A 115,343-nucleotide genomic window follows, 5' to 3' on the forward strand; every position below is an offset into this window, starting at 1 on the left:
AGGAAACCAATTACCTTTCGTTAGGATTGTTGTCACGCTACGTTGTATATTGTAAAAGTTGGTCAGAAATGACCAAAATCATTAACCATTGTTCACTACAAACCTCGCTTTTAAACAAGCGGGGTTTTTTTATGCGCAAGAGGGAAAGTGGGGAGAAGTTAGGAAGAGATTTCTAATGAGACATAATGTGGGGGTGAATCTACAAACCCCCGCCCGAGTTAGGGTGGAGGGGTGTGGCTCGTGGGCTTCACGAATTTCCTCTATAACACAACCTATCGTTTTTGAAAAGAACCTTGATCGCTTCGGAAATTTTATTCTAAATCTTTTCACCTTTGCACCATATTGCACGGTGATGACGCAATGCAGAGCATAGGCGCTAGTTTAAAGGCGACTATACTTTATTTTAAATGGTGTTTTTCGTTCTATTATACTCCTGCTTGCATAAATTATTTTCTGATAGTTCTGTATTAATAAAAGTAAACGAAAATATTTCTATGATTCCATATTACACTTAGTAGTTTCCCACATTTGCGGAAATCCACTATTTCGAAATGGTTTGTGTCATGCGAAAATGCAATCATGAAACGAATAGTTTACCTTGTATTCAGTTTTCTCCTATTGACGATTCAATGTGCGAATGTTCAAACGAGATCAGAAGATCGATTTTACAATCTTTATTACCAGGTTGCAATAGGTAATACGGAAAGAGTCAGACAACTAATAAATTTAGGATACGATATTAATAGTCCTGAAGACACATTCGAAAGACTAACACCTCTTATGATAGCTTCTAAAGAAGGTCACACTGAAATTGTATCACTATTAGTTTCCGTGAAAGTCGAATTAAATGCAAAAACCAGAAACGGACATACTGCCCTAATGATGGCATCTTATAATCGTTATCCGAGAATAGTTAAGATATTACTCGATGCAGGAGCAAATCCTAATTTAGTCACGAATGAGGGTCACACTGCCTTGTCTGAAATTCTCTTTTCCGAAAGGGAAGAGATTGTTAGGTTGTTAATGGAGAAAGGTGCTAAATGAAGATTCTCCATTTCTCTCCGAGTTTATTCATTTCATGTTTATTTTTGTTGTTGTTTGTTAGATGTTCCAATACATTTTCCAATCATTCGATCGATAGTTGTAGGCAAAAGTGTGTTTCTGACCAATCACTTTGTTATATTATCACTATGCAAAGTTCCTCTACAAATACCAATCAAGTGAATCTTACCTGTCCTGTCCTTTATATGGGTTGTTACTCCAGTTGTGATTCGAAATATCATTCTTCCTCATCCCGCGCTACTACCTCCAATCGGTCAGGTAGTCGTTCTGGAGGTGGTGGTCATTCCTCGTCGGGAGGAGGAGGAGGGCATTGAGAAATTTGATCCCATCTTTTGAATTGGCACATCAAACAATTTCAGGAAAGTTTTTTTCTGAACAAATTTGATTCCGCCCTCTTTTTTTAGCTTCGTATAATAGATTGTCTGCTTTTTTTATTACTGAATCGGCCGTTGTTTCTTTTGAATTCATGATGGCAACTCCGGCACTTACTGAACATTTAATTTCTGTTTGGTTAACAGATAATCGTATCAATGAAATTAAATTTCTGATTTTTTCTGCTACTATTTCAGCCCCATCTAAATTTGTATCTGGAAGAAGAACGATAAATTCTTCTCCTCCCCACCTAGCTGAGAAATCTTGCTTTCGAAGTGAAGTTTTTAAAATAGACGAAAATTCCTGTAAAACAAGGTCTCCGATATCATGTCCATAATTATCATTGATGCTCTTAAAATGGTCCAAATCAAATAGTATAAAAGAAATTGGATAAGTCCCATTGCTCCTTTGTTTACGAGCAATTTCAACTTCCAAATTAGAAAGAAAGGATCGACGATTTGATAATCCTGTGAGTGGATCGGTCATAGCTATCGCTAATAGTTTTTCGTTAACGTCCGTTAGAGAAAAGAATAACTTCGAGACAATCTGATTTACTATAAATGAGCTGCCACCAAGCAAAATAGAAGAAATTAATATACTTAATAGAGTCGGTTTAATTGGAGGCATTAATATATTGATTAAAGGTAATACTTCGTAATAGACTAAAAATCCCATGGAGCTAAACAGAAGAGTCGCTAGAAACGCATTATATATTCCATAATTGCGGTCGAGAGACATACTGCTAAGAGCAATGGAGCCTAAGTATCCCAAAATAAAAAACGAAGTAATGTGTCCGGTTCCGTATGCAAGAACAGTCAGCCAAATCAAATCGAAACTTGCTGGAACATATCCGCTCCACCAATGATTCTTTTCAACTAAGATTTCAATTTCAATGAGTGCAAACCATAGAACTGAAAATAGAAGATGAATGGAACCTATAATTACAATCCACGGTAAATGAAAATAGTAAAAGACTAAGACCATAATTAAAGTATAAACACAACGAGCCAAATTCGCAGTTTGGAACTTTTCGGATCGTGAGATTGATTTTGTGCTTATATTTTGGTTCGAACTTGTTGTATTTTTTGAATTTTTCACCAAACTGTTAATTCCTTAAATAAACTTATTTATTCAATATGTTTCATAAATTGAATCGTTGTAAATCAGAATCAGTTAATAAAAAAATGAATTAAACTTAGGATAGGATCTTAAAGGTAAAGTCAAGGTAAATTTGATTAGTAATTCTGGTCTTCTTTGTTATCTATAAATTCTGATTTTCTGGAAAATAATATATTCGTTTTGAGTTATGTAAATTGTTCACAAAAGTTAAATCTGAATTTATAATCGAGTCAGATTTATTTATTCTGATTCCTCCTCTCCTTTTATTTCTTCCTCTTCTTTGATAGCGCAGTTCATAAATGGAGTTAATTCTTCTTCGGTAATCTGTTCTTCAGCCAATCGTTCCAGTTCATCTAAAATATCCGCTCGCCTAATTTCACAATAATACAGGGAGCCTTTTTTAGATGTGAGATCAAAATACACTGCTTCTTGGTCCTCGCCAAAACTAGAACGACCCATTCTTGGATTCCCTTGGCATTCTGTATCGGAAATCATACATTCTAGTAAGTGAAAGTCCATTCCCCGAAATCTAATTTTGGTACTAAAATCCTTTTCAAAGGCAGAAAAATGATAAGGTTTGGAAATTTCTTGTATTCCAATATTGTAATAACGAATGTCATACGGATCATTGCTGAGCGAACTTCGATTCACCCATCCAACAGTATGATTGTATTCTATTTTTACGAAACCATTTTGCTCTGACAACGGGTTTGTATTTTCTTTTACAGCGAAGAGGGTATTTTTTGGGACAATTCCGACTAGGGGTGAATTAGGATCTGCTTCTTTTGATAAAATTATAGTCTGCAATCCAAGGGTCCGTAAACTCTTGGAAATATCTAAGTCGAATCGACTAATTAATATTTCCTTACCCTTCCAAAAACCTTTGTAATAATAAACATTTTTTGAAATCTCAACTTCTAAAAAATTTCCGGCTTTGTCTTTGAGGAGGGTGATTTGGTCCAAAGGCGCTGGGCCATCATTATCAATAATTTCCTTTTGCCAATTGCGAGCGTAGATGGCAATCGCTTCAGAACTTATATATGTGATTATACAAGAATAGTTTTTGGGACAGGTTGTCGTAACCTTTTTCTTCGGCTGATCTGATCCGTAAGCGAATGAAAAAAATAAAAAGAAAATAAGGAATTTTGCGTGTGATTTCATTCTAAACATTTCTGACTAGTTTCCCTTTATGATTCAATCCATAGCCCAATTCATAGAAAATAACTCTGTTCCCATGCCATTCATTCGGTAAAATTGTTCCCTAGTATTTTTATAATAAAAGAGGTGATCGTTATTTCGTTTTCGAATCTAAATGGCATAGGTGACAATCGTTTCTAAAGAAATCCGTTACTATTGTAATTTTAAGAACAAATTGTTGATTACATTCTTTCCAATTTCATGATTTACATCCCGTTTATCATTGAATAGATAAATGAATAGCGGGATGATTCCAAAAATGTATTTTTACTTTGAGTGAACGTAAATGATTTTGTTTGTTTTCCTGAATGATATACATCAATATCCCAAACTTGATTCCGTTCTGCTATCCCAGGAAGTAAGCCGAATGTGATTCCCATAAAGAAGGAACTCATTCCTGTGATCCAACCATTTTGGTAGGTGTTACCAGGGAAAACATAGATGTCCAGATGTGTTGTTTCTTTTTTATCGCCGGCATTTATTTTTGTAACTTTATCAAAGAGATTCGTGTTTTTTAAATTAGTTTCAACGATGGTTTCAAACAATGCTTTATCGTCTAAATCACTAGTGTTGATAGTAAAAGACAATGGGCCTGTTTTGGGAGTCAACTTTTCATTTAATCGATTTGGTAATTCCTTACCCATATAGGAGTAACAACCCACAAATAGGTAAGTGATACTGACTAGCGATAGTATTGTTTTTAGCATTTTCATATCCTCTTTTTTGATTCAAGTTTTGTTTTGTGTTTAGGCCAAGTCATGTCAGATTTTGAACGGAATCATTGTGCGCCAGTGATTCCTTCGTAGTAAAAGCAAACTCGCGAGAGGGATAGTAAGGGCGCGTTAGCGGTCGCAAACGGCGACCGAAGCCCTGGATAGCCCGACCCCAAGGAAGAGAAAAGATCATTCCTAGTTAAAAAACAAAGGAGATGGAGAACGGTTGTTTGGGGACTCGCCCAAAAACCCGATTGTATACAAGGAGAAACTCGTGAATCGGATAACGAAGGACATTCGAGTTGATTAGGGCCAGGAAAAATCTGTGCGACGAAGTTCGACACCATTCCATAGTAAGATCTTACCGTCTTCTTTGATCGTAAAAGTGTAAGTAACCCCCGTGGCATTGCGGATAGTCACCGTGCCGGCTGAGACCGTATAGGTGCCGATGTTTTTTAGGTCAGAGCCAGGTAAAATATAAGTCACTTTTTCCGGCGCGAAATCGATTCGTCCCGCTTGCACCGCACCTATGATTCTCGGTTTCTGCGCGCTTTCTTTCGGTTTACCTTCATAACTTTTTCCCGCGAGATCAAGCGATGTGCAATGTGTGCAGAAAAAACCGACAATGGTAAGTAAAAAAATCCGGATAGCCATATCGTATGTATCAGAGTTATTTTTTGTTTATCGTCAAGAATCTTTTTTACTTTGTAAACCCCTGATAAACCAAATCCATTTTACTTTAGGCTTTACTTCTTCTATTGATTATAAAAAATTTTACGAAATGCAAATCGCTTCATTTGCTGTCTGAGAAAAGTGGGAATTACTATGAAAAACGTTGCCATCATATTTGTGGTTTGCCTGATCATACAAGGCACCGCCATTTTTGCAAGCCAGGGCGGTAAACGCATGAGCTTCGCCAAACCGCCCGCGCAACCCACAGTCGTCGCTCGCTCCGTCGAAGTGAAAGGCACCCGCTGGAAAAACGGTAAGACGATACGGATCCTCTTTCTCGGTGGCACGAATGCCGAACGCCAAGCTGTGCGCCGCTTTGCCGTCGAATGGACGCGTTATGCGAATCTGAGTTTTGAATTCTTTGACTCTGCCCCGCAACTCCGGGGACAAAAATCCGACATCCGTATTGATTTTGTGCCCGGTGACGGCGCCAATTCGGCAATCGGTAACGAGGCAGAATATTTCGAGCAAGATGAACGTACGATGAATCTCGAATGGATCGATAAATCTACCATATTACACGAGTTTGGTCATGCTCTGGGTTTAGACCACGAACACCAGAATCCATCCAACAAAACAGCATGGAACCGAAAGGCAATTTTTGCCGAACTGTCAGAGCAAGGATGGACGATGGAAATGGTCGACGATTTTGTGATCAAGCCGCATGACCGCAATCTCGTCAATTTCAGCCAATACGATCCCTTATCAATTATGGTTTACTCGTATCCCGCTTCATGGACGTTAGATGGTTCATCGGTAGAAGCGAATGAGGAACTTTCCGAAATGGATAAGATGAATATCGCAAAAATGTATCCGGGTAAAGTTTCTTTGACTGAAGAAAATATAACTCCTGTCATTCCGGTTGCCCAATCTCAAACAATATCGGGAGTTTCTGAAATCAATTGCCAAAACGTAGCGAATACGCCGGAGAAAGTGTCTGGCGCAAGTTCGTTCAGTGTTGAAAATAATACGAAAGAAATTCTTACATTATATTGGTTTAGCGCGGGTAAAAAAACCAAGTATGCAACGATTCGTCCTAACGCTAGGTATGAACAAGAAACCTATGTAGGCCATCTTTGGGTCATTGATTCTAATTCCCAGTGCAAACTGGCCTTCACCACCACCTCAAAATCGAAAGGTAAGGTTGTGCTTGGTAAACCGAATTGATTCGTTTGTCCGTTTGCTTTCCTGGCACCGATATTCCAGAGACAAATCTCTTCCTCAAAACCCTTTTATTGAAAATAGAGGGAAGAACTTTCTTTTTTTGGAACCAAATGAGAACTGACTGGGACATTTGAGTGTATGAATGACAAATCTTATATTGAGCTTTTTCAACGGGCAAAGTCGGGTGATTTGCGCGCTTGGACCGTTTTACAAAATCGATTTTCCCGTTTTGCTATCAAATTTGCATCCAAGATTATCAATGACGAAGATCTTTCGCAGGATATAGTTCAGGAATCTTTCTGGGACCTCTATCGCAATCTGGAAAAAATCACAACTCCTGCTGCCTTTCCTACTTTATTGAAAAGAAATCTGATCAAATACGGAGACCGCATTCTCAGAAAAAAGGAAAACCAAAATTTAGTCTTCGTGGATCCAAATCAAATCGATCAAAATGCAAAAGAATCAGATTCCTCTTATTTAGAAAAAGAATGTTTCGATACTATTTTAAAAAATGTAAATCAATTGGATCCAGCAGATCAAAAGTTAATCGAACTATACTATTACAAAAATTATTCCTTATCCGAAATTTCGATCTCCGAAGGAAAAACTTTATCTTTTATTAAAAAGAGGCATATCTATCTAAAGAAAATTCTTAAGAGCAGAATCGGTGAAACCTTTCGACCAGAAGCTTGTGCCACATATCTGATGGCAGCATAGGAGGATCTTTTGGAAGCAACTCAAGTTTATTCTAATGGGCAAATTGAAAACGTATATTTAGAACAACGAAAGGTTTTTCTCTGGGGGGAAGTTAATGATAACTCCGCCAGATATCTAATTGATCGATTTTTGTATCTTGAAGCATTAGATCCGACAAGACCTATTACTTTATATATTCATTCTCCCGGTGGTTCCACTTATGCAGGTTTGGCGATTCTCGATGTAATGAAGAGCCTACATAATCCTGTTTATACTATTTGTTTAGGGATGGCCATGTCCTTTGGTGCGGTTCTTTTGCTTTCCGGTGCAAAGGGAAATCGTTTTGCATACCCTCACAGTAAAGTATTGATCCACCAACCACATGTTATGGGCGAATTTAAGGGACCGGCAGAAGACATCCGAATTTTTGCCGAATCCGTTCGGAGGGAAAAAGATTTGTTAAACGAAATTATGGCAAAGGCAACGGAGCAACCACTAGAGAGGGTTATGGAAGACACGGAGCGAGATACTTGGTTTTCCGCGACCGAAGCTCTGGAATATGGGATCATTGATAAGATCATAGGGGATTGATCTTGTGGAGTAAGAGACATAATGTTGTGGCGAATCTACAAACCCCCGCCCGAGTTAGGGTGGAGGGGAGTGGCTCGTGGGAAGTGCGTTCTTCCCCTATATCCTAACTTCCTAATATTCGCAATCTATTCCCAAAATATCGAATTTTTATACCAAAAGTTTTCACCTTTTGGTATCTTTTAATCGCTACCTTCTACAAAGAAAATCATCATCCAGGAATTGTTTTTTTTAGAAAATCCAACGCGGTAATCCATTGGACTGCGTAAATACTGTTCGCAGATGTAACCAATTTGCCCGTCGGAGATACAAACCTTTTTAAAGTTACATGGTTCTTTTGGGTCTTGTTTTGAGTTTTCATCATATTCATTTTTAACAAATTCCCAGCTAAGTTGTGTTAGGATTGCTCCTTTTTTTGAAGGTTTGTTTCTAACATTGACTGTGTTTCCTATGATGAGCGAAGAGTTATATGAATCAACGGATTCCGGTGTTTGGTTAAATAAAAAAGGAGCCGACCAGATATTGTCTTTGAATGTAAATCCAAGATTTATGGTTTGGGAGAGCCGGTCCCAGAATTCTGGATTTTTCGGTTTCTTATCTAGTTTCCAGTATTTTAGAAATTTTGTTTTGCCCATCCCGTCTTCAGAAAATGCAAAAGAAATTTGCGGATCAATTATGGATTCTATGAATTTTACATTTTTTTCTTGGATGGCTTTTTCTAACTTTTGTTTGAAAGAGAAAAAATCTTTATCTTCTCGTGATGAGTCAGTCGGTTTTAAAAGTACTGGGTCGAAAGGTTCACAAGGCAGGAGTTGTTGGGAATAAAACGATGTGATTATAATGAATGTAACTACGATTTGGTGTTTCATTTAGTTTCTTATTTGATCCTTCGGTAATTTTGTTCATCATTGTCGAAGAATCGTAGAGAAAACAACTAAATTTTGAAGTTTTGGGATAGGGATTCTGAATTTTTGAAGACCACCTCCGCGAGATTGTATTAGATTCCTATAAAGTTCTTTATATCAATCCATCCAACTTTGCTTCTTTCAAAATTGAGTTCACTTGGTGTTGCATAATTTTCTTCAACTCCGGTGATTCTTGAAAAAAGGGCCATAGTGGGAGGAAAATCCAACCCATGTATATCTTGACTTCTGATTCTCTTGAATAAGATTTTGCTTTGCCTGTTTCATTGTTTCTAAAGGTAACTTCGGTTGCTATTTTATCATAACCAATACCTGGTATGATTCCAAAGGTTATGCCACTAATCACTGGCCCATACCCTGTATCCGCCTTCCTAGAATAAAATACCAATGCATAAATTTCGTCTTCTTTATCGCCTAGTTTCACAGATTTAAAATATCCAGATTCTTCAAATGCTAGTTTGATTCGTTTTGCGTCAGAAACTACGATTTCTGGATGGGCAATGAATGAGGGTGGATAAATCGTAATGGATTTCGAAGTTGGGCTTTGTTTTAAACTTTTCATAAAAGCCTCATCGACTTCGGGCAATTTGTTCGCAAATGTGATGCAGTTTGTGAATAATGTAAGAATAATAAAATAAAAAATAATTCTAAAGTAATGTTGCATCAGCAAAATCTAATGAATTACCACCTAATGACAAGTTATTTTTTGTTGACACTGTTGAATAAATCTTCTCATATAAGAAAATGTTTCCCGTTAAATCGATTGTTTTTAGAATTGTTTGTATTTTTTTTGTATTGCTCGGTTTGTCTTGTAAATCTACCACAGAACGTTTGTTTGATCCAAGGGATGCAAAGGAAGAGGGCAAAAAAACATTAGTCGGTTTTCTTCTTTTTGATGAAACGGAAAGAAAAGATATCCTGATTGCGAGTAGTTTTACCTATCTTCAATCATTGGATGGAGAAAATATCGAAATTTTCGAAATCGAAGAGATTGATGAAACCAAAGAAATATTTAAAGGTCAGTCCACGAAGAGTCCTTTTTATTATTATGAAGAAGAAGAAAAATCTTATGTTTCTTACTCACACTCATCAAAAAAATCAATGTTCAACCCTAATGTGTTAAACGGTGATAAAGAATATTTGGTTAGGGAACTCAAGTGGGTAAGGAGTTGCGGTGACAAATGTAGAATGAATATGAATTCTCGTTTAAATCCTTTCAAAAGCCATAAAACACTTAAAATTAAAGGTGCACCTGGAGAAATAGTTTTTTTAGGGATATTTACAATAAAAACAAAAGTAATTCCTTCTTCTACTTCCTTATTTTCAAGCTCAGCAAACTTTACCATTGAATTCAATCAAATCCTTGATAACTCAGAGTTTTACCAGAGACGGATAGATCCAGACCAAGAAAAACAGATATTTGATTTGAAATTTGGAAAAAACCAGCGGTCTGCGGAAATAAGATTTTTACAATCCATAGTGGAAATGCAAAAAACCGGTTTTTGGCATGCGAAAGCGAAACAAAAATTACAATCTCTCGAAAAATGAAGTGAACCAAATTTACTTTTTATTCTAGAAAATGAGTCTAAATTCGAATTCATTTTCTGGAGAGAAGTATTTGAAATATTTACCTTTTTATCTTTTATTATTTTTTACATTTTCCTTCGTTCAATGCAAAGCGTTCGGAAAGGATCCGCACGGAACACACCTTGAGAAAATAAAAAAATCCACTCACTTTGATGAAACCAGAGAGCAGTTCGTAAACCGCAGGCCCGATGTCATAGAAAAGATGAGGGAAGGACAAAACTACTTTTCCTTATTTTTTAAATTCTTCTTTGGTGGGGATAAAAACCAAAAGCCGGATGTTAAATTGCCGGAAGAAAAACCTGATTTTGAAGAGTTTTTAAAACCGGATGGAAGTATTAAATTCATATGGTTTGGACATTCGACTTTTCTCGTAAACATTGAAGGCAAAGTATTATTTTTTGATCCTGTGTTTTCTGAATCGGCGGCTCCTTTTAGTTTTATGGTCAAACGATTTCAAGATGCTGTCGTGAAATTGGAAGAATTACCAAAGATTGATTTTATCATCATATCCCATGATCATTATGATCATCTCGATATGCAGACAATCGAATTTTTTAAAACTAAAAATACAAAATTTTTAACTCCTCTTGGAGTCACTTCGCACATGAAAGAATGGGGGATTCCTGAAGATCGCCTAATGGAACTAGATTGGTGGGAAAGTATCGACTTAGGGAAAGTAAAAATTGTTTGTACCCCCGCTCAACATTTTTCTGGTAGGAGTGGTACGAATGGGAATAAAACACTTTGGTCTTCTTGGACAGTGATTGGAGAAAAAGAAAGATTCTATTTTAGCGGAGATTCTGGATACGATGTCCACTTTAAAGACATTGGGGATCAGTATGGTCCTTTTGATTTAACATTTATTGAAAATGGGCAATACAATTCTATGTGGGAAGCTGTGCATGTTTTACCCGAACAGACTGCAAAGGCTCATATGGATTTGAAAGGTAAAAGACTTGTGCCAGTCCATTGGGGAATGTTTAATCTTGCCTTACATAGTTGGTATGAACCAGCGGAAGCACTCGAGAAACAAGCAGAGATTTATAAAATTGATCTCCTCACTCCCAAGTTTGGACAACTCGTCAAAATTCGGGAGCCCAATCTAATGGAGAGATGGTGGAAAAAGCTAATAGGATCAGAATGATTCCAATTTAAACAATGTTTTACGAACCAATAATATAAGGATTTTGATTTTTCTAGACCATTCGTAGCAAAATTTTAGACAAATCAATCATGAAAGTGGCTGGGGAAGCTTGAAAACCCAGTCGTTGATTTTGTTACTAATCTTCGTTAAATGCAAAAATGCGGTTTGACAGTCCATTAGTAAATTCGAATCATAAGGATTAAAATTTACTATGGTGTCCCAAAAATGAGAAAAATCTATGGTTCCGTTCTTTTTTCCAGTTTGCTTATTTTTTCCGCAATCGGTTGTACTCCCGAAAAGGAAAATAATGATTCCCTTTCCTTACTTTTACTTGGTGGCTTAGCTTCGTCGGCCAACAGTACGTCGAGTTTAGGATGCCAAAATAAAACACTCAATTGGACAATTCAAACTCCGGCGGAAACAAACACATGGTCCGCAGTCACATACGGCGACAAATTTGTTGCGATTGCTACCAATGGAACTACTCCATCCATGTCTTCTCCCGATGGAATCACTTGGACAGGACATACTACTTCAACAGTAGGTTCATTTGTTTCCATATCTTATGGAAATGGTATTTATGTTACAACTTCTCCCTCTGCGACTGTTAAGGTAATGTCCTCTCCAGATGGCGCCACTTGGACAGATCGTAATTCTGCAAATAATAACCAATGGAGGGGAGTAACCTACGGAAATGGTCAATTCGTAGCTGTGGCCGGAAATGGAACCAATCAAGTGATGACTTCTCCCGATGGAATCACTTGGACAGGACGAACCGGGGTGGAAACTAATACTTGGATTTCAATTGCATATGGAGCCGGTAAATTTGCGGCTGTAGCTTTTGGTGGTACCAATCGGATTATGACTTCTCCTGACGGGATTACTTGGACAGCACAAACGGCACCTGTAGGTAATACTTGGATTTCCGTAACTTATGGAAATGGTCAATTCGTAGCTGTAGCTAGTGGGGCTGTTTCGAACCAGCTGATGACTTCACCTGATGGAATTACATGGACGGCACAAACAGCAACGGAAGCTAACACATGGAGTTCGATAACTTATGGAAATGGACTTTTTGTTGCAGTATCGTCAAATGGAACCAATCGGATAATGACATCACAAGACGGAATCAATTGGAAAGCTCAGGTAACTCCTGAACAAAAATCTTGGAGCGCCATTACATTTGGAAACAATCGTTTTGTGGCAGTTTCTAGTGATGCTGGAACTTCTAAGGTAATGACTGCTAGTTGCGATTGAATTCGTAATTTTCCGTCGGGGTCCAATATAAAAGTTTAATCTAACAAAAGTTTATAACTAAAATCCAATGTCCGAATAGTCTGGGTTGGATTTTAGTTTTTATACATTCGATCTTATTTTCAAAAAAGCATCATCTGTAATTGAAAAGACCGGTAGATATCTCACTGGGATTTAAAAAAAATACATTAACTAATTGGTGGTCTTTGAATTCAATACCCAAAGAAGATCTATTCCATTCGTCCATCCTGTGGAAATTTATGATATGGAATGATCCTTTAGAAAAATCAGATTTAATTTTTGTTTTGTGTAGTCATGACATTCGAGTGGCAAGTTATGCCGCCAAACTTTGGAAAGGAGGTTTTGCCAGTAGGATTTTGTTTTCCGGTGGGGTTAACTTTTTTACAAAAGATATTTTCCCATCTTCGGAAGCAAAATCTTTTGCAGAAAAGGCCATTGCAGAAGGTGTTGATCCTAAATGCATTTTAGTAGAAGATAAATCGACGAATACGGGAGAAAACATCCTGTATTCTAAACTTCTGTTAGCTGATTTGGAATTGATTCCAAAAAAGGTCATCGTGATCCAAAAACCTTCCATGACTTTAAGGGTAAAGTTAGCATTGCAAAGACAATGGCCGGAACTCATACCGATTCTCGCATCCCCTGATTATCCGTTTTTAGACGCTCCTCACAAATTCCTCTCATTGGAGTTATTCATTCATGAACTCGTTGGTGATTTTCAAAGGTTATTTGAATATCCCAAGAAAGGATTTCAAGACTCTGTAGAAATTCCAGAGGAAGTGATGGCATCTTATGATTTTCTAATGATGAGAGGGTATAGATTGCATTTGATTAAAAGATAGGTAGCTGAGTGAGGGGGAATAGGTAAGGGATAGAGATTCGAGGATTGGATTCTTTTGGATGAATTTTGTTTGGGGGAGTTGTGGGTGGTGTCTGTTGGGAAAAGGTAACTCGCTTACTTTCGTAAGTTGCTCGATTTAGAAATTTGTGGAAAAAAGCCATTCAGTGTGGAGTGTAAGTCCCTGTAAAAGGTAAGTCACTTACCTTTTTCCATTAGTTTCGATCTACACTTTCTTTCCTTTGCGCATTGATTTCTATCGAAAGTAAATTACCAAAGTGAGGGCCTTTCCAAAGTAATTTGATCACAAAATAAAATGATTTCCCCAATCAATGAAGACCAATGGTGAATCTAGGCGAATCGAAAATATTGCAAGGTCACGAATTGAGAAAAATTTCACTCTCTTTTATACAATGAAACTGTTAGTAATTCCTGGACGATTTTTTTGTTATTCAAATCGAATGATAATATTGGGATCACCGGAAATGAGTTTTACATAGTATCCGTTTTTTGAGGGTGGTGGGTTAGGGCGGTTGTCAGAAATAAAATCGGAATTCCATAAATTAAATTTTAATTCAGTAGCGATTGCCGTGATGGGAGTTCGGTCCTATGTATAGGATGGTGATGTAAGACAGTTTGAGCTAGTGATCCAGGATACTTCCGTATTTGTCGCTTTTTGTATAAAAAAGGAATGGTGGGATACTGAAGAAGGACTAGTAGTGACTCCTTCTTGTGAAAATCGAAACCATTTCTGTTCGTCTAACTTTAATTCTAACTTGTATGATTCTCCCTTTTTTAATACCAAAGAAGGGTATTGGCAGGAGTTTGAATAATAATCATTCGCAAAATTGATAACAAATAATTGGACTAAAGGATCTGGTTTCACTCCGAGTTCCTTTTCTCCGCAAGAGCTTAGGAATAAAAATAGAATCAAGATAGGTGTAGAAAAGAAAGTTGAAGTGATATCAATTAAAAAGTGATTTTTTGTATTTTTCATCAGTTTTGTCGGATGGTTACTGTTGTTTGGTTCTCGGAAGTTAATTCTAAATGATAACGGTTGCGCTCTGGAAATTGTAAAGAGTCATATTCTATTTTAAATTTTACTTCTGTAGGTGTTTCTGTATAGGGAGTCATTCCCGCACTAGGTGGTGATGAAAAGTTTTTACAAGATCTCCAAGCCTTTAATAGAATCGAAGTTGAACTATCCTTTGTGACGGTGAGAAAATAATCTCTCGATTCCTCCTGTGGTTTCACATTCCCTCTCGGTGAAAATTGAAACCAAGATGTATTTCCCTTTTGTAATGAGATAGGATAGTCAACTCCCTTTTCGACTGTAAACTCAGCCGCTGGACAATTATCGATCATTCCAGGCAAAACACCCATGTAAAAAGTAATCAAAACATTATCTCGGTATATCCGTTCAGATTCTTTATCATCACATTTGGGGATGACGACGAGAAGCAAAACACCAAGACAGATCCTGTTGAAAATTTTAATTGTATTTTGTATTAATTCAAATTTTAGAATATGCTTTCTATTCTTTTGCACAAACAGTATCTAAATGACTATTTTTTGTTTGTCACTCACAAAACCGCTGTTTGTTTTAAAAAAGCCAAACAGTTTTTGTATTTTGGCTTAAACAATGTTCAGAGAAAAATCATAATGTTTATGGCATACGCTTATAAATTCCACGTTCTATTTTGATGGAATACCTAGCCAAAAAATCCGGCATCACAAAACCTTGCTTTTGGCATTCGGAAAACACCAAAGTCTTTGCATTGTCTAAACTTCCTTGGTCTTTCCAGATAGCAATGGTTACAAACTGGATTCTTCCGTTTTCCTCCCGGATGTATGTTTCATCACCCAAAAATCCGTCTATGGTTTTGATCAAGTCACGGTTGATTTTCACTCGTTCTAAAAAGGGTTCTTTGGATTCTTTGGGGAAATCGAATCGATCGATAAGAATTTGGTTCATTGTTTCCTCTTATGTTTTTGGGGTTTCGGTAACCCGGTTATACAATAGGATACAGTAATCTAATGATAAAAAATTGTAAAAAATCAGAAAAGGAAATTGGATCACCAGTTTTGTGGGTGTTGGAAAAACTCCTTGGGCGACTGACCAGTATAAAGTTTGAATTCTTTGTTTAGGTGGGACTGGTCAAAGTATCCTGCTAAGTAAGCCAGATCGGTTAGATTTTTTTCCCGGGAATGGGATCTTATGACCGACTGAATTCTTAAGAGACTTGCGTAATGTTTGATTGTAGTTCCAATCGAGGTTTTAAATTTTTTTTCTAATGAATCTAGGCTAATGGGAAGACCCTGTGTTAGATCTTTGATCTTTATATTCCCTTTATGGCTTTGGATTTTGAATAAAGTTTGTTTGATGATCGGATCTATGATTCGATCTTTTCGATTCTGAAGTAAAAAAGTCTCGATTAAAGAAATTCGCCCTTCCTCTGATTTGCAAACAAATAGTTGTTCTTCGATTTTTCGAACTAAGGATGTCGGGATTAAATCTTCTAAACTAACGGTTTTCCCATAGAACTCAGAAATTGGTTCTTTGAAAAATGCATAAGCGCCGATTTCCGTAAGGATGACAAGTAGGGCCGAAGAATTTCGGGAGTAGATGATCTTCCTTGGTGACTTTCTAAATCCAGCAATGCCAGCGCGAGGTAAGTCATAGAGTGTATTTGTTTCTTCGGATCGTAAGTTTCCGCTCAGTTGGAAAGATAAAACAAGATTTGAATTCGGAAGGATTCGGTTCTCGATTCCTCCTTCCGATTCTATGATTAGATATTTTTGAACGTAAGGTTCTAAAGTTTTACATGGAAGAAAACTATAAACTTCCATGCTCATAAACGGTAATTATGAATCTCACTACTCATGTTTTTGCGGTTTTACAGATATAAAAATTGGATGTTCCGATATATTTTTATCGCTGTATTCTAAGAAGGAAGGAATTCCTAATTTGGAGTCCATCGAAAAATATAGTGCAATTCCATTATATTGGCGAGTTTCTTTTGGCTGTAATGATAGTTTGGGACTCAAATTTTGCATTTCACCATTGGGACCTGGAATGGATTCAATGGGAGAAATATTTGTGTTCTCAACTTTTAAGATAAAACTTTTAGAATCTAAAGTTACGATTTTGTCTGTTTTGTTTGCAAAGTGAATGATTGTTTTGCAAATTTTTTTACCTTTTGCTGAGTTGATTGTTTGTCTATAAGCAAATAACAATGATCCTCCGCATTCAATTTCCCTAACTAATTTCAATCGGAAGGGTAAGTTGAGTTTGTCGATTTTTGTTGAGTAAGAGCTAACAGCAATTTTTTTCTCTTTTATTTCTTCCAATCCTGAATGGAGAGAATATTTAATAATGTTCTGTAGGAAAACGCTTTCATTGGATTCAGTGTATCCAAAGGGAAATAAAAACCAACTCCTCCATTCCGACAAAACTGGAGATTCAATTTTGGTAAGTGTTGTTTGTTGGCCATTTGAGTCGTGAATAATGGGTGTCACATGTATCTCAAAATTTGGTTTTAGCGGTAAAATTCCTAATGTAAGCACCCCGAATATATTCATAACGATTGGAACTGATGACTGTCGGTAGCTATATTGTAATTCTAATACATTCTTTCTTTCTACACCAAAATGTTCTTGATTGTAGTCGAAACCATCTTTGTCTCCAAAATTGTCGATTAGGACAAATTGTTCGTTCGATTTATTTTCTTCAATGATTTCATTTTGTATCAAAGTGAGAATTATTTCTTGTTTCGGTCGATATATAACTTTTGGATCTAATTCCTTCTTAGTGATTAAGATTCCTAATTTATCCAATGAAGATGTGTTTTGTTTTATCGGCAATGGATCTGGGATCGCTATGAAAGCACAGCCAACGCTTGTGAACAAAATTAAAGTGATAACTTTTAAAGTGTGAGAAAACGAATGTTTTGTGGGAAATTGTTTATAGACTTTCATTGAAGAGGAAAACCACCAGAAGTATTGGCAAATGGTTCCCTTTAACCAATGGATTGTCAAGAGACAATTTTGAGAACCCCTCTGGTAAAAACATAGATTTCTCTTCGATTTTTTTGTAAATTTCTTTCGTTTGACAATTTATAGAGCAATGAGAACTCTCTTTTCCAGAAGAGATCTCTCCCCTTGAAGCCCCATGAAACGTTAGCCCTGATTTGGTTTGGTCTTTGTACCCATCTTCTTTTCCTTTCTTGTAAGTTACCAGGTTTAGAAAACGGATGTGACCCAGGCTCAGAATCTTTTCAGGATTTTTACCTCGCGCGAATTCTCGTCGATGATGATCGAGAGTTTTGCGGATCTGTTGCCCCCAATCGTTCTATTTGCGATATGGATCCACTCTCCATCATCCAACCCCGACGTTGGAAATATGTATCTGAGGAAATGAAAAAACAAGCCGCGCTCGGATCTACCAGTGTTAGCTTTACTACCTTTACTCCACCTTATACAGGTACGGCGAAGTGGCTTGGAGGTGTTCTTGCCGATAACGGAAAAATTTATTCCATTCCATTTAACCGTTCTGACTTTCTAGTTTTGGATCCAAATACAAATGAAACTTCCGTTGTTTCCACTGGAATCAGTGGAGCAGCACAATGGGAAGGTGGAGTATTGGCACCAAATGGAAAAATATACGCCATCCCGAGAGACTCCGATAAAATTTTAGTCATCAAACCAGAAACAAACGAAAGTTATACTTTGCAATCTCCGGAATCAGGAGTTGGAAAGTGGCGTGGAGGAGTGCTTGCGCCAAATGGTTTGATTTATGGAATTCCTTTGAGTTCTAGTAAAATCCTAGTGATTGATCCCAAAACAGACACTACCCGAACCATTGATTCTCCTTTGGTAGAACCCAATATGTGGGAAGGGGGCGTTCTTGCCCCGAATGGAAAAATCTATGCATTCCCGGTCATTAGTAATTATATTTTTGTCTTAGATCCTTATTCGGAACGAAGTTATCTACTCCCGAATCCCAAGGCATTCACTGGCACCAATAAATGGAGACATGGAGTTTTGGCACCTAACGGGAAAATTTTTGCCATGGCATCTGACGACTCAGATTTTTTGATCATCGATCCTATGAATGATTCTATGAGTTTATGGCCTTCGCCTAGCGGTGGGACAAGTAAATGGAGAGGTGGGATGTTGGCTGCCGATGGAAAAATTTACACAATCCCTGCAGATATCACCGATTTCATTGCGATTGACCCGATGACTCTTACGTCCACCACCTATAACTCAGGTATTTCTGGAGGAAATAAGTGGGGTGATGCAGTATTGGCACCTAACGGAAAGATATACTCTATTCCACATACAGATGATCGAGTACTTGTCATCGATCCACGAACGAATGGTAAACTATGTGCTAATCTATTGCGCAGTAGTTATTGGAATTTATACTAATATAATAGAATTTGAATCTTTCTAAAATTCAATTGACATAACTCATGAAAACACATACAAAATAACGATGCGATGGAAAGCGTCAGAGTTCTGGAAAAATGCATCTCCCACGGAACTATTAGACTTTTTCCAATCCATCGAACAGGGAGCAGATCTAAAATCTTTAGCCGATCATATGTTGGCGGAAGATGAATTTTGTGATTTGGTTTTTGAATATCTATGGCTTCTTCGTTCCGAGGAAGGTTCCAGACGTTTTTTGAATGATAACAACCTAACGCCAGAACTTTTGATGAAGTTTATCTATTTTGGATACGGAAAACAATTTTTATCGGGTAACTTTGATTCCAATTCCTATTTTTTACAAGTTAGGACCTTATTTAATTCGGCACAAAGTTTGCGAATTTTATCTCTAGCTGAGGAAATGGACAGAGATCCCACTTTAAAGATTCATCTTTTGTCCAATTTGGATCCTCAAACTTGGGAAGCTTATTTTGATATATTAGAAGAAAAGAATATGACGATGCAGACTTTGCTGGGAATATTTTCCAATCTTCGTGAAAATGAAATTCGTAAAATTTTGCTCAATAGTCATACACTCTATTATTATTTGCGAATGATGATGGTATCTGGAATTAAAAAGTCCGGCGAACAAACGCCAAAAGAAATGGAAAACAGAATTCGATTGGAATCCATATTGGAATCCATTCGAGTTTGGGAAACATTCTGTCAGAATTTGGGAGAACGATTTGATTTTAAGTCAGAGGCAGAACTTTCTCCAAACAAACGAGACCCAGATCGTCTATCGCTCGTATTACGAGAGTTAACCAAAATACCCACTTTAGACCGAGGGGATGTTTTGGTGTATATGAAAGCCAATGGTGCCGTTTTCGATGTTTGGGAAGAAACAACCATTATTTCAGCACTTGGCAATTATGATCGGGTCGGAAAGTATTTTTAAAGACTTTTGTCGGATAAAAAAATCTTCAAATTTAAGACACATCATCTAGATTCTTTTGTGACTAAGACTATAGTTCCAATGTGAATCCTACATTGATTTGACGAAAAGGCCCGGGTTGGATTCCCGTTGGCAATCTTCCGGAAACATATTGTTTGTCTTGGATGTTCTTTGCGTTAATAAATACGGACCACTTATCAGGAGACCGGTATCCAAAACTTGTATTCCAAAGTTCCACTTTGGGAATTGTACCTTTGTTCCCATCCTCTGATTCATCTTTAGTATTTAACAAATCAGAATATTGTTTTCCTATGTATTGGTATTCCAGCCGGCCATAATACCCTTGCGGTGATGAAACACTAATCGCCGTCGTTATGGTTTCTTTGGGAACGTAAGGTAAATAGTTTCCTGTTGTGTCTGTGGAAATGTATTGGTTGTTGTTGATTGTATACGCCGGCAGGATTTCTATTATTTCTCTACCATCACTGGTTTGGGATACAGGAAATGGATTGAAACTTCTGGATTTGGCTTCGATGCGAGAGTAAATCAATTCGATAGGCACTCTCCATTCTGAATTTTGCATTTTTGCTGGATCCCAAACAATCACAGATTCTCCGCCTGTATGGGTTGAATAACCCGTGTTTGCTGGTCGAATCCCTGCTTCTCCACCAACTTCGTTTACATTGATGATTTGGTCTCGGAAATACATTTTGTATCCAACAAGTTCCGTATACAAATAGGAAGTGATATCTCCTCTGACTCCCGTTTCATAATTGGTGGATGTTTCCGGTTTGAGGCGATAGTCATTGCCTTGAGGACTGAATGAAGTTCCAAAGGTAGGCGGGGAAAATCCCTTATGGGCTCCTGAAAACCAAATGAATTTCTTTGTGATATCATAAGTAACCCCAATTCCTGGCAGGATGATATGAGTTCTTGACTCACTGGAACTGCGACGGTTCACAGAAACATCATTGGGAATCACTGCACCTAACCGGTAATCTTCGGCAGTGGCTTGCCTTCTTGTTGTGATGGCTTTTTGTCTCACTTCTTCGAAACGAACTCCGGGTATGAGTTTCCAGTTTTCAGAAAGTTGGATCCGGTCCTGGAAATAAGCCGCAAAGGATTCGATCTTTCTTTCCTGTCTGTTGAGATTGAAATTGGGTAAAGCCGGTTGTGCGATGTTTGTGACAAGAGACTCTTCTTGGACAATGGCTTTTGTGAGATATCCTGAGGGATCATCTGTTTTTTTTAAGTTGGTTTGGGTTAGGTTATTTTCTCCATGAAGCCGAATCCCAAGGTCGGTTTCATGTTTGAGTCCCAAGGTAGAAAATTTAGATTCGAGTTTTGTTTCTACACCGCCGACCATAAAGGATTGGTCTCGGCTAATGTAAGACTCGCGCATATAAATCGTATCTCCGGGGCGATTTCCTATAATCCCAGGGGAGTAGGTGCGAAGTGTATCTTGTGGTGCATTGAGGTAACCACCTGACGAAGATTTGCCGGATAAAAAGTCTTGCCTTGCCCAGTTTCTTTCTGCCTGAGAAAAATATCCACGGATGATGAGATTATGGTCATCAGATAGTTTCCAATTATGAGAAATGACCGACTGGCCTCGGTTCAATTGTTTTTCATCATATTCTGCCGGATTGATTTTTGGATCCATCCGAAACAATCCTTGAGAGAGGCCTAAGTATGTGGATTGAGCATTCTGAACATGATAACCCAATTTGATCGTCGTGCTATGGTTTTCGTTCCAATCTTGGATCCATTTGACGTTCCCTTCTGTAACATCGAAATTTTGGTAATTCCGAAATCCATTTCCTTGTTTTCTGAGTAAGGATACTTCAAAAGAACTAGAGTTAAAAGTTTTCCCATAAGAATTGTATGTAGATAAATATCCATTTTCACCTCCCACATTTTTTGTATAGAAGGTGGATTCAACTGGTGGGCGTTTGGTGACAAAGTTAACAATCCCTCCAATGGTATTTGGTCCAAATAAAATGGAACCAGATCCTTTAATGATTTCGATCCTTTCCATTCTTTCAATAGAAGGAGAGTAATAACTTTCTGGTTGTCCATAAGGAGAGAGGGCAGTTAGAATTCCATCTTCTAAGATTAGAGTTTTTCTAGATTCTTCGTTACTCACCCCCCTAAAACCAATGTTTGGTGTGAGGCCTGCTGCATCCTGGAAACGAACGCTCGCACCGGGAGCTCTGCGTAACGCTTCCATGGGATCTGTGGGAGATGCTTCTTCGAGATATTTTTTATCGATGATATAAGCTGATCCTGGTATTTTTTTTAAGTCTTCCTTTTTGCTACCAATGACATGAATCCCTTCGTTTTTTTGCGGTTTTGTTTCTTTTTCTTCTGTATTGGATTGGGAATGAATCTTTAGATTCGCAGAAAAGAGTAAGAAGAAAACTAGAGTTGGTTTTACGCATTGATACTTCATCGAAGCAGTCCTTTTAAGGGAGAAAGATTAATTTTGATTTTCGTAAGATCTTCATTCGGTGAAAATAAAGGCCTAGATGGTTTCCCGTTGATGGAAACATGAGATTGAACATACACGGCTAGGTCTTTTTTTCCCGACCTTTCAAATTCTCTTTGTTGTAGATAATTGGCAAATTGTAAGATATGTTCCGGTTGGATGGTCATCATTCGATATTGGTAGTCGGTGAGTGTTTCTCTTGGATCGATAGATTTGCCATTCACAAAAAAAATAGCAGATCCCACTTTGTCTGCGACCATCACTTGCCATGAAAATTTGATGGCTTCTTCTGTCCAAATCACTTGTCCGGGATAAAAAATATGTCGGAAGGGAATCGTAACTTGTAACAGAAGATAGGTGAAGAGTGCGTATTCCTTGAATCGAAAGCCAGTGGCAAAACTTGATTCAGATCCGATGTCAAGGTTTTGGTTCGCCCGTTGGATTTCGGCTTCTTTAGATTTGGGAGTGCCCACTTTGTTTTTTAAAAATCGATGGATCAATCGAAGGGGCCAGTCCGGCGCAAAGAAAATCAAGGAAGAAAGACTCATTACAATGGGAAAAACTCCAATGGGAAAAAGAAAGGATGTAAAGGAGTGGAAGAATAGAACCACAAACCAAGCAAAGAATCGAAATCGTTTCGTACAAAGTAAAAAGGGAATACTTAAATCAAAGATTACGCCAATCCATGAAAAGGCATAAGCGGTAATAGGAAGGCCAAGGACGGGATCAAGAAATGTGAGTTTTCCTTCTGATTGGTACAACCAAAGTTTTAACGGTAGGGCTTCGAATAACCAATCGGGTTGGAGTTTGGCAACTCCTCCAAAAAAATAAATGAGTCCCATTTGCAAACGAAAAGCATAGAGCCAAAATTTGGGAATCGGTTTTGTTTGATTGACCCAATCCCTCCATTGCCATAGAGGAAGGTTTGACTTACTCACTGGTGATAACCATAATAAAAAACCAAGAAGCGAGATCAGATAATAATGATTTAGATAAATGGTGGCATCAGAGAAATGGAACCATGTAAATCCAATCGTAAATACAAAGAGATTGAATCTTAAAAAATACCCAAGAAAAATCCCGAAAGCTGTGATTAGCAGAACACCAAATAGTAGATAGGTGAAAGCAGGTGCTAAGGGATGGATCCATTCAAAACCAAAATGTTTGAAGAAAAAGCTGGGTTTGATAAAGTAAGAATGAATCCAGCCATAATAGAAATATCTGAAGATTAAAATGGTAGTCGCAAACCCATACCCAATCCTAAAAAAATGTAGGGAAAGAGAAGGGACTGGTTGGAGTAAGTTTTTAATCCCCATCATTTGAACTCACCCCGATGGTGCCGCCAAGGGAACTGATCACTTCTGTTGTGATGAGAACTCTTAGTTTTTTAAATTCATTTAACATCAGTTCGACGTCGCTACCACCTGTGGTAATGGCATTTTGGAAGGTCCCGTATTTTGTTTTTAAAGAAGTTACGGATGCACTTGTGGTTTTAATTTGTTCTTTGAGTCTGGGAACCACCGTTTCACTTCTAAGTCCTAAAAATCGGTAGAAGCCAACATCGCCCAAATCGGAGAGGCCTTGTAAGTTTTGTAAGAGGGAATCGAGTGATAAGTTGGCATACGGTGTTTCTACTTTTGTGATATCCTTCACACCTAAATTTGTGACCCGTAATCCTGAAGGTTCTGCAATTTTGATATCAACAATGGTATTACAAAAAAATACGATTTGGTTTGTCAGCTCCGTCAGTCCGTCTTTCGTATTCGGATAATCGCGACTTCCTTTTCCTGCATTAGTAAAGGAATAATAAAAGGAAGAGGTTCTAGATTTATCCCAATGGAAAAGGAGTAAACTCGTTTGGGTTTTGATATCTTGGATGAGTTTTGTGAGATAGGTTTTTCTATTGGTATCGGCAAATGCAGTATTCGTTGTTCCGACATTATCCTTAAAAAGTAAATACTCCACGGCATCCAGTCCGTCCACTCTGAGTCCGTTAGGTGCTAGATTCGAAGTGATTTTTGATTCAATGGATGTGGGGTCAATGGGAAAAGCTCTGGAAAAACTATCCAAGTATAAATAAACATTATAAGGAATATAAGCCGGTCCAAAATAAGCCCATTCTATTTGTCTGTAAGCAAAATCTGCTTCGATCCAAGCATTGCGAACCAGGTTTAAATTGGTAACATCGGGTGTGGCTGTATACGTAGCAGCAGCTGTTTGTAACGCCGATATCTTACTGTCTAAGTTGTTATATTTAGGAATGATTAGGTTGTTTGATATATCAGCAAGTAAACTGGAAGTAGTATAGGTCTTTAAATACGTATCCACCAATCCGAGAATTTCTGCTTTTTCGGAAGCCTTATCTGATTGGACGGCGCAACTATATAACAATAGATAGAATCCATAGATAAAAAATTTTGATAGGGTTTTCGTTACTTTCATAAAGATTTTAGAAAACTAAGGACTTTGGTTCTCGATTCTTTCGGGAGTTGTTTGTAATTGTTTTTACTTTGTTCTCCTTCCCCACCATGCCAAAGGATGGCTTCTTGCATGCCTCGCGCCCTTCCATCATGAAGTAAAAGTTCATGACCATTGACTCGTTCAATGAGACCAAGTCCCCAGAGCGGAGTGGTTCTCCATTCATTCCCTGTTGCTAAGAAATCGGAGCGGTGGTCACTGAGACCGTCACCCATATCATGTAAGAGCAAATCGGTATAAGGTCGTATTTCTTGGTTGGCAATTTCTGAAATGAAATGATTTCCCGTTTTCAATCTAGGGATATGACAAGAGGAACATCCAATCTGAATGAATAATTCTTTTCCCTTTCTTACATCTTCTGTTCTCCAACCTCTTCTTCCTGGCACACTGACTAAACTTGTATAGAATGTAACTCGCGCTAAACGTTCGTTTGAGATTTCTGGACTTCCCCCATTCCCCGAAGGACTTGCTGTACAAACCGATTGTCCAGTGGCACAGTTTTCACTCGGGAAAACAGGAGTGGTGAGTCCGATATCACCCAGGAAGGCACTGGCATTTTGATGGTTTAAATTCGGTTGGTTTGCTTTCCATCCAAACCTTCCGAGGAATGCTTTTGCTTGTGTTGTGTCCCAAGCCATGTTAGGTTTTCCAGAAATTCCATCTCCATTAGAGTCGCTTACATCAGCAAAGGACCTAATGGTTGCTTCGGGGATAGCTTCGAGGAGTCCAAGCCCCGGAAGGATGGGTGCCGTTCTTGGAGAAATCAAATAACTACCAGAGGCATTGTCCGTTGGATGATAAGGTTGTCCGGGATTTGCCACATTGATTTGAGTGGCACCACCTCCGACATTCCAAGTGATCGCATAACTTGGCTTACGGAGTGAATAACTTTCTCCATCAGGAAAATTTCCCGCTTCCTCTGTATACGTGATCACCACAGTTCCTTCTTTTGGAATTTGGGTTCCGGTTCCAAATTCCAAAATGCCTTCCGTATTCAATTGGGTACCGAAGTTGGTCAAGGGAAGTGGTCCGCCTGTCGTAGGATTGGATCCGGAAACACTCAATCGAAGGAGCATGGAACTAAGACTCGTTCCATCGGCGGGGGGTCGTCCTCGTCCATCTTTGACATGACAACCTTGACACGAACGGTTGTTAAAGACAGGTCCAAGTCCTGCAACAGAAGAATTTCCTGCAGGAAGCCAGGTGCGATTGAAGTTTGCATTTCCATCTTGGAAATCAATAGAACGTTTTGAATCCACCACATTGGCTGCTTCTAAATCAAAAGCAGACTCAGTGGAGTCAAACGTGGTAGTATCTCCACCACTGAATTGTTCACAAGGATCGTTTAAAAAATCTCCCGAAGAACATTGGGGAGAGGATAGAATAGCAGCAAGGATAAGGGCAGTCGTCGTCTTTTCATCATCATTTTTTTTGCATTGGAATATCAATCCGAGACTGATGATTAGGATAAGGTGTTTCAATTTCATTTTTCTATTTTTATTTTTCTTTTATTCGAGAACTAAACCATCATCTCCAATCGAGACACCGAAACTGGCAGCCGATCTTTGTAGAGCTTTTGCAATTTCTTGTACTGCTGGTTGGATTTGGTAACGGAAGATATTGTAATCAGCATTCTCTGTCGCAGAGCCGGATACGTTCACAGTTGCAATCATTCGGTCAAAACGACTCGAAATGATGGAACTATTACAAGCTTGGTTGAGAGATACATCTTCAGTGAATTCATTCAGGCAGAATAATTCTGCTGTTGCAATTCGTTCTTTGATGTAAGTTGATTCATTTCCTAAAAGATTTTTTAATCCATAACCATTGATGGTTTTAGAACCTGTATAAGTTCCATTATAAAGATTATCCAATCCTTTGGCATCGTAATAAAAATCAGCTTTGGTATTGTCAGAAAAACAAGAATGTTCTTCTTCTTGTTCCCCACCAAACACACCTGTCATCCTTTCTCCACCCCATTCTCCACCAGAGAAACGAGCAATCCCCCGAAGGATATTTTCAAACGATGAGGAACTGGATTTGAATTTAGAAACATAGGAAGTGGAAAGAGAAGGATCCCATGCATTTTTCAACTGTAGGAGATGTGTCTCCAAAATCTCAGTGGAATACAAAAGATAAGCGGAACGTTTTGCTGCTGCACTTCCACTACCATTGGCTGTTGTAAAATTGGTTTGGGTAATTGTAGTTCCCGGTGTGAAGTTATTTGCTGCATCAGCTCCCCACAAAAGGTATTCAATGGCATGCCAACCTACCGAAATATTCTTTGCAGGATCTCCATCAGGACAAGTTCCGGTAGCACAGTCCCCTCCGTTTGCATCAATTAATCCTTGTTTTGTGATCGTACCAGTCAGGATCACAGTATCAATATAACCTTCATCCAAAGGCCATGCATTCATTAAAGGTTCCAGTTCTACACCATCGGTAAGTGCTGGGTTGTCGATAGGTCCCTTACTAAAACGAAAGATTTCCGTTTGTAAGTAACTTCGTCTGGCCCGTCTCCAATAAGACTTTACTTCATTCAGTTCCGCGAGAGTCGGGGAAGCTTTGCCGGTAAAAGCAGTTACCTTTTGTCGTAAGGCCACCACGTCCGTATACGCATCGCTATAATTTTGAAAGGCAATTTGGGAGTAGGTCTCCAAAAAAGCGGATTGGTTGGGGGCAGTGCCGACTAAGACCAGTGCTGCGAGTATATTATTGGAATCGGTTTTCTCTGGTTCCAAAAGACTACAGTAATTCATTACAAGTCCAAGTGAAAGTACGAATGTAAGAGTGCGTTTCGACTTCATCATATGGGGTTCTCTCCTTTATAAATGAGAATAATTCTCATTATTATTTAAACAACGTTCATAAAGGGGGTTTAGAGAGCAAATGGTTTTATTTTTCTCTCACTTGATATTTATCAGGCGGGTTTGATTTGAGAATTGATGAACTTCGTTCAAAAAATCTCAATGGTTCGGAAATAAATTATTTGACACTCGTTCAAAAAGTCACAAAATTATGGCAATTGTTTAAAATATGTTAAAAATGTTCCGATTGGGAGGAAATATGAACGTAAAACTAGCACTAGGGCTTGTAATGTCCTTGGTTTTCGCAGGATCTGTCTCTGCACAAACACAAAGCCAAATGTTCCAAAGAGTAGGGGTTGTCGGGGATTCCCTAAGCCATGGATTCTTTGGGGTTACCGTAGAGAAAAAAACACAGGACTGGGCCTATCCGGTTTTGGTTTCCAAACAAGCAGGTGCTTCCGTTTCTTACAACGTTCTGAAAGGGCCTTATGTAAACTTAGAAGATGTACTCAAATGGGACTGCGGAATTTTCTGTATTGCGGAAAGTATTATTGGTGGCAATGCATCCACAGTTTCTCTTCCCACTCATGCGGGGATTACTGGGGCTGAATATACATCACTTCTTAAAACTTCCGGTAAATGCGAAGACATCACTGCGACCAAACAAGAGAAAGAATGGTACTGGGCAAAATGGTATTGGTATACTTACCGTTGGGTGACTGTTGCTGATTGCCAAGAACCAGATAAGTTTCACAGATTTGGACTTAGAGATGCGGGAACACAAACCCAAGTTATGGAAAAAGTAAAACCAACTTTCCTATTTGGATCGGCTGGAGCCAACCACGTACTTTGTACAGCACTTCATACATCAACAGATTGTTTAGATGAAACAAGATTTAAAAGAGATATCCGTGAATTCTTTCGCCGAATGTCTGCTATGGGAAGTTTACAAGGTGGGGTTTTATTTACCGTTCCTAACGTAACTTCGATTGCATTTCTAGAAAATTACAAAGATCCAAATGGACGTGCAAATTACACAGGACTCAAAGCCTTCTTTAGAAATTCCGTATCGGATCCTAACCAAGTTCTTGATGCCAATGAAGTTGCGAGTATCTCCACTTTTCTGAATATGTTAAATAACGAAATCAAAGCACAAGCAGCAACTATGCGTTTTGCTGTGGCTGATTTACGTGTGATTTTTGATGACCTAAAAGAAAATGGAAGACCCATTCGTAGTGCTTCTGGTTGGTCTCCTGGAAATGCTCGGGCCAACTGGCCACTTCCTAACCAACCCGGAGTTTTTGGTTTAGATGGTGTTCATCCGAACATGTATGGACATTCTCTATTTGCGAATGAATTGATTAAATCAATTAACAATCGTTATGGATATTCCATTCCACAAGTTAGCGAATACACAGCTTGGTATTACGACTCACTCAATAGAAACCCAGTGGACTTGAAAAAATTCCTGACAGAAAATATCTTTGGTCAGGCAATTTCTTGGGTTGTTTCTATCTTTACTTAAGAGGTTAGGACTATGAGTAAACGGTTTATAGGTATCATTTCGGTTTGTGGATTTCTGTTAGTTTTGTTTTCTTTTGCGATATGGAAGTTTTCTTCTCATAAAACAACGAAACAAACTGAGGTCACCAATTCCGATTTCGGGAATTCTGAAAGTCACGCCAATTCATTGTTTGATGATCCAGAGTTTGCCGACGCTCCCAATCCAGAAGAATTGGAATTGGCACAGGCTGAGGTACTTTGGCCGTTTGCTTTGGAGAAAAAACCAAATCGTAAGGAAGAGATCAAAGAGGAGTGGAGAGATTTTGCGGCCAAGTATCCAAAGAACTTCTACATTCCTCGCGAAATCAAAACTCGGATGACAGAGGCGGAAGAAAAGGAACAACTCGAAATGTTGGATTCTTTCACTGCCATGGATGCCAGTTTTTCTGCATCGATATCCAAGGAAAAGTGGTCCGACAAACCATCGGCAGAAGAACCGAATGCGACCGACAGACCTTCTGCAAAAACTCAAAAAGCCTATTTCGATTTTAAGATCAATGAATTAGAATCGAGAATCCAAATGGTAGAGTATTGGATCGAAAACAAAAAGCCGGCCGGGGATACGAAGACCTCAGCGGAAAAAGATTTAAAACTTTGGAAAAGTGAACTTGCTACCTTGAAAGAGGCAAGAAGTCAGGTTCCGAATTCATAATTCGCTAATCGCAAACCACCTGTATTTCTTTTCAAGAGGACGAACCGTCCTCTTTTTTTTACCCAAAACCGCGGATTCTATGGACTAGACTCGACCAAAGTTTGGAATTTTCTCTCTTTGCTTGACAGGAACAACGTTCAAAAAATTAGTTGAATTTGAGACTCGGTTTCAGTACTGCGTCCAATCCTCTAAGGAGAACCAATTCCATGAACACAAAAAGAAATATCCTCGGAAAATTACTGATCGTTGTCGCTTTCTTTGGCTTTGTCACTTTCTGCAAAGCGAAAGAAACTGACACTTCTGCCCTGGCACTACTCGGTTTGAACTTCTCTTCCGTTTCGGGAACCTTGACAGACGGGGCAGGAAATCCAATCCCTAACGCTAGTTTGGAGATCGCCACGTCCGCAAGTGTCAGGAGTGCCGGATCTTCTAAATCTCTATCCACAACCACAGAAACCGGATCTTGGCAACTGGCCCTTGGGAATGGCAGTTATGAAATTCTCGTGAAGGATGGAAATGGTAAATTACTCGGTACTTTCAAAATCTCATCTGCTGAAAATTTAGAACCTTCAATTGAAGACATCTCTCATGTATCGGATACCATTTTCCTAGTTTCTCTTGCAAACCCAAGAGAGGTTGGATCTAAATTTGAAATCCTTTCTCCAAAAGATGGAAGTATCATTAAAACTTATGATTTAGCATTAAATATAAAAACTTCCGATTCATTAACTTGCCATGTTTTACAAAATAAAACGGAAAAAGAAAATTTTACAGTGGGTAAGGGAGAAATTACTTCTCCTATTTCCGTAAAACCACTGCTTGGTGCTAATAAAATCCAAGTCCATTGCACAAATGAAGCAGGAGTTTCTGCTAAAAAAACGGTCCTGACTTATTATGGGAACCGGATTTCTGCTGGAGGATCTCACTCTGGTTATGTGGTGAATGGAAATTTATACACTTGGGGAAGGAATAATTTTGGACAACTCGGTACGGGAACTTCCACAGGAGACCTTACCAATCCTAAGATTACTAAACTATCTACGATTTCGAATGTTGCTTCGATTGGATTCAACCAGAACAGTTCTCTTGCCATCACTGAAGATGGATCTGTATGGACTTGGGGAGCGAATGCTGTTGGCCAGTTAGGTATGGGAAATATTGGGGACTTACAAGCGGCAGCCGCAGATGCAGGCCCAAGAAATCCACCAAGAAAAGTTCCCGGGATTACCAATGCTGTTATGGGTGTCTATGGTTTTGACCATGTGCTTGTTTTAAAAAAAGATGGAACTGTTGTTAGTTTTGGTTCAAACTCAGTTGGTCAACTCGGAAACGGAACCGGGGGAGCGGGAACTTATTCATCAAGTCCAGTAAATGTCATTGGCCTTCCCACAGATGTCATCCAAGTCATTGGAGGTTCTGAACATTCTGCCGCCTTGACCAAGTCAGGTGATGTTTATGTTTGGGGTAGAGACCAATACGGAAATTTGGGTGATGGAGTTCTCGGAACTGCCACAGAAGTCAATGGCACTCCGAAAAAAGTGAGTTCTTTATCAGGTATAATACATATTGCTAACGGCCGAGATCATATCCTTGCTCTCAAAAATGATGGAACTGTTTATGCTTGGGGACTTGCGACTAGTGGTCAATTGGGAATTGGTGGAACTGGATCACCGAATCCTGTTCCTACCCCAACGCTTGTGACTGGTCTTTATAATGTAGTTTCTGTTTGGGCGAATGGAACACAGAGTTTCGCTATCCTAAGCGATGGAACCGTGAAAGGTTGGGGCGCAAACTCCAGTGGAAATTTAGGAACAGGAGTTACCACTCCCTCTAAAATTTATACACCTGGTGATACTGTCGTTGGTGTTATAGACATTCAATATTTCGGATGTGGAGCCTTGCATAATTTTGCCATTCTCAAATCGGGCACTTTATACGGTTGGGGCTGGAACTTTAAAGGTTCGATTGGAAGATCCGATTTACAGGAAACTTGGGCGGCTTCCACCCCAATCTTTCTTACCATTCCACAATAAAGATCTATGGTGAATTCATTTTGATCAGATTTCTTTTATTTTTTATTTCTGTTTATTTTTATTATGGATGTGCGTTCGTAGATGCGAACGTTTGTTCTGCGAATCTAGGATTATCGGATGTTCTAAACTCTACATCGATATCCAACTGTCCGAACAAAAAAAAACTCTGTGAGGGTGACTCATGTTTGGTCTTACTAGGTCTTAGTCCATCATCAAGGTTACCTTGGGAATTGGATGATGGAGAAGAGTTATCGGGAGGAAGGGCGATGACAAGTTTTGTCACCGATGCTCGCGCCTTCCTTCAATTTGGTAGAAATTCTCCCTTATCCACAATCTCTGATTTTACCGTAGGGCAAGCCGTTTTTGAAGTTCCATGGACTGCCGGTTTTTCTGCTAGTTTACCTGACCGGGATGGACTCGGGCCTTTTTTTCATACCAATTCTTGTTTGGGATGTCATGTGGGCAATGGAAGGGCAGTGGAGGATGATGGAGATCCGTTGGTTCTCACCTTGGTTCGGTTAGGTGTTGGTCCTAGGGGAAATGATCCAGAACCTGTTTATGGTTCACAATTCCAACCGAATGCAGTCGCCGGTGTCACTCCAGAAGGAGATGTTCATTTGGAATATGATACCATCAGCGGGACTTATCATGATGGGAGTGCCTACACACTCAGAAAACCCAATTTGGTATTTAGTGGGCTCGGGTATGGACCTATGGATGGAAATCACAAAACATCAGTTCGGTTGACACAACAAGTGATTGGTCTTGGACTTTTAGAAGCTGTTCCTGAAGAAACCATTCTTTCTCGGTCTGATCCTATGGATTTAGATGGGGATGGAATTTCCGGAAGACCCAATTATCTTTGGGACCTAACCGGGAGTGGAAAATCTTTAGGGCGGTTTGGATGGAAGGCAAATACATCCACTCTCAAACGCCAAAACTCAGCCGCTTTTTCCGGTGATATTGGAATCAAAAGTCCTATGTTCCCTGGGGAAAACTGCTCGGCTTCGCAGACTGCTTGTGCGAGTGCAGTGAGCGGCGGAAGTCCTGAAGTTTCGGAAGAGAAAATTTCTGCCATTACTAAATATATGCAATTGGTAGCCGTGCCAGTTCGTCGCAATGTGAGTGCATCGGTGATACTTACGGGGAAAAAACATTTTTTCTTTGCAGGGTGTAACAAATGTCATGTGGAAAAGATGGTAACCTCGGCAAGTCCATCCATTCCCCAACTTGCAGGTCAAATCATACGTCCTTATACCGATTTGCTTCTGCATGATATGGGAGAAGATCTGAGCGATGGGAAGGCCGATGGGGAAGCGAGCGAAAGAGAATGGAGAACGGCTCCTCTTTGGGGGATCGGACTTTTTGGAACTGTGAATGGGAGAGCTCGTTACTTACATGATGGTCGAGCCAAAACATTGGATGAGGCCATCCTTTGGCACGGAGGCGAAGCCGAAAAAAGTAAACAGTACTTTTTAGCACTCAATGTTTCGGATCGTGCCAGTATGATTCGATTTTTATTATCCTTATAACGATTTGAGTTGAGTTCCTTAAAGAAGACAGGGATGGAATGAAAAAATTCATTCCTGTCTTTTGAATTAACACTTGTAGGCAGATTTTTAAAATCCTAAATTTGTCTGGCATGCAAACGTATCGGAAATTTTTTCCTTTTTTTTTCGCCCTCAGCCTCATTTTGAATTGTGATCCAGGTTCCGCAAAGGATGATACAACGGCCGTAGAGGAAGTTGTGTCAGAAGAACAAACCACTAAAGAACTTTTGGAAAATCTAAATTCCTCTGATCCTTTCACTCGCTCGCAAGCGGCGATCCAATTGGGGAGTCGGGAAGAACGTTCTGCCATTCCTAAATTAAAAAAACTTTTATCAGATAAAGAACCGGGAGTTCGGGCGGGTGCTGCGATTGCTCTTGGAGATATAAAAGACAAATCTTCCACCCAAACCATTGCCAACTTACTCTGGTCGGACTCTGAAAACCCAAAAGATGTGTATTTGGATGCCCTCACACGAATGAAAGACCCTTCTATTGGAAGTCGAATCTATTCTTTGTTAGATGATACAAATCCCACACTGCGTTTGCAAACAGTGGATGCTTTGGTACAAATCGGTGCCCATACTGTTGGTCCGCAGATTTTAAGTTTGGCTTTAAAAAACAAAGACCGAGAAAAAGACAAAACTTATGCGATGGCACTCGGAAAATTAAAAGTCACTTCTTCTGAATCTTATTTAATTCGACTAACAGAAACCCAAGATGAATCACCAACCCTTGCTGCCGCCTATCTGGCTCTCGGTAGAATCAAAGCTAAAAAAGCAAATGATGTGCTTGTTCGTGCGCTCAAACTTCCCTACAGTAAAGGAAAAGAAAATGCATCGGTGGCTCTCATTGAAATTGGCAACCCTGTTGTGGTTTCCCAAGTTTTTCCCTTCTTGAAATCTGATGATCCAGAAACCAAACTCTATGCCACCGATGTCCTTTGTTCCATTCCCTCTAAAGAAGCGGCTGAACTCGCTTTTTCGTTGTTAAACGAAAAGGAGACAAAGACTTGGGGGAGTGCGGCAAAAATTCTTGGCCGACAAAAATTCAAACCCGCTAGGAATCGGATCGAAGAGTTATTAGAAAAACCATCCACCCCAGAACGAGATAGTTTTGCCGAAGCTCTTGGTTGGATTGGTGATAAAGCATCTGTTCCCATCCTTAGAAAGGTTTTGTTATCAGGTGCAACAGAAGGGCCTTATGGTTCGGCTTGGGCACTCGGAATTCTTGGAGCCAAAGAAGCAGTTCCGGATCTCATCCAAGCTCTCGACAAAGGAGACGCCAAACTTATGGTCTATGCATTAGAGGCTCTTGGTTCCATAGCAGATCCCTCCAGTTTGCCCAAACTAAAAGAATTACTTTCCGAAAGACCGAAAATGGCTCCGCAAATTTTATCTACAGTGGCATTGATCACAACAGACGAAGCACGGATCCTCATTGAAGAGGCAACCAAATCGAAAGATGCCGATGTATATAGGCCTGCAATGGAAGAGATCGCCAAACGAAAGGACAGGAAATCCATTCCATTATTATTAACTTTTGTGAATGGAGAGGACTCCGAAAAACGAAAACTCAGTTACTATGCGCTAACTGCGATCACAGGACAAAAGTTTCGCACGGCTAAAGAGTGGAACCACTGGGCAAAAGAAAAATGAGAAAAATTATATTCGCAATCAATATTTCAACGGATGGGTACTGCGGCCACGAGGGTATGACCCCCTCAGAAGATGTTCATAAATACTTCACCAAACTTTTACAAGATGCAGGTCTGATTCTTTATGGTCGGACTACCTATGAACTTATGGTGCCTTATTGGCCTGAGATCGCGAAAAACCAATCAGAGTCAGAAATCACGAATGAGTTTGCCCGTGTTTTTGACTCACTTGATAAGGTATTATTTTCAACCACATCAGAAAAGCCTCAGGATCAAAATACAAAACTTCTGCGAGGAAACCTGATCGAAGAGGCGATTGCTTTGAAAGAAAAACCGGGAAAGGATATTTTTGCCGGTAGCCTAAGCATTGCCTCCCAACTTTCCAAACATGATTTAATTGATGAGTATCGTTTTGTGATCCATCCGGTGGTTGTTGGAAGAGGACCAAAGTTATTTGATACGGTAAAGTTATCAGAAAGTCATTATTTGGAACTCGTTGGTTCGGAAACGTTTTCTTCTGGGGTGGTTGTTCTTCATTACAAAAAACTGACTTAAGGAAAAAACTTATTTTTGTCTTGAGTCAGTTCCGTGATCCCCATAAAATCAGTTCGAAATAAAAGGAGAAGAAGATGGCAGTTGCAAAAAAGAAAAGTAGTTCTAAAAAACCAAAACCTGGTGTAAAAAAAGTAGAATATATTGGTTCACCGACTCAAACTATCACTCCCTTTCTTATGTTCAATGCGAACATCGAAGAAGTTGCCAAATTTTATAAATCCATATTCAAAAAATCTAAATTTCTTGTCGTCAATCCCACGCAGGCGGAATTCACTTTGAATGGTCAAAAGTTTTTTGCCTTCAATGGAGGGCTTGGCTTTCAATTCAGTTGGGGTGTCTCCTTTATGATTAGCGTGGAAACACAAAAGGAAGTGGATCATTATTGGAATGGTCTTCTTGCTGATGGTGGTAAAGAAAGTATGTGCGGTTGGCTTCAGGACAAATTTGGAATGTGGTGGCAGGTCACACCAAAGATTCTTTTGAAACTCATTTCTCATCCCGATCCAGAAAAGGCCGAACGAGCCCAAGAAGCAATGCTCAAGATGCGTAAAATTGACATCGCTGCATTGAAAGCAGCCGTCGCTTAATTTGCGTGATCGTTCCATTTAAGATTAAAAAATATTCAGGAAAACGAACAAACAAATTACAATGACAAATCCAATGGGCAAAACTCAATTCGCGTATGAAACAATCGTTGGTTTACAAGTAAAAAACGAAGACTTATACACTGATTACCGAAAGGCAATGACTCCTCTATTGAAACAATATGGAGGAGGGTTTCGTTATGATTTTAGAATTAAGGAAACACTCATTAGTGAAAATCCAAAAGAGATTAACCGAGTGTTCTTAATTTTTTTTCCAAGTAAAGAAACAAAGGAACGTTTCTTCGCGGATCCCGAATATTTAAAAATCAGAGAAACCTATTTTACGCCTTCCGTTGCATCCACAACCATCATTTCCGAATATGACCGGTTCCAATAAGTTAGGGACTACGAAACGAAAGGTTAAAAATCAAATCCGCTTTTTTTAACAACGAAGGTCGCTAATCAGTTCAAAATTTCTAGCCATAGGTACATTCTAAATGACTTGGAAAGTTGAATCGTGGTAGTGAATCTACTTTCAAATATTTGATTCTTCTTTGTTTTTTTCAGATCTTTTTTCGGATTCTGCAATCATCCCATCCCAGTTTGGAAATGGATCTTCGAGAGATGCCCATTTTGTTGGCCCCGCTTTGTATTCGGAATCACTGAGCAGGCATTTGTCGAGAGAGGCTCGTAGTTTCTTTTCATCCATATCTCTTCCAATGAGAACAATCTCTTGGCGTCTATCTCCCCAAGGTTCCAACCAATGGGCCTGCAAATTTTCGAATACATCGGGATCATCCGGAATCTCTTCCTCGGGAATACTCGCCCACCAATATCCTTCTGGTTTATAAGAAGATAGGTTTCCGGCTTGGGAGTAGAGGATCACCCAATCCATTTTCGTTGCAACCCATACAAAACCTTTGGCTCGAACGAGGCCTGGTTTTTCCGAATGTAACCACTCGTAAAATCTAGTTGGATGGAAGGGGCGTCTATTTCCATACACAAAACTTTTGATTCCATACTCTTCTGTTTCGGGGGTATGTTCCCCGCGGAGTTCCTTCAGCCAAAGAGGAGACTGGCTTGCTTTATCAAAATCAAATCGACCTGTATTTAAAACTTTTGTCAAAGGAACTTTGCTATAGTCAGTGGTGATGATCTCCGCATCCGCATTTAAGGATCTTAAAATCGTAAGGAGCCGATTCTTTTTTTCTTCCGACAACAAACTGATTTTATTGACTATGATGGTGTCACTAAATTCCACTTGGTCCACAAGTAGATCCACAATGTCTCTATCATCTTCTTCTCCGGCACCTAATTCACGTTCTCTGAGCGAGTCCAAACTTTCAAAATCTTTTAGAAAATTAAGAGCATCCACTACCGTAATCATAGAATCTAGTTGAACAAGATCAGACAAACTCACACCCGATTCATCAGCAAAGGTAAATGTCTCGGCAATGGGAAGGGGTTCGGAAATTCCAGTGGATTCAATCAGGATCGAATCAAATTTTCCATCTTTGGCAAGTTTGGTGATCTCAATGAGTAGATCTTCCCGAAGAGTGCAACAAATACATCCATTCGACATTTCGACTAGTTTTTCGCTCGTGCGACTGAAACTGCCACCGGAAGCCACAAGCCTCGCATCAATATTCACTTCGCTCATATCATTGACAATGACGGCGACACGAAGCCCCTCCCTGTTCGAAAGGATATGGTTCAGTAGGGTGGTTTTGCCAGCTCCTAAAAATCCAGAGAGGACGGTCACAGGAATTTTTGGTTTCATCGAGATTTCCTTAATGCAATATAGTTGCATTTGTTTTCTCGGGGAATTCCTGTCAATCAGTAAACGCAATTTTGTTGCATTTGATTGCGAATCTTAAACTAGGACTTTACCTTAAAAAGATGAGGAAATCCTTGCAATTTATGAACTAAGTTCAAATTCTTTCGATATGCAATTGGATTCTTATTACTTAAAAGCCACAAAGACCATCAATTCCATCCGTACCACCCTCCTTGTGATTTTTATTTTAGGAATTCTCGGGAGTTTGGGATCTCTGCATAGAAACCAACTCATCATGATGCTTTTCACCACCTTCTTTTATGGAATGGTGGCTCTCACACAATTCATCCTTCTAAAAAAAGGAAAGAATCCTCATGCCTTTTGGTTTGTTTTCATTGATATCATTCTCATTGGTTCGAATACCTGGGGACAAAGTATTCTTGATTTGGATATTGCTTCTTCCGCTCTAAAGGATGGGGTGAATTATATTATATCGTTTTTTATTTTACTCTATTCTGGTTTTCTATTTTCTTCCCGCCAAACCTATGTTTTGGGAGGAATGCTTGCGGTGGTGCAAATTGGGTCTTTAGTTCTCTCCGCAAAGACAGGGATGGAATTTGTGGATCGAAACGATACCCATAAAATGGCTTATTCCATTTCCTTACCTGTAGAAATTGTAAAAGTTTTTTTTCTGATCATGGCCTCTGTCGCCATTGCTAAGATGGTGGGACTCCTCACATCCATTCGGGATGAAGCCATCCTTGGAAAAAATACATCGGAAGCACATTCCAAAGTAATGGAAAAACAAAAAGAAGCTATGGTAGAAACAGGAGAAAGTTTAAACCAATCAGTGGCTTCCTTAAAAGTTTTTGCCAATGATTTGAATGGTTTGGTGCAAAACCAAGCGGCTTCTATTGAAGAAATCTCGGCTTCCTTAACAGAGATTTCTCAATCCACAGAAAATTCTTTTTCCTTTGTCAAAGACCAATACAAACGCATTGAAACTTTGAACGAAGAAAGTATCACCTTAGAAGGAATTGTCAAATCCGTTCGTATAGAAATGGATTCGATCTCAGAACAAATCAACGAATCTTCTAAATTTAGTAATTTAGTGACGGGTTCCATGGAAAACTTAAACTCCATTTTAAGCGAGGTGAGTTCCAGTTTTCAGAAAGTAGAAGACGTAAACCAAATCATGAAAGAGATCGCCGACCAAACCAATCTCCTGGCACTAAATGCATCCATTGAAGCGGCAAGGGCAGGGGAACATGGTCGTGGGTTCGCTGTTGTGGCCCAAGAAGTTGCCAAACTTGCCGACAATTCAGCAACCAATGCCAGTATCATTTCCAAAACCATTCTCAAATCCAAATCGGATTTACTCAAAGGAAATACCTCGGCGAAAGATGCCAACGATCTCGCACAAAACCAAGAAAAGGAAATGTCCAAAATCCAAAATAAGGTCATTCATTTTAATGAACAGTTTGTCGACTTACAAAGATTAAATGCTCGGGTTGTGGAATCACAAAAAGAACTAAAAGACCTTTCCTCTCAACTAGAAACCATTGCCAAAGAACAGTCATTGGGAAACCAGGAAGTGATGCGGGCCGCAGAAAGTATAGAGGATGCCGTCCAAGTTGTAGCTGAAAATACAAGGGTCCTTTCGGAACATATTGAAGACATCCAGACTTTGGCAAATCGCATCAAGTAATCCTTGTCTAACACCATTAACTTAACACCTTCCCCTTTCGTTCAGGCCTTGGGATGGGAAAACTATTTGTAATTCTCCTCCCCAGTTTGATCATTGAGTGAAAGTCCTGCTTTAGGAGCCGACAGTATGATTTCGAATAACTATTTTAACGATAACGATGACCTGATTGATCATTTTGATTCCCTTACCCCTTGGAATGAGGTGGTAGACCAATACGAACAAGGTTTTGAAGACTTTGCCGAATACCAAAAATCAGGAAAGGAAGAACTCGCTTTTGCTCCTGGAAACTATGAAGACGCCATTGAATTCTACCGTTCTACTTTGGAAGCCGGTGGAGATATTGCCGGAAACGACATCTCTCAAATCGCCAAACAAATGGATGAAGAGGGACTGAAATACAAAGACGGACAAGTGGGATTTCCTAAAGCCATGCTCGATGTGGTAGAAAAAATCAAATCGGCGGGACTCCTTCCTTACGGAATCCACAGACATTACGGTGGGCTCGGCCTTCCTTCTGTCGTACAATCGATGTTATCTGAATGTGTCTCTCGTGGAGATGGATCTCTTGCGATCACTCTGGGATGTATGAACCTTGCAGAAACGGTAGAACGATTTGGAACCGATGAAATGATTCATGAATTTGTTCCGAAGATGGCTGCTGGTGAACTTTGTGGGGCTATGGCACTTACAGAACCAAACTACGGATCGGACCTTCCTAACTTACAAACCAAAGCGATCAAAGGCGAAGACGGAACTTGGAAGATCACTGGAACTAAACGTTTCATCACTCATGCTTGTGGATTTGGATCCGCACCTTCTATCATTCTAACACTTGCAAGAACGGGAAATACAACCAGTGGTGCTCGTGGTCTCTCTTTCTTTTTAGTTCATTCCAAAGATGTATTTGTAGCATCTATTGAAAAGAAGATGGGACTTCACTGTTCTCCTACTTGCGAAGTGGTTTTTGAAAACAGTCCTGGAATTCTCATTGGGGAAGAAGGGAAAGGCCTTGTGAAATATTCCATGGCCATGATGAACCAAGCACGACTCAACATTGCTGCCCAAGCGATGGGGATTGCTACTGCTGCTTACTTCGAAGGAAGAAAATATGCAGAAGAAAGAGTTCAATTCGGAAAAACCATCAACAACATCACGGCAGTGAAAAAGATGTTGGAAAGAATGGAACGAGAAGTGGCTGCGATGCGTTGTATTTTATATGAAGCAAGTTACGCAGTAGACCAGTATCGTTGGAAAGAAGAACGAGGAAAAATGAAAGGTCTCACAGAGAAGGAAATCAAAAAAGATGAAACCTTCAAAAAATGGGAAAAACTTGCCTCACTCTTCACTCCACTTTCCAAATACTATATCACAGAAATGGCAAATCTTGTTGCTTATGATTCCATGCAAATTCACGGCGGATCGGGTTACACGGAAGATTATGATGTAGCACGTTTGTATCGTGATGTGCGAATCACTAATATTTACGAAGGAACCACACAACTCCAAACCGTTGCTTGTATCGGTGGAATTGTTTCTGGTATGACAGAAACTGGAATTTACCGCGAATATTTGAAATCGGAAATGGCTACTTTTACTTCGAGCCAAGGCCTAAACGACCTATTCAAACAATTTGAAACCGTTGTGGCAGAATTTGCAGAAATTGATTCCACTCCTCTTCGTGAAGAGTTGGCTTTTGAAGTAGTAGAGTCGGCAGCACGTTTTCACAATAGTTTGTTACTCGAAAGAAGTATTGGCAGGTCCAAGGTAGAAAGAAGAAACTATCGTAAATCGATCTCTGATGCTTACATTCTTGACAGTTCGGCGATCCTTGCAGCGAACCTAACAAAGATTCGTGGAAAGAAAAAAGCTCCCGTCACTGCATAAACCAGTAGATCATTCTCCTCTTCTTCCTTGTTACGCTTGTTTTATGGGAGAAGGGGAAGGACTTGAATCTTCGAATAAACCTGACACTCGGATCTCTTCTCCTTTTTCTTGGAGGGGAGATTCTTATCCTCCCATCCTAGATTCAGAAACTCCCGACCATTTGGATCGGATTCGTAATTTGGGAATTCCTTATATCTTCGATATCCACACTCATTTTTTTCCTGAGACCGTGATGAAACTAATTTGGCGTTGGTTTGACAATGTGAACTGGGCCATTGGTTATAGGCTTCCCGAAGCGGAAAGAGTGGAGCGGCTCCACCACAATGGGATCAAACGATTCACCACTCTCAATTATGCACACAAAGCCGATATGGCTTCGTCTTTAAATGATTGGACTTATGCTAATTTCAAAAATTGGAAAGGGGCCATTCCCTTTGGAACTTTTTATCCAGAAGAGGGTGTTCTTACTTATGTAAAAAAAGCTGTGGAAGAATATGGGTTCCTTGGTTTTAAACTCCACTGCGAAGTTTCCAAACTCAATTTAAACCGACCGGAACTTGGGGATACCTTCTCGTATTTGCAAGAGAAACAAATTCCCATTCTCATTCATACAGGAACGGCACCCCTACCGGGCGAGTTTACAGGGATCGAGTTCTTCAAACCATTTCTCGAAACCTATCCTAAGTTAAAGATCATTGTGGCCCATATGGGAGCCAATGAAATCTCCGCCTATGCTTCGTTACTCGATACTTATCCAAATTTAAGCCTTGATACCACTATGGTTTTTGTGGACTTTCTCGCGACAGGGAAAGCCGAAGATGTGGACTCGGCCGTATCGTATTTGGAAACCTACCAGGATCAAATTTACTTTGGATCTGATTTCCCAAACATCCCCTACAACCTAAACCACCCCATCACTCGGCTTTTGGATCTACCCATCAGTGATCGGGCCAAACAAAAAATTCTCTATCAGAACGCAGAAAACTTATTTTTTAAATGAAACGTGGTTGCATTTGCAACAGTGTTGCAAATGATTGTTCCACAGAGGTATTTATGAAATTTGCCAAGCTTTTCCTATTTTCTACCATCCTTTTCTCTGTTATGAATTGTGCGGAACTCTTCCAGTCACAAGATAAGAAGGATAATAACGACGCACTATTTGCTCTCCTTTTGAATGCCGGTTGTACGGTGACTGATGTTTCCTCTCCTTCCACCGGAAGAAAGATTGATTTCACTGCTTGTCGTGGTGATGCGAATGCGGCTCTTGCTGCCAGCGGCTTTTCATCCTCTTCTGTTTCTCTCAGCGGTGGCCTTGTAGGAACTGGATCTAGTTCTACGGTTTATACAAATGCTTCTAGTTTATCGAGCCTTGGTGGAGATAAAAAAGCAAGTATCGAAATCGTTTATGTGCTTTCTCAAGGCGATTCCAGTTTGGATGCCATCCTTCCTTCCACTACGAACTTAAGTGGACCAGGCTTTCATATTTTACCAACAACTGTGAATAAAATCGCAACGAATGGTACCAATTCTGCTTTAGGAACTCCTAGAACTTGGTCTTCTTCTGTATCTGCTGAAAAAACACTTTGTTTAGAAGTCCACCAAGAAAGTGGGAATGCCCATGTATTTGGTTGGGAGTCCGCTTGTGCCGCTGCTAGCCGAGGCACTTACCAATTTGAAGAAGATGGGGTTGCCGCTGATTTTGGTGGAGATAGAATTGGATTGCGGATCAATAAGGCTACAGTAAAATCGATCACAATCTATTCCAGTAACATTGGAACCGCAGGTTCCTTTCAATAGATTCTAAAATTTAAGACACAGTGAAACCAAACCATCGTTTTTCAAAAGTTAAGCTTGGGGGAGTGATCCTCTCCCTTTTGTTTTCCGCCCTTCTTTTTGCCGAGACAACGGAATGGGAAAAAGAATTAGAAAATAAATTACCAGCTAACAAAAAGGCTACGGTTGTATCTCAATCCAAAACGGATACGACTGGCTCTGATTGGGAAGCGGATTTAGAAAAAGACTTACAAGACCAAGAAAAACGAGAAAAGGGAACGGAAGGTAGCAGGGGAATCTCCTCTCCTGTCCAATCCAACCAACAGGTCAACCGGTCGGCACAGAACCTTATGATGGATGCTTATGCTGCCCTCGACATCGTGGGTGCTTGGGACAGAAACAAACCCCGGGGAACAGGGGAGAGGATTGACAACCAACTCGACATCCGCACCGCCGAATTTGGGTTTAACGGGGCCGTTGACCAGTGGATGCGTGGAACTTTTGTGGGAGCAGCCCACGGGGAAAACGGTAAATACAATTTTGAAGTCCACGAAGCTTGGGTTCAATTTCCTTTTTTACCTTTTAATACTTCTCTGAAAGCAGGACAGATGTTTATCGATGTGGGTAGACTCAATAAAATCCATGCCCATGACCGCGCTTTTACCATGACACCGATTGTTCACGAAAAATTTATCGGTTGGGAATCGGCCATTGATACAGGAGCCGAATTTAGTATTTTATTTCCTTGGAAGCTCATCACTCAAGAACTTGTGTTAGGTGCCACGAACGGAAGGAAATGGGGACACTCTCATGACGCGGGAGTTCAAAAAAATAACCCACTCATGTATGCCCACTTAAAACATTTTTATTATTTTGGAAACAACTGGGGCACCCAATTTGGATTTTCAGGGATTCGTTTTGAACCCACAACAGAAAGAAAAAACCAAAGGTTACTTTACGGGGCCGATGCAGTCCTTCGTTGGAACCGGTCTAATTTGAGTGAGATAATGCTTATGGGAGAGGCTTGGTACCAACAAGAAGTGTTTCCTTCCAGTATGGATCCTGTTACTTTTCAAAAAACCAAAGCTCCTACAAAAGACCAGTGGGGAGCTTATGGATTCATTGATTTTAAATTCCACCAATTGTGGTCTGTGGGTTTTCGTTATGATTATTTTACGGACAAGTCCCTTGTGGATAAAAATGGGGATCCAGCAAAGAACGCCATTGAAGCCCAGTCCTTTCAAATGACCTTCCATAGTTCTGAATTTGGAAAGGTACGCGGATCCATCGAACGTCGTTACATCCAAGACTATTCTCGCACTTCGCAGGAAGAAACAAGAGAATACAGATTTTATATCCAAACAGTGGCAGTGCTTGGCTCTCACCCAGCACACAGTTATTAAGTCAAAAGGTAAGTTATGTTACAGAAAATGTTTTCCAAACAAAGATCCGCATTTTTCCTCTTTAGTTTTTTTCTTTCCCTCTTTTTTGGCCAGACTCTCTCGGCTAAAGTATCCCTTGTCACAAGCCTTCCCGATATCAAATACATTGCCGAACAAATTGCCGGAGACCGGGCCGAAGTTTCGGGAATGATTCGCGGAACCGATGACCCACACTTTGTAATGACAAGGCCCGACTTTCTTGTGAAACTGAGTGAAGCCGATGTGCTTTGTGTGATTGGTCTGGATTTAGAAATTGGTTGGATTCCTTACCTCCAACAACAATCCCGCAATATCAAAATCCAAAAAGGACAACCTGGGTATTGCGACACTTCCTTTGGAGTGAAAATCCTTGGTGAACCTACGGTGATGATGGATCGTTCCATGGGAGATATGCATATCTATGGAAACCCTCATTATTGGAATGATCCTATCAACGCCATCCAAATGGCTCAAAATATAAAAAATGCCCTCACTCGTGTGGATCCATTGAATGGGGAATACTACGAAGGAAATTTTAATTCATTCAAAAAACGCCTCATCCAACTCACAAAAGAAGAAATGAAAAAAATGGAACCATACTTTGGACTGAAAGTGGCCGTTTTTCATGACCAATTTGTCTATTTGGCCTCTCGGTTTAAATTCAATGCCAACTTAACCATCGAGGAACGTCCAGGAGTTCCACCTTCTGTCCGTTATATGGACCAAGTCATTAGTTATATGACAGCAGAAAAGATAAAAATTATCTTGATTGGACCCTATCACAATCCAAAGTATGCTGAGTATGTGTCGTCAAAAGTGCCGGGATCTGTGGTGGTCACACTACCTGTCTCTGTAGGGGGAACTCCCGAAGCCAATACTTACGAAGACACACTCCGGTTGATGTTACAAAAAATACGTGATGCAAGCGACAAAACCAAATAGCTTAGATAACACCAAAACCTTTATCCATACGGATCTTTTGTCTGTGGGTTACCGAAAGGAATTTCCTGTGGTATCCGACATTCATTTGCATATCCATTCCGGCAAAACCTATGCCCTTGTCGGGGGAAATGGTGCTGGAAAAACCACACTCTTTCGAACTCTAACAGATCTTTTGCCACCACTTTCCGGATCCATTTCCTTTTCCAAAGAAATCACAACATCCTACGTTCCCCAGGCCAAACGAATGTCTTTGGAATTTCCTTTGCGTGTGCAGGATGTATTACTCATGCCAAAAAACATTGGCCTCAGTTTTCTTCCCAAAAAGAAATTTTCTGAAGAAGATATGACACTCATTGAAAGAACAGGTGTTAGTTCCATTTTAAAAAAACAAATTTCTCTTTGTAGTGGGGGGCAATTACAAAAAGTCCTCATCCTTCGTTCCCTTCTTACCAAAGCCAATTTGATATTTTTAGATGAACCCATGGATTCTTTGGATCATAATGCCCGTGAACTTTTTCAAACTGTTTTGTCCGAATACCTGCGAGAAGGAAATCGTTCTCTATTTTTTATCACTCATAGTTTGGAACATGATTGGGGATTTGGGTTTGATGAAATTTACGAAATAGACGAAGGGAAACTCTACAATATCACCAGTGGAGAACGGCCTCCGAACTGCCACCATCATGACTAATATTCTTTCTAGTTGGACTTTGTTTTTACCGCAAATGGTAGTGGGTAGCCTTGTTGGGGCTCTCCTATCGGTTCTGGGAATCTTAATTGTGCTCCGTGGGATGACATTCTTTGGAGTCACCCTTTCGCAAGCAGTGACTTTTTCTGTCGCCTTATCCTTGTTTATGGAGTGGCCCGGAGAAATATTCCCCATTGTGTTTTCTTGTATTTTGGTCTTTCCGCTTTTGTATGTGAGAAAACTTCGAGGGATGAAAGAAGAGGTCATCCTCGGCATTCTATTTGTATTCTTTTCTGCGGCGTCGCAAGTTATGTTGGCTCTCGGTGGGAATGTACAAAACCATTTGATGGCAGCATTTTTTGGCGATATCTTAACTTCCCAAGTGCGGGCCGATTCCTTTGGAATCTATATCGCAGTTTTCTTTTTTATCCTCTACTTAAGTTTCTTTCGAAGGTTTCTTTTTATCAGTTTTGATCGAGATGAATACAAAATCCAAGTGGGAAATCCCCTTCCTTTTGACTTATTGTTTTATATCATCCTTGCGGCCTCTCTCACAGTCGCTGTAAACTTACTGGGAACATTTTATAGCATTGCCCATTTGATTTTGCCTGTTTTTGCTCTCCTTCCTCTCATTCGTTCCTTGAAACTACTGACCATAGTTTGTGCTTTGTTTTCCGTCTTTGCTACCATCTCCGGGTTTCTCATCTCTCTTGTGGGAGTGGAGCGAAATGGGGAACTGATTTACTTTCCCACATCCTCAAGCATCATCCTGGTTCTTTGTGCTTTGGCTTTTTTTCTCCACCTAATCCGATTCCTAACTACTTCCGTTTTTTCCAAATCTGTCCGATAGATATTCTGTGGAACTAATCCCTTGCAATACCTGCGGACAAAACCGCTTCCGTTCGATTTATACCAAAGAAAGTCCACTCGGTGAGTCTTTCTCGATTGTCGCTTGCGAGTCTTGCGGGCTTGTACAAGTGAACCCACAACCCAGTTTTGCCGATGTCAAAAAATACTATGATGATTCTTATTTTACCCAAAGAACAGAACGTGGGTATGATAATTATTACTCAGATAAATTACGAAAAGAGATCTCTCGTGTTTTCCAACTCAACCTAAATGATTTGGATTTTTTTTCCTGGGAAAAGGACCGTCTCTCTCCTCTCTCGCAAACTCAAAAACTTTCTTCTTTGGACATTGGCTGTGCGGCGGGTTACTTTGTGGCCTACCAAAAAGACAGGGGATACGATGCCTATGGAATTGAAATTGCCGATGGCCCTGTTCGTTTTGCTCGCGAAACTTTAAATTTAAATATCTTCCAAGAGAACTTTCTTTCTTGGGATCCGACTTTTCAAAACCAGTTTGATGCCATCACCCTTTGGGCGACCATCGAACATCTGCACCAGCCAAAAGAGACTTTGGCAAAAATCCAAAAGCATTTGAAACCGGGGGGAGTCCTCATCCTATCCACTTGTCGGTATGGAATCCTTGCGAAACTCGCCGGACTAACCTGGCGGTATTTGAATGTTCCCGAGCATTTGTATTATTACTCTTACCGGGGATTAAAAAACCTACTTTTGGATTTGGGGTATGCACGTCCCGTTTCCTTTACTTATGGAAGTGGGATGACCACTCGCCCCGGAGCGAGTGTTTTTTTCAAACTCCGGAAGTGGGTGATGGATCGTGCGGTGAAATGGTTTGAGATTGGCGATATGATGGTGTATATGGTAGAAAAAAAATCACTCCACTCCGAGTGATTTCAAAATGTCTTCCACACAAAAGGCAACCACTTCATCCAGGTCGGCTGTCGCATCCACGAAGATGGTAGACTCTGGTAAAATTGCCAAATAGTTTTGGTAGATACGAATTTGTTCCGAATCCACATCAAAAACTTCTTTCTCTCCATTGCGAGCGGTCCTGCGTTCATGGGCTTCTTCAGGAGAGAGGTCTAAAAAATAAACACGGTTGGGTTCTGGAAATCCTTTGTCTTCATTTTTATACAAAATGTCAGCGGCATGTTCCTCATCCCGACCTTGGTAGGCTGCGGTGGAAAAATAATATCTATCTTGTACAATAGATTTGCCATCCTTTAACGTTGGTAAGATGACTTCATTCACGGAACATTCGCGGTCAGCGATAAAGACCTCAATTTGTTCCTCTTTGGTGAGTTTGAGTTTCCCTTGTAAGAATTCTCTGATCTTTTTTCCGTGCACACTGTCTGTGGGTTCTCTATGCCAGAGGTTAGGAATGGATTTTGTAAGGAGTGTTTCGGAAACCAAACGAGAGACGGTGGTTTTCCCTGAACCATCGATCCCTTCAAATACAAAGAACTGATTATTTTTTGGCATATCCCCTCCATTATAAGAATGGTCGTTTTTTCCTCGACTTATTTACTAAACTCGGCAATTTAGTCTAAGGAGCAAAAACATGAAAAAAATTTCGTCTATCCTAATCATTGCTTTTTTGGCTGTATTTATGATTAACTGTGCCTCTGAAGAAGTTAAACAAACACCAGTTGTGGAAGAACCAAAACCTTCTAAAAAGCCAAAATTGGATGAGTCTTTCAAAACAAGAGCTAGAGACATTAAGTAATTACTACTCAAAGCGGAAGCCATCCCGGGCAACTTGGATGGTTTTTTTTTACCATTTTGCTTATTCAGTAAGCACCATTTCCTCTTTTTCCCCCACTTTGTTCTCTAATGCCTCTCTCTTAAGCAAAATGCAGTAATATTCCCTACAATGCTTACTGGTACCGATCTTGCAATATAGATTCTGTATCCATCTATGATCACAGAAAGAGAAAGTCATAAATTCTTACGAGAATGGAAAGATTTGTTGTCTGGCGGAACTCTCGTTCCCGTTTTCCAACCCATCCTCTCGTCCGAATCCACTGGTATTTACGGATACGAACTTTTAGGAAGGCTTTCCACACCGGAAGGGCTTGTCAGTCTTGGAGATTTCTTTTTATCCCAAACCTTTGGTTACGATGAAATCTTTTATCTTAAAAAACAAGTCGACGAAGAAATTCGTTTTGCTGCCTTACAAAAGTTCGCGAAAGAAGCACCACCCGAAACCAAGTTATTTTTAAATATTTCACCGAACGTAATGTACCATGCTCTCTTACAATTGGAAACAGCACTCCCGCAAACCATTCGAATGGTCAGAGAAGTGGGTGTGGATCCGGAGCGGATTGTCATTGAAATTACCGAAGAACGGTTTCCTCACAACTTAGAACTTTTGCGACCGGTTCTGAATTTGTATCGGCAGGAAGGATTTTCGATTGCTGTTGACGATGCCGGATCGGAAGCCAGTAACTTAGACCGGATTGGACTTTTTCATCCAGAGATTATCAAAGTCGACTTACAAATGTTACGTAGGTCAACCTTCTCAAGAAACTTCAAAGAGATTTTACTCAATTTATCAAAGTTAGGTGAGTCTCTCGGAAGTAGTCTTCTTTTTGAAGGGATTGAATCGGAAGACGAACTTTATAATGCTCTAAACTATGGGGCCAGATACATCCAAGGGTTTTATTTTGCCAAACCAGAACCATACTTTGCCAAACGTTTTGAATACCGAACAGAGATGCAGTCCTCTCTCGAATACTTTCATGCTCGCAAACAAGGAGAGATGAATCGTCAGATTGAATGGGAAACCCTTTGGAAGGACAAACTTTCTGAAATCATGATGGGGTTTACCGAAGACAATGGAATTTGGGAATGGAAGGGAGATTTTGAAACTAATGTTTTTGGAGATGGAAATTTCTTTCGGATGTACATCACAAACCCATTAGGATTCCAGGTCTCACCCAATTATTCGCGGGACCAGTCCGGAAAAATGGAACCGGACTATTCCTTTTTAGGTAAAAACTGGTCCTTTCGGCCTTATTTTTTTGAACACCTTCACAAATCCAAAACCAGTCGAGATGCTTGGACTCTCTCTCAAATGTATCATGACATTTCCGAACGGATGATGTTACGGACATTCGCGAGGAACCTCTCTGAAAACTTGATTTTATTTATCGATGTGGTGGTCTCTCGTTCCTGAAAGGTTTTGCGAAAATCCCTCTCTCGGTGGATACTGGCAGAAGATATGGCAAAAATACAATTTTTGCAATTACCAGTTCCGCCACCATCCTACTATGCAGCCACCGGAAACGTTCCTTTAGCAGCTGCTAGTTTGGCGAGTTGCCTCGAATCCAAAGAAGATCCAGTCCTTGGGGTGAGTCCTTATGTCGTTTCTCCAGAAGATACCGATTCTTTGGGAGACCGGGAACTCATTGACCGAATTGCCAAAGAAGGACCTGATTTTCTCGGACTCTCTCTTTATTTATGGAACACAGAACGTAGTCTTTATATTGCAAGAGAAGTTAAAAAACGAAATCCAGAAACAACCATTCTTATCGGTGGACCCGAGGTCAATGAAGACAACCCTTATGTTTTAAGCGAAGAGGGTTATGACATTGCTGTATCCGGCGAGGCAGAACATAGCTTTCGTTCTTTGATGCGCGCCTTACTTTCTAAGTCTTCCTTGGAAGGTTTAGAGAATGTGGCTTACCGTTTAGATAACGGATCTCTCACTTCCTTTGGAAAACAAGCGGCAGCAGACTTTCCTTTGACTGACTTTCCTTCTCCTTATACCACTGGACATTTGCAAGTGGATCCCAGACGTTCCACTTATTTAGAAACGGTGCGTGGTTGTAAATCACAGTGTACTTATTGTTTTTATCCTAAATCTTCACAGAATCTCCGCACCTTAGACATTCCAGAAACCATTCGATTGATTTCGAACTTAAAAGAGAAGGGTGCCAAGGAACTTGTATTCTTAGATCCCACTTTCAACCATAGACCAGGCTTTGAAAATTTTTTAGATGCCATTGCGGAAGTGAATTCGGATGGAAGTATGTCTATGTTTGCCGAATTACGTTCGGAAGGTGTGACACCGAAACTGGCAACTAAACTCCGTAAGGCGGGATTTACTCGTGTGGAACTGGGACTGCAATCAGTAAATGAAGAAACCTTAAAACGAGTCAAACGTTACGGCAGCCCTCATAAAGTAGCAGAAGTGGCCAAGATGCTTGCCGGAGAAGGGATGGAGTTGTTACTTGATCTCATCATTGGACTCCCCGGGGACAAACCCGATGATGTGGAAAGAGGAATCCATTTCTTTTTAGAACATGGACTGGGAGAATGGGTGCAGGCCTTTCCATTGTCTGTCCTTCCGGGAACGGCGATGCGTAGGGATGCCGAAAAAGAAGGACTTTCCTTTATGCCAACACCCCCATACCGCATCATCCAAACTCCCACTTTTAGTCCTCGTGATTTGACAGAGTCCTTATACTTTGCCGAAGATTTACTTGAAAGAAGGTTGGATGAATTCCCAAGACCGTTTTTATGTGCTGCCTTATCCAAAAAAAACGATCGTATCGATATCGCATTCACTGATTCTAGAAATCATTCTGCGTCCGGAAAAAACTTCGTTTCAGAATCCAGTTTGTCTTCCTGGTCGGGGAGTCGCCATCACAGTGTTTGGTTCCACACAGAAGATCTTTCAAAAGACCTTTCTCGGATTCTTTCTCTGATCGAGGAACGAATCACGGCCGAACCTTTTTGTACCGTGGATTTTGTTTTGCCTTTGGTTTCTCTTCCGAAACCCAAAGAGATGACAAAACTTGTTTCTATTTTGGAAACCAAACGAAATTCTTATCTTTCTCGAACCCTTGCCCATAGAGGTGAAAACCTCCAACACCGTTTGGTTTTTGTATTCGATGGAAACCATTCCGAATTAAAAAACTGGCGAGACCGAGAGTTGGATTCGACATCATTTCTCATTTATGAAACCATTCCTACAAATCGAATTCGCAGTATTGATCCATCTAAGGAAGCTTTCTATTTGATCGAAGGAGAAGAAATCGATGCCTCCGACTTTGCATTTCTCAAAGAAGAAATGGATTCAGAGGCCATTACCTTTTCTTCTCGGAAATTAGAAGAAAAGTGGTCTATGGAAGTTTTGGGTTATGGGGAACTTTGACTTAAGGTTTTAGGGTTTGTTTGCGAAAGAATTCTACGTTTTCTAAAAATCTTTTTTTCTCACCCGAACGAGAGGAGTGACCTGCAATCGCAAGACCCACTGTTAGGTGACCCTCATGGTTTTTGGTAATCGTTTTAATGGTTCCAAAAGCGGTGAGAGGTGATTGCATTTTAAAAAATATATCAAACTGAAATCCAGAAAGTTTGGGAAGGCTTTGCATTAAATCAGGATGGTCTACGATCACTTTCAATCCTCCCTCAGAAATATCAATCACCGGGAACTTTCCATCCGACTTAATCATATTGGAATGACGAATCCGGTCCACCATTTCAAAACATACAGTTTTCATTTCCATAGCTTTCAGTAAATCAAAGGTTTCTGTTTTACTTTGCATCTGGATGTAACCAATGGGGATGGATTCTTCTTCATCAGTTAGATAGAGAATGGGTAAAATGAGTTCGGATTTGATTTTTTGGTTTCGTTTGTTATTGATTTCTTTCGCGATATCTTCTTCGATTTCTTCCGAAAATACCAAAAAGTCTTCGTTAGGTGAAGATTCGTAACATTTTTTATCTGTCGCATCTTCAAGGAGTAGGCCTTTCTTCGTTTTTTTGATTTGGCGGATGATTTCGTTGTCTTCGCTCGAGTTAAAGGTGGAAATTTTAATAAAATCAACCGAGTTCTTTAACTTTGTTTCATAATCCTGGAAGTTTACCTTCACTGCTGTGGGAACATGGAACATATCTGTTTCGATTTTTGCTTTGCTGGAGACCACATTGGTGATCCAAGCGGAACCAGGAGGAACAGGAATCCTGGAACTTTCTCTGTCTTTTTTGGCGATCGCAATTTTATCTAAGTGTAAAACGTATTGAGACTCCGCCTTTTCTTGTTCGACGGTGCATTCTAGGTGGAGGTATCTTCCTAGAATTTTATAAAGAGTGATTTTTTGCCCCACAGAGAGGGACATGGTTGGACGTACGCTGACTAGGATTTTGTTCCCGTCTGCAGAAACTTTTTTTAAAAAACAACTCTCTCCGGTATGGATATTGTCTTTTAAACTCAATTCTTGGTTTAATAAAAATTTCGTCAAAACATGGAGTTTTTTTTCAGTGTCGGAAAAAACATCCAAAGATCGCTTACTTCTTTCTAGTGTATCCATAAAAGGTCGTTACTTACTAATATCGGACAAATTTCTCCTGAAATTCTCTTGCACGGAGAGTTTTCTTACCTAAAGTAGAAAAAGGAAGGATAATTATGTCAAATCAACCCCTACCAGGATCGGAGCTTCTCGACGGAGTCAGTGGACAAGAGCTCTTCTCGGTCAACATGGGACTCACGTATCGGGATTTTTTAGTTCTACCCGGTTATATAGACTTTAACCCGAGCGATGTAGAACTAGAAACCAAACTTTCCAAAAATATTTCACTCAAAAGACCTCTTATGAGTTCGCCCATGGACACAGTCACTGAGTCCGAGATGGCGATCGCACAAGCACTTATGGGCGGAATCGGAATTATACATTATAACAACAGTATCGACGAACAGGTAGATCTCGTTCGTAAAGTAAAACGATACGAAAATGGATTCATCAAAGATCCAATCCTTCTCTCTCCTGAACATACACTTGCTGATTTGGATGCTGTCAAAGAAAAATACGGGTTTAGTGGGATTCCCATCACTGAAGATGGAACCGCCAATACTAAGTTAGTTGGTATTGTTACCAACCGCGATGTGGATTTTGAAAAAGATCGTAATATCAAACTAGGTAAGGTGATGACTACGGAACTGATCACCGCAAATGTTGGGATTAGTTTACTGGAAGCCAACGATATTTTAAGAACTAGCAAAAAGGGAAAACTCCCTCTAGTAGACAAACAAGGCAAACTTGTAGCACTGATTTGTCGCAGTGACCTGAAAAAAAATAAAGAATTCCCTCAATCTTCCAAAGACGATCAAAAGAGACTGCGAGTGGGTGCGGCCCTTTCCACCTTACCTGAGTCACGTGATCGAATGGCGGCTCTAGCTGGTGTTGGAGTGGATGTCATCATCATTGATTCCGCTCAAGGAAATTCCAGTTACCAAATGGAAATGATCCAATGGATCAAATCCAATTTTCCAAGTATTGATGTGATCGGTGGTAACGTCGTGACCAAAGCACAAGCAGCAAACCTCATTGCCGCGGGTGCGGATGGACTTCGGATTGGTATGGGACCCGGTTCCATTTGTATCACTCAAGATACAATGGCCGTGGGTCGTGCGCAAGCAACAGCTGTTTTCAAAACAGCGGAGTATGCACAAGCACATGGAGTTCCTGTGATTGCTGACGGTGGTATTTCCAATATTGGGGACATTGCCAACGCTCTTGCGATTGGTGCTTCTATGTGTATGATGGGTTCTATGTTTGCAGGAACAAAAGAAGCACCTGGTGAGTATTTTTATGAAAATGGAATTCGTCTAAAGAAATACCGGGGAATGGCAAGTTTAGAAGCAATGAGTAAAGGTGGAGACAAACGGTACTTCTCCGAGTCACAAAAGATCAAAGTCGCACAAGGTGTTTCCGGATACGTTGTGGATAAAGGATCAGTTCTCAACCTCATTCCTTATCTTGTGCAAGGACTCAGACAAAGTTTCCAAGATATGGGATTTAGAAACATCCAAGATATACATAAAGCGTTACGGGAAGGAAAACTTCGTTTTGAACGAAGGACGGAATCGGCCCAAGCACAAGGTAGTGTTCACGGTTTGTATTCTTACACAAAACCTTCTATGAGAGCGGAATAAAAACTTTACATGCGAAAACTTTGGATCTTCATATTCTTTTTTAGTTTTATTTCGTTAGAAGCACAAGCGCCACCTGATACCAGTTTGTCGGCGCAGGAACTTTTGGCAAGGCTTGACCGAGAAATGGATTTCGGAAAAGGCCTTGTGAAAGGAACTTACGTTCTCATTCGTAGGAATGGAACTTCGGAAACTTGGAAAATCAACCGGTTTTTCAATGGAGAAGATGCACTTCTTTTATTCGATAGAAAGGGTAGGGGATTGGAATCCAAACTCCTCACCAAAGATGAAGGGGAAAATGTTTTTTTCTTCAATGTTCTCAGTGCAAAACTCTTTCGAAAAACAGATGATGAAAAGTATGAAGCCCTGATGGGAACTGGATTTTTCTATGTGGATCTTTCTGGATATTCTTATCAGGCCAACTACAACCCGCTTGTAAATGCTGATTTGGAAATTGGGGGAGAGGTGTATTATCGCATTTCTCTAAAACCCATCCTTCCTTACTTTTATAAAAAGTTAGTCCTCCTTGTGGGCAAAAAAGACCTAAAACCCTACCGTGTCGACTTTCATGACCGGGACGGGATTCTATTCAAAACCTTAAACTTAAAATACGGACCTGTGAAAGTAAAAGAAACTTCCGGGAAAGTGGAAGAGATTCAAAAAGCTTCACGGCTTGAGATGTTAGATTTGAATACAGGTAGTATCACGGTTTGGGAAATCCAGGAAGTGGACAAATCCGTAAATCCGGATGCTTCTTTGTTTGCCGTCGATAACCTAAGCCGTTAAACTCTTGTTAGAACCTGGTTTGATTCTTTTTCGCACCGGGTTTTCTAAAAAACCTACGATCTCCCTGAGTCCAGAAGAGATGGCCCACCTTCGGGCTTTACGACTGAGTAAGGAAGAAACCACCATCCAAATTCGAGATGGAGTGGGTGGGCTTTATGATTACCAATTTTCTCCTCAATCCAAAGAACTAAAATTTTTAGACGAAACGCAAGGGCCTAGAAAAACAGAAAGGAAAACCGTAGCGATTGCTTTACCGAAAGGGAACCGCTTTGATTTTTTTTTACAAAAGGTAACAGAGATTGGACTTGATGCTGTCGTTTTTCTTGTCTTTCGTCATTCCATTCGTAAAGAATTCAATTTAGAACGGGCCGAAAAAATCGTAAAGGAAGCGGCCGCTCAGTCCAAACAAACTGAACTTCTCACACTTTCTATTGAACCTGCAGCAGAATGGATGGATTCACATAAAGAGAGTTTGGTGGTATTTCATCCTCATCAGTCCGAGATCTTTCGTACAAGTCAAATCCTTGGAAAAATTCCTGTGATTGGACCTGAGGGTGGGTTTCATGCAGACGAAGAAGATTGGATGGAAAAAAACAAGATCCCGAAAGTGACTCTCCCGGGTGGGGTGCTCCGTACAGAAACTGCAGGCATTGTTGCCGCAAGTTTCCTGGCATACGGAACTTAAAGTTCTGCATGCCTTACCTTTGCTTCTAATTGGTGAGTAGAAGTAAGGTAGTGGATAAGTTACAATTGGTCGTGCAAGCGCTAAAACATGTAGAAGCTGCTGGGTAATTATCTCCCGTAACGTCTGGATATTTGGCAGCGCAACCCGCATTACAGGCCTCGAGGCTTCCTCCCGTACAAGTCAAAAGGAAAGTCATTAGGTTTCTTTCCACAGTTTTGTCTTCTCTCTTTGTGCAAGATGTAGAGAAGATCATGACAAAACACAACACTACCAAAACGAACAAACGATTCATATTCCTAAACTCCGTTCTCCCTGCATTTCGTCAATCGGTTCGTAAAAATCTTGACCCTTGTGACTTTTCCTATGCATTGGATGAGATTCTACTATGTCAGACGGTTCCAAAAAGGTTTTAGAAAAAAAAGCGCACGGAGAGTTTGAATTCACCGCTTACGGGGAATTTTTATCCTATTTCCACGCCCATATCGATATTTTCAAAAAACTACTCAAAGCTAGGAAAATGGACCCGGGTAAGGTGGAAGAGGTCGCAAAACAGATCAAATCCTACATGACGGGGAATATCAAAAAGACCGACCAGTTCTTTGAACACCTCCCGCAATTTGCGACTATGTTAGGTGTTCCGCAGAATGAAGTTTCTGCTTATCTCAATACTAACTTTATAGAAGTTTTAAACAAAGTACAGGAAAAACTAAAAGCCCAAGAGTTGGACAAACTCGAAAATGCACCGGCTCCTAGTTTTTCCTCTGTGGCGGAAGAAATCGTCGAGAAGTTGCAAGTCACTCACCCCAAAGACTTTGTATTTGTTCAAAAAGGAATTTTAACAGTCCTTGAAAATCCTCTTACGGGGGAGATCATCGAACCTAAGGGTCTTATGGCAGAATCTGCCAAAGCAGCCCTTTCGATGCCAGCAAGCGCGGAGTCAGAAAAAGAACCAGTCTCTCTCACCGATGCCTTGGCAGTTGCCAATGCTCCTCCCGTACCCGTTGCCAAAAAACAATCCCTCATTGTCGAAAAAGACAAATCCATTCTATTGGAAATTGTAGAAACCTTTGCTGAAAATCTGACTGGAGAACTCTTAGAAGTAAGAATCGGTCCAGACCCCAAAGACAATCCCATCCCGGAACCATCCTCAAAAAACGGAACACCAACTTCTTCGGAAGAATACGAAATTGAAGATTTAGAATTTGATGATTCTGATTCTTCTGCTAGCGGATCTAGTAACTCCAATACAAATACTGACGATGATGACTTCTCGCAAGACATCGATGTTGATTTTGAAGAACCAGAACCAGCCGCTGCGATTGATCCGAATCTGGAACGGTTAGAATCTTTTAGTGTCAAAGAATTTATGGATCTGGTGCAGACCATTACTGGATACCAAACCAAAGCGGACCAAGTGGGATACCAGAATTGGCTACGTGGTCTTTCTGAATTTGAAAAGGCAGTCGTCTCTTTACGCACCCAAGTTCTGAAAGAACAAAAAAATGAACCAGTGGATTGGAATTCTTTATTCCAAATGATGAGTTCCAAATCTGACTTGAGTCGTGAAGTTTTAGTTGGAATTGTTAAAAAAATTAAAAACTTCCAGGTTGTTAAACTGACGTTAGATCGTATGATTCAGGAATTCAAAAAAGGAAGTCCTGAGTTTATGCAAATGGTGAAGATGGCTTGGCCATACATCCAAAAAGCTTTTTTTGAAGTTCCGAATTACACACAAGTGCAAACTCTGCTCAAGGGGATTTTGTCTAGGGTGACAGATGAAAACCATAAAAAGGATTTTTCTAAGATCTTCACTATGGCACTGAACTTTATCCAATCCAAATACCAGGCATAATTCATGTTAGGGGAGAAGCACTCTCTTCTATTTTCTCACTTACTGCTAAAAATAGGAATCAGTCTCGTCCTAATCCTTTCTCCTTTTTCTTTTCTAATTCCAGAACCAAATTCTAAAATCATTGTTGATCCTCTCTTACAAAAACCTTGGATACCCGATGCGGAAGAAGAGGAGAGTCGTAGTTTCCATCGTTTCCTTTCCGAATTTAAAAACAAACAATCCACAGTCAAAAAAAAAGATGCCCATGGTCGAAACTATTTGGTTTCTCCATCGGGACAGATGCGGTTTCTCATCGATGATGAATACTATAAAGAATTTCCTGTGGGTGATGAGGCCGACATTGCCGCAAAAGAGTTGGAATCTTTATACGAGGTTCGTAAGGAAAAAGAAGTCGTATTTCTTGGGAAAGGAATCCATCTCTGTTACCGATTGAAATTAGAAAAAGAACCTGGATTTTTCCCGAATTGGCTCATCCGTTCTAATGAAATTACAAACAGAGCGGCCAATGAATGGTCAGACCAAACCATCCCTTTGGATTTGGTGAGCGAACCTTATGGATGTTATGTGGGTGATTCCCAACCCAAAGAGTCCCTGGTTTTAGAATCCGAATCCTTTCGTTATCGAATCCGACTTCCCTCAAGACTACGTTACGAGGGATTGTATGGGAATCGACTTGGGATTTACGGGGAAAACAGAGATTCCATTTACCGGATGGTACGTTTTGTCCAATTTCTTTCCAATTATTTACCTGCAGGCCAAACAGAATGGGATGAAGCCTTAAAACTCCAAACCTCCGGTAAAAAAAAGAAAAACCTTCCTAAAATCATTTTATCCATTGGTTCTAGTTTCGATAAAACAAGACCTCTGCGAACTACCAAAAATTACTTTCGTTTTTGGGATTCCATGCGTTCTCTCACACCCACCCAAATTCGGAAACTCGGGTTCAAAAGGACGGAATCAAAATCGGAATATTTGAGTGAATGGACCGAGGTAGATGAAATTGGAAATTCAGTTGAAATGGAAATGAAAGAGTATTATCTTTATAACGCACCTCGCGGTTACTTTCTTTCCTTGTCTTATCCCAAACGAGAAAAAGAAACGGCAGACCTTTATTGGCAAACCATTCGCAGTTCATTTGAAGTTAAGGAGTAACGGATGTTCGTTGGTTTTGTAGAAAATCAAAACAGAAAAAAACCAGAACCAAATGGGGAACCTGCGTCTTCTTTTTTTATTTTTTGGATGGGCCTTTCTCTGATTTTGGGATTTGGAATTTTATTACTTCCGTTCGGAGCCTTTTTCCCACTTTCGATTTCTGTTTGGGCCATCCTTGTTTTATTTTTACCCGTTTTGTTTTTGGGAATCCTACTTTCCAAGAAAACAGGTTTCAAAATTTTATTAGCTGTTTTTTTGTCCTTACTTGCAGGAGGAAATTCCATTTTGTTTTTGGGGGATTCCATTGGGTATTACTTGGGGATCACTGCAAAAACGGAAGTCCTTCCGGAAGAGGTACCACATTACCTGGATTACAGGTATTTGTTTCTCCGAGATTTTTATTTGGATGATGTAGACGCTGGTGAGTTTCGTTCTCCCCTTCTTGTTCGGCGTAGATCTGGTGGGGCCGTGTATGGGCCTGTGATTCGTTTTCAATACAAACGCATTCGTGCTATCTCTGGTAGAGAAATCAAACCTTCGTTATATGCTATTTGTTATTCCAAGGGAGATCTTAAATGTAGTCTTTCCAGTTTGTATACAGGAGGGGTGGTTTTGTTAGAACCAGTTTGGGATATGGAAGAACTTCCTCTTGCGAAGGATTCGGTGTTTCTTGTTTGGCGAGGACCGATGGATTCGGAAATGTTTACCAAAGGGGTTTATTCTTTTTTATTCTTTGTCTTTCTCATTTTGTTATGGGCTCTCATGGTTTATTTTCCATTTTCGAATGAGGAAAAATCTTAATCCTTTCTTAATATCTTAATCTTATCCCTTAAGGCACTGGCCCTTTACGATTCGCATAAACCATGAGAAAATCTACTTATGGTTGAGTTACTCTATTTTCCTTTTTATATTGGGTTACTGATACTGGTTTCACCCTTTGTCGGTTATTATATGGCTTTTGTATTAAATGCAAAGGTTTTACCCTTGGAATCTATATTCCACCGATTCCTATACTCCGGTGATCCCCCGCCTCAAACACCAAAACAATACCTAAACAGTATGGTTGTGTTTCATTTTCTAGGAGGAGTGATCTTATTTGTAATCCTAAGATACCAAAATTTTTTACCTATGAATTCACTTGGTATTTCTGGAATGGATTGGGATTTAGCATTAAACACTGCCATTTCCTTTATCACAAATACGAACTGGCAGGCTTATTCTGGAGAGAGTCAACTTAGTAATTTTTCACAGATGGCGGGACTCACTCCACAAAACTTTCTCAGTGCTGGAGTTGGAATATCTGTATTAACTTTTGTAAGTCGATCAATTGTATCTTCTTCGACAACTAAATTTGGAAATTTCTGGCAGGATTTATTTCGTTCTACCTTTTATATCCTCCTTCCCATTTCGTTTTTTGTCGCCATCCTACTTCTAGGCCAAGGTGTCATTCAATCGTTCCAAGAGCCAATACAAACTTTGGGAATTGATGGACTTTCTCAGACCATTCCCTTAGGACCTGCCGCATCACAAATTGCTATCAAGCAAATTGGAACGAATGGGGGAGGTTTCTTTGGAGTGAATAGTGCTCATCCATTTGAAAATCCAACTCCTGTATCAAACTTCATTCAGATGTTTTCGATTCTCTTTTTGCCAGCTTCATGCGTATTTTTATACGGCAAAATCACAAATTCATTTCGTCACGCTTGGGTTATTTTCTTTGTGATGTTGGCTTTTTTTATCTTAGGTTTTGTTGGTGTTTATGATTCGGAATGGAATCACGCCGGTTTTTGGGAGGGTAAGGAAACGAGGTTTACCTTAACGGAATCCACACTTTGGTTGTCCTCTACGACTGCCGCTTCCAATGGTTCTGTCAATTCCATGCACGACAGTTATTCACCATTGGCTGGTGGAGTTGCTATTTTTCAAATGATGTTAGGTGAGATTATTTTTGGAGGAGTTGGTACTGGAATGTATGGAATGTTTCTATTTCTAATCCTCACAGTGTTTTTATCAGGGCTCATGACTGGTCGGACTCCCGAATACTTTGGGAAAAAAATAGGAAGTTTTGAAATCAAATGGACACTATTTGGAATCCTTGCCCCTACCGTTTGTATATTAGTCGGAACTACAATCACGATATTTTTAGACTCGGGGTATACTGCGAAAGGACCGCATGCCCTATCACAAATTCTATATGCATACAGTTCTGCTGCTGGTAATAACGGCTCTGCCTTTGCGGGATTTTCCGCTGATTCCTACTGGGGGAATTTATCACTCGGTTTTTCGATGTTAGTTGGACGGTTTAGTGTGATTTATGCGGTAGTTTTTGTGGCCGGGAGTTTGGGTGGAAAGGTTACAACCAAGTCTTCTGATGGAAATTTTAAATTGGATACATTGTTATTTGGAACTTTAGTTTTCAGTGTGATCCTAATTGTTTGTGGTCTGTCTTTTTTTCCCGTTTTGGCTCTCGGCCCCATCTTGGAACAGTTATTAATTGGGAAGGGAATTTTCTTTTAAGAGGAACATATGGTAAATTCTAAAAATTTGATCTCTAAGGAACTTTTGAATGTTTCGTTTTGGAATGCTTTACAAAAGTTTTCTCCGAAAAATGCATTTTCGAATCCAGTGATGGCCACTGTTTGGGTAGGTACCTTGATTCTCTGGTTACAAATCCTATACTATTGGTTTTCCGGGATTTCGTTTCATAACGAACTTCCCATCTTCTTTTGGTTAGTTTTAACATTGTTCTTTGCAAACTTTGCGGAAAGTATTGCTGAGGGTAGAGGTAAGGCCAGAGCCGATAATTTACGAAAAACTAGGTCCTCAACAATCTCAAAAAAAGTAGAATCAATAGGGGATAAGGTTTTTATTGAGATAGCTTCTAACGAATTAAAAATCAATGATATTGTTTTTGTTGAAGCCGGTTTTACGATTCCTGGAGATGGGGAAGTAATATCTGGAATTGCCAGTGTGGATGAATCGGCAGTGACAGGAGAGTCGGCCCCGGTTATCCGTGAAAGTGGTGGAGACAGATCTGCTGTCACTGGTGGAACTCGAGTGATCTCAGATCATTTGTATATTAAAATCACAACGAAACCTGGGGAAAGTTTTATTGATAAGATGATCTCAATGATTGAAGGAGCCACTAGACAAAAAACTCCCAATGAAGTGGCACTCGGTATTGTTCTCTTTGCTCTCACAATCCTTTTCTTATTGGGAGTTTTATCTTTGATCCCAGTTGCCAACTTCGTTGGAAACCAATTGGGACAAAATTGGAATTTCCATTTCTCCGTATGGCTTGCATTGTTTGTATGTTTAATCCCTACTACCATCGCGGCCTTACTCAGTGCCATTGGAATTTCTGGAATGGAACGGTTAATACGGTATAATGTTATTGCCAAAAGTGGAAAGGCAGTGGAAGCCGCAGGCGACATTCATGTATTGTTGTTAGATAAAACTGGTACGATTACTCTAGGGAATCGGGAAGCACATAAGTTCTATCCGTCAGAGGGTATTGCAGAAGAAGAGTTAGCAGATGCGGCACAACTTTCCTCACTTTCAGATGAAACCCCAGAAGGAAGATCCATTGTTGTGCTCGCCAAACAAAAATATGCGATTCGTGAAAGAAACTTAAAATCTCTAGAAGTAAATTGGATTCCCTTTTCTGCTTCGACTCGGATGAGTGGAGTTGAGATTTCAGAGAATGGAAAGAAAATTCGTAATATTCGGAAGGGAGCCTTTGAAGCCATTCGAAAACATATCGAATCGTTAGGTGGATCTATTCCTCAAACCATCCAAACGATCTCAGATGAAGTAGCAAGAAAGGGAAGCACACCCATTCTTGTTTCCGAAGGAAATCGATTGTTGGGCATTATCGAATTGAAGGATATTGTGAAAGGGGGACTAAAGGAACGATTTGCTTATTTGAGAAGGATGGGAATTCGAACTGTTATGATTACTGGTGACAATCCACTCACAGCGGCAGCCATCGCTGCAGAAGCTGGCGTGGACGATTTTATAGCTGAAGCTACACCTGAAGCAAAGCTAAAACGAATTCGTGAAGAACAAGCAAACGGATATTTGGTCGCTATGATCGGGGATGGAACGAATGATGCACCGGCCCTTGCTCAGTCTGATGTGGGTGTGGCCATGAATACAGGAACACAAACTGCTAGGGAAGCTGGTAATATGATAGATCTGGATAGTAATCCAAGTAAACTCATCGAAATTGTAGAAATTGGAAAACAACTTCTTATGACAAGAGGAGCGCTCACCACATTTAGTATCGCCAATGACATAGCAAAATACTTTGCTATCCTCCCTGCCTTGTTTTTACCCTTAGCTCCATTAAACATCATGCAGTTATCTAATCCGGACAATGCAATTCTTTCTGCGGTGATTTTCAATGCCCTTGTGATTCCAACCCTCATTCCATTGTCTCTTCGCGGTGTTAAGTATGTGCCAAAGTCTCCAGATCAAGCTTTACTTCGAAATTTTATTATTTACGGAGGGGGAGGAATGATTTTTCCCTTTTTCGGAATCAAACTTATCGACTTAATTTTATCAGGAGGATTTTAATGAAATCGAATGAACCATTAAATCAATGGGAGATAGCGATTCGGTTCGGATTTTTATCTTTGTTAATATTAGGATTTTTTTATCCACTTGCGGTCACGGGAATAGCATCTTCATTTTTTTCTTTTAAGGCCAATGGAAGTTTGTTAGTTGAAAAAGGAAAAGTCCTTGGTTCTGAATTATTAGCCCAAAACACAACATCAAAAGCAATGTTTCGTTACCGCCCAAGTGCAGTCACTTATACAACTATTCCAAGTGGTGCATCCAATTTAAGTCCTTCTAGTATGGATTTAAAGAATTTAGTTGAGAAACGAATCCTCGAATTGGAAACTGCGGGTATTAGTAAAGATGGATGTAAAGAATTACTCTATACATCTGGTTCTGGGTTAGATCCGCATATTACACCCACTTGTGCATATGAGCAGGCGAAAGTTCTCGAGAAGGAGGGAAATGTTCCTTTGGATAAAATAAATGAATTGATTCTGAAACATACGGAATATCCACTTTTTGGTTTTATGGGTCGTGAACGAGTCAATGTTACTAAATTAAATTTTTCCTGGAAACAGATGAATCATGAATGACGGAAAACGTCCGGAAGACTTTCTCTCAATAGCCAACCAAGAAGAGTCGAAGAAAAAAGGAATTCTAAAGGTTTATTTTGGGATGTCTCCCGGTGTGGGTAAAACCTACGCCATGTTAACCGAGGCTCACCATTTAAAGGAAGAAGGGGAAGAAGTTAGGATTGGCATAGTAGAAAGCCACGGAAGAGTTGATACCAAGGTATTGATTGAAGACCTCGAATGGATACCATTGAAAAAAATAGAGTATCGAGGGAAAGTATGGGAGGAAATGGATGTTGAAAGAATCCTGAAGGAAAAACCAAGTTATGTGTTAGTTGATGAGTTGGCCCATACCAATATTCCTGGTTCCATAAATAAAAAAAGATACCAAGATATATTTTCACTACTTGATGCCGGGATTCATGTGCTTTCTACGGTTAATGTTCAACATCTAGAGAGCCAAGTCGATTCTATTGAGAAAATCATCCAAAGCCCGGTAAAAGAAACCATTCCGGATAGTATTTTGGAGAGAGCCGACGAATTGGTGTTAATTGATATTATTCCTGATGAATTATTAAAAAGATTATCAGAAGGGAAAGTTTATTTACCAGAAAAAATAATTTCGGCAAAAGAGAACTTTTTTAGAAAGGAAAATCTTACTTACCTTCGTGAATTATCTTTAACTTATACGGCAAAGTATGTGGAAAAAAGAATGCCCCAAGGTCGAGAAAGGATCATGGTTGCTATCTCAGCGAGTCCTCATTCAAAAACACTTCTCAGGAATGCAAAAAGATTGGCTTTGGAGAGAAACTCCGAATTATATGCGGTTTTTTCTGAGAATGAAGAAGATCGAAATTTGGACTCTGCAAATTCCATCCGGGCACATATTCGTTTTGCAAAAGAGTTAGGTGCAGAAGTGGTTCATTCTTATGAGTCTGATCCAGTTGTTGGGATATTGGCTGCTGTACATGAAAAACGAATTCACCGTTTGGTGATAGGGGGAGCAAAAAAAAGTTTTTTTTATGGTTTATTTCAAAAAAATATTTCTTCAAAGATCATTAAGCAACTTCGCGATGTGGAAATTATCATCGTTCCTTTTTTTGATAACAGGTCGTTTCAATTTGACTTTTATAAAAAGTTAATCCCGTCTTCTGGGATTCGACAATACGCTGCAGTATTTGCTCTTACATCACTTGTAACTTTATTCAATTCATTCCTACTTTCTTATATTGGGTATTGGACTATATCGATTTTGTATTTATTTTATGTAGCAGTGCTCGGGATGTTTTTTAGTCGGGGTCCGGTTTTACTCGCCGCTATTTTATCAGCTTCTTTTTGGAACTTTCTTTTTATACCGCCACTTTATACTTTTTACATTTCTAAATTAGAAGATGCATTGATGTTTATCATCTTTATGTTGATTGCGCTCATCAATGGAGGACTCACGGCAAGGCTTAAAAAAAATGAATCTAAACTTAGGTCAAGAGAAGAAAAACTTTCCATTCTCTATGAGCTCACTCAAAATTTATCAAAAACTTCTTCTGCTTCTGAGATCATCAAAACGGGAGATTCCTTTATTAAACGTATTTTTCCTTTTCCAGTAAATCTTCATTTTTACCAAGGAGGAGAGTTCACTCCCATTATTGAGGATTCAAAAGATTTAGCTGTGGCATCATGGACCATTAAAAATGCGAAACCAGCTGGTAAATATACGGAGACTCTGCCATTATCCAATACAACATTTTATCCGTTATTATCTCCTGGCGGGATCACCGGTGTGATTAATGTGAAAACAAACACGGAACCAAGTTTAGAGCAGGAAATTCTTTTGAATACGGTGGCAAATCAAGTTGCCTTAGCTTTGGATCGGGATATACTATCAGAAGATTCAAGAAAGAATTTTTTATTAAAAGAATCTGAGAAGTTATACAATTTAGTTTTTAATTCTTTATCACATGAATTGAAAACTCCGCTGACATCAATACAAGGATCTGCATCAGCTTTGCTCGATCCTGAGATTGGATCGGATACTGTTGCACGAAAGGCGCTCTTAGAAGAAATTCAGGAAAGTTCTCTTGTATTGAACTTACTTCTCGGAAATCTATTGGATATCAGTCGGATTGAATCAGGATATTTAACTTTAAAGAAAGAAAAAGTTCATCCATCTGATGTCATTCAGGATGCAATTTCCTATTTAGGAAAAAATAAGACAAATCATTTGATAAAAATCAATTTGAATGATAACGATTTGCCAATCGAATTGGATCGAGTACTTTTTTCACATGCAATTTTTAACCTTTTGTATAATGCATGTATGTATACGCCTGCAGGTTCCATAATATGGATTTCCTTGGAAAGAGATGGAAACAGTTTGCAATGGATCGTAGAAGATAATGGCAGTGGCCTTCCTCTTGACTCCTCTCGTATTTTTCAGAAATTTTATAGAGGGGAATCTTCGGGAAAAATTGGCACTGGCCTCGGGCTTGCCATTTCTAAGTCTATTGTTGAGTTACATGGCGGAAGTATTGAAGCGATGAATCGAAAAGAAGGAGGCGCAAGCTTTCTCATTGACATACCGTTCTTAGCATAGTATAGAAATACTATGCTAAGGGAATTGATTCTTCTTGTGGATGATGATAGCGCCATTCGGAAAATGCTTCGTATTGCATTGGAGGCGAAAGGATACGAAACAATAGAAGCAATTTCTAGAAAAGAAGCCATTGAATCCGTTGCATTAAATTCTCCAAAATTAGTTTTACTCGATTTACAATTACCAGATGGAAGTGGGTTGGATGTCATTAAGGAAGTAAGAACATTTTCCGAAATTCCGTTTATCGTTTTGTCAGTGATGAGTTCCGAAGAGGATAAAATTGCCTTACTTGATTCAGGAGCAGATGATTACATTACCAAACCTTTTAGTATGGGAGAGTTGTTAGCAAGAATTCGCACAGCATTACGTCGTCTTCCTCTAGAAGAAACTCCTTCTAATTGGGATAAAGAAAATCTGGTGGTAGACTTTGTGAACTATCAGGTCATCAAAAATAATATTCAGGTTCGTTTGACTCCAACAGAATTTCAAATTCTTACCTTTCTCATTAAAAATTCTGGTAAAGTAATTACTCATGATGTTTTGATTAAAAAAATTTGGGGAGATCAGGCACTGAACGAAATGAATTCTTTGAGAGTTCATATCACTCAACTAAGAAAGAAAATTGAAGATTTCCCAAGTAGTCCCCATTTACTTCTTACTGAGCCTGGAATTGGTTATCGCTGGGTTGGTAATTAAAGTTTTAAATGGTGCATCCTTACTTAAATATTTAAGCCAAAATTTCATTTTCTAATCTTAATCAATTCTTAAGGCAAATCCAAAAACCATAATTTCTCAAACATTGCGACTTGTATCGAATTATGATAATTTGATACTATGATGTTTAATCAAACTAGTGTATTGTCTTTTGGGAATATTCTTTATAGCGGTTATCCAAAATCTCTGCTGAGAATATTTATTTTGATTCTTTTTGTTATTTTTTCTCCATTGCTCGCTGAAGAAACTTCTTCCGAAAAAACGATGCCAAAAGCGGATTCGATTCCAACAACAATCGTTTTGCCAAAGTCCTTTCAGTTTGGTGGATTCATTGATTCCTATTATTTGTTCAATCGAAATCTTCCGAAAGATACAGAGAGAAATTTTACCACCCAAGCAGTAAGGAACGGAGAATTCAATGTAAACCTAGCATATATTGATGCAAAGGTAGAGGAAAAGAATTATCGCGGTCGACTTGCCTTTCAATGGGGAACTTCGGTAAATGCGAATTATGCGGCAGAGTTAGTTGCTGATAAATATTCCAATCAAAACTCGGTGAAAAATATCCAAGAGGCTTATACAGGTTTTAAAATTGCGCGTGATACTTGGGTCGACGCAGGTATTTTTTTTGGAAATATCGGACACGAATCTTGGATTTCACAAAACAACGTGAATTACACAAGAGCCTTTGCCCTAGATTATGTGCCTTACTATTCTTCGGGGGTTCGGTTGAGTCACAAGTTCGGTGATCAATTGAGCATACAGTTGCAAGTGTTAAACGGTTGGCAAAACATTACTGATAACAATAAAGATAAATCATTTGGTAGTCAGATTAAGTATTTATTTTTTCCGAATCTGATTTTAACACTCAATCAATTTGCCGGAAACGAAGCTCCAAACAACGAAAGGAAACAAATGCGGTTGTATCAAAACACCATATTAGAATGGATTTTAACAGATTCATTTAGTTTGGTGGGGCAATTTGATGTGGGGGCTCAAAAAGCAAAACAAAGTTTTATCTATGAACCTTGGTTAGCTGCTTATGATCCAAGTCTTGGAGAACACCGGGAAACAAAATCAGATGTTTATCGGCAGTGGTATCATGGAACCCTTTGGGTTAGTTACAAAATCGCTCCCGAATTTCGATTGAGTTTTCGTGTAGAACGTTTTTATGACCCTCTGCAAGTGATGGTAAATACCGGAACTCGTAACGGTTTTATGAGTAATGGGTATACCACAACCTTGGATATCTTAACCTTTGATCCGGGACTCATTCGTTTCGAATATGTCTACAGAAGGTCAGCTGATTCTCTTTTTGCTTATAAAGAAAATCATACATCTAAAAAAGAAGATTTCTTTGTCGTGGCATTTTCAATGAAATTTTAAGGAATGGGAATTTCAAAATTAGGGTTTAGAATATGAGAAAAAGTGAAAACCTTTTTCCCAAACGTTCGGTCTAAATTTTGTTCATAGATGTTTCTCCTTATGATACCCGCAGGGAGGGGTCAATATCCCTGATTTTCTTTTTTTTCTTTCCAATCTGCTTCCCTGTTTTTAAATTCTGTCATGTTCGTCAAGCGCCGGCTTCTTCTATTCCTCCTCCTTTCTTTGTTTTTGGTTCGTTCGGATGACACCCAGTCACTTCCCGCGACAATCGAATTTTTCACTCCCAGCGGATTTGTCAAACAACCCAAACAAGTGACTGTTCGGTTCACAAAACCGATGGTTTCTCTCGGAGACATCCGGCCAAAAATTGATATCTTCCAAATCAAATGTCCCTTACCTGGAACCAGTCGTTTTATCGATTCCACCACTTGGGTTTATGAATTCGAAAAGGAACTGCCTGGTGGGGTGGACTGTTCTTTCCAATTGAAGGAAGGAACCAAAACATTCAGTGGAGAAACTGTCCAAGGGGAACGTAACTTTTCTTTTCATACGGGTGGGCCTTCCGTCCAGTATTCCTCACCTTACCAAGGTTCATCCATCACAGAAGACCAAATTTTTGTTTTGCACTTAGATGCAAAACCGGATCTGGATTCTTTTCAAAAATATACATACTTTCGTTCTGAGGAATTAGGAAATAGAATTCCGATCACCTTTGTCACAGGTTCGGAAAGAAAAACAATCCTCCAATCTACGGGGGACACGGATAGAGAAGAAACAGTTCTTGTTAAATCCAAACAAACATTTTTGCCTGAAAGACAAATCCAATTGGTTCTTGGTAAAGGAAGCAAATCCATTTGGGGGGGAGAGATCCGAGAGGACGAAGTTCTTTCATTTACGGTAAGACCGGTATTTTCGGTTCGGTTTAGTTGTGAAAGAGTGAATGCAAAAGCAGATTGTATTCCCATCCTTCCCACTTCGCTTTATTTTAGTTCGGCGGTGTCCCGTTCGTTGTTAGAAAAAATCCAACTTGTTTCCAAGGACGGAAAAGTTTATCCTCAGTCTCCTTTCACCGAAAAAGGAAACGAGTTTTTTGAATGGGTGAGTTTTCCCGGGCCCTTTCCTGAAAATACAGAGTTTGAAATTAAAATTCCCGATATCGTCGATGAGACAAACAGAAGTTTGTCGAACCAGGCCTCTTTTCCTTTAAAGTTTAAAACGGATGAGTTTCCACCCCTTGCTAAGTTTGGTGCTAAATTTGGAATTTTAGAATCCAAAGCCAAACCAGCGTTACCGGTCACACTTCGCAATTTAGAAATCAATCTTCCGATGAAATCTGTATCTCTCGGTGTGGGTGGAAAAAGCCAAAAGACCATGGACATTCTGGAGATCCAAAAATGGTTTCAAGTATTAGCTACTAGAGAACGCGAACAATCTGTATTTCAAAATCCACCCACGTCAGCAGGGATATCTTCTTTCTCTCTGCCCAAACCCAATGGGAAAAAACCAATGGAAGTGGTGGGGATTCCTCTCGAAACTCCCGGGTTTTATGTGGTAGAACTTGCGAGTGATATCCTGGGAGGCAGCCTTCTTGAAAAAAAAGGAAAGATGTATGTATCCAGTGCGGCTCTTGTTACAAACCTTTCGGCTCATTTCAAATGGGGAAAAGATACAAGCCTTGTTTGGGTGACTAGTTTAGACCAAGGCCTACCAGAATCGGGAGTCCAAATTAAAATTTTGGATTGTAAAGGGAATTTACGCGGAGCGGGGATCACAGGAAAAGATGGAAGTATGCTCTTTGGGAATTTAAATTTCCAAGCGGTTCCTTATTGCGGTCATCATGAGTTAGGTTCTGGACTTACCGTCTTTGTTCAAAAAAATGATGATATTAGTTTTACTTCAAGTACTTGGGACAAAGGAATTGAAAGTTGGCGATACCAATTGCCACAAGCCACTGCCGGTCATTCGAAAGAACTCACATCCATAGTGCTTGACAGAACCCTATTCAAAAAGGGGGAGACAGTTCACCTAAAACATGTTCGGCGTGGTTTTGGAAATAAAGGACTTGTTCCCGCAGAACCTAAAGACTATCCTTCTCAAGTCATCATCAAACATGAAGGTTCGGGAGAAGCCTATCCATTGCCACTGGTTTGGTCTTTTCCGGGCCATTCCGAATCGGAATTCAAAATTCCAAAGAACGCCAAACATGGAATCTATATTGTCTATTATCCTTATTCGAATGAAGATTCAAGTTATGGAGATACGGTCGTAGAGTTTCGAGTAGAGGAATTTCGTCTTCCTGTCGTGAAGGGAAATATTCAACTAGCTGGCGATAAACAAGAGTTAGTATCTCCAAAAGAATCCAAGGTTCTATTTGGATTGGAATACCTTTCCGGGGGAGGGGCCGGAGGATTCCCTGTAAAAATTCGATCCCAAGTGGTTTCTAGTTATTATTCTCCCAAAGAAGAATATTCTGCTTTTTCCTTTTCTCCTGAGACAATGAGAGAAGGGAAGTGGAAGGCCAGTGGGTATGACGAAGAAGAAGCGGAAGAAACAAAACCAACCGTTGTTTCTACCTCTCTCAAAACCGACGAAAAGGGATTTTTGCAATATACGTTTAGTGGATTAAAACCTGTTCCTGGTTACGGAAGTTTCCAGGTAGAAATGGAATACGCCGATCCTTCGGGGGAAATCCAAACTGTATCTAGAAGTTTTCCTGTTTCCCCGTCCGAAGTGCATTTGGGAATTTTACCGGACGGATGGTTATTTACAGAAGACAACGTGAAACTTCAATTAGTTGCTCTGGATGTAAAAGATAAAGCACTGAGTTCCCAAAAAATAAAAGTCACAGCCTATAAAAGAGAATTTTATTCCAACCGTAAACGACTCGTGGGTGGGTTTTATGCCTACGAACATTATGAAGAAGTCACAAAACTTGGTGAATTCTGTGAAGGGAAAACAGATTCCAAAGGGATTTTGATTTGTGAGGGAAAATCGCCGGCTGTGGGTGATATTGTCTTTCTTGCAGAAACAAAAGATTCCAAAGGCAATCCTACGAATTCTGGATACAGTGTTTGGGTGAGTTCCAAACAAGAAGCTTGGTTTGATGTGAGTGATCATAACCGGATGGACATCTTACCTGAAAAACGTTCGGTCGATGTCGGAGAAACCATCAAAGTACAAATTCGCTCTCCTTTTCGGGAAGCAACGGCCCTTGTGAGTTTGGAACGAGAAGGGGTTTTAGATTATTTTGTGACACCGGTATCTGGAAAAGATCCTGTGATTTCCATCTCTATCAAAAAGGAATATGCACCCAATGTGTTTGTATCGGTGTTTCTTGTGCGAGGTCGTGTGGGAGAACCAAAACCCACAGGGCTTGTGGACTTAGCAAAACCGGGATACCGATTTGGCCTTGCTATGTTAAAGGTTGGATCCAAACCGTACAGTCTGTCCGTTTCGGTGAACCCAGAGAAAAAACTCTACCAAGTGAGAGAGACGGCCAACGTAGAGCTGGAAATCAAAACCTCCGATGGAAAACCTCCTTTAGAATCGACGGAAGTCACACTTGCTGTTGTGGATGAAGCCCTTCTCGAACTTTCTCCGAACCCTACTTGGAATCTCCTCGATGTAATGATGGGAACAAGACCCCATTCGGTGGGAACTTCCACGGCTCAGTCGCAGATTATTGGAAAACGACATTTTGGTTTGAAAGCAAAACCGGAAGGAGGAGGCGGGGGGAAACAATCCACTCGTTCTCTCTTTGATACCTTACTCTATTGGAAAGGAAAAGCAATCGTTGGTAAGGATGGAAAACTCAAGTTTAGTTTTCCTTTGAATGATTCCCTTACGAGTTTTCGAATCGTGGCGGTGGCGACTTCGGGATCCAAAGAATTTGGAACTGGTTTTGCTAAAATCCAAACCACACAAAAGATCCAATCCTTTTCGGGAATTCCACCTGTGGTTCGGTTAGGTGATACACTTCGCCATGAAGTCACTTTGCGGAATGCAGGAGATTCAAAAGAACAACTTCGACTCCGTCTTTCTGTCACGGATGTAAAAAATGGAACGGAAACAAAAGAAGAATTAGAAACAAAATCTTCCATCTTGGCTTCCGGGGAAACCAAAGTCGTTTTTTGGGATCTGACTGTTCCTGAAAATACCACCAAACGGAAGTTCCGTCTAGAAGTATCGGCACCGAACGGAACGGTTCTGGATCAAATGTCCGTGGAACAAAAAGTTTTACCAGTGGATACAGAAAGGGTCTACCAAGCAGGACTCTTTTTATATGAATCTCCCATTAAAGAATCGGTTCGGGTGCCTGAGGGATCAGCACCAAACTCTGGTAAAATGGTATGGAAGGCTTCACCGACCATTCTCACAAGTCTTACTGGCATCCAAACCTATTTCCAAAATTACCCTTACTACTGTATGGAGCAACGTGTATCCAAAGCCATTGGTCTTAAATCCGAAGCTTTGTGGAGCGAAGTATCAAACGACTTAAATTCCTTTTTGGATTATGATGGGCTTGTGAAGTATTTTGCCAGAATGGAACATGGAAGTGAAATTCTTACCGCTTATGTGCTCACATCTGCAAGTCTTGCGAATCAAAAAATTCCTGAGGATAGTTTGGGACGAATGATCGCAGGACTCCAAGGGTATTTGGAGGGCCGCGTGAGCGGGGAGCGTTACAAATTCGGGGCGGACTCTGTGGTGAGAAAGATCATCGTTTGGGAGGCGCTCACTAGATACCAAACTTATGAATGGGAACAAGTGCGTCCTATCTTTGACGGAATGGAATTTTTACCAACGGCATCTCTCATTGACCTGGCTGAAATTTGGGGGAGAGTGGATGGAGGAGATAGCTCTGTTAAATCTCGCCTGACAAGTACTTTGCGATCAAGACTCAATATCCAAGGTTCCGAACTTGTGGTTGCCGATTCTGGTTTTACCAATCCTTGGTGGATTTTGGGAAGCCGTGATTATACAATGGCAAAACTTTTACTTTGGGCATTTGCAGAACCAAGTTATAAAAAAGATATGCCTCGCCTCATCAAAGGCTTTGTCAAAATGCAAAAGAGGGGAAGTTACGATACCACTCTTGGTAATGCCTATTCCATTTTGGTTTTTGACCGAGTGAGTAAACTTCTGGAATCAGAAAAAGTCACAGGTGGAAAATTAAAAATCCAATCAGCGAAAGAAACCTTGAATTTAGAACCTAACGGAAAACAAACGGTATCCCAATCCATTGGAACCACACCGGAATCTGTTTCTGTCAGTTATGATGGAAAGGGTAAACCTTGGGTGGAGTGGTCTGTAAACTCCATCCTTCCTCTGAAAGCTCCGATCTCCAGTGGTTACCGATTGAAACGAACCTTCGAACCGATCCAAGTGGCCAAACCCGGAGTTCTCTCCAAAGGAGATACCGTTCGAGTCACGATTGAGATCCAAGCGGACTCCGATAAAACTTGGGTGGTTGTAGAAGATCCGATTCCACCGGGATCACTCCCTCTCGGCCGAGGTTTTGGTCGCGAGTCCATCATTTCTCAGGAGGGAAAAACCGGGGATTCTTCCTACTATTTGAGTTTTGAGGAAAAGACCCTCTCCCAGTACAGAGCGTATTTTGAATATCTCCCTAAGGGAACTCATACTTTGGAACATAGCTTTCGGTTGAATCATTCAGGAAGTTTCAAAATGCCTGCCACTCGAGTCGAGGCTATGTATTCTCCCGAAACTCATGCCGAATGGCCGAATGAAACCGTAAGGATTTCGGAGAACGGGTACTAGGAAAAGTTTACGGAATCGGGGGTTCTGGAATTATGACTCTAATGGGTCCGAACCAAGCCCCTCTTTTCCCGATCCGAATCCTAAGAATCGCTCTTTGGTTTACGGTTTTTTTTTTATCTATTTTTTTTAATCTTTAATACAAGTTTTACCATCATGGGAGTCGATGTCGGTGACTTCCTTAAACAATACTTAGGTGCTTTTTTTGGAGTTTATCTCTCCACCACATTCAAAGTTTTTTCTGTTTCCCTCTTTTTACACCTCACTCTCTTTTCTCTTGTTTACTTAACCTATCATTTCCTCGGTAGAAGAGAGGTTCCTTGGTATGGGTTATCCGTTTGGGTTCTACTCATTGAATGTTTGGCTCTTTGCCATTCGATGGTCAGTTTCCCTCAGATTTATGGTGAGTTCTTTTTCTTTCGTTATCCTTCCTTGGCTCACTTCCTTTATTTTTTAACCGATCATACAAACCCTGGTTACTTTAGTTTGGTTTTGGGAACTCTCCTTTTTGGATTCCTCTCTGTCCTTTTTCGACAAATTTATCTTCATAAAAATAAAGAAAGTTTTTTGGCCCTTGTGCATGTGCTGGTTCTAGGACTTGTCCATACATCCGGTCACTATATGGTGGGGATTTTCTATTTTGCGATTTTATTTTGGCAAGGTAAAGAATACCAAAGAATTCATATTAAGTCTTACGGACTCATCCTCATCCTTTTAGTCCTTCTTTATCTAGTGCCTAGTGTCTGGAATCAAATTGATGCTCTGACACATTCTAAAGAAAAAGGCAAACCTCCTGTTTTTATTTTATCAGCAGATTCATTAAGATATGATAAAGTAGGATTACAAATCGATGGTAAAAGCATCACACCAAACATTGATTTGTTTGCAGCTGATAGTTATGTGTTCCATGATCACCATACAACCATTCCTCGCACTTTTCCAAGTTGGGCCGATTTATTAACCGGACAGTATTCGATGAGCCATAAGGTTCGGGATATGTTCCCATCCCTAGAAGAAAAACAAAGGATTGGTTCGGCTTCTTTTCCTACCATCCAACAAATGTTAAAGGGACTAGGTTACCGAAGTTATGCCGTGGGAAGTTTTGCCGCAGATATCTTTCCCCGTGCTAACTTTGGTTTCGATGAAGTGCTCGCACCGAATTTTAACGCCCGTATTATGACGGTTCAGCGAACGGCTGAATCCCAACTTTTCCTTTTGCCCTTTCTGACTGGATCTTGGTTTTCTGGCAAAATGTATTTGGAGGAGATGGATGGACTTTCTACTTGGGGAGATGGGACTCGTATTTTGGACCGGTTCCGTTCCATTGTCAAACGAGAAGGAGATTCTCCTTATTCGGTGACTTATTTTTCGAGTGTCATTCATTTCCCTTACACACCCGCATATCCTCATTATAAAACTTTTACTGATCCTAACTACTATGGTAAGTATAAGTATTTAAAGTTTGTGGATCCTACAAATTCCACGGTTCCAAATGCAGAGGAAACCAAACAAATACGGGGATTGTTTGATAGTGCGGTTTCTGCTTTTGATGCAGAATTGGGGAATATCATTTCTGAATTGAAATCCCGAGGCATTTATGATGAGGCTATCATCATTCTCACGGCCGACCATGGGGAAGCATTGTATGAAGATGTTCATGGGCAAGGGCATGGAGAACACCTTCGTGGAGAAGCCGTAACTCATGTTCCTTTGTTCATTAAATTTCCTAAATCGAGAAATGAAACAAAAGCGGATCATGAATTTTTTGGAATCACATCCAGTGTAGACATCTATCCCACTCTAATGGAATATTTTGGAATCACCACTAAATCAAAGTTTCCTGGGCAGTCATTATTACAAGTCCTTGGAAAAACAAATTGGGAAGGGGAGAGATCTGTCTATGCAGAAACAGGAATTTGGTTTTCTGATACAGGTGACCACTTCTTCCAAAAACAAAGAATTCCCTATCCGAATATTTTATCTCTCCACCAAGTAGTTCCGGAAGAGGACTACCAAATTATGATCACAGATCCCATCTATAGAGAAACCATTGCTTTCTCAAAACATAGGTCGGTTCAAAATTCTAATTATAAACTAATTTATATCCCCACGCGTCAAGGTGTGGTTTTTGAATTGTATGATCGAAAAAAAGATCCTTTAAATAGAAAGAATCTTTATCCCCATCACCCCGCTGCAGCAAAAATGAAAGACTTGTTGTATCAAACGGTGATCCAATGGGAAGATGCGACTCTCGCTGGAGAGTATTTAATACCAAGTTCTTTATCAGAAATCAATGAAACTAAATAAGGAAAAAAGAGGAAACTATGCCGCAACGTAACGACTTAAAATCAATTTTGATCATCGGATCCGGACCTATCGTCATCGGGCAGGCATGTGAATTTGACTACTCGGGGACTCAGGCGACCAAAGCCCTCCGAGAAAAAGGAATACGAGTCATCCTCGTAAATTCAAATCCAGCAACGATCATGACGGATCCCGATCTTGCCGATGCCACTTATATCGAACCACTCACAGTCCCTGTCTTAGAAAAGATTATTAAAAAAGAAAAACCTGATGCCATCTTACCAACGGTAGGTGGGCAAACGGCCCTCAACTTAGCCTTAGCACTTCATCGAGAAGGTGTTTTGGAGAAATACAATGTAGAACTCATTGGTGCAAAGGTTGATGCCATTCGCAAAGCGGAAGACAGAGAACTTTTCAAACAAGCGATGGAAAAACTCGGAATCCGTGTCGCCAAATCGTTTATGGTTTCCGACATGGAAGCTGCAAGAAAAGCAAAAGATGAAATTGGATTTCCTATCATTATTAGACCGGCATTTACCCTGGGGGGAACTGGAGGTGGAACTTGTTATGAAGAATCTGAATTCGAAGAAATTGCCCAACAAGGTCTTTCTGCATCTCCCATATCACAGGTATTAGTCGAAGAATCCGTGATGGGTTGGAAAGAATTTGAATTGGAAGTGATGCGAGACCTCGCCGATAACGTGGTCATCATTTGTTCTATTGAAAATTTAGATCCAATGGGTGTTCATACAGGGGATTCCATCACTGTTGCACCACAACAAACTTTAAGTGATAAAGAATACCAAAGACTCCGTGATATGTCGATTGATATCATTCGAGAAATCGGAGTAGAAACTGGTGGTTCCAATATTCAATTCGCAGTGAATCCAGAAAATGGTGATGTCATTGTGATTGAAATGAATCCTCGTGTTTCTAGATCTTCTGCCTTGGCATCAAAAGCAACCGGCTTTCCCATAGCAAAAATTGCAGCTCTATTATCTATCGGTTATACCTTGGATGAGATTCGAAACGATATCACCCGAGTGACACCAGCAAGTTTTGAACCATCCATCGATTACGTCGTTACAAAGATTCCAAGATTTGCTTTTGAAAAATTTCCAGGTTCTGATAATACCTTAGGTGTTCAGATGAAAGCGGTCGGAGAAGCAATGGCTATTGGTCGTAACTTCAAAGAAAGTTTTCAAAAAGCTCTCCGTTCTTTGGAAACCGATAGATTCGGTTTTGGAAGCGATGGATATTTGAAAGAACTTTTAGAATGGGAAGCTGTTCCCAAAGAAGAAAGAAAAACTTGGCTTACCGCGAAAGTAAAACGGCCCACAGACAAACGCATTTTTTACGTAAAGATGGCCTTTGATTTTGGGATGAGTGTAGAAGAGATTTTTGATATTTGTAAAATTGATCCTTGGTTTCTCTATCAATTCGAAGAGTTATTTCAACTTGAAAACAAGTTTCGAAAAGAGGGAAAGGCCATCATTGAAGAAATGAAAAAGGCCGGATTTTCCAACCGACAACTCGCCTTTCTAACAAAAGAAGAACAAATCCTCGCTCAAGTTCGCAGTGGTGCAGCCATTGAAATTACAAAGCAAAAGTGGAAAAAACCCTCAGAGAGGAAGAGGAATCCATTGAAAAATACTTAGAAGATAAAAATGTCCGTCCGGTTTATAAACGAATTGATACTTGCGCGGGTGAGTTTGAAGCCTTCACCCCTTATATGTATTCCTCTTATGATGAGGAAGATGAATCGGATGTAACTTCTAAAAAGAAAGTAATGATTCTTGGTGGTGGGCCGAATCGTATCGGTCAAGGGATTGAGTTCGACTATTGTTGTTGCCATACTTCCTTTTCCTTACAAGAAGCAGGAGTGGAATCCATTATGGTAAACTCCAATCCAGAAACAGTATCCACGGATTATGATACTTCGGACAGGTTATACTTTGAACCATTAAGTCTCGAAGATGTCATGGCGATTTTCAAAAAAGAAAAACCAGATGGAGTCATTGTTCAGTTAGGTGGTCAAACTCCACTAAAATTGGCAAAGTCACTTGAAAAACGTGGTGTTCCGATTCTGGGAACAAGTCCTGATTCCATTGATCGGGCAGAAGATCGGAAACGTTTTGCTGAGGTTTTAGAGAAACTAAGTTTGAAGTCACCTGATAACGGAATCGCAGCTTCTAAGGATAAGGCAAGAGAGATCGCAAGAAAAATCGGCTATCCAGTGCTTGTTCGACCTTCCTATGTATTAGGCGGAAGGGCGATGCTCATTGTTAACGAAGAATCGGAACTAGATAAATACATGGAAGAAGCAGAAGAGGTATCGGAAGATAGACCACTTCTCGTAGATTCCTTTTTGCAAGATGCTGTTGAAGTGGATGTGGATGCACTATGCGATGGAAAGGATGTGTTCATTGCTGGAATTATGGAACATATTGAAGAAGCGGGAATCCACTCCGGTGACTCTGCTTGTGTGTTGCCACCACAAAATATCTCACAACGTATGTTGCAAGAAATTGAAGAAGCAACTTACCGTTTGGCTTTAGAGTTAGATGTTAAGGGTTTGATCAACGTACAATATGCCATTAAAGAAGAAACACTGTATGTCTTGGAAGTAAATCCTCGCGCGTCAAGAACCGTTCCTTTTGTTGCAAAATCAATCGGGATTCCAATCGTAAAAATTGCCGTGCGATTGATGTTAGGTGAACCATTGGCTTCTTTCAAACTAGGAAAACGTTTTTCTGCACCGATGATTACGGTTAAGGAAGCCGTGTTGCCGTTTAGTAAATTTCCTGGCGTGGATACAATCCTTGGTCCAGAAATGAGGTCCACTGGTGAAGTTATGGGTGTTGCTGTTACAAAAGGGGAAGCCTTTGTGAAAGCACAGATCATGGCTGGAGAAGAACCACCTAAACATGGAACCGTATTTGTGACTATCAATGATAAAACGAAGAAAGAGTTACTTGAGCCAGTGCGTTCTTTGTCCAACTTAGGGTATAATATCATTGCAACAGAAGGAACCCATAAATTTCTTTCTGATAATGGAATTCTCTCTAGTAAAATTAACAAAATTTACGATGGATACTTTCCGAATGTAATCGACTATATCAAAGAAAAGAAGATCCATTTGATTATCAACACTCCCTTATCAAGAGTCACTCGTGAGAATGCTTTTACGATCCGTCAAGCTGCGATTAAGTATAAGGTTCCTTGTTTGACGACTGCTCAAGCGGCTAAGGCGTTGATTCATGGTTTGGTGGAAATGAAAGATAAAGGATTCTCCGTGAATTCCCTTCAGGAAATCCACGCGAATCACAAAAAGAACTAAATTGAAAACAAGGATTTAGAAAGTTTAACGACTCTGTTAGATTTCTAGATCCTTTAGTATCGACTCAATTCGACTCCGGTTCACACCTAAATCTGATTTCCCCAACCTTGATGCGGACCGGAAGTGAAGGAGTTTATTTTTCTCATCGAAATAGAATTCCACATCATCAACATATCGCATGAGTCTAGAAGTAAACTCGGTGTAAATGTAGTTTGGATTTTCTTGTATGATTTTGGTTCTCGGACTTTGTTCTAATTTCAGTTTTAAAATAGCAAAAGCTTCCTTTAGATTTTTTTTATAAGGGACTGCTCCCCGGTAATGTTCCTTATCTGTCGGTTCCGCAAAGCTACTAACACAGTTTGGAGTTGTGGGACAATCAGCCAATCTTTCGGATTTGATTCCCAGGAAATCGGGTCTTGTCCCTGTACAGCCAAGGAAAAAAGAAAGGGATAGGAAAAGGAAAAAGGGGATGGTTTTTAAGTTCATTGATGCCTCTGTGAGATTCCTTGTATTGGACGGTTCTTTTTTCCTATTGGATAAAAATTCGTCTCACTGGAAAAGGTAAGTCAGTTACTTTTTCCAGTCGCGCACTTTTGGAGCTGGTTTTCTTACGAAAGTCACACACCAAGGCAACTGACCTTCCTTGGAAACAGACTTTTCTTAGAAACTGACCTACCTTGGAAACAGACTTTTCTTAGAAACTGACCTACCTTAGAAACTGACTTTCTTTAGAAACTGACTTTCTTTAGAAATTGACTTCCCAAAATCCCTCCCTCAGGATCGAAACTTCCTTACCCGCCATTTCCTACCCAAAATAACCTAGATTCTCTCCTTCCCCTCGTTTTCTTGATCCCGTTTTCTCGCTTGAATTTTCCTTGGATGCGCTCGTACTTGTGCCTATTCCCTCGCGAAACAGATCGGGTTTGCATTTTTAACTAGGGAAAAGTCTAATGTTAGATGGAAATAAAGTGGGAAGTATGGAAAACTATGGTAACTAAGAAAAAAAGATGGACAAACCGTGGTCTCAGTAATTATATAAAACAAACGTTCGATATAAAAAAGGGCAACGCCTTATGCCTAAAATAGTCGATCACGATCTCTACCGGATAGAGCTTTTGACGAAGTGTATGCCTATCTTCGTTTCCAAAGGGGTGTCTTCGGTTTCGATGCGTGAGTTATCTAGTGCACTCGGGGTTTCTACGGGAACTCTTTACCATTACTTTCCAACGAAAGAGATTCTATTTGAATCTATGGTAAAACAGCTCGTTGCCATCGATGCAAAAGAGATTACCGAACTATCGGAAAGTCATTCGGCTCTTTCGGACATTATGAATTTTGTCGCCTCACGTGAGTCGCATTTTATGAACTTGATGTTACTTGCGGTGGATGTGAAGCGGCAGTTAAGTGAATCAGATGAGTTGGTAAAGTTAGTCGAGGATTCATTTGATTTATATCGGACAGCTTTGGATCGATTTTTTCCTGCGGATACCAATGCAACGAGTGGCAGGGCTTTTTTATCTTTTTTTCTCGGCGCTCTGTTTTTGAAAAATAAAGCAACGAAAGAAACGGGTTGGCCTGAACTTTTTGCTGGATTGGAGAACTTGAAGGTATTGTTTCAAAACACAGAATAAGGAGAAAGGATTATGACTCTCACCAAACGACTTAGTTTTTTACTTTGTTATGTTTTGCCAATTTTAGCAGTGATTGCTGAAGGGATGGGGGGAGTATCTTATTTGATTGTTCCCATAATAGTTTTTATCCTTTTACCAGTGTTGGATTTGATATTAGGAAGGGATAAATCCAATCCAACCGAAACAAGTTTTCAGAATCTTCAAAACGATTCCTATTTTCGTTATCTGACACAAACCTGGGCTTACGTTCAGCTAATATTTGTCATTTGGTCGGTCTATCGAATTGTTTCATACCCGCATACAACCTTTGAGTTTGTTTTATTTGCCGTTGCAGTGGGAATTGTTACAGGTGGGATCGGGATCACTGTGGGTCATGAACTGGGGCATAAAAATACTCGGTATGAACAGTTCCTATCCAAAATGATTTATATGACAGTGTGTTATATGCATTTTTATATAGAACACAATCGCGGCCATCATACTCATGTTTCCACTCCGAATGATCCCGCGTCTTCCAAAAAGAACCAATCATTCTATAGGTTTTATCCACAGACTGTTTTTGGAGCCTACAAATCTGCTTGGGAATTGGAGAAAAGGCGTTTGTCTAAATTAGGACTGGGAATTTTACACTATAGAAATGAAATGATCTGGTATTCGATCATCACCCTTCTTTTCCTAACGAGTCTTGTTTTCTTTGGATCATTCTTAAGTAGTAAAGGAATTCGTTGGGATGTACTTGGATTTTTACTTTTACAATCATTCGTTGCATTTTCACTTTTGGAGTTAACAAATTACATTGAACATTATGGTTTGAAGCGAAACGAAGTTTCTAATGGTCGGTTTGAAAAAGTATTACCAATCCATTCTTGGAATCAAAATTACTTTGTATCCAATGCGCTTTTGTTCCAATTACAAAGGCACTCGGACCACCATGCCAATGCGGGAAGGCGTTACCAAACCCTTCGCCATTTCGAAGAAGCTCCCCAATTGCCCTTTGGTTATGAAGTCATGATCCTCATTGCTCTTTTTCCTCCACTCTGGTTTTCCATGATGAATCCCATTTTGGAATCTTGGGAAAAGAAGAGTCTCGTGCAGTCATAGTCAATTGGATCGGAGAGGGAATCGCTTCTTTCAGGAGAGGTTTATAGAATCTCAGTTTTCTCTCACGGAGAAAGTTGTCTCCGTGAGATTTGGACTTGATGTTATTTAGATTCTGATTCTGCGAGCACAGAACGTTTTGTTTTTAGAATCGAAAATAACAGAAATAACAATGCGGCAACACCCAAATAAAAGAATCCAGATGCCAAATAACCGGAGATAGGTGGGTATAGGATACTGAAACTAAAATCAGGGTTTTCTGATTCCGCAAGGAGGGTTCCTGATTTTATATCATCGCTTTTGATTTCATCACTAGACGGGTAGGAGTAGGAATCAAAACTCGCTGGCCATTGGTAAGGGTTCCCATAGTAGAGAGAGTATCCGTCTTTGTTCCCGTCCCCGTTGGCAAAAAAATAGATTTCTTCGAGTGGTTGCACAGAAACTACGTTTGTTAGGTGCAGTGTTTCATTTTCTCCATCATAAATTCGAATTTCGAATTCAGAGCTAATCGTGCGCGAAAGAGGAATTTCTGTGTATGGACCTTCCGCTTTGTTATGACTCACAGTCCCTTCAAATACAGTATCCCATTCCTTTTTGTCAATTTTACCGCGAACAGTGATCCTTCGTTCCCAATTCCCTTCTTCAAATTGTAATTTCAGAATTTGAAAAGCTGCTTGTGGTTCGTTGGGAAACAAAAACTGGCAATCGTTTTCTGCAAGGATGGGATTTGGTACAGAATGCGATTTTTCATAATATAGATTTTTGTTTTGTTTGGCGCGAAGGGCTGTTGGGAATTTTAAATCAGAACCAGGCTCTGCTTCCAATCGAAGAAAACGGTGTTTGGTCCCACCTAGGTCAATTTCCCCAGAAGATTGGCTTCCATATTTATAGAGAAAAACAGTCTTTGAATCTATGAAATTATCAGGGTTGTCACCTAACTTTAAAGTGATGGATGTTTCATAGTCATAGGCGCTGGATACAGAAAGTTTAGTATAGTTCATTCCTTCCGGTAGTTTCGGAAGTTCCAATACATAGATTTCTAAATCGTCTTTTTTCGAAAAAAGAAGTTCTGGTTTTACCTTTTCTGTATTTTTCGAAATTTCCTCGGCATTTTGAATATGGTAAGGAACAATCTCCCCATTGTAAGCGAGCCTCAAGTCTCCATAAAAAGAATGTTTGTAGAAATCTTCATCTAACATAAGTTTTACAACACCGTTAGGAGAAAGATTCCCTGAGATCTTCAGATCTTTTTTATATTTAAAGTTCTGAACAGCAAGGGGTCTGCTTGTCACTTGGGTTGTGATTGAAATAAAAAATAGAATGGGTAGTATAAGTTTGGTCTTCATTTTGTTTCCTTTTTGAAATGATTGTAGAATTTTCCCGTGACGATAAGAGTCACACCTAAGAATAAACCTGCTAAAATTCGGTATCCTAAACTCAAATTCCAAAAATCATAAAGATAGAATTTGATGATGACAAGGGCCAAAGATCCGAACCCTACATAACGTAGAGATTGAATCTTTTTTCCAAATCCGATGGATAAAGCCACGAGTCCATAAAGAATCAAACTGAGTGTGTAGAGGAATAACTGTTTCTCTTCGGGGAAGCCGAGATAGATTTCTACAAAGGTTCCGAGTAACCAATACGGATAGGCTGCATACAAGAAGACCTTAGAGAACTCAGAAAACTTTCTACTATAGAGATAAGAAAGTAGCAAATACACAGATCCTGTAGCAAAAACCAAAAACCTTCCATTCAGGAATGGGATTTCGTTTTGAGAACGATAGGTGAAGGCAAAGATATAGAACAGAGCAAAAAACCAAACAGGAAAGGCCGCCCAGTACATATAAAGTTGTTTGGAATAGGTTGAGGCCACCGTGACAAGAAATGCAAAACTGATCAGGCTAAAAGCCAAAAGTTTTCCAGAGGTTCCGATCACAATCAAACTGACAATGAAAGGGAGGCCAAAAAGTCCAATCAGATCATAGAGTTTTTTCTTCTCTAAACTAAGCTCTGTTCGTCTGAGGGAGCGTTCATACAATCCATAAAATAGAATGAGTAGGAGAGTGAGTAAAAATGGTTTGGCGATTGGATAGAATACCGAGAAAGCCCAAAAGGATTGGATGAATCCGAGTGCTAAGGTAGAACCAATGGTAATGAGTGTTAGAATCGGTTCCTTGGATTTTGTAGTTTCTAATGTTTTAAACTCTCTTAGTAAAAATAAAACAAAAACACCCAATTGGAAACTGATCGGAAAAAAAGGTTTGGCATCTACCAAGTTATCATTGGCCCAACCAACAAAGATAAGGTGGTTTGCCGCAAGGAGGAGAAGGGGGATGACTTTCCAACCCGTATCCTTTCTCACCCAAAAGAATAGAACATTCCATAAGAGTAAATATGTGAATAAAAATGGGTAGGAGTTTTGACCTGTGGAAAGAAGGAGTGGGACAAGAAAAGCACCTAGAGAGGCAAATCCAAATAACACTTCACTTTTTTGTGCATGGGCAATGGCCACCGCTGTCAAACTGAGGATGAGTAGACCCACAAAACAGGTTTCTGTAGAGTACAAATCATACCACAAATACCCAGAGTAATAAGCAGAGAAGAGGACGGCAATCCCGAGTCCCATAAAGCTTGGGGAAAGATAGGGTCTTGATTTTCGAACCCTATATCCATAGATAAGGATGGGAATGGCTAAAACAAGGCCGATCCAAATACGGACTGATTCATTGATCCAATACTCTTCAATGGCTAAATAGAAAAACCAAATGGATGCAAGTAGAAGTGAGAGCACTCCGAGCTTTACAAACAGATTTTCGCCGATCCATTGGACGAACCAGTTGGGTCCATCGTTTAATGGAACTTCTGTTTGGTGGTATTCTACGGCAACCGGTTTGGAAACAGGCGGGGTGGACTGTTTCGGAGTTTGGGGACTTGTGAGAGAGAGAACTCTTTCTTTTAATAAAGAAAGTTCTCTCTCCATAGACTGAATCCTTGTCAGGATTTCTTTCGTTTCTTTTTCTTCCACGGTGGAAATGGTTCACATCCGTGGAAGGAGGGGAACTACTTTTTATTCGGGATCGCTCCACATTCCATTTTCACGAATGAGGTCAATGAGTTGGTCAGCGGCTTCTCCTTCCGAGACACCTTTTTTTACAATTTCTTTCCCTTTGTAGAGATGAACCTTACCAATTCCGGCACCTACATACCCAAAATCGGCATCTGCCATCTCCCCCGGGCCGTTGACTATACAACCCATCACCGCAATTTTCACACCTTTCAGATGCCCCGTTCTTTTTTTGATCATGGCAGTTGTGGACTGTAAATCAAACATGGTGCGACCACAAGAGGGACAAGATATATACTCTGTCTTTGTTAGGCGAAGTCTTGTGGCTTGCAAAATATCGAAACTGAGAATGAGCGATTCTTCGGGTTCCCCGTCCCCGTATGATAAACGAACCAGATCTCCGATTCCGTCCAGGAGACTTCCACCCACTTGGATGGAAGATTCGTAAAGCAGTGATTCTTTGTCACCTGTGTGGGTGACAAGGGCGATGGGATAGTCTGATTCCCGTAAATGAAAAGCTAGTTTTCGAACAGTCAGTAAATCCCCATTTTTAACAGAAAAGATAAGGTTTTCTATCTTTCGTTTTTGGGATTCCCTAACGATTTTTTCTGTTAGGTGGATGTCTTTGGCGTCGATACTCCATTCCACAGTTCGTTTGTCTTTGGCAAAACGTGTGACAAAATCCAAAAGATCATCCCAGGATTCTTCTGATTCCTTAAAAAAAATATCAGGGCTAATGACCCATTTTTGGATGCGGTAGAGGTCTTCTGCCAAACTATCATATTGATAGGTTAACTCTTTGGAAAGTTCCACGGAAACTGGCAAAGGAAAAGATCCTCGCCTCGCCATGGTTCCGAGAGAAATCAAATCCAACTCGGAATCAATTTTGAAATGGAGGAGTTCGGGAATGCGGCCCGACTTGGTTTCTCTTTGGATAAGGTTTAAAACTTCTTCTGCGGATTCGGATCCAAAAAAAGGAAAACTAATTTCGATACGAACGGGGGAGCTGTCTCCGAGTTTTGTATCCCCTAGATTTAATTCTTTGGAATAGAATCTCGAGTATTGGAAAGGATCACGAAACTCGGTATAGATAGTTTCCTTGTTTTTTGATGATGCGTCTTTTGAAAGGGAAAGCTGATCCTCGGCGTTCGAAGTTTGTGTTGTCGATTGTGTATGGATTTCTTTTAGAAAACTTTCGTTGTATTTACGAACGAGTTCTTTGGCAACGGGGATTTCATAAATTGCATCTTCTGTGAGAGACACACGGATGGTGTCCCCAAGTCCGTCTTCGAGTAAACTTCCAATTCCAATCGCAGATTTAATCCTTCCGTCTTTTCCGTCCCCGGCCTCAGTGACACCTAAATGTAAAGGATAGTCCATTCCCAAATCATAAAACCGGGAAACTAACATACGATAGGCTTGGATCATCACTTGTGGGTTAGAAGCCTTCATGGAAACTACAATATCTTTGTAAGAATTTCTTTCGGCAATGCGGATGAATTCCAATGCAGATTCCACCATACCGAGGGGAGTGTCCCCAAACCGGTTCATGATCCGATCAGAAAGGCTTCCGTGATTGGTTCCTATCCGCATAGCAACACCTAGTTCTTTAGAACGTAAAACAAGGGGTGTGAAAACTTCTTCGATTCTTTCTAATTCTTCGTTATAATCTTTGTCTGTATATTCTATGATTTCAAATTTCTTTTTGTCTGCAAAATTGCCTGGATTGATTCGCACCTTCTCCACCCATTCTACGCATTTTAGTGCCACTTGCGGAGTGAAATGAATGTCTGCCACTAGAGGGACTTTGAGACCAAGTTCTTTCATTCTTTTTCGAATCTCTGGCAAATTATCTGCATCGGCTTGACTGGGAACTGTTAGGCGAACAATTTCGGAACCAGCTCTTTCTAAGTCAGCAATTTGTTGTATACTTGCATCCGTATCTCTTGTGTTAGATGTAATCATGGATTGGATACGAATTGGATTTTTTCCTCCAATTCCCACACCTCCCACCATCACTTCTCGGGTAGGACGTCTTTTGTAGAAAAATGGCGATTCGTTATATTTGGTGCTCATTTGAATCTTATGTTCTCATTATCTAGGAAATTAAATTCGAATTTTTGGGCAAGCAGTATGAAAAAAATCCGTTGGTTTCAATTTCCCTCTCTCCCAGACCGAAAATCTATTTAGGAAGAATACCTGAGTTCTTAAACGATGAATACTGAAGTAAAACAAGGATTACAGCGAAAATACCGGGTGCAGGTCACAGTGGCAATCTACCGAGAGGGGAGTTTGTCTTATAAAAGTGAAATCCTTTCCCCAGCCTATTACGACAAACGCCAGGAAGCTCGTGACCATATCCGCCAAGAAATTCGCGAAAGGTTGGCTCATTCCAAATTCTTCCGTTCCACACGTTTGGACTACGATCTCGTCCGCTACACAGAAGAGGGGAGTTGTAATACCTACCTCAGATACAGCATACAAGATTCGGAAACTTGATCCCGCAAAAAAAACTACACGATTGGTACCAAATTCATAAAAGGGACCTCCCGTTTCGAAAGAAAAAACAAGCATATCCAATTTGGATTTCTGAAGTGATGCTTCAGCAAACGCGCGTTAATGCGATGTTGCCTTTGTATGAATCCTTTATCAAACGATTTCCCACGCCCGAAGCCTTAGCCTCTGCCTCAGAAGATGAGGTCCTTGCCCATTGGAAAGGACTTGGGTATTACAGTCGGGCTCGCAATATCAGAAAAGCCGCCATTTTTATTGTACAAAATTATAATGGATCCTTTCCCAAAGATCTAAATTCGGTTTTGCAACTTCCGGGAATTGGAAACTATACTGCACGTGCCATCCTGTCCATAGCCTATGACTTACCTTTGGCTGTTTTGGATGGGAACGTCAAACGAGTTCTCTCTCGTTATTATGGTTATACGGAAAACATTCTTGGTTCCAAAGCAGACAGCGACTTACAAAAGAAAGCCGATGGATTTTTAAATACAGACCATCCCGGGGATCATAACCAAGCCATGATGGAACTAGGGGCCACCCTTTGTTTGCCGGAATCTCCGAAATGCCTGTTATGCCCCTTGACTGATTCTTGTTTTGCGAGGATCCACCAAAAGACAAGTGAGATCCCTCTTCGAGAAAAGGACAAAAAACAGATCCAACTGATCGCAGAGATATGGGTTCTTTTTTACAAGGAGTCCATCCTCCTCGTTCGGGAACCAAAAATGCGTTTTTTAAAGGAGATGTTCCATTTGCCTTATGGATTTACCGGAGAAATTCCCGGGGATGCTTACGAACCCACACCGTTCTTTTTGTCCTTAAGAGAAACATTGTCGGATCCAGATTCCAAACCAATCGGCCAATTCAAACATACCATCACCCATCATAAGATGGTTTTTTCTGTTCTCCGTTCTCGATTGAAAGAAAAGGACCGGATAGAAGGCCTGACAAAGAAATTTGGTGTAGAAAGTAAGTGGGTCACTCTTTCCACTTTGGATACGGAATTCCCCTCGTCCCTCGCTTCTAAGGTAAAAAAGATTTTGCTTTACTTAGAACCCTAGTTCGCTACGATTCACGGGCTATGGCCGAGATCATTGTTTGGATCGAACATCTTGTTTCCAACATCCCATTACCCATTTTGGAGGTTTGGGGCCGGTTCTCTTTTTTACTCGGATCTATCATTTCGATATTTGCATTCACTGGATTTACCTTTCGAAACGGAAAAACATTTCGCATTTCTCGTGAGGTTTGGAATTGGAACTTAACTAGTTTCTACTGGTTTCTCATCACCTTTGTTTCCATCTTTCTGACTGGGTATTTGGGGAGTTCCATTGTCCTCATCCCGGGAGCACAAACCCTTGAAAGTCTCAAAGACCTCTCTGTTTTTCTTTGTTTGAATTTTTTTGGATACCCGGCTCTCCTTGCTGTGCCCTTTGCTTACGGACTTTCCGATTTGATTGAAGGAGTCCCTCCCGAATTTCTCTGGGACTGGTTACCCGGTTACTTTATCAATCCCAGTTTGTTTTGGTTGTCCTACCAAATGATAGGTAAGTCACCTGACTTTCGTAAGTTTCGCATATGGGTGTATTATCTTTTATTTGTAATTTTGTTTTTGATCCTCGAACCTTTTTTGTGGGGGTATTTGTGTTCGGAACAATTTGGTGCCGAAATCTCTTACCATACAATTAGTTCGGCCCTACTATTCACAACGGGAATCACTTGGATTTTAGCTCCTTTCGCCATGGTGTTTGTTTTCCCGCTGGTAAGAAGGTTGGGATTTTTTTGGGCTGAGGTTCCAGACCAAGTCAAAGAAGTCACCCTTTCAGAACCAATCACCATTTGGAAGTCGGGACCAGACGAATTCGAAACCTTACAACCCGACTTAGAAATACGGACAGGTATTTCGTTACAACTTTTCATAGTGACACCTTTCGTCTGTTTGGTTTTATTTTTGGTGGGTGTCACCGCTTACGTAACATTAAAAAATGCAGAAGGGTCTGCCTACCAGATGGTGGAAGTTTTACATAGACAATGGTCCAAAAATATCAACCTGAGTTTGGATCGGTATTTATCTGAGATAGCCATCTCTTCTAAAAAAAGTTATGATACGCCTGGACTCATTGAAGTTCTGGATGTTTCCAAAGTTAATACTCATGGTCGTGTATTTTTACTGGATGAACATTTGAATCCATTGGCCTCTTTATCTTCTGAGGTTGGTAAAACAAGATTACTCGAAACAGTCAGAGTGGAACTAAAGAAACTCGGTAACGAAATTAATACTTCAGAAAAAAGATTTAGTTTTGCCATTGTCACAAGAAAACCACTCTCTCGCGAGAACTGGAATGCGATGGTCACCATCTATACCCATCCTAACTTAAAAGAAAAAACATACCTCATTACTTTGTTTCCATATTCTTTTTATTTGAGTGGCGTGATTTCCGGAAATAGTGAATCGGCTATGGTTTTTGCTTGGGCGATTCTTCTCAGTTTGGTCCTGGCCATTGTGGTTGCAGAGTTTGTGACAAGACCTGTCCTCTCTTTTGCCAAAGCATCGAAATCACTCGCTCGCGGTGATTGGGACATTCCGGTGGGTGAGAGTATGATTGCCGAACTCAAAGACCTGTCAGAAGCCTTACGTTTTATGTCTTCGGAGCTCAAACAAAGTTTCAAACGTGTGGAAGAAAGCCAACGTTTGGTGATGGAAACCAATTCTAATTTAGAAGAAAAAATTGGGCAAAGGACGGAAGCTCTCATCGAAAGCAATCGTAGTCTTGTCGAGATGATTGAGACAAAAGAAAAAATCCTAATCGATTTACATAAAACACAAACCCAACTTCTTATGAGCGAAAAATTGGCTGCTCTCGGTCAATTTGCTGCTGGGATCACACATGAATTGAATACTCCCCTGGGTGCGATTACATCCAGTGTGCGGGCTATGTCAGAAATCATAAAAAATGATATCATCAATCTGCCTGATTTTTTAGAATCTTTGAATCTTTCGGAAAGAGAAGACTTTCGTCACCTATTACAGATGGGTGTATCTTTTGGTTCTCGTAATTCCGGTTTACTCAGTCGTGCGGAAAAAAAAGAACGATTGGGAATTTTAAATTCCCATCAAATCGAAAATCCAGAAGAGATCATTGAAGATTTGACTTCTCTTGGTATTTTACAATTAGAAGATCCACTTTTAAAAATTTTGAAAAAACCAAAGTCTGGAATTATATTACAAAACGTACTTATTTTGGGGAGTTTGTATCGTTTGGTTTATATTGTACAAACAGCTACAGAAAAAGCCTCTCATGTTGTGAATGCACTCAAACATTATTTATACACTGATCGTTCGGAAACAGAAACAAATTTTCAAAATGTTCATATCCCTACAGAACTCGATTCTATTCTTACCTTATACCAAACAAAAATTAAAAACGATGTGGAAATTACCAAGTTTTATACAACAGCTGATTATTGTTTGGCGGAAAGAGATAAACTCAATCAAGTTAGCATCAAAATCATAAACAAAGCCTTACAAGCAATTCACTATAAGTGAAAAATAAAAATCTCTGTGACTTCCAATACAAATTTTGTGATCACTGCTATCCATGATACAGGAAAAGGGATTGCCCCTGAAATTCACGATAAGATCTTCTTACCTTTTTTCACTACAAAAAAACATGGCGAAGGCATTGGGCTTGGGCTTGACATTTGTAAACAAATCGTAGAAAAAATGAAGGGTACCATAGAATTTTCGTCAGATGATATGGGTACGGAATTTAGAGTTTATTTGCCAAAAGCACAAGAAGGGGAAAGAGATTGAATATTACGCAGCTACAACATGAGAAAAACGCAATCCTATGTGTGGATGACGAGCCTATTCTTCTTCTTTCCCTCGTACAAGAACTAAAACGCGAGATTGGTGGGAGTTACACGTACGAAACTGCCCAAAATCCCGAAGAAGCAATGGAAGTCATCGATGATCTTTGTAGTTCGGGAGTGGAAGTCATTCTCATCCTGTCGGATTGGCTCATGCCGGGAATGCGGGGCGATGAGTTTCTCATCCAGGTTCACCAAAAATACCCACAAATTAAGTCCATCCTCATCTCGGGTCATGCTGATCGCGATGCCATCAACCGTGTCAAAGAAGAGGCAAAAACCTACGCTATTTTTTCCAAACCTTGGAATACCAGAGAACTACTAGATGCCGTTCGTTTCTGTTGCAATTTGACCTAAGTCCCATTTTCTGGACTTAAGGTGCGTACCATCTACATCCGCAAACTCCGATTTGAAGAAGCTCGTATCAAACTCGAGCGGGAACTCCATGATGCTTTTATGGACGGGGAATCCTATGTAGAGATCTTACATGGAATTGGCGAAGGAATCCTTCGGCGAATGGCGATTGACTACGTAGCGACTTGCGATTTTCTGAAATTAGTGGAGACCGATCCGATGTTTCGGTCCAACCCGGGCGCAACGATTGTGGAAATTCTCGCTCCGTCCAAAGAATACATCAAACGATTGAAATCATGACTGAATTAAACCATTCTATAGAAATCCTGGACGTCACTTTGCGAGACGGGGAACAAACCAATGGTGTGTCTTTTTCTTGGCAGCAAAAACTCAATATCACCAAACATCTATTAAAAGACTTAAAAACCGATCGAGTGGAAATCGCCAGTGCTCGTGTATCTCCCGGTGAATTTGAAGCTGTAAAAAAAATTGTAGATTGGGCCAAGTCGGAAGGGCTTCAGAACCGGATTGAAATTTTAGGATTTGTTGATTATGATAAAACCGTAGAATGGATGAAGGGAACGGGAGTTCGAGTCCTTAACCTTTTGACAAAAGGGTCACTCAATCATCTAACAAACCAACTACGAAAAACTCCAACAGAACATTTCTCTGACATCCAAAAAACTGTAGAATACGCTGCGGCCGCAGGAATTACAGTGAATGTTTATTTAGAAGATTGGTCCAATGGATACACTCATTCCCGCGATTATGTTTTAGAATATTTGAGTGTTGTCTCCAAATTTCCTGTCAGCCGATTTTATTTAGCTGATACACTCGGTGTATTGTCACCCCGAGAAGTGCGAACTGCTATCACTGACTTAGTAAAAGAATTCCCCAAACTTTGGTTTGAGTTTCATGGCCATAATGATTATGATTTGGCCGTTGCCAATTGTTTGGAAGCCGTAGAGGCTGGGGTTCGTGGCCTTCATGTGGCTGTGAATGGACTGGGGGAAAGGGCCGGAAACTCACCCTTAGAAGCTGTGGTCACGGCTTTGCATGACAAAACAAAATATCGAACTTCCGTTGTCGAAAGAGAAATCACCAATGCCTCAAGGCTTGTGGAAGTTTTTTCCGGCAAACGAATTTCAGACAATCGTCCAATTGTGGGGGAAGATGTTTTCACACAAACAGCAGGGGTTCATGCTGATGGTGACAAAAAAGGAAATTTATATGCCAATCCCATTTTGCCAGAAAGGTTTGGGCGATCCCGAGTATACGCATTAGGGAAGTTAGCTGGTAAGGCCAGTATCACAGAGAACTTAAAGCAGTTGGGAATGGTTCTTTCACCCGAAATTGAAAAAAAAGTTTTGGAACGAGTGATTGAACTGGGGGATCAAAATAAGACCGTCACCAAAGAAGATTTACCTTATATCATCTCTGACATTACTGGGGAAAATTTGGAAGCCAGTTTCCGGATCGAAACCTGCACTGTGACCAGTGGAATTGGTGTGAAACCCAAAGCCGAAGTAAAGGTCAATTACCAAGGAAAGTATTTTGAAGCCAGTGGATTTGGTGATGGTGGATACGATGCCTTTATGAATGCCCTTGGTAAAATTTTAAAAGAATTGAATATTCAAATTCCCAAACTTTATGACTATGAAGTGAGGATTCCTCCCGGTGGCAATACCAATGCCCTTGTCGAAACTGTGATTACTTGGAAAGGGGAGGGAGATACCCATCCCATCCGCACGATAGGAATCGACTCTGACCAACAAGTGGCTGCCGTTAAAGCCACGGAACGATTGTTACATATTTTACTCGGAAACGTATGATTCATTTTCTCATTGTTGGCCTTGGAAATCCAGGGGATAAATACAAAAACACACGCCATAACATTGGTTTTATGATTCTTGATGCACTGGCTGCAAGTTTCAGTGTTTCGTTTAAAGATTCAAAAAAATATTTAGATACCACATATACAGGGGAAGGGGACAAAATTCACCTTCTCAAACCCATGGAATTTATGAATCTTTCTGGGAAAGCCACACAAACCCTTGCCAATTTATATAAAATCCCTCCCTCACAAATTCTTGTGATCCAAGATGAAGTGGATCTACCTTTTGGTAAGATAAAAAATAAAATTGGCGGCGGAACGGCGGGCCACAACGGACTAAAGGATATAGTCGCAAAACTGGGTTCTCAAGACTTTCACCGATTGCGGTTTGGTGTAGGGAAACCAGAAAAGGGTGGGATGGAAGTGGCAGATTTTGTTTTGCAAAATTTTAATTCCGAAGAACGAAACAGTTTGGATACGCTCATCAAAGAATCCATTACCAAAGTAGAAGATTGGATCCGAACCAACCGAATTCTCATTCGAAAAGAAAATGGAGCTTAAAGGTTATCATTTCCTCAGTAGGCAAACCTAACGAAAGTTAAAATCAGATTTTTATGACAAAAGAAAAAGAAACTTCCATCAACCTTCGCAACCTCATCTTCCAAACCATCCTTTCTATTGTTCTTGTGCTTGTGATTGTTTTCGGATTGGCCTTTTTCTTTCGCAAAGAACTTCTTGGATTTAGCGAACACTTTGTTCGCATTTTTGGATATTGGGGGCTTTTTGTTGGAATGATCTTTTCAGATAGCCTTCCTGCCTTTGTTCCGCCCGATGCTTTCTTGATGCTTGCCATCACTGGAGAAATGGACCCGTTATTCACCATTCTTTCTATGTCCATTGGAAGTATCATCGGTGGGTCTCTCGCTTATTTTATTGGATTGTATCTCATTCCGAAATTCCATTTGGGAAGACAGATGGTTTTGCATTACGAAGACAAACTCCTTCCTTACCTTCGTAAATATGGATTTGGAGCCGTGGTTTTAAGTGCTCTCACACCCATCCCGTATTCTTGGATGGCTTATACGGTGGGAACATTTAAGATGCGTTATTCTTTGTTTTTACTTGGTTCCCTATTTCGTTTTGTGCGAGTCACTGTTTATTTTTACGCCATGTATCTGGGATGGATCACGGGGGGATAGATGTCAGAAGAACGTTTGTTTCCAAGGTCTGTGGATGAAGTGATCTTAGAGAAGGTCAGGTTTTTCTTTTTACCGGACAGAACGGCTGCCTTTGTTAAAAATTTGGTAGATGGAAAGGTGTCGGAGCGGTCACTCATTTGTTGTAATTCTGGTTGTGATGTTTGTAATGAAACCATATATAATTGTTATATGGCCGTAAAAAAAGAACTGGAAAAAACTTAAGGTGGATTCCCTCTTTTCCCAAAACAAACAAGTTCCCTTAGCCCATGCGGTGCGACCGAAAAATTGGTCTGAGTTTGTGGGCCAAAACCAAGTAGTCCAATCTCTCAAATCCATTCCGAAACCCACCTCCATTCTGTTTTACGGTCCCCCGGGATCAGGGAAAACCACTTTGGCCCATCTTCTCACACAAACTTGGAGTTTGGAAAAACGTTATTTGAGTTGTGTGACGAGTGGTCTAAAAGAAGTGCGAGAAGTTTTGGATGAAGCCAAACGCCGAGGAACCATTGTTTTGTTTTTAGATGAGATCCATAGGTTTTCTTCTTCACAACAAGATGCACTTCTCTCTGCTGTAGAAGAAGGGGAGATCATTTTAATCGCTGCGACCACAGAAAACCCTAGTTTTCGTGTGAATAAAGCCCTCCTTTCGCGAATGCTTGTTTACAGGCTCACTTCTCTTTCTGAAGCAGATGAAAATTTTATCTTTGAATCTTGTCTGGCCAAACTAAACCACAAACGAACTTTTCCTGAGGATTTAAAGAAAGAACTCTTCCGCAGAAGTTCAGGAGATGCTAGAAAACTCCTCGGGTATTTGGAACGAATTCTTAATGCCACAGAAGAAACAGATCAGATCACAGAAACTAAGTTGGCTGAGATTTTAGGGGAGAATGTTATCTTTTATGATAAGAATAGTGAAAGCCATTATGATATCATCTCTGCTTTTATTAAATCCCTTCGCGGGAGTGATCCGGATGCTGCTTTATTTTATTTAGCTTTGATGATTGAAGGGGGAGAAGATCCACTTTTTATCGCCAGACGACTTGTGATTTTTGCCAGTGAAGATGTGGGAAATGCCAGTGTCCATGCCCTTCCCCTTGCGATTGCTACTTGGCAGGCAGTAGAGCGAGTAGGCATGCCAGAAGGAAGGATTCCTTTGGGACAATGCACTACTTTCCTTGCTTCGGCTCCGAAGTCTAATGCTAGTTATTTGGCGATTGATAAAGCATTACAACTCGTTCGGGAAAGAAAAAGAGAATTCCAAATCCCAAACCATTTACGAAATGCACCCACAGCCACTCATAAGAAAGAAGGGGCTGGCAAAGATTATAATTATCCCCATGACTATCCAGATCATTTTGTTCGGGAAAAATACTTTCCTGATTCCTTTTATCCCGCGCCACCTCAGTTCTATGAACCCACAAACCAAGGAATGGAAAAAAACTTAAAAGACCAGTTGCGAAAACTTTGGGGCGATTCAAAATAAAATTCTTTTGTATACTTTTATTAAACTCGTTTCTTCGTTTCTGAACTCATTCCAGTAAAACTTTTTTCTTTTGTTTGGCATAGACATGTTCAATTCGAGTCATATATTTTTCCAATTTCTCTAATTGGGTTTTATCATTTGTGGATTCGATAGCAAAGTTTAAAAATTCCTTAGCCTTTTCAAAGTCTCCTTTTTTGCCATAGAGAACTGCCAAATGGGTTGTGTTCTTTAGGTGTTGTGGTTCCCGAAGGATGAGTCTTTCCGAATATTCAATTGCCTTATTGATCTTTCCTAATTTTTGATACGCAAATGATAAAGATAAGAGGATATGATTACTATCTGCTTTTAAAGACAAATACTCTTCTCCGTATTTGACAGCTTGTTCATATTCATGATTAGCAATTCGAAACTTCACCAAACTTTGTAATACTTCCAAATTACGATGGTTTAGTTCATAAGCACTTTCCAAAAGAATTTGGGCCGCATTCAAATTCCCTTTTCGAATCTCTTGTTTGAACTGGGAAATATGTTCTAATCCTTCACCGTTTGTGAATGGTTCCCGCTCTGATTCTGGAGTGAATTCCAATCGGAAAAGGGATAAGTCATCTGTAAGGTCACCAGTTTGTTGGATGGACCGAACAATTCCTGAAAGTTCTCCTTCTTTTCTTCTCACATGTTCTAAAAATAATGTTTCATCTGTATTTAGGAAATGGTCTCCACTGCAGGCACCATGAACCAAGATATCATCTTTTCCATCCGATCCACCAAGTAGAATGTCCCCTTTTTGTAATTGGAAGGTATTGATGGCAAACCGATCCTGAGGAAGGGTGGCACCGATTTTGAGGTAACTGTATTTTGTTTTGATAAAACTTGCGATTCCATCTCTATATAAAACTAATTGAGGATGTTCTGCATTGACAAAGTATAATAATCCAGACTCATCTTCCACCAAACCAAGAATTAACGAAACAAGCATAGTATAATCAAAACTTTCGAAAGTTTTGTTTAATTCATCGAATACTTCGCGTAACCACTGTTCAGGATATTTGGTTTGGTATTCCTCTCTGTTTTTTGTTCTTTCGATGATGGATCGAAATACAGCTCCGAGGACAAGGGCTCCTGGGGCACCCTGAAGAGATTTTCCCATGGCATCGGCGTTGATAAATACAGTATGTTTTTTTCCGCGTAAGATGACAGTATGAGCTACACAAAGGTCGCCTCCAATTTCTCCATGTTTCCCTTGGAAGGAAAATTCCTTTTTCTGTTTGGTTAAAAATTCAATTTTAACATTGGAACTTTCAATGGTCGTTCCCCTTAAAGGTTTTACGAGTAGGGAAGTTAAATAATAATCCCCGTCTTGGTGGAGTTTGATCCTTTTGATTTCTTCAGCTGCTTCTCTTTTTTCAATTTCATGGGCTATACTCCTACTCATCACCTCAATCACTTCGATAAAATGATTTTCGATAGGCATTCCTCCAATTTCTTCAGAAAAAAATCCAATAGATCCTTCCACTTTCCCATCAATCAAAATGGGAACCTCGATGGACTTTACAAATCCATATTCCTTAAACAACGCCGTCTTTTGTAGGTTGTCTTCTGAAGAAAAAATATCTTCATACACTTCTGTTTTTTTTGTTTGGTTGGCTTTCGAAAAAAACGTATCAACAATTCGTAGTGTCTCTCCCGCTTTGAGTTCTTTGGAGTCACCTTCTATCTGTACGATTTTATATTTATCTTGGTTGATTTGGCTAATGATTCCCACGGGAAAATGGAACAACTGCAATCCAGTTTTGAGATAACCGGAAAATAAATCTTCAATGGAATCAAAATGAGAAGTTGTGAGTCTATGAATTTCTTTTAAAGCGTAACTCAGTGCGTAAACAGATTCAATAGCATGGGAAATGTATGTATCTGATTTTCGTCTTTCTAATTCCTGGGCAGTTCGTACAGAGAGTAATTCCAAAATTCGAATCAATCGGTCCAGATGAGGGATATGTTTGCGATTGAGAATCGCCACAACCCCGATGACTTCTCCTGATCTGGATTTCAATGGATATCCTAAATAATGATTTCCTTTGATGGGTAACACCGATTGAAATCCGGGATAACCTTCTTCCAGGTCTGTGGTGTGGTAGTAAGTTTTTGTTTCGATCACCTCAGAACAAGGGGCAATTTTCCCATTGTAGGTTTTGTGTGGCCGAAAGATCCCCTAAATGTACCAAGGCTAAGGTTTGGAACTGGGACGTATCTTTTTTCCATTCTGCGATCCAAACAGCTGATAGGTGGAAAACATGGGCGAGCCGTAACACTCGGGTTTGGAAAAAATCTCCAGAAGGGGGAGAAAGAACCAAAGAGGAGAATGATTCCAAAATCTCATGTGATTCTCTGGAAATTTCGTAGGGGTTGTAACTGGGTCTCGTTTCTGTAAACATAGTCTGTTTCACTCCTTTCTTTTTAGCAAAGGAATCAGAGAGCATCCTGACAAGGATGATTTCGTTATTACGGATGAATAGTTCGTTATAGCGTATATTCGTTTATATAAAATGCAAAGATTCTAATATGGAAGATCGAGAAGTTTGGGGTTGGATAGGCTATACTGGTTGGTTCTTACATTTAGATGCGGTTTGTGTTCTGAGAAACCAATGACAGGTAGTGATTTCAGGGACAAAGCTAGTAGATTGGAATTGGGAAAGGCAGTTACTTTTTTCAGTGAATTTCCTTTTCCAATCGCTTTCGAAGTCTCCTTACTTTTCTTTTTCAGGAGTTGAGAAAAGTGACTCAAGAGAAATTGCGATCGGCAATCCTTTGAGAGCCATTCTCAAATAACCGCCATTTTCTTATCTAAATTGAGAAAACTCACTCGAAAAGAATCTCGTCTTGACAATTCAAAATAAGGATGAGATCATTCAAGGAATGGGTTCTGCACCAGATAGTTTTGCGCCAATCCTCTTACAACTTTTGCTCGGAGTCGGTTTTTCCGCTCTGATCTTATCACTTGCCTTCCTTCTCAACCCGAAGAAAAAATCGAAACCCCAAGACACGTTCGAATGTGGGGTGACATACTACGGTGATGCAAGAGGACTCTTCAACATCAAGTTCTACCTTGTTGCGGTTCTTTTCATTCTCTTCGATATAGAAGCCGTCTTCTTATACCCTTGGGCAGTGAACTTAATCAGTTTCAAAGAAGCAGGTCTTGGAACTTTCTTCCTTTTGGAGATGTTTTTCTTTTTACTCATACTTGTTGTGGGTCTATACTATATATGGAAAAAGGGAGCACTGGAATGGGATTAACAGAAACACTATCCAAACCCGGCGAGATGTTTGGAGATATGTTCCAAGTCGCAACACTCGATAACGTAGTGCAGTGGGGACAAAGTTTTTCTTTGTGGCCGTATCCTTTTGCAACGGCATGTTGCGGGATTGAATACATGAGCACCGCTTGTGCTGATTATGATATTGCTCGTTTCGGAGCGGAACGTCCTTCTTTTTCCCCGCGCCAAGCTGATATGATTTTAGTACTCGGAACCATTACTTATAAAATGGCTCCCGTATTACGCCAGATATACGACCAATTGGCGGAACCCAAATTTGTTATTTCTGTGGGTGCTTGTGCTTCTTCTGGTGGGATGTTCCACACCTACGGTGTGTTACAAGGTGTAGACCGGATCCTTCCTGTGGATGTTTATGTTCCTGGTTGCCCTCCAAGACCAGAAGCACTTCTCGATGCCCTTGTCAAACTTCAGAAGAAAGTCCAAAGCCAAGGATTGGAAGCAAGACGACAAGAAGTGATGAGAAAGATCGAAGAAATCAACGAACGCAACAAACCTCTCGTAGTCGCATGAAAGAAACAATTACTGAATACCTAAACTCACGGTTTTCCGATGTATTACTCCCGCAAAGGGACATAAACACGAATTTACTTTATTTTAGCATTAAAGCGGAAGCCCTTCCTTCCGTTGTACAGGCGTTAAAGGATCATCCAGAGTTTGCTTTTACTTATCTGAATGACCTCACTTCCGTGGATTGGCTTGGGAAAAGGGAACCAAGGTTCGAAGTGGTTTATTTACTTCGTTCTCCTAAAAACAAACACTTTCGTATGCAACTCCGAGTGCCTGTGGGAGAAGGGGAAGATGTTCCGAGTCTCTCTGGGATTTTTCCTGCCGCCAATTGGCCGGAAAGAGAAGTATATGACTTGATGGGGATTTCATTCTCCAACCATCCACAGATGGAACGTCTCATTATGCCTGATAATTTTGTAGGCCATCCTCTTCGTAAGGACTATCCATTAGAAGGCCCAGGCCAAGATTATCTCATCGAAGATTTACTCACCATTCATGTGAACGAGGATATTACCGGTTAGGCGGTAGAAAATCATTATGGTAATGTACGAAAAAACAGCCGAACATTTTGGCAAAAAATTCAAAGACCTACCGGAAGGCCATTTACTTGTCAACCTTGGGCCAAGCCATCCCGCAACTCATGGAATTTTACAAAACGTAATCCAAATTGATGGAGAACGTGTTGTCGACACAGAATCAGTCATTGGCTATGTTCACCGTTGTTTTGAAAAACTAGGCGAACGTTACGATTACAACCAGTTCTTAGTTTGTACGGATCGTATGAACTATGTGTCCACCCCATTGAATAATATTGGATGGATCCTCACTGTAGAAAAGATGATGCAGATCGAAGTTCCTGATCGAGTGACCTATGTTCGGATGATCATTTCGGAACTTTCCCGGATGATGGATCATATCATTTGTAATGGAATCATCGGTGTGGATCTTGGGGCTTTTTCTGGTCTTTTGCATTTATTTCATCATAGAGAAAACATTTATCAAATTTTAGAGAAACTAACGGGTGCTCGGTTGACTACAACCTTCTGTCGTGTTGGTGGAATGGAAAGGGATATCTATCCTGAATTCCAAAAAGAAATCAAAATCATCCTCAAAGGTTTAAAACCTGCTTTGGATGAATTTGAGGAACTTCTCATTCGTAATAAAATTTTTAATGAAAGAACCGCGGGGATTGGTGGAATTTCTGCAGAAAGAGCCATTGCTTACGGATTTTCTGGACCAAACCTAAGAGCCGCAGGGGTTCCTTGGGATGTTCGAAAAGATGATCCTTATATGTTTTATGACAAAGTAGACTTTGACATTCCTGTGGGACAGGACGGATCTGCTCTTGACAGAACGCTTGTTCGTATGGAAGAGATGCGTCAGTCCATGCGAATCATTGAACAACTGATCGATGGTATCCCTGATGGTCCATACCATGCAGATGTTCCACATACCTTCCTTCCTCCGAAGGACAAGGTATACAATAATATGGAAGAACTCATTTATCATTTTAAAATCATTATGCATGGCGTAAAAGTTCCTCCAGGGGAATACTATATGGCAACGGAAGCCGCTAACGGTGAACTTGGGTTTTATGTGGTCTCGGAGGGAGAAAAAACTCCTTGGCGCGTACATGTAAGACGTCCTTGTTTTTGGTATTACCAAGCGTTTCCTGAACTTGTCAAAGGAGGACTCCTTGCTGATACAATTGCAACTATGTCTTCACTCAACGTCATAGCAGGGGAGTTGGATTGTTAATGGTTTATCAGTTTTCACAAGATTCGGAAAAACGATTCCAAAGGTTGATCCCGCAGTTCCCAAACAAACGTTCCTTAATTTTACCATGCCTTTTTCTTTTACAAACTGACAAAGGTTTTGTGGACCAAGAAGGGATGCAATACATCGCAGAACGGATTGGAGCACCAGTCTCTCTCGCACAAGTGCATGGGGTGGCTACCTTCTATACCATGTACAATAAAAAACCCGTAGGTAAGTTCCATATACAAATTTGTGGAAACATTTCTTGTTACCTCTCGGGATCTGATTCCATTACAAAACATGTATGTTCTAAATTAGGAATTGAAGCCGGAGAAACCACAAAAGATAAAAAGTTTACTGTGGATGAAGTGCAGTGTCTTGGTGCTTGTGGGTTTGGACCTGTGGCACAAATCAATGATCGTTATTATGAAAATCTAACCCCAGAGATCATAGAAAACATCCTCTCCGAATTGGATAAGCAGGTATAAAATGGGACTAAAGACCTTACTCACAACTCATATTGATGCTGCCGATTCCCATACCTTAAACCATTACCGTTCCGTTGGTGGGTATGAAAGTCAGAAGAAAGCTTTTTCTGAGATGACCGCCGAACAAATCGTAAACGACGTGAAAAACTCTGGTCTTCGTGGCCGTGGTGGTGCTGGTTTTCCTACGGGAAACAAATGGGGATTCATTCCGAAAACAGACAAACCAAAGTATTTAATTTGTAATGGGGACGAAGGCGAACCGGGAACATTCAAAGACCGGCTCCTCTTAGAAAAACTTCCTCATATGCTGATTGAAGGAATGGTTATTGCGGCCAAAGCAATCGATTCCCACCAAGGTTATATTTACATTCGCGGTGAATTCCATAAAGGAATTCGTGTTGTCGAAGAGGCGGTGGAAGAAGCTTACAAAGCAGGCCTTCTTGGTAAAAATATCATGGGCTTTGGGTATGACTTTGATTTGGCGGTGTACTCCGGTGCCGGTGCTTATATTTGCGGAGAAGAATCCGCACTCATCAATTCCCTTGAGGGAAGGAGGGGCCATCCTCGTTTGAAACCACCATTCCCAGCGGTTTCTGGTCTTTATTCTTGTCCGACTGTCGTGAACAACGTAGAAACTTTTTGTAATGTCCCACATATCATACGTATGACGGGAGAAGAATACAAAAAGATTGGAACAGAAAAATCTCCTGGAACCAGATTATTTGCTGTCAGTGGGCACGTGAAAAAACCAGGAATTTATGAAGTGGAAATGGGAACTCCGATGAAGGAGCTCATTTATGATATCTGTGGTGGAATCAAAAACGATAAAACCCTAAAAGCTGTGATTCCAGGAGGAAGTTCTTCTCCCATTCTCACGGCAGAAGAAGCAATGACGGCAACTATGGATTACGAATCCATTGCCTCTCTCAAATCAATGTTAGGTTCTGGCGCTGTTATCATTCTTTCTGAGGTTGCGGATCTTGTAGAAACCACATACCGATTGGCGGAATTTTATTCTCATGAATCTTGTGGCCAATGTACACCTTGTCGCGAAGGAACACATTGGGTCAAAGACCTTCTCCATAAAATAAAGAACGGGGAGGGGACGGAAAAAGATGTAGAACTCATTTTTTCTTTGTCCAGAAATATGGAAGGGGGAACCACCATTTGTCCGTTAGCGGATGCATGTGTGATGGCAGTTCGTCCTACCATGACAAAGTTTAAAGGAGAGTTCTCGGCTCGATTGAAAAAGGAAGTGAGTATCTCTCACTAAAGGTCACCGAAACATTATGGACTGGGCTCTATTACTTGCTTGGGGGATCAAAATCCTCTCCTTATTTTTTGTAATCTTAACTGGCGTTGCTTATTATACGCTCGCCGAACGTAAGTTTGCTGGTTTTATCCAGGATCGACCCGGTCCAAACCGTGCCGGCCCTTTTGGAATTTTTCAACCTCTAGCGGATGGAATCAAATTCATCGCCAAAGAAGAAATTTTTCCAAAAAATGTTTCCAAAGGAATGTATCTTTTGGCACCCACCATCTCCATGACCTGTGCCATTATGGCTTGGGCTGTGATTCCTTTTGGGGGAACTCTTCCCGCACCGGAATGGCTTACCGCACTTACAGGTGTGGCTACGATCGACTTACAAATTGCTAACCCTGACTCGGGTGTTTTGTATTTACTTGCCATTTCTTCTTTGTCAGTCTACGGAATTATGATTGCTGGTTGGTCGAGTAACAATAAGTATTCGCTCCTCGGTGGAGTTAGGTCAACCGCACAGATGATCAGTTATGAACTTCCCATGGGACTTTCCATTATCGTGATTGTGATTATGACTGGATCTTTAAAGTTAACAGAGATCAGTGATTCCCAAAAAGATATGTGGAATATTTTATCTCCCCCTGGTTTTGTTGCTTTTTTTATCTATGTGACAGCAATGTTTGCGGAAACAAACCGTCTTCCTTTTGACTTGGCGGAGGCGGAATCAGAACTAGTTGTGGGTTTTCATACGGAATACGGTGCCTTTAAGTTTGCCTTATTTTTTTTGGCAGAATACATGAACATGATCACTATGTCATGCCTTACCACCTTACTTTTCTTTGGTGGCTATAATGTTCCATTTCAGTTGGGTGCGGGCTCTCCCTACCAAGCCTTTATTGGCCTTGGATTTTTTATTCTGAAAGTCCTATTCTTTGCCTTTTTATTCATCTGGGTTCGTTGGACTTTGCCTCGGTTTCGTTATGACCAACTCATGAAACTTGGTTGGAAAAAGATGATTCCTTGGGGTCTTTTCGCGGTAATGTTTTCGGCCGTTTATACAGTATATTGGAAAGAAGGATGGATGAAATTATTTATATGAATATAGAAACTTCTCCTTCCTTTTTATTATTTATTTTTTTTGGAACAGTGACTGTTGTTACGGCCCTAAGTGTTATCTTTCAAAAAAATCCGGTGGTTTCAGCCGTATCTCTTGTTTTTACATTCTTTGCTTTGGCTGGAATTTATGGAATCATGGGAGCCCTCTTTATTGCTACAATGCAGGTGTTAGTGTATGCCGGTGCCATTATGGTACTTGTGGTGTTTGTGTTGATGTTACTTTCTCAAAGAGCGGAAACATTATCTAGATACCGGGAGTATCCGATTCGACTCGTTTTACTTTCCGTTTTTGTTTTTGGTTTTTTCTTTTTATTGTATAGTGCTCTCACAACAGGTGTCCCTCACTCCGAACAAATGGGAAAAGGATATGAACTCTCGCAGTATTCCTTTCCTATCCAGGGAACCGCTGCTGTAAATGCAAAAGGTAACGTGGCTACCGTGGGTGCATCCACCTATTTGGATTATTTACTTCCTTTTGAAATGATCTCCATCTTACTTCTTGTTGCCGTTCTTGGTGCCGTCATCCTTGCTAAAAAAAGAAACACGGAAGTGGAACAAACAAAGGATACAATTCTATGAACCCAATCGTCAATGGTATCCCCATTTCATACATCCTCGGACTTGCTGGAATTTTATTTTCCATTGGTGTTCTTGGAGTTCTCATTCGTCGGAACATCGTCATCATCTTTATGTCTGTGGAATTGATTTTGAATTCAGTGAATTTAGTTTTTGTAACATTTTCGAAAGCCCTTTCCCATATTTCCGGTGAAACCGTTGTATTCTTTGTGATGGCAATTGCGGCTGCAGAAGCAGCCGTTGGCCTTGCACTTGTGATTGCAATCTTTCGCCATAAAAAATCCACCAATGTGGATGAACTCCAATCGATGAGATGGTAATCCTATGTTAGAGATATTTCCTTTAGTTGTCTTCCTTCCTCTCGTTGGTTTTTTATTCAATGGTCTACTAAAAGGTAGGATCCCTCACCGTATGGCCGGTGCGATTGGAACTTTAGCCGTATTCATTCCTTTTCTCATCACCTTAGGTGCGTTTAACGAATTTCGCCCTATGGAAAGAACGGCACCGCATTTGGTTCCTGTTTTTGATTGGATTGTTGTTGGGAATTTTAAATCCTCCTTTGGATACCAAATCGACCAACTTTCCCTTTATATGACTCTTATCATCACGGGAATAGGATCTTTAATTCATTTGTATTCGATGGGATACATGAAATCCAATCTGAGTTATAACCGGTTTTTCGCTTATTTGAATTTATTTATCTTTTGTATGTTGAACCTTGTCCTGAGTGACAACTTGGTTTTGACCTTCCTTGGTTGGGAAGGGGTGGGACTTAGTTCTTACCTTCTCATTGGTTTTGACTATGACAAAAGTTCGGCGGCCGAAGCGGGGATGAAAGCATTTGTTCTCAACCGTATTGGGGATGTGGGTTTTATTTTGGGAACTGGATTTTTGTTTTGGTTTGGGGGGAGTTTACAATACTTAGAACTCCAATCCAATTTGAGTGGACTCACTCAGTTTGCACCTTACGCGAATATTGTGGCTTTGTTTTTCTTTATCGCCTCTATGGGTAAGTCAGCACAGATCCCACTCTATGTATGGCTTCCAGATGCGATGGCAGGTCCCACTCCAGTCTCCGCTCTCATTCATGCGGCTACCATGGTGACTGCGGGAATCTTTCTCATTGCTCGTCTCAACTTTGTATTTTTACTCGCACCGGAAACTTCCCTTTTCATCGCTTGTATTGGTGCCACAACTGCTCTATTTGCAGCAACCATCGGAACCTTACAAAACGATATCAAAAAGATCCTTGCCTACTCGACAGTATCGCAACTTGGGTTTATGTTTCTTGCGATGGGAAGTATGAGTTATGTTGCAGGACTTTTTCATCTAATGACCCATGCTTTTTTTAAGGCTTTGTTATTTCTCGGGGCGGGATCTGTGATCCACGCACTCCACCACGAACAAAATATCAAACATATGGGAGGTCTTTTTGGCAAAATCAAAATTACTTCCTTTACCTTCTTACTCGGAACACTGGCCATTGCCGGATTTTTTCCTTTCTCTGGATTTTTCTCCAAAGATTTAATTTTAGAAAAAGCTTACACTTACGGAGCTTATGGTTCCATCCTTTGGACCATGGGGATTGTGGCGGCTTTTTTCACTTCGTTTTATATGTTTCGCCTCGTCTTTGTTGTGTTCTTTGGTAAAAACAATACAGATCCTCACCACAAAATCCACGAATCTCCATGGACAATGACCTTTCCTCTCGTTGTACTAGCGTTTGGTGCTGTTGTTGTAGGGTTTTTACAAACACCGCATTTCTTTTTACATATCGATACTTTGGAAAGGTATTTTGCACCCGTATTCAGTAAAGGTTATGAACTAGCCTCATTACATGGAAGTCTTGCGGAACACAAATCCCTTGTGCATGATGTGGAACTTTCCCTTGCTGCTTTTTCTGTAGCAATTGGAACTGTGGGACTGATTTTAGCGTATTTCCTCTACCAGAGAAAACTAAATCCAGTAATAGAAGAACATACGGGTTTTCGAAAGATTCTTTTTCATAAATACTATATAGATGAAATCTATGATTTAGTTTTGGTTCGCCCCTTTCTTTTTGTTTCGAAGGGGATTGCTTTCTTTTTCGATACCAAAATCCTGGATCGTTTTTTCTTAAACATAGGACTTAGTTTTGGTCTGATTGCCAATGGGCTTCGACGGCTCCAGTCCGGATTTATTGGTGATTATGCTTTGTATGTGGTCATTGGTACATTTTGTATTTTAGTGTATCTATTAACGAGGGGGTGTAAGGTGCCGGAACAAATTCTTTCCTTCATTATCTTTTTACCAATTCTTTCTGCCTTTGTGATCGTTTTCCAAAAACGAATGGGAACAGTGGTTGTCATTTCTGCTTTGTCTTCTGCATTTACGACCATCCTATCCGTGGGTTTGTTCTTTTTGTATGACCCTACCAAATCAGGCCTTCAGTTTGTACATTGGATACCGGATTGGATCCTTTCTGGAAAACTCAGCGTAGATTACCATGTGGGTCTGGATGGAGTTTCTCTTTTATTATTTGGGCTCACTGCCTTTATGTTTTTTCTTTCGAGCCTTGCTTCTTGGTCGAACATCCCCAAAAAAATTAAAGAATTTCATATCTGCCTACTTGTTTTAGAAACAGCCGTCCTTGGCGTTTTTTCAGCGGGTAACCTTGTCCTTTATTATGTATTTTGGGAACTAATGGTTCTTCCGATGGTTCTGATGATTGGAATCTGGGGTGGGGAAGATAGAACCAAAGCTGCACTCAAATACTTTTTATTTTCCATGGCTGGTTCCTTGTTTATGTTAGGTGGTATTCTTACACTTTACTTCAAAACAGGGAAAACTTCTATTGAGTCTTTGGCTACGGCAAACCTTGGAATGTATTCCGAACCCCTCCAGTGGTTTTTGTTTTTTAGTTTTTTCTTAGCCTTTGCCATTAAAATCCCACTCTTTCCATTCCATACTTGGATGCCAGATGTCCACACCCAAGCACCTACTGTTGGTTCGGTGGACTTGGCGGGAGTTTTGTTAAAGATTGGAGCCTATGGTTTCATTAGATTCTGTATTCCTTTTTTCCCGGAACCAAGTTTGTTATCCCAAAATTGGATTCAAATCCTTGCTGTTATCGGCATTGTGTATGGATCAATGGCTGCTCTTGTGCAGACAGATATCAAACGAATCATTGCATATAGTTCGTTATCCCATTTAGGTTTTTGTATTTTGGGAATCTTTTCTTTTACCAAAGAAGGAGTTGTCGGGGGGATGTTGCAGATGATTTCCCACGGTGTTTCTACCGGGATGCTTTTCCTTATGATTGGTATGATTTACGAAAGATCTCATACGAGAAACATTGCCGAGTTTGGTGGTCTTGCCAAACAAATGCCGGTGTTCTCTACTTTCTTTTTGATCGCTGTTTTGTCTTCTGTCGGTCTTCCGGGAACGAACGGATTTGTGGGTGAGTTTCTCATCCTAATGGGAGCCATCAAATCCAATGTTTGGCTTGGTGGGATTGCCGCCACGGGTGTAGTGCTTGGAGCCCTTTATCTTTTATGGTTTGTGAAACGATTCCTTTTTGGTGTGAGTAAAACCATCCAAGCCAAACCTTATAAAGATTTAAGTTTTCGAGAGGTGGGAATTTTATCTCCCCTTGTTATTTTTATTTTTTGGATTGGGATTTATCCAAAACCATTTTTAGAAATTTTACAATCATCAGCCAATGTGTATTTGAACTCAGCATCCGTGCAATCCATTGCGGAACGAAAAGACATCCAAAAAGATTTTCATTCCGGAACTTCGAGCCGACAATTTTCGGATTACACGAGTTTAGGTAAGGAACCACTTTCGTATGAAGAAAGGTTGGGAGCTTATCAGTCGAAGTTTGCGCTTCCCAGTTTTGTTTACTTAAAATCAAATCCACCAAATTTGAATTTAGACAATTTGGACGAGTCCATTGAGTCGGATTTTGAATTGGAACCAACCCCGAAAGAGACTATAGGAAACTAACCCATGTCATATACTCCTTCTGCCAATGACCTGATCGCCATCTCTCCCATGCTCATACTATGCGGGGTGGCTTTACTTTCCCTTGTGGTTCAATTTCTCATTCCGAGAGAAGAAGATTCCAAACCACTTTGGGTCCTTTCTATTTTAGGAATCACTGGAGCCATGTATGCTCTATATCATACAACTGGATCTCCAGGGTATGGTAAGTTTTTTGGATCACAGATCTCTTTAAGTCCACTCACCGTATGGCTCAGTGCAATTTATTTGATTGCGGGACTCATCACTCTACTCATTGCTCCCCCTTTTCTTTCCGAACACAAAACTCTATTCCCTGAGTTTTTTCCCCTCGTACTCTTTTGTTTGTCGGGAATGATGTTTTTAACCTCTGGTTATGATTTTATTGTCATCTTTGTCGGTTTAGAAATCCTTTCTCTCTCGTTGTATGTAATGATTGGAATGGCTCGTTCTTCTGTATCATCTCTAGAAAGTGCGATGAAGTATTTTTTACTCGGATCTTTTAGTTCTGGGTTTATGTTGCTTGGGATTGCTTTTTTATATGGCGGATCAGGAACGACAAACTTAGACGGAGCCCTTCGTGGTCTTTTTCTAAAAGGGTATGAATCCAATTTTTCTAAATTAGGATTTGGTTTATTTTTAGTCGGGGTTTCTTTTAAAGCTGCCCTTGTTCCTTTTCACTCGTGGACTCCGGATGTGTATGAAGGATCCCAAACACCAATCACTGGTTTTATGGCCAGTGCGGGTAAGGCATCGGCCCTTGGTCTTATCATTGTTTTATTCAATCATGTTCCTATGGGTGAGGTTGGTGAGTCATGGAAATTCCTTATGGGAGCGATTGCTCTCATTTCCATGACTTGGGGAAATATCGTTGCTTTAAAACAAGAAAATCTCAAACGGATGTTAGCTTACTCATCCATTTCCCATGCAGGTTATATTGTGGCGGGGATTGTTTGTGGGGCAGGGCTCGAAGCTTTGTATTATCTTTTCTCGTATTCTCTTCTCAACTTAGTTGCCTTTGCCATCATCTCCTATTTGGAACAAGGCAAACATGAAGTGACAGTGGATGGAATCTCTCACTTAAGCGGTGAACACCCGTTAACAGCCCTTGCTCTTTCGATTGTCTTTTTGTCTTTTGCCGGTTTCCCACCTCTGATTGGATTTTGGACGAAACTCTTTCTTTTGCAAAAGATAGCTGAGTCGGATTTATTTTTTCACCGGATTTTACTCTTCGGAGCCGTAGCCAACTCCTGTGTGGCCTTCTACTACTATATGAAGATCACCATCCAGTCCTATATGAAACAGGAAACAGGGGCTGTGGCTGGGGTCAGAGACCTTCCGAGTATGCCGACTTTGGGATTTCTTGTGTTTTTACTCAGCCTATTCTTCACCGCCGGTTGGCTTTTCTTCCAACCTGGGGCTCTGCTTTAAATCTGCTATAGCAGAAATAGTTCCAGGATAGCGAAAAACGGGTTGATGGATTTGGCAGGGTGCAGAGGCTAGTCGATAAGTAGGTACGCACCATGGCAACCATTGTAAAAAAAACAGAAACCTTAACCGACCTAGACTTAATCAAGACCTTCCTTGTTTCCAAGGGACTTGTTTATGAATCCTATAAAACACCGGAAGCATTGGATTTGATCCTTGGCCAAAAGGGATTGAATGATGCCGAAAAAAGCGAAGTGCTATCTGGATTAGAATACCGTTTTGACCAACTAAAAAAGGAACATGGCTACAAGGCCAATGACCTCGTTGTTTTACATGACGAAGTGCCTGGCATCCAAGACATGTTAGCCAAATTTGACAAACTTCATATCCATACAGATGAAGAAGTGCGTTATATCATCGATGGAAGTGGTGTTTTCGGATTTATCATTGATGGGGAAAGATTTGAAGTGCATGTCAGTAAGGGAGATTTCCTTTCCATTCCGGCTAATACCAACCACTGGTTTACATTAGATAAAAACTTAAGAATTAAAGCCGTTCGTTATTTTAAAGACAACTCCGGATGGACTCCTGTGTATGTGGATGAATCTAAAGTATTGATTAACGCTTAATCCGATGCAATTCCAAACCATTCTACAATGAATTGTAGGGTGGTTCTTCCTTGGTAGAAGTTTTCTTCCAAACTCCCCACTAAATCAAAACTTCCATGTTCCGACATAAATTTTTGGAACTCGTCTCCCTTATTCCAAATCATGTACTTTAAAGATCCACTTCCAATCAAATGAAACCGGACATGTTTTCCCGCACTGAGTGGTGTTAGGTGGATGGCTTTTGCATTACGAATCGCAAGTTTGATATCGGGGTTTCCTTGGCCAAAGGGTTCTAGGTCTTTCCATTCTTTTAGAAGTCGTTCTCCCATCTCTTCCGTGAGAACGGTAAAATCAGTTTCTATGGAATGGATGGTGGATCTCACTTTATCCTTGGACAACCAATCATCGGCGCTTGGATACAAGGCCGCTACAAAGGCGGGAATTTAATCCAGTTGTATGGAAAATACCACACCTTCGGGATGAACTCCGAAATGTAAAAAATCGCTTGCGAGAGATACCAAAAGTTCGAGAACGTTTTCCCGTCCGTAGGAACGAATGCTTCCTCTCGCATCACCATTGTCAGGTGCTAAAAATATTGCCGGTTTTTTATAAGTATCCACCATTCTTGTGGCTACAATCCCACTCACACCTGGTTCCATATCAGGTTCATAACAAAACACAATTTGGTTTGTGGTTCGTTCGGGTTTGCGGGCAAAGTAACGTTCCACCCGATCCATATTCCGTTTGGTTCGTTCCTTTCTTTCCTCATTGATGGATAATAATTGTTTGGCTTTAGATTTGGCATCCTGGACTGTCTCAGATAAAAGTAGAGATACCGCTTCTTCCGTTTTCCCCATTCGTCCTGCCGAATTGAGGACAGGGCCAATCGACCAACCCAAATCCTTGGTTGTGATTCCATGCGGATTCAGTTTGAGTTCTTTTAGGAGTTCCGAGAGTCCTTTTCTTTTTTTGTCACCTGTATAGAGTTTGGTGAGAGATTGCAGAGCCAATTTCACAAAATGCCGGTTCTCACCGGTAAGAGGCATCATATCGGTAATGGTTCCAATCCCTGCAAGATCTGTTTCTTCTTCGAGTCCGGAGAAAAAATCAGGAATCTGAGAACATTGGTAATAGAAAAGTTTTCTTTCTTCTTCTACGGGAACGGAAGTAACAAAATCTTCCGGATAGGGCAGAATGTTTTTTCCCTCTAGATTTTGGGTTGCGATGGATTCCTTAGAAACCCTCACTCCGTTTTGGAAGTAGAGTGTTTCGCTTTGACCTGAGGAATTCTCTTCGGTTTTTGAATAGACTTTGTTAAACTCATCACTCATGCGAAATAGGATCGCAGAAACTAATTTAAACGATAATACGGCAGTGCAGATTTTTTTTTCTGGATAAACCGAGTCGGTTCTTCTTGGGTTCACCAAAGCACAGTTAGTGGGAATTCGCACGGGAACTTCGTGATGGTCCAGGACAATCATTCGAATCCCAGTGTTTGTTAATTCTTCGATTTCGTCGGCTTGGCTGGAACCAAAATCTAAAGTCACAAGCAGGTCTGGTTTTACTTTTTTAATTTTAACCAATGCTTCCTTACAAAGTCCATAAGGATCACTTTCCGAGGATACCATCACTTCTAAGTTGATATTAGAAAATTCGGGGTGAGATTTTAAAAAGAAGGCAAGGAGGCAAGTGGAACTCACTCCATCCGAATCGCGGTCTCCATACAAAAGAATTTTTTTGCCATCTTTTGCAAACTGGACTAAAAGTTCTACAGCATCGGATAAATCGGGTAAGGAGTAGGGAGAATGAAGGCAAGAGAAATCAGAAGTAAGAAGTTCCTTCGGATGGATATTACGAAGGCCCTCACGTTTATCAACTAAGTAACGTAATAGGGGCCTTTTGGAATCAACTTTGGTTCGTACCTCGGACAACAGTGGCCCGAAGTGAACCTTTGTTACATGATGCAATTGCCAATAATTTTGGAACCGAATTCTACTTCGAGTCCCGGTGTTTTGATATCACCAACGACCTTACCATTTTTTTTAAGTTCCACTTTTTCTTTTGCGTCCACATTTCCTTTTAGGTTACCATGAACCACAAGGCTTCCTACTTCTACATCGGCTTCTACATCACCAGTTTCATCGATGATGAGTTTTCCTTGGGAAGTGATGGTTCCTTTGAATTGACCTTTGATTTTTAATGTTTGGTTGAAGGAAAGGGTTCCGCGAAACGTGATGTCGTCGCTAATGATGGTGTCTATAGATTCGTCTTTCATCGGTAGGGATAGTCTTGTGTGATCCTTGCGTTTTGGCAACTACACAAGTATTTGTAATGAAAA

At 40.3% G+C, this 115,343-nt stretch carries 94 protein-coding genes and 3 pseudogenes; 69 read left to right on the top strand and 28 right to left on the bottom strand.

Features of this window, described 5'->3' with window-relative positions:
• The first annotated feature begins 579 nt into the window (after positions 1–579).
• Entirely contained in the window at positions 580–1,044 is a 465-nt protein-coding gene (locus JWG41_RS15070; RefSeq protein WP_205270758.1) for an ankyrin repeat domain-containing protein, read from the top strand.
• A 363-nt stretch (positions 1,045–1,407) separates the two neighbouring features.
• Here the strand turns inward: JWG41_RS15070 and JWG41_RS21240 are convergent, their stop codons facing one another.
• From JWG41_RS21240 to JWG41_RS15090, 4 genes are all read right to left on the bottom strand, one after another.
• Positions 1,408–2,532 (bottom strand): GGDEF domain-containing protein, encoded by a 1,125-nt coding sequence (locus tag JWG41_RS21240; protein ID WP_332461302.1) that lies wholly within the window; start codon positions 2,530–2,532, stop codon positions 1,408–1,410.
• Between the two features lie 261 nt (positions 2,533–2,793).
• Positions 2,794–3,714: an SH3 domain-containing protein gene (locus tag JWG41_RS15080; protein ID WP_205270759.1), complete on the bottom strand. Its 921-nt coding sequence runs from the start codon at positions 3,712–3,714 to the stop codon at positions 2,794–2,796.
• A 242-nt stretch (positions 3,715–3,956) separates the two neighbouring features.
• On the bottom strand, positions 3,957–4,457 hold the full coding sequence (locus JWG41_RS15085; protein ID WP_205270760.1) for a hypothetical protein: 501 nt from the start codon (positions 4,455–4,457) through the stop codon (positions 3,957–3,959).
• Between the two features lie 312 nt (positions 4,458–4,769).
• On the bottom strand, positions 4,770–5,117 hold the full coding sequence (locus tag JWG41_RS15090; protein WP_205270761.1) for a hypothetical protein: 348 nt from the start codon (positions 5,115–5,117) through the stop codon (positions 4,770–4,772).
• Between the two features lie 171 nt (positions 5,118–5,288).
• On the opposite strand from JWG41_RS15090, the gene JWG41_RS15095 reads away from it, so the two are divergent.
• The 3 genes from JWG41_RS15095 (at position 5,289) to JWG41_RS15105 (ending at position 7,646) form a co-directional block, all read left to right on the top strand.
• Positions 5,289–6,362 (top strand): M12 family metallopeptidase, encoded by a 1,074-nt coding sequence (locus JWG41_RS15095; RefSeq protein WP_205270762.1) that lies wholly within the window; start codon positions 5,289–5,291, stop codon positions 6,360–6,362.
• 135 nt (positions 6,363–6,497) lie between these two features.
• Positions 6,498–7,076 carry an RNA polymerase sigma factor gene (locus JWG41_RS15100; RefSeq protein ID WP_205270763.1) on the top strand — a complete coding sequence of 193 codons (579 nt, stop codon included), beginning with the start codon at positions 6,498–6,500 and terminating at the stop codon, positions 7,074–7,076.
• 9 nt (positions 7,077–7,085) lie between these two features.
• The gene (locus JWG41_RS15105) at positions 7,086–7,646 is read left to right on the top strand and encodes a ClpP family protease (protein WP_205270764.1); all 561 of its coding nucleotides are present in this window, start codon (positions 7,086–7,088) and stop codon (positions 7,644–7,646) included.
• Positions 7,647–7,825: 179 nt separating this feature from the next.
• Here the strand turns inward: JWG41_RS15105 and JWG41_RS15110 are convergent, their stop codons facing one another.
• Both JWG41_RS15110 and JWG41_RS15115 read right to left on the bottom strand, forming a co-directional pair.
• Positions 7,826–8,512 carry an SH3 domain-containing protein gene (locus tag JWG41_RS15110; RefSeq protein WP_205270765.1) on the bottom strand — a complete coding sequence of 229 codons (687 nt, stop codon included), beginning with the start codon at positions 8,510–8,512 and terminating at the stop codon, positions 7,826–7,828.
• Positions 8,513–8,660: 148 nt separating this feature from the next.
• The gene (locus tag JWG41_RS15115) at positions 8,661–9,128 is read right to left on the bottom strand and encodes a hypothetical protein (RefSeq protein WP_205270766.1); all 468 of its coding nucleotides are present in this window, start codon (positions 9,126–9,128) and stop codon (positions 8,661–8,663) included.
• Between the two features lie 269 nt (positions 9,129–9,397).
• Between JWG41_RS15115 and JWG41_RS15120 the strand changes: the two genes are divergently transcribed.
• The 4 genes from JWG41_RS15120 (at position 9,398) to JWG41_RS15135 (ending at position 13,414) form a co-directional block, all read left to right on the top strand.
• Positions 9,398–10,114: a hypothetical protein gene (locus JWG41_RS15120; RefSeq protein ID WP_205270767.1), complete on the top strand. Its 717-nt coding sequence runs from the start codon at positions 9,398–9,400 to the stop codon at positions 10,112–10,114.
• A 70-nt stretch (positions 10,115–10,184) separates the two neighbouring features.
• Positions 10,185–11,297, top strand: coding sequence for an MBL fold metallo-hydrolase (locus tag JWG41_RS15125; RefSeq protein ID WP_205270865.1), 1,113 nt, complete (start codon positions 10,185–10,187; stop codon positions 11,295–11,297).
• Positions 11,298–11,522: 225 nt separating this feature from the next.
• Positions 11,523–12,554: a beta propeller repeat protein gene (locus tag JWG41_RS15130; protein ID WP_205270768.1), complete on the top strand. Its 1,032-nt coding sequence runs from the start codon at positions 11,523–11,525 to the stop codon at positions 12,552–12,554.
• 257 nt (positions 12,555–12,811) lie between these two features.
• A complete protein-coding gene (locus JWG41_RS15135) occupies positions 12,812–13,414 on the top strand; it encodes a YdcF family protein (RefSeq protein ID WP_205270769.1) in 603 nt (200 codons plus the stop codon).
• Positions 13,415–14,017: 603 nt separating this feature from the next.
• Here JWG41_RS15135 and JWG41_RS15140 read toward each other — a convergent pair.
• From JWG41_RS15140 to JWG41_RS15160, 5 genes are all read right to left on the bottom strand, one after another.
• On the bottom strand, positions 14,018–14,407 hold the full coding sequence (locus JWG41_RS15140; protein ID WP_205270770.1) for a hypothetical protein: 390 nt from the start codon (positions 14,405–14,407) through the stop codon (positions 14,018–14,020).
• On the bottom strand, positions 14,407–14,808 hold the full coding sequence (locus JWG41_RS15145) for a hypothetical protein (RefSeq protein ID WP_205270771.1): 402 nt from the start codon (positions 14,806–14,808) through the stop codon (positions 14,407–14,409). Before JWG41_RS15145 ends, JWG41_RS15140 begins: the two co-directional genes overlap by 1 nt.
• A 268-nt stretch (positions 14,809–15,076) precedes the next feature.
• Positions 15,077–15,385, bottom strand: coding sequence for an antibiotic biosynthesis monooxygenase family protein (locus JWG41_RS15150; protein WP_205270772.1), 309 nt, complete (start codon positions 15,383–15,385; stop codon positions 15,077–15,079).
• Positions 15,386–15,486: 101 nt separating this feature from the next.
• Positions 15,487–16,266 carry a helix-turn-helix domain-containing protein gene (locus JWG41_RS15155; protein ID WP_232374036.1) on the bottom strand — a complete coding sequence of 260 codons (780 nt, stop codon included), beginning with the start codon at positions 16,264–16,266 and terminating at the stop codon, positions 15,487–15,489.
• 21 nt (positions 16,267–16,287) lie between these two features.
• Complete coding sequence (locus JWG41_RS15160) at positions 16,288–17,388, bottom strand: hypothetical protein (protein ID WP_205270773.1); 1,101 nt, start codon at positions 17,386–17,388, stop codon at positions 16,288–16,290.
• 183 nt (positions 17,389–17,571) lie between these two features.
• Here JWG41_RS15160 and JWG41_RS15165 point away from each other — a divergent pair, with 183 nt between their 5' ends.
• Together JWG41_RS15165 and JWG41_RS15170 are read left to right on the top strand one after the other, a co-directional pair.
• Complete coding sequence (locus tag JWG41_RS15165) at positions 17,572–18,843, top strand: Kelch repeat-containing protein (protein WP_232374037.1); 1,272 nt, start codon at positions 17,572–17,574, stop codon at positions 18,841–18,843.
• A 67-nt stretch (positions 18,844–18,910) separates the two neighbouring features.
• On the top strand, positions 18,911–19,801 hold the full coding sequence (locus tag JWG41_RS15170) for an LBF_1199 family protein (protein WP_205270774.1): 891 nt from the start codon (positions 18,911–18,913) through the stop codon (positions 19,799–19,801).
• Between the two features lie 67 nt (positions 19,802–19,868).
• Here JWG41_RS15170 and JWG41_RS15175 read toward each other — a convergent pair whose 3' ends face one another.
• The 5 genes from JWG41_RS15175 to JWG41_RS15195 are packed head-to-tail and all read right to left on the bottom strand — an operon-like array spanning position 19,869 to position 27,574.
• Positions 19,869–22,250 (bottom strand): TonB-dependent receptor family protein, encoded by a 2,382-nt coding sequence (locus JWG41_RS15175; RefSeq protein ID WP_205270775.1) that lies wholly within the window; start codon positions 22,248–22,250, stop codon positions 19,869–19,871.
• Positions 22,247–23,602 (bottom strand): HTTM domain-containing protein, encoded by a 1,356-nt coding sequence (locus tag JWG41_RS15180; RefSeq protein WP_205270868.1) that lies wholly within the window; start codon positions 23,600–23,602, stop codon positions 22,247–22,249. Before JWG41_RS15180 ends, JWG41_RS15175 begins: the two co-directional genes overlap by 4 nt.
• A complete protein-coding gene (locus tag JWG41_RS15185; RefSeq protein WP_205270776.1) occupies positions 23,592–24,728 on the bottom strand; it encodes an imelysin family protein in 1,137 nt (378 codons plus the stop codon). Before JWG41_RS15185 ends, JWG41_RS15180 begins: the two co-directional genes overlap by 11 nt.
• Positions 24,725–26,251, bottom strand: coding sequence for a di-heme oxidoreductase family protein (locus tag JWG41_RS15190; protein WP_205270777.1), 1,527 nt, complete (start codon positions 26,249–26,251; stop codon positions 24,725–24,727). The genes JWG41_RS15185 and JWG41_RS15190 overlap by 4 nt, the downstream gene beginning before the upstream one ends.
• Before the next feature lie 21 nt (positions 26,252–26,272).
• Complete coding sequence (locus tag JWG41_RS15195) at positions 26,273–27,574, bottom strand: imelysin family protein (protein WP_232374039.1); 1,302 nt, start codon at positions 27,572–27,574, stop codon at positions 26,273–26,275.
• Positions 27,575–27,800: 226 nt separating this feature from the next.
• Between JWG41_RS15195 and JWG41_RS15200 the strand changes: the two genes are divergently transcribed.
• From JWG41_RS15200 to JWG41_RS15235, 8 genes are all read left to right on the top strand, one after another.
• The gene (locus JWG41_RS15200) at positions 27,801–29,096 is read left to right on the top strand and encodes a hypothetical protein (RefSeq protein ID WP_205270778.1); all 1,296 of its coding nucleotides are present in this window, start codon (positions 27,801–27,803) and stop codon (positions 29,094–29,096) included.
• 12 nt (positions 29,097–29,108) lie between these two features.
• Positions 29,109–29,786 (top strand): hypothetical protein, encoded by a 678-nt coding sequence (locus tag JWG41_RS15205; RefSeq protein ID WP_205270779.1) that lies wholly within the window; start codon positions 29,109–29,111, stop codon positions 29,784–29,786.
• A 206-nt stretch (positions 29,787–29,992) separates the two neighbouring features.
• Positions 29,993–31,819: an RCC1 domain-containing protein gene (locus tag JWG41_RS15210; RefSeq protein WP_232374040.1), complete on the top strand. Its 1,827-nt coding sequence runs from the start codon at positions 29,993–29,995 to the stop codon at positions 31,817–31,819.
• A gap of 20 nt (positions 31,820–31,839) precedes the next feature.
• Complete coding sequence (locus JWG41_RS15215; protein WP_408611762.1) at positions 31,840–33,351, top strand: di-heme oxidoreductase family protein; 1,512 nt, start codon at positions 31,840–31,842, stop codon at positions 33,349–33,351.
• A 110-nt stretch (positions 33,352–33,461) separates the two neighbouring features.
• On the top strand, positions 33,462–35,024 hold the full coding sequence (locus tag JWG41_RS15220; protein ID WP_205270780.1) for a HEAT repeat domain-containing protein: 1,563 nt from the start codon (positions 33,462–33,464) through the stop codon (positions 35,022–35,024).
• Positions 35,021–35,578: a dihydrofolate reductase family protein gene (locus JWG41_RS15225; protein ID WP_205270781.1), complete on the top strand. Its 558-nt coding sequence runs from the start codon at positions 35,021–35,023 to the stop codon at positions 35,576–35,578. Before JWG41_RS15220 ends, JWG41_RS15225 begins: the two co-directional genes overlap by 4 nt.
• 74 nt (positions 35,579–35,652) lie before the next feature.
• Positions 35,653–36,165 carry a VOC family protein gene (locus JWG41_RS15230; protein WP_205270782.1) on the top strand — a complete coding sequence of 171 codons (513 nt, stop codon included), beginning with the start codon at positions 35,653–35,655 and terminating at the stop codon, positions 36,163–36,165.
• Between the two features lie 73 nt (positions 36,166–36,238).
• Entirely contained in the window at positions 36,239–36,559 is a 321-nt protein-coding gene (locus JWG41_RS15235) for a DUF1330 domain-containing protein (RefSeq protein ID WP_232374042.1), read from the top strand.
• A 138-nt stretch (positions 36,560–36,697) separates the two neighbouring features.
• Here the strand turns inward: JWG41_RS15235 and zigA are convergent, their stop codons facing one another.
• On the bottom strand, positions 36,698–37,942 hold the full coding sequence (gene zigA / locus JWG41_RS15240; protein ID WP_205270784.1) for a zinc metallochaperone GTPase ZigA: 1,245 nt from the start codon (positions 37,940–37,942) through the stop codon (positions 36,698–36,700).
• A 166-nt stretch (positions 37,943–38,108) separates the two neighbouring features.
• On the opposite strand from zigA, the gene JWG41_RS15245 reads away from it, so the two are divergent.
• The 9 genes from JWG41_RS15245 to JWG41_RS15285 all read left to right on the top strand — a co-directional run bounded on the left by JWG41_RS15245 (position 38,109) and on the right by JWG41_RS15285 (position 48,112).
• Complete coding sequence (locus tag JWG41_RS15245; protein ID WP_205270785.1) at positions 38,109–39,647, top strand: methyl-accepting chemotaxis protein; 1,539 nt, start codon at positions 38,109–38,111, stop codon at positions 39,645–39,647.
• A 126-nt stretch (positions 39,648–39,773) separates the two neighbouring features.
• Entirely contained in the window at positions 39,774–41,531 is a 1,758-nt protein-coding gene (locus tag JWG41_RS15250; protein WP_205270786.1) for an acyl-CoA dehydrogenase family protein, read from the top strand.
• A gap of 43 nt (positions 41,532–41,574) precedes the next feature.
• Complete coding sequence (locus JWG41_RS15255) at positions 41,575–42,531, top strand: amidohydrolase family protein (RefSeq protein ID WP_205270872.1); 957 nt, start codon at positions 41,575–41,577, stop codon at positions 42,529–42,531.
• Between the two features lie 53 nt (positions 42,532–42,584).
• Positions 42,585–43,328: a hypothetical protein gene (locus JWG41_RS15260; protein ID WP_205270787.1), complete on the top strand. Its 744-nt coding sequence runs from the start codon at positions 42,585–42,587 to the stop codon at positions 43,326–43,328.
• A 20-nt stretch (positions 43,329–43,348) separates the two neighbouring features.
• Positions 43,349–44,707 carry a TonB-dependent receptor gene (locus tag JWG41_RS15265; RefSeq protein WP_205270788.1) on the top strand — a complete coding sequence of 453 codons (1,359 nt, stop codon included), beginning with the start codon at positions 43,349–43,351 and terminating at the stop codon, positions 44,705–44,707.
• Between the two features lie 15 nt (positions 44,708–44,722).
• Positions 44,723–45,667 carry a metal ABC transporter substrate-binding protein gene (locus JWG41_RS15270; protein WP_205270789.1) on the top strand — a complete coding sequence of 315 codons (945 nt, stop codon included), beginning with the start codon at positions 44,723–44,725 and terminating at the stop codon, positions 45,665–45,667.
• Positions 45,645–46,358 (top strand): metal ABC transporter ATP-binding protein, encoded by a 714-nt coding sequence (locus tag JWG41_RS15275; protein WP_205270790.1) that lies wholly within the window; start codon positions 45,645–45,647, stop codon positions 46,356–46,358. Before JWG41_RS15270 ends, JWG41_RS15275 begins: the two co-directional genes overlap by 23 nt.
• Positions 46,351–47,205 carry a metal ABC transporter permease gene (locus JWG41_RS15280; RefSeq protein ID WP_205270791.1) on the top strand — a complete coding sequence of 285 codons (855 nt, stop codon included), beginning with the start codon at positions 46,351–46,353 and terminating at the stop codon, positions 47,203–47,205. The genes JWG41_RS15275 and JWG41_RS15280 overlap by 8 nt, the downstream gene beginning before the upstream one ends.
• Positions 47,206–47,212: 7 nt before the next feature.
• Entirely contained in the window at positions 47,213–48,112 is a 900-nt protein-coding gene (locus tag JWG41_RS15285) for a class I SAM-dependent methyltransferase (protein WP_205270792.1), read from the top strand.
• On the opposite strand, the gene tmk is transcribed toward JWG41_RS15285, so the two are convergent.
• On the bottom strand, positions 48,095–48,703 hold the full coding sequence (tmk, locus tag JWG41_RS15290; protein ID WP_205270793.1) for a dTMP kinase: 609 nt from the start codon (positions 48,701–48,703) through the stop codon (positions 48,095–48,097). The genes JWG41_RS15285 and tmk overlap by 18 nt on opposite strands.
• 79 nt (positions 48,704–48,782) lie before the next feature.
• Between tmk and JWG41_RS15295 the strand changes: the two genes are divergently transcribed.
• The 3 genes from JWG41_RS15295 to JWG41_RS15305 all read left to right on the top strand — a co-directional run bounded on the left by JWG41_RS15295 (position 48,783) and on the right by JWG41_RS15305 (position 52,382).
• A complete protein-coding gene (locus tag JWG41_RS15295) occupies positions 48,783–48,947 on the top strand; it encodes a hypothetical protein (protein WP_205270794.1) in 165 nt (54 codons plus the stop codon).
• A gap of 192 nt (positions 48,948–49,139) precedes the next feature.
• Complete coding sequence (locus JWG41_RS15300) at positions 49,140–50,399, top strand: EAL domain-containing protein (RefSeq protein ID WP_205270795.1); 1,260 nt, start codon at positions 49,140–49,142, stop codon at positions 50,397–50,399.
• 45 nt (positions 50,400–50,444) lie between these two features.
• Complete coding sequence (locus JWG41_RS15305; RefSeq protein WP_205270796.1) at positions 50,445–52,382, top strand: B12-binding domain-containing radical SAM protein; 1,938 nt, start codon at positions 50,445–50,447, stop codon at positions 52,380–52,382.
• A 1-nt stretch (position 52,383) separates the two neighbouring features.
• Here JWG41_RS15305 and JWG41_RS15310 read toward each other — a convergent pair whose 3' ends face one another.
• On the bottom strand, positions 52,384–53,541 hold the full coding sequence (locus JWG41_RS15310) for a DUF1577 domain-containing protein (RefSeq protein WP_205270797.1): 1,158 nt from the start codon (positions 53,539–53,541) through the stop codon (positions 52,384–52,386).
• A 95-nt stretch (positions 53,542–53,636) separates the two neighbouring features.
• Here JWG41_RS15310 and guaB point away from each other — a divergent pair, with 95 nt between their 5' ends.
• From guaB to JWG41_RS15325, 3 genes are read left to right on the top strand one after another with little or no spacing between them, the layout of a single operon-like run.
• Entirely contained in the window at positions 53,637–55,163 is a 1,527-nt protein-coding gene (gene guaB, locus JWG41_RS15315) for an IMP dehydrogenase (RefSeq protein ID WP_205270798.1), read from the top strand.
• A gap of 9 nt (positions 55,164–55,172) precedes the next feature.
• Positions 55,173–55,946 carry an outer membrane lipoprotein-sorting protein gene (locus tag JWG41_RS15320; RefSeq protein ID WP_205270799.1) on the top strand — a complete coding sequence of 258 codons (774 nt, stop codon included), beginning with the start codon at positions 55,173–55,175 and terminating at the stop codon, positions 55,944–55,946.
• Positions 55,947–55,950: 4 nt separating this feature from the next.
• Positions 55,951–56,631: a 16S rRNA (uracil(1498)-N(3))-methyltransferase gene (locus JWG41_RS15325; RefSeq protein WP_205270800.1), complete on the top strand. Its 681-nt coding sequence runs from the start codon at positions 55,951–55,953 to the stop codon at positions 56,629–56,631.
• 25 nt (positions 56,632–56,656) lie between these two features.
• Here the strand turns inward: JWG41_RS15325 and JWG41_RS15330 are convergent, their stop codons facing one another.
• Complete coding sequence (locus JWG41_RS15330; RefSeq protein WP_205270877.1) at positions 56,657–56,923, bottom strand: hypothetical protein; 267 nt, start codon at positions 56,921–56,923, stop codon at positions 56,657–56,659.
• A gap of 93 nt (positions 56,924–57,016) precedes the next feature.
• Here JWG41_RS15330 and JWG41_RS15335 point away from each other — a divergent pair, with 93 nt between their 5' ends.
• From JWG41_RS15335 to carB, 12 genes and pseudogenes are all read left to right on the top strand, one after another.
• Positions 57,017–58,483 carry a hypothetical protein gene (locus JWG41_RS15335; protein WP_205270801.1) on the top strand — a complete coding sequence of 489 codons (1,467 nt, stop codon included), beginning with the start codon at positions 57,017–57,019 and terminating at the stop codon, positions 58,481–58,483.
• A 3-nt stretch (positions 58,484–58,486) separates the two neighbouring features.
• A complete protein-coding gene (locus JWG41_RS15340) occupies positions 58,487–59,635 on the top strand; it encodes an LIC10775 family protein (protein WP_205270802.1) in 1,149 nt (382 codons plus the stop codon).
• A 3-nt stretch (positions 59,636–59,638) separates the two neighbouring features.
• Positions 59,639–60,436: a hypothetical protein gene (locus JWG41_RS15345; RefSeq protein ID WP_205270803.1), complete on the top strand. Its 798-nt coding sequence runs from the start codon at positions 59,639–59,641 to the stop codon at positions 60,434–60,436.
• Between the two features lie 78 nt (positions 60,437–60,514).
• Entirely contained in the window at positions 60,515–62,152 is a 1,638-nt protein-coding gene (kdpA, locus tag JWG41_RS15350; protein ID WP_205270804.1) for a potassium-transporting ATPase subunit KdpA, read from the top strand.
• A 9-nt stretch (positions 62,153–62,161) separates the two neighbouring features.
• Positions 62,162–64,213, top strand: coding sequence for a potassium-transporting ATPase subunit KdpB (gene kdpB / locus JWG41_RS15355; protein ID WP_205270805.1), 2,052 nt, complete (start codon positions 62,162–62,164; stop codon positions 64,211–64,213).
• Positions 64,213–64,791, top strand: a complete 579-nt coding sequence (locus tag JWG41_RS15360) for a potassium-transporting ATPase subunit C (RefSeq protein WP_205270806.1) — start codon at positions 64,213–64,215, stop codon at positions 64,789–64,791. The genes kdpB and JWG41_RS15360 overlap by 1 nt, the downstream gene beginning before the upstream one ends.
• Entirely contained in the window at positions 64,784–67,360 is a 2,577-nt protein-coding gene (locus tag JWG41_RS15365; protein WP_205270807.1) for a sensor histidine kinase, read from the top strand. Before JWG41_RS15360 ends, JWG41_RS15365 begins: the two co-directional genes overlap by 8 nt.
• Positions 67,361–67,372: 12 nt before the next feature.
• Positions 67,373–68,056, top strand: a complete 684-nt coding sequence (locus JWG41_RS15370; protein ID WP_205270808.1) for a response regulator — start codon at positions 67,373–67,375, stop codon at positions 68,054–68,056.
• Between the two features lie 138 nt (positions 68,057–68,194).
• Positions 68,195–69,460, top strand: a complete 1,266-nt coding sequence (locus JWG41_RS15375) for a porin (RefSeq protein ID WP_232374044.1) — start codon at positions 68,195–68,197, stop codon at positions 69,458–69,460.
• 180 nt (positions 69,461–69,640) lie between these two features.
• Complete coding sequence (locus JWG41_RS15380; RefSeq protein WP_205270809.1) at positions 69,641–75,241, top strand: alpha-2-macroglobulin family protein; 5,601 nt, start codon at positions 69,641–69,643, stop codon at positions 75,239–75,241.
• A 153-nt stretch (positions 75,242–75,394) separates the two neighbouring features.
• Positions 75,395–77,545, top strand: coding sequence for a sulfatase family protein (locus tag JWG41_RS15385; protein ID WP_232374045.1), 2,151 nt, complete (start codon positions 75,395–75,397; stop codon positions 77,543–77,545).
• A 40-nt stretch (positions 77,546–77,585) separates the two neighbouring features.
• Positions 77,586–80,879: pseudogene (carB, locus tag JWG41_RS15390) on the top strand (carbamoyl-phosphate synthase large subunit); the annotation flags it as partial.
• A gap of 39 nt (positions 80,880–80,918) precedes the next feature.
• Here carB and JWG41_RS15395 read toward each other — a convergent pair.
• Positions 80,919–81,368: a DUF1499 domain-containing protein gene (locus JWG41_RS15395; protein ID WP_205270810.1), complete on the bottom strand. Its 450-nt coding sequence runs from the start codon at positions 81,366–81,368 to the stop codon at positions 80,919–80,921.
• A gap of 641 nt (positions 81,369–82,009) precedes the next feature.
• Here JWG41_RS15395 and JWG41_RS15400 point away from each other — a divergent pair.
• Together JWG41_RS15400 and JWG41_RS15405 are read left to right on the top strand one after the other, a co-directional pair.
• Positions 82,010–82,513 (top strand): TetR/AcrR family transcriptional regulator, encoded by a 504-nt coding sequence (locus JWG41_RS15400; RefSeq protein WP_205270811.1) that lies wholly within the window; start codon positions 82,010–82,012, stop codon positions 82,511–82,513.
• A gap of 12 nt (positions 82,514–82,525) precedes the next feature.
• Positions 82,526–83,614 carry an alkane 1-monooxygenase gene (locus JWG41_RS15405; RefSeq protein WP_205270812.1) on the top strand — a complete coding sequence of 363 codons (1,089 nt, stop codon included), beginning with the start codon at positions 82,526–82,528 and terminating at the stop codon, positions 83,612–83,614.
• 101 nt (positions 83,615–83,715) lie between these two features.
• Here the strand turns inward: JWG41_RS15405 and JWG41_RS15410 are convergent, their stop codons facing one another.
• The 3 genes from JWG41_RS15410 to ispG are packed head-to-tail and all read right to left on the bottom strand — an operon-like array spanning position 83,716 to position 88,754.
• On the bottom strand, positions 83,716–84,957 hold the full coding sequence (locus JWG41_RS15410; protein ID WP_205270813.1) for a hypothetical protein: 1,242 nt from the start codon (positions 84,955–84,957) through the stop codon (positions 83,716–83,718).
• Positions 84,954–86,639 (bottom strand): DUF2339 domain-containing protein, encoded by a 1,686-nt coding sequence (locus JWG41_RS15415; protein ID WP_205270814.1) that lies wholly within the window; start codon positions 86,637–86,639, stop codon positions 84,954–84,956. Before JWG41_RS15415 ends, JWG41_RS15410 begins: the two co-directional genes overlap by 4 nt.
• A gap of 42 nt (positions 86,640–86,681) precedes the next feature.
• Positions 86,682–88,754 (bottom strand): (E)-4-hydroxy-3-methylbut-2-enyl-diphosphate synthase, encoded by a 2,073-nt coding sequence (ispG, locus tag JWG41_RS15420; protein WP_205270815.1) that lies wholly within the window; start codon positions 88,752–88,754, stop codon positions 86,682–86,684.
• Positions 88,755–88,892: 138 nt separating this feature from the next.
• Here ispG and JWG41_RS15425 point away from each other — a divergent pair, with 138 nt between their 5' ends.
• From JWG41_RS15425 to JWG41_RS15470, 10 genes and pseudogenes are all read left to right on the top strand, one after another.
• On the top strand, positions 88,893–89,177 hold the full coding sequence (locus tag JWG41_RS15425) for a hypothetical protein (RefSeq protein ID WP_205270816.1): 285 nt from the start codon (positions 88,893–88,895) through the stop codon (positions 89,175–89,177).
• Complete coding sequence (gene mutY / locus JWG41_RS15430; protein WP_205270817.1) at positions 89,174–90,250, top strand: A/G-specific adenine glycosylase; 1,077 nt, start codon at positions 89,174–89,176, stop codon at positions 90,248–90,250. Before JWG41_RS15425 ends, mutY begins: the two co-directional genes overlap by 4 nt.
• Before the next feature lie 20 nt (positions 90,251–90,270).
• Positions 90,271–93,003 (top strand): annotated as a pseudogene (locus JWG41_RS15435) (sensor histidine kinase).
• Complete coding sequence (locus JWG41_RS15440; protein WP_135632817.1) at positions 93,000–93,416, top strand: response regulator; 417 nt, start codon at positions 93,000–93,002, stop codon at positions 93,414–93,416. Before JWG41_RS15435 ends, JWG41_RS15440 begins: the two are co-directional and overlap by 4 nt.
• Before the next feature lie 21 nt (positions 93,417–93,437).
• Positions 93,438–93,713 carry a Smr/MutS family protein gene (locus tag JWG41_RS15445; protein WP_205270818.1) on the top strand — a complete coding sequence of 92 codons (276 nt, stop codon included), beginning with the start codon at positions 93,438–93,440 and terminating at the stop codon, positions 93,711–93,713.
• Positions 93,710–95,245, top strand: a complete 1,536-nt coding sequence (gene cimA / locus JWG41_RS15450; RefSeq protein WP_205270819.1) for a (R)-citramalate synthase CimA — start codon at positions 93,710–93,712, stop codon at positions 95,243–95,245. The genes JWG41_RS15445 and cimA overlap by 4 nt, the downstream gene beginning before the upstream one ends.
• Positions 95,242–95,808, top strand: a complete 567-nt coding sequence (gene pth, locus JWG41_RS15455) for an aminoacyl-tRNA hydrolase (RefSeq protein ID WP_205270820.1) — start codon at positions 95,242–95,244, stop codon at positions 95,806–95,808. Before cimA ends, pth begins: the two co-directional genes overlap by 4 nt.
• 53 nt (positions 95,809–95,861) lie before the next feature.
• Entirely contained in the window at positions 95,862–96,446 is a 585-nt protein-coding gene (locus JWG41_RS15460; RefSeq protein ID WP_205270821.1) for a YqaA family protein, read from the top strand.
• A complete protein-coding gene (locus JWG41_RS15465; protein ID WP_205270822.1) occupies positions 96,447–96,668 on the top strand; it encodes a hypothetical protein in 222 nt (73 codons plus the stop codon).
• Between the two features lies 1 nt (position 96,669).
• On the top strand, positions 96,670–97,929 hold the full coding sequence (locus JWG41_RS15470; RefSeq protein WP_205270823.1) for a replication-associated recombination protein A: 1,260 nt from the start codon (positions 96,670–96,672) through the stop codon (positions 97,927–97,929).
• Positions 97,930–97,975: 46 nt separating this feature from the next.
• Here the strand turns inward: JWG41_RS15470 and JWG41_RS21245 are convergent, their stop codons facing one another.
• Together JWG41_RS21245 and JWG41_RS20995 are read right to left on the bottom strand one after the other, a co-directional pair.
• On the bottom strand, positions 97,976–100,084 hold the full coding sequence (locus JWG41_RS21245; protein ID WP_332461303.1) for a SpoIIE family protein phosphatase: 2,109 nt from the start codon (positions 100,082–100,084) through the stop codon (positions 97,976–97,978).
• Between the two features lies 1 nt (position 100,085).
• Positions 100,086–100,406: a type III-B CRISPR module-associated protein Cmr3 gene (locus JWG41_RS20995; RefSeq protein WP_232374046.1), complete on the bottom strand. Its 321-nt coding sequence runs from the start codon at positions 100,404–100,406 to the stop codon at positions 100,086–100,088.
• A gap of 436 nt (positions 100,407–100,842) precedes the next feature.
• Between JWG41_RS20995 and JWG41_RS15480 the strand changes: the two genes are divergently transcribed.
• From JWG41_RS15480 to JWG41_RS15540, 12 genes are all read left to right on the top strand, one after another.
• The gene (locus JWG41_RS15480) at positions 100,843–101,220 is read left to right on the top strand and encodes an NADH-quinone oxidoreductase subunit A (protein ID WP_205270874.1); all 378 of its coding nucleotides are present in this window, start codon (positions 100,843–100,845) and stop codon (positions 101,218–101,220) included.
• The gene (locus JWG41_RS15485) at positions 101,211–101,771 is read left to right on the top strand and encodes an NADH-quinone oxidoreductase subunit B (RefSeq protein ID WP_205270824.1); all 561 of its coding nucleotides are present in this window, start codon (positions 101,211–101,213) and stop codon (positions 101,769–101,771) included. The genes JWG41_RS15480 and JWG41_RS15485 overlap by 10 nt, the downstream gene beginning before the upstream one ends.
• A complete protein-coding gene (locus JWG41_RS15490; RefSeq protein ID WP_205270825.1) occupies positions 101,768–102,289 on the top strand; it encodes an NADH-quinone oxidoreductase subunit C in 522 nt (173 codons plus the stop codon). Before JWG41_RS15485 ends, JWG41_RS15490 begins: the two co-directional genes overlap by 4 nt.
• A gap of 16 nt (positions 102,290–102,305) precedes the next feature.
• Positions 102,306–103,526: an NADH-quinone oxidoreductase subunit D gene (locus JWG41_RS15495; protein ID WP_205270826.1), complete on the top strand. Its 1,221-nt coding sequence runs from the start codon at positions 102,306–102,308 to the stop codon at positions 103,524–103,526.
• Entirely contained in the window at positions 103,526–104,014 is a 489-nt protein-coding gene (locus JWG41_RS15500; RefSeq protein ID WP_205270827.1) for an NADH-quinone oxidoreductase subunit NuoE family protein, read from the top strand. Before JWG41_RS15495 ends, JWG41_RS15500 begins: the two co-directional genes overlap by 1 nt.
• A 1-nt stretch (position 104,015) precedes the next feature.
• Positions 104,016–105,287 (top strand): NADH-quinone oxidoreductase subunit NuoF, encoded by a 1,272-nt coding sequence (nuoF, locus tag JWG41_RS15505; protein WP_205270828.1) that lies wholly within the window; start codon positions 104,016–104,018, stop codon positions 105,285–105,287.
• Between the two features lie 16 nt (positions 105,288–105,303).
• Positions 105,304–106,374 carry an NADH-quinone oxidoreductase subunit NuoH gene (gene nuoH / locus JWG41_RS15510; protein ID WP_205270829.1) on the top strand — a complete coding sequence of 357 codons (1,071 nt, stop codon included), beginning with the start codon at positions 105,304–105,306 and terminating at the stop codon, positions 106,372–106,374.
• Positions 106,353–106,970, top strand: coding sequence for an NADH-quinone oxidoreductase subunit J family protein (locus JWG41_RS15515; RefSeq protein ID WP_205270830.1), 618 nt, complete (start codon positions 106,353–106,355; stop codon positions 106,968–106,970). The genes nuoH and JWG41_RS15515 overlap by 22 nt, the downstream gene beginning before the upstream one ends.
• The gene (gene nuoK / locus JWG41_RS15520; protein WP_205270831.1) at positions 106,967–107,287 is read left to right on the top strand and encodes an NADH-quinone oxidoreductase subunit NuoK; all 321 of its coding nucleotides are present in this window, start codon (positions 106,967–106,969) and stop codon (positions 107,285–107,287) included. Before JWG41_RS15515 ends, nuoK begins: the two co-directional genes overlap by 4 nt.
• 4 nt (positions 107,288–107,291) lie before the next feature.
• Positions 107,292–110,954 carry an NADH-quinone oxidoreductase subunit L gene (gene nuoL / locus JWG41_RS21250; protein ID WP_332461304.1) on the top strand — a complete coding sequence of 1,221 codons (3,663 nt, stop codon included), beginning with the start codon at positions 107,292–107,294 and terminating at the stop codon, positions 110,952–110,954.
• A gap of 3 nt (positions 110,955–110,957) precedes the next feature.
• Entirely contained in the window at positions 110,958–112,400 is a 1,443-nt protein-coding gene (locus JWG41_RS15535; protein WP_205270832.1) for an NADH-quinone oxidoreductase subunit N, read from the top strand.
• A 92-nt stretch (positions 112,401–112,492) separates the two neighbouring features.
• Positions 112,493–113,026, top strand: a complete 534-nt coding sequence (locus JWG41_RS15540) for a cupin domain-containing protein (RefSeq protein ID WP_205270833.1) — start codon at positions 112,493–112,495, stop codon at positions 113,024–113,026.
• Here the strand turns inward: JWG41_RS15540 and JWG41_RS15545 are convergent.
• Positions 113,023–114,972, bottom strand: a pseudogene (locus JWG41_RS15545) (single-stranded-DNA-specific exonuclease RecJ). The gene JWG41_RS15540 and the pseudogene JWG41_RS15545 overlap by 4 nt on opposite strands.
• A complete protein-coding gene (locus JWG41_RS15550; protein ID WP_002973855.1) occupies positions 114,960–115,280 on the bottom strand; it encodes a bactofilin family protein in 321 nt (106 codons plus the stop codon). Before JWG41_RS15550 ends, JWG41_RS15545 begins: the two are co-directional and overlap by 13 nt.
• Between the last annotated feature and the right edge of the window lie 63 nt (positions 115,281–115,343).

This window comes from Leptospira chreensis (assembly GCF_016919165.1).
Taxonomy (GTDB): Bacteria; Spirochaetota; Leptospiria; order Leptospirales; family Leptospiraceae; genus Leptospira_A; species Leptospira_A chreensis.

Bases quoted from the DNA above. Each gene is read 5' to 3' on its own strand.
- JWG41_RS15340 (WP_205270802.1), top strand. From the start codon at position 58,487: ATGTTAGGGGAGAAGCACTCTCTTCTATTTTCTCACTTACTGCTAAAA.
- nuoK (WP_205270831.1), top strand. From the start codon at position 106,967: ATGAACCCAATCGTCAATGGTATCCCCATTTCATACATCCTCGGACTT.
- JWG41_RS15220 (WP_205270780.1), top strand. From the start codon at position 33,462: ATGCAAACGTATCGGAAATTTTTTCCTTTTTTTTTCGCCCTCAGCCTC.
- JWG41_RS15490 (WP_205270825.1), top strand. From the start codon at position 101,768: ATGAAAGAAACAATTACTGAATACCTAAACTCACGGTTTTCCGATGTA.
- JWG41_RS15465 (WP_205270822.1), top strand. From the start codon at position 96,447: ATGTCAGAAGAACGTTTGTTTCCAAGGTCTGTGGATGAAGTGATCTTA.
- JWG41_RS15375 (WP_232374044.1), top strand. From the start codon at position 68,195: ATGATGTTTAATCAAACTAGTGTATTGTCTTTTGGGAATATTCTTTAT.
- JWG41_RS15305 (WP_205270796.1), top strand. From the start codon at position 50,445: ATGGCAAAAATACAATTTTTGCAATTACCAGTTCCGCCACCATCCTAC.
- JWG41_RS15535 (WP_205270832.1), top strand. From the start codon at position 110,958: ATGTCATATACTCCTTCTGCCAATGACCTGATCGCCATCTCTCCCATG.
- JWG41_RS15100 (WP_205270763.1), top strand. From the start codon at position 6,498: ATGAATGACAAATCTTATATTGAGCTTTTTCAACGGGCAAAGTCGGGT.
- JWG41_RS15070 (WP_205270758.1), top strand. From the start codon at position 580: ATGAAACGAATAGTTTACCTTGTATTCAGTTTTCTCCTATTGACGATT.
- JWG41_RS15460 (WP_205270821.1), top strand. From the start codon at position 95,862: ATGACAAAAGAAAAAGAAACTTCCATCAACCTTCGCAACCTCATCTTC.
- JWG41_RS15485 (WP_205270824.1), top strand. From the start codon at position 101,211: ATGGGATTAACAGAAACACTATCCAAACCCGGCGAGATGTTTGGAGAT.
- JWG41_RS15380 (WP_205270809.1), top strand. From the start codon at position 69,641: ATGTTCGTCAAGCGCCGGCTTCTTCTATTCCTCCTCCTTTCTTTGTTT.
- JWG41_RS15425 (WP_205270816.1), top strand. From the start codon at position 88,893: ATGAATACTGAAGTAAAACAAGGATTACAGCGAAAATACCGGGTGCAG.
- JWG41_RS15250 (WP_205270786.1), top strand. From the start codon at position 39,774: ATGATTTCGAATAACTATTTTAACGATAACGATGACCTGATTGATCAT.
- JWG41_RS20995 (WP_232374046.1), bottom strand. From the start codon at position 100,406: ATGCTCTCTGATTCCTTTGCTAAAAAGAAAGGAGTGAAACAGACTATG.
- JWG41_RS15280 (WP_205270791.1), top strand. From the start codon at position 46,351: ATGACTAATATTCTTTCTAGTTGGACTTTGTTTTTACCGCAAATGGTA.
- JWG41_RS15400 (WP_205270811.1), top strand. From the start codon at position 82,010: ATGCCTATCTTCGTTTCCAAAGGGGTGTCTTCGGTTTCGATGCGTGAG.
- JWG41_RS15140 (WP_205270770.1), bottom strand. From the start codon at position 14,407: ATGAAAAATACAAAAAATCACTTTTTAATTGATATCACTTCAACTTTC.
- JWG41_RS15405 (WP_205270812.1), top strand. From the start codon at position 82,526: ATGACTCTCACCAAACGACTTAGTTTTTTACTTTGTTATGTTTTGCCA.
- kdpA (WP_205270804.1), top strand. From the start codon at position 60,515: ATGGTTGAGTTACTCTATTTTCCTTTTTATATTGGGTTACTGATACTG.
- JWG41_RS15275 (WP_205270790.1), top strand. From the start codon at position 45,645: ATGCAAGCGACAAAACCAAATAGCTTAGATAACACCAAAACCTTTATC.
- JWG41_RS15335 (WP_205270801.1), top strand. From the start codon at position 57,017: ATGTCAGACGGTTCCAAAAAGGTTTTAGAAAAAAAAGCGCACGGAGAG.
- JWG41_RS15205 (WP_205270779.1), top strand. From the start codon at position 29,109: ATGAGTAAACGGTTTATAGGTATCATTTCGGTTTGTGGATTTCTGTTA.
- cimA (WP_205270819.1), top strand. From the start codon at position 93,710: ATGACTGAATTAAACCATTCTATAGAAATCCTGGACGTCACTTTGCGA.
- JWG41_RS15360 (WP_205270806.1), top strand. From the start codon at position 64,213: ATGAAATCGAATGAACCATTAAATCAATGGGAGATAGCGATTCGGTTC.
- JWG41_RS15150 (WP_205270772.1), bottom strand. From the start codon at position 15,385: ATGAACCAAATTCTTATCGATCGATTCGATTTCCCCAAAGAATCCAAA.
- JWG41_RS15095 (WP_205270762.1), top strand. From the start codon at position 5,289: ATGAAAAACGTTGCCATCATATTTGTGGTTTGCCTGATCATACAAGGC.
- JWG41_RS15480 (WP_205270874.1), top strand. From the start codon at position 100,843: ATGGGTTCTGCACCAGATAGTTTTGCGCCAATCCTCTTACAACTTTTG.
- JWG41_RS15210 (WP_232374040.1), top strand. From the start codon at position 29,993: ATGAACACAAAAAGAAATATCCTCGGAAAATTACTGATCGTTGTCGCT.
- JWG41_RS15245 (WP_205270785.1), top strand. From the start codon at position 38,109: ATGCAATTGGATTCTTATTACTTAAAAGCCACAAAGACCATCAATTCC.
- JWG41_RS15115 (WP_205270766.1), bottom strand. From the start codon at position 9,128: ATGAAAAGTTTAAAACAAAGCCCAACTTCGAAATCCATTACGATTTAT.
- JWG41_RS15170 (WP_205270774.1), top strand. From the start codon at position 18,911: ATGCGATGGAAAGCGTCAGAGTTCTGGAAAAATGCATCTCCCACGGAA.
- JWG41_RS15190 (WP_205270777.1), bottom strand. From the start codon at position 26,251: ATGAAATTGAAACACCTTATCCTAATCATCAGTCTCGGATTGATATTC.
- JWG41_RS15410 (WP_205270813.1), bottom strand. From the start codon at position 84,957: ATGAAGACCAAACTTATACTACCCATTCTATTTTTTATTTCAATCACA.
- JWG41_RS15515 (WP_205270830.1), top strand. From the start codon at position 106,353: ATGGATGAAATTATTTATATGAATATAGAAACTTCTCCTTCCTTTTTA.
- guaB (WP_205270798.1), top strand. From the start codon at position 53,637: ATGTCAAATCAACCCCTACCAGGATCGGAGCTTCTCGACGGAGTCAGT.
- JWG41_RS15345 (WP_205270803.1), top strand. From the start codon at position 59,639: ATGTTCGTTGGTTTTGTAGAAAATCAAAACAGAAAAAAACCAGAACCA.
- nuoF (WP_205270828.1), top strand. From the start codon at position 104,016: ATGGGACTAAAGACCTTACTCACAACTCATATTGATGCTGCCGATTCC.
- JWG41_RS15320 (WP_205270799.1), top strand. From the start codon at position 55,173: ATGCGAAAACTTTGGATCTTCATATTCTTTTTTAGTTTTATTTCGTTA.
- JWG41_RS15370 (WP_205270808.1), top strand. From the start codon at position 67,373: ATGCTAAGGGAATTGATTCTTCTTGTGGATGATGATAGCGCCATTCGG.
- tmk (WP_205270793.1), bottom strand. From the start codon at position 48,703: ATGCCAAAAAATAATCAGTTCTTTGTATTTGAAGGGATCGATGGTTCA.
- JWG41_RS15235 (WP_232374042.1), top strand. From the start codon at position 36,239: ATGGGCAAAACTCAATTCGCGTATGAAACAATCGTTGGTTTACAAGTA.
- kdpB (WP_205270805.1), top strand. From the start codon at position 62,162: ATGGTAAATTCTAAAAATTTGATCTCTAAGGAACTTTTGAATGTTTCG.
- JWG41_RS15395 (WP_205270810.1), bottom strand. From the start codon at position 81,368: ATGAACTTAAAAACCATCCCCTTTTTCCTTTTCCTATCCCTTTCTTTT.
- JWG41_RS15195 (WP_232374039.1), bottom strand. From the start codon at position 27,574: ATGATGAAGTCGAAACGCACTCTTACATTCGTACTTTCACTTGGACTT.
- JWG41_RS15155 (WP_232374036.1), bottom strand. From the start codon at position 16,266: ATGAGCATGGAAGTTTATAGTTTTCTTCCATGTAAAACTTTAGAACCT.
- JWG41_RS15385 (WP_232374045.1), top strand. From the start codon at position 75,395: ATGGGAGTCGATGTCGGTGACTTCCTTAAACAATACTTAGGTGCTTTT.
- JWG41_RS15090 (WP_205270761.1), bottom strand. From the start codon at position 5,117: ATGGCTATCCGGATTTTTTTACTTACCATTGTCGGTTTTTTCTGCACA.
- pth (WP_205270820.1), top strand. From the start codon at position 95,242: ATGATTCATTTTCTCATTGTTGGCCTTGGAAATCCAGGGGATAAATAC.
- JWG41_RS15160 (WP_205270773.1), bottom strand. From the start codon at position 17,388: ATGAAAGTCTATAAACAATTTCCCACAAAACATTCGTTTTCTCACACT.
- JWG41_RS15495 (WP_205270826.1), top strand. From the start codon at position 102,306: ATGGTAATGTACGAAAAAACAGCCGAACATTTTGGCAAAAAATTCAAA.
- nuoL (WP_332461304.1), top strand. From the start codon at position 107,292: ATGTTAGAGATATTTCCTTTAGTTGTCTTCCTTCCTCTCGTTGGTTTT.
- JWG41_RS15365 (WP_205270807.1), top strand. From the start codon at position 64,784: ATGAATGACGGAAAACGTCCGGAAGACTTTCTCTCAATAGCCAACCAA.
- JWG41_RS15310 (WP_205270797.1), bottom strand. From the start codon at position 53,541: ATGGATACACTAGAAAGAAGTAAGCGATCTTTGGATGTTTTTTCCGAC.
- JWG41_RS15085 (WP_205270760.1), bottom strand. From the start codon at position 4,457: ATGCTAAAAACAATACTATCGCTAGTCAGTATCACTTACCTATTTGTG.
- JWG41_RS15540 (WP_205270833.1), top strand. From the start codon at position 112,493: ATGGCAACCATTGTAAAAAAAACAGAAACCTTAACCGACCTAGACTTA.
- JWG41_RS15330 (WP_205270877.1), bottom strand. From the start codon at position 56,923: ATGAATCGTTTGTTCGTTTTGGTAGTGTTGTGTTTTGTCATGATCTTC.
- JWG41_RS15300 (WP_205270795.1), top strand. From the start codon at position 49,140: ATGATCACAGAAAGAGAAAGTCATAAATTCTTACGAGAATGGAAAGAT.
- JWG41_RS15185 (WP_205270776.1), bottom strand. From the start codon at position 24,728: ATGAAAGTAACGAAAACCCTATCAAAATTTTTTATCTATGGATTCTAT.
- JWG41_RS15175 (WP_205270775.1), bottom strand. From the start codon at position 22,250: ATGAAGTATCAATGCGTAAAACCAACTCTAGTTTTCTTCTTACTCTTT.
- JWG41_RS15500 (WP_205270827.1), top strand. From the start codon at position 103,526: ATGGTTTATCAGTTTTCACAAGATTCGGAAAAACGATTCCAAAGGTTG.
- JWG41_RS15110 (WP_205270765.1), bottom strand. From the start codon at position 8,512: ATGAAACACCAAATCGTAGTTACATTCATTATAATCACATCGTTTTAT.
- zigA (WP_205270784.1), bottom strand. From the start codon at position 37,942: ATGAAACCAAAAATTCCTGTGACCGTCCTCTCTGGATTTTTAGGAGCT.
- JWG41_RS15270 (WP_205270789.1), top strand. From the start codon at position 44,723: ATGTTACAGAAAATGTTTTCCAAACAAAGATCCGCATTTTTCCTCTTT.
- JWG41_RS15200 (WP_205270778.1), top strand. From the start codon at position 27,801: ATGTTAAAAATGTTCCGATTGGGAGGAAATATGAACGTAAAACTAGCA.
- nuoH (WP_205270829.1), top strand. From the start codon at position 105,304: ATGGACTGGGCTCTATTACTTGCTTGGGGGATCAAAATCCTCTCCTTA.
- JWG41_RS15180 (WP_205270868.1), bottom strand. From the start codon at position 23,602: ATGGGGATTAAAAACTTACTCCAACCAGTCCCTTCTCTTTCCCTACAT.
- JWG41_RS15255 (WP_205270872.1), top strand. From the start codon at position 41,575: ATGGGAGAAGGGGAAGGACTTGAATCTTCGAATAAACCTGACACTCGG.
- JWG41_RS15260 (WP_205270787.1), top strand. From the start codon at position 42,585: ATGAAATTTGCCAAGCTTTTCCTATTTTCTACCATCCTTTTCTCTGTT.
- JWG41_RS15230 (WP_205270782.1), top strand. From the start codon at position 35,653: ATGGCAGTTGCAAAAAAGAAAAGTAGTTCTAAAAAACCAAAACCTGGT.
- JWG41_RS15550 (WP_002973855.1), bottom strand. From the start codon at position 115,280: ATGAAAGACGAATCTATAGACACCATCATTAGCGACGACATCACGTTT.
- JWG41_RS15295 (WP_205270794.1), top strand. From the start codon at position 48,783: ATGAAAAAAATTTCGTCTATCCTAATCATTGCTTTTTTGGCTGTATTT.
- JWG41_RS15080 (WP_205270759.1), bottom strand. From the start codon at position 3,714: ATGAAATCACACGCAAAATTCCTTATTTTCTTTTTATTTTTTTCATTC.
- JWG41_RS15130 (WP_205270768.1), top strand. From the start codon at position 11,523: ATGAGAAAAATCTATGGTTCCGTTCTTTTTTCCAGTTTGCTTATTTTT.
- JWG41_RS15135 (WP_205270769.1), top strand. From the start codon at position 12,812: ATGATATGGAATGATCCTTTAGAAAAATCAGATTTAATTTTTGTTTTG.
- JWG41_RS15225 (WP_205270781.1), top strand. From the start codon at position 35,021: ATGAGAAAAATTATATTCGCAATCAATATTTCAACGGATGGGTACTGC.
- ispG (WP_205270815.1), bottom strand. From the start codon at position 88,754: ATGAGCACCAAATATAACGAATCGCCATTTTTCTACAAAAGACGTCCT.